Source organism: Streptomyces altiplanensis (assembly GCF_053591575.1).
The window spans coordinates 56,979-143,424 of sequence record NZ_JBSFUB010000010.1 but is presented as its reverse complement, the minus strand read 5'-3'; the positions used below and the strand labels follow the sequence as shown (position 1 = coordinate 143,424).

Here is an 86,446-nt window from a genome sequence, read left to right as displayed (position 1 = left end):
ACACTCCGCACACTCCGAATACCGCGCCGGATCGCCGTACTCACCGCGTCTGCCGCCCTCGCCGGCACGAGCGTCCTGCTCACGTCCCCCACCGCGCGTACGCCCCGGGCCGCGGCGCCGGCCCTCCGTGCGGCTGCCCGCCGTGCGCCCGCAGGGCCTCGGCCCCCGCGTCCCCCGCATCCCGAGCCTCCCGCGCCTTCGGAGCGACGCTGCGCACCGCCTTCCCGCCGAGCCGCTCGACCGGTTCCACGGACTGCGCGCATCCGGTGAGCGCGAGCGCGCCGGCCGCCAGCAGCCCGGCCGGCAGCCGGTGCGCACGCCTCACAGGTAGTCCTCCAGCCTGGCCACGGCGTACCCCTTGGCGGTGACCGTCTTCATGACCCGCCGGATCATGTCCGGCATGGTTCCCTTCCAGTCCTCCCGGCCGCGGAAGTGCGTGAGGATGATGTCGCCGGGATGCAGGTCCCGGTCCCACTCCCGCCACTCCATCCGGTCGGGGAACGCCTCGGCGGCCCACAGCGGCACGGCCTTCACGCCGCAGGCGCGGGCGGCGCGCAGGGTGTCGGCGTTGTAGTTGCCGTACGGCGGCCTGAAGAGCCGGGGCCGCTTGCCGAACCGCTTCTCGATGACGGCCTGCATGCCGCAGATCTCACGCTTCTGCTGGGCGTAGGTGAGGCCGGGCATGTAGGGGTGGCTGAGGGTGTGGTTGTGCAGGGCGACGCCGCGCGCCTGCATGCGCTCGAAGTAGCCGTAGTTCTCGCGCACCAGGTAGTCGCTGAGGAAAGCGCTGTAGGGGATGCCCAGCTCGGTCATCATCCGCAGCAGTTGCGGGTCCTTCTCCGCGCCGTCGTCCATCGTCAGGAAGACGACCCGCTCGTCGACCGGGACGGTGGTGAACACGGGCGGCAGCCCGCGCCCGGCCTCGAACCCCTTGCGCGTGGTGATCCTCGGCTTCACGGCGGGTGGCGGGGGCGCGACGAGCGGGGTCTGCGCGAGCCTCCACTTCCTGGCGGCGGCGACACGCACGGTCTGGGCGTGCCGCAGCCGCTCGGCGTACAGGGCGAGGGAGCCCGCGGGGCCCGCGCGGTGCCCCTGCTGCTGGCCGGGGGCCGGCGCGGCGGGCTGGGGAGGCTCGGTGGAGGGCGTGGCGCAGCCGGCGGCGACGAGGGAGGCGGCCAGCAGTACACCGAGCCCCGCCGCGTACCCCTTTCCGGCCCTCTTTACGTTTTGTCGTACTAGTCGCATGGCGCCGCATACTGCCAGCGCGCGTCCCCCGAGCCCGGCCGACACCCGCGCGAAGAGCCCGCCGTCCCCCGGGCGGCCGACGCCCCGCACGCCGGGGGCGTTCAGCCGTACACCGCGGCCACCCCCAGCGCGGCGAGCGTGAACCCGTCGCGCACCTCCCCGCTCCGGATCCCGTCGGCCAGCTCCTCCCGCGACCACCAGCGGGCGGCCGCGACCTCGCCGTCACCACTGCCACCGCCGTCCAGTACGGCGTCGGCGGGGACGGTCACCTCGACCACCGCCACCTCGCTCTCCAGCAGGCCGGAGTCGACGTCCACCGAGGCCAGCACCCTGGCCCCGCCACCCCGCAGACCGGTCTCCTCCGCGAGCTCGCGCAGCGCGTCGGCGGCCGGCTCGCTCTCCCCGAAGCCCCGGGGCAGCTCCCACATCCACCGTCCGACAGCGGGCCGCCACTGGCGGACCATCAGCGTGCAGCCGTCGCGCCGGGCCAGCACCACCACCCCGGTACGGCCCGCGCCGACCCGCACCCGGTGCAGTTCCATCGTCCGTCCGGCGGGCAGCCGGTACGTGTCGAGGAAGACCTCGCACCACCTGCCGTCCGGGTCGCCGTACACCCTGCGCGAGCCTGCGCGCTCCAGCTCACTGTCCACCGTCACCGCTCCTGGCCGCTGTCACTGTCCGCCGTCACCGCTCCTGGCCGCTGTCACCGTCCGGCCGGGCCCGCCGTCACCGTCGTCGGCAACTCCACCACATCGCACCGTCCCCGGTACGCGTCGAGCGAGCGCCTCCCCACCGCTCTCCCCCCGGCCAGCACCACCGCCACCACCATGGGAACCATGGTCCCCGCCATGCCCGACACGGCGTCGCCCAGCAGCCCCTCGCCCGCCACCAGGCTCGCCGCCGCGCCCAGACCGCCCGCCGCGGTCAGCTCCCCGGTCCGGCCGCCCACGGTCCGTACGGCCTGCTGGATCCGCGTCATCGGAACACCGCCCGCGGCCGGGCCGCCGCTTCCCGGGTCTTTCGTACGGCCGCCGAGCAGATCTCCTATCTCCTGCAACGCGGCCGGATCACGCGCCTCCCACCAGCGGCCGAGCGCGTCGGCCGCGTCGTCGGCGAACCGCTGCCAGTCCTCGCCGGGCATCAGGCCCAGCCGCCGCTCGAAGCCCGTCGGAAACGTCACCAGCGGCATCTCCCCGGTGAGCGCCGCCGCCTCCCGCCTGCGCACCCCGCGCCGGGGCGCGGCCAGCGCCAGCATGCAGCGCTCGCCCGCCGCGATGGCCCGGTAGTAGGTCTCGTCGAAGGACTCCCGCAGCAGCTCGGCGTCGTCGCGTTCGGCCCGGTCCGCGGCCCTGGACAACGGTTCGATCCGGTCGTACAGCAGGCTGCGGTTGGGCATCCCGCCCACGTCGAGCGCACCGCCGGTCCACGCCTCCAGCACCCCCCGGCCCGCATCGCTGCGCAGTTCCCGGGGCGCGGGCGGCGGCTGCACGGCGTACGCGGTGGCGTAGTCCGCCGGGGCCAGATCGCGCACCTCCAGCAGCCCGCGCCCGGCGGCTTCCAGCCAGTCGCGCCAGCGGGCGACGAGGCGCAGCCGCAGCGCGGGGTCCAGCTCGCCGGTCGCGCGCAGCAGCCGGTCCACGGCGTCCACCGGCCCGTCGGCGCCGGGAGCCGCGACGCCGCCGCCCGCCTCCGCCAGCCGGTGCTGGAGCCGGCGGCACCGCTCGCCGCTCAGCGGGAGCGAGGACAGCAGGAAGCCGCGCGAGAGCATGGCGAGCAGCTGGGCGCCCAGGTCCGCGTCCCGGGAATTGACCCGCACGGGCAGCATCGCGCCGCCGCCGACCGCCCGTAACGCCAGCTCGTCCAGGAGCTCGGCCGGGCGCAGCACGGCGAACGCGGCGCCGTCCAGCAGCTGGGTGTACGTCAGGAAGACCACGCCGCCCTGGATCACCTCCCAGCGCAGCCGCCCCAGCAGCTCCACCCGGCTCTCCGCCGTGGCCCGCTCCTGCGGCACCCCGTCCGTGCCGTACGCACCGAGCAGCGCGCGCTGGCGCACGCTGTCCCACCCCGAGCTGAGTACCGCGTCCACGGATCCCCCCGATCTCCGCCTGCCCCACGACACCTCGACAGTACGTCCCGCCACCGACAGGGAGAATGGTGTGCGTGGATCCCGACTCCTTCTCCGCCCTGCTCACCGACGAGGGCCAGTTCCTGCTCACCGCGCTCCGCGACCACGACCCCGCCCAGGAGCTGGCCACCGCCACCCGGCTGCGCCGCGACCACCCCGCCGCGCTGGTCTCGGCGGCGCTGGGGCAGGCACGGCTGCGGCAGCGGGCGGTGGCGAAGTTCGGCGCCGAGGACGCGTACCGGATGTTCTTCACCCCCAACGGCGTCGAGCAGGCCACCCGCGCGTCCGTGGCGGCGTACCGCGCCGGACGCTTCGCCGCGCTCGGCGTACGGAGCGTGGCCGATCTGTGCTGCGGTATCGGAGGCGACGCGATCGCGCTGGCCCGCGCCGGGATCCGCGTCCTGGCCGTCGACCGCGACCCGCTGACGGCCGAGGTGGCCCGCGCGAACGCCGAGGCGCTCGGCCTCTCCGGCCTCGTCGAGGTCCGCTGCGCCGACGTCACGGACATCGACACGTCCCCGTACGACGCGGTCTTCGTCGACCCGGCCCGGCGCGGCGGCCGCGGCCGGATCTTCGACCCGGAGGCGTACTCGCCGCCCCTGTCCTGGGCGATCGAGGCGGCCCGTACGTCCGCGCACGCCGCACTCAAGATCGCGCCGGGCGTCCCGCACGAGGCGGTCCCGGACGACGCCGAGGCGGAGTGGATCTCGGACGGCGGCGACGTGAAGGAGGCGGTGCTCTGGTTCGGCACCGCGCCCGGCACCGTCCGCGCCACGCTGCTCCCCGGCCCGCGCACCCTGGCCGGCACCGGGCTGCCGGACCCGGAGCCCGGCGAGGTCGGCCGCTACCTCTACGAGCCGGACGGCGCCGTCGTCCGCTCGCACCTGGTGGCGGAGGTCGCGGAGCAGGTCGGCGGACGTCTGATCGACGAGACGATCGCGTACATCACGGCGGACGAGCTCCGCCCCACGCCGTACGCCACCGCCTACGAGATCACCGACCGGATCCCCTTCGGCCTGAAGAAGCTGAAGGCGCTGCTGCGGGAGCGGGAGGTCGGCGTACTGACCGTGAAGAAGCGCGGCTCGGCGGTCGAGCCGGAGGAACTGCGCCGCAGGATGAAGCTGTCGGGGCCGAACTCCGCCACGGTCTTCCTCACGCGCGTCGCGGGCGCCCCGACCGTGCTGATCGGCCACCCTGCGCCGTAGCCGGGCGCCGGGCCCTCCGGACGGGCCGCTCCGCGCCGCGGCGGCCGTTCAGCTCTTCACGCCACCCGCCGCGCCCACCCGCACCGCCCACCGGTAGTGCCCCACCGCCTTCGCCGCGCCGATCAGTCCGGCCACCCACAGGATGAATCCGAGCCCGAAGAAGAAGACCGCGTCCGTGTACGTCTCGGTGCCCGGCCGCGCCGTCACCGCGAACCCGAACGACGACCACAGGCCGAGCCCGCACACCACCAGCGACGAAAGCAGCCACGCGAGGCTGAGCCCGGGAACGCGCCACCGCGTGGCCGGGAAGCCGTGCTCGCGTCCCACCGCGGCCCAGCCCACCAGCAGCTGACGGATCGTACGGTCGCGGCGCACGCCCATCCCGAGGAAGATCCAGCACGCCACGACGCCCCCGAGCCCGATCGCGCCGAAAACCGCGGCGAAGAAGGCGGTCAGCGGGTCGCCCGGCCCCTCGAACGCGTTGAGGGCCGCCCCGACCGTCCCCCACCCGAGCGCGGCGCCGCCCACCAGCAGCCAGAACCGCACCAGCCGTCCGGGACCGAGACCGCGTGCGGTCAGCTCGTCCATGGCCCGCGCCCGGTCGGCGCGCATCGCCCCGGGGCCGGGCCAGGCCCGCAGGTGCTCGGGCGGCGGGGGCGGAGGAAGCGGCGTACGGCGAGACATGCGCACGACACTACCCAGTGGCCGGCAGGCCGGATCAGGCCCCTTCGACCGACTCGAAGCGCCAGCGGTGGACCGCCCGCGTGATCAACTCACCGTCGGGCTCCGGCAGTTCGGGCAGCTCCGCGTCGTACGCCGCCTCCCACCACGTCATGACGAGCACGCGGTCCTGCGGCGCCCGCAGGACCTCCCTGCGCACCGGCTCGCCCGCCAGGGCCCGGACCTGCGTCCGGGCCCACTCCAGCAGCTCCCCGCCCCGGCCCTCGACGGCACGGGCCTCCCACATCAGCGCGACGGTCATGAGTAGAGGTTGTCCTTGCTGATCTCGTGCACGTGGTCGTGGTCGTGCCCGTGGTCATGAGCGGCACCCGGTACGTGCGGCTCGGTGACCGGCAGCGAGGAGTCCGCCGACAGGTCCCAGTCCGACGCCGCCCGGCCCCGCGCCACCATCTCCGCGCCGAGCGCCGCGACCATCGCCCCGTTGTCCGTGCACAGCCCCGGCCGCGGCACGCGCAGCCGGATGCCGGCCCGTTCGCACCGCTCGGCCGCCAGCGCCCGCAGCCGCGAGTTGGCGGCCACGCCGCCGCCGATCATCAGGTGGTCGACGCCCTCGTCCTTGCAGGCCCGGACCGCCTTGCGGGTCAGTACGTCGACGACCGCCTCCTGGAAGGACGCCGCCACGTCCCGCACCGGCACGTCCTCGCCCGCGCTGCGCTTGGCCTCGATCCAGCGGGCGACGGACGTCTTGAGCCCCGAGAAGGAGAAGTCGTACGGCGCGTCGCGCGGTCCGGTCAGCCCGCGCGGGAAGGCGATCGCCTTCGGGTCGCCCTCCCTCGCGAGGCGGTCGATGACGGGACCGCCGGGGAAGCCCAGGTCCAGCACGCGCGCGATCTTGTCGAAGGCCTCGCCCGCCGCGTCGTCGATGGTCGCGCCCATCGGCCGTACGTCGCTCGTGATGTCGGGGGCCAGCAGCAGCGACGAGTGGCCGCCGCTCACCAGCAGCGCCATCGTGGGTTCGGGCAGCGGCCCGTGCTCCAGCTGGTCGACACAGATGTGCGAGGCCAGGTGGTTCACGCCGTACAGCGGCTTGCCCAGCGCGTACGCGTAGGCCTTCGCCGCGGACACCCCCACCAGCAGCGCGCCCGCCAGCCCGGGTCCGGCCGTCACCGCGATGCCGTCCAGGTCGGAGGCGGCGACCCCGGCCTCCTTCAGCGCGCGCCCGATCGTCGGAACCATCGCCTCCAGGTGCGCGCGCGAGGCGACCTCGGGCACCACACCGCCGAAGCGGGCGTGTTCGTCGACGCTCGACGCGATGGCGTCGGCGAGCAGGGTCGTACCGCGCACGATCCCGACGCCGGTCTCGTCGCAGGAGGTCTCGATGCCGAGGACGAGCGGTTCGTCAGCCATGGTGAATCTCGGTTTCTCGTACGGAATTCGCAGGGTTTGCCGGGTCGGTCGTCGTCGTCAGCCGCATCACGAGCGCGTCGACGTTGCCGGGCTGGTAGTAGCCGCGCCGGAAGCCGATCGGCTCGAAGCCGAAGCGCTCGTACAGCTTCTGCGCGCGCGTGTTGTCGACGCGCACTTCGAGGAGCACCTCGGCGCACTCGAAGGCGCTCGCGTACCCCAGCAGGTCGGTGAGCAGCCGGGACCCGAGCCCGGTCCCCCACTGGTCCTTCGAGACGGCGATGGTCTGTACGTCGCCGAGCCCCCCGGCGGCGGCGAGCCCGGCGTACCCGACGATCCGGCCCGCCTCCTCGGCCACCACGTAGCGGCGGGTGGCCCGCGGCCCGCGCGCGTGGGCGAGCTCGGACCAGAACATCCCCGGCGACCAGGCGTCCTCGGGGAACAGCTCGCGCTCCAGACCGAGCACCGGCTCGATGTCCCACCAGCGCATTTCCCTCAGGCCCGCGGTCACTTCGGCGTGACCACCTTGTAGTTCTTCGGGACCTGCGCGTCGGGCCGGCGCAGGTACAGCGGAAGCGGCGCCAGGAACGCCTCCGGCTCCCCCGCCGCGAGCTTCTCGGCGGCCAGCGAGGCCAGCGCGCCCGCCGACTGGTGTTCGGGGCCGCGCGCGTCCGGGAAGGCCCCGGGGTAGAGCAGCGCGCCCGAGCCGACCACCGGCAGGCCCGCGAGTTCCTCCGCGATGTCGGCGGGGCGGTCGACGGCGGGCTCGGAGACCCGCGTACGGGCATCGGCGTACCGCGCCCAGTAGACCTCCTTGCGGCGCGCGTCGGTGGCCACCGCGAAGGGGCCGGTGAGCCCCGAGGCGTACGCGAGACCGTCCAGGGTGCACAGCCCGTGGACCGGCACTCCGAGCACGAGGCCGAAGGTCTCGGCCGTCGCGAGACCGACCCGCAGGCCGGTGTACGGACCGGGGCCGACCCCCACGACCACTGCGGTGACGGCGTCGAGTTTCAGGCCGGCTTCGGCGAGCACCCGGTCGACGGTGGGCAGCAGCAGCTCCCCGTGCCGGCGTGCGTCGACCTGTCCGGCCTCGGCAATGACGGAATCACCGTCGTGGAGGGCGACGGTGACGGCTGGGGTGGCGGTATCAACGGCGAGCAAGAGCACACAAACAGCCTACGGCCCGCGTACCGGAGGCACGGCGTCCCCCGTCCCTCCCGGCCCCTGCTGCTACCGTCACCACACATACGCACGCGGCAGGAACATGAGGTGGAGCAAGGTGGCAAGGAGCAGCTCGGGATTCGTGGCCGGGCTCACCGCGGCAGCCGTGGCCGGGGTCGCCTTCCTCGCCTACCAGGCGTCGGCGAGCGCCCCGCCCCTCGCGCAGCTCGCCGAGCCCGGCTCCGGCAAGTCCCCCGCCGCGCACGCCACGCACCCGCCCAAGAAGAAGCCCGAGAAGAAGAAGGACGTGTTCGCGGTGCCCGCCAGGTCGGGCACGGGCCTGCGCGTCGTCTACGCGCTGGGCGACCGGCGGGTGTGGCTGGTGAACGAGCAGGGCAAGGCGACGCGGACCTTCGAGGTCATGCCGAGCACGGTCAGCCCGCCGCCCGGCACGTACGCGGTGACCTCGCGCTCGGGGAGCATCACCGGCTCGGACGGGGTGCAGATCGAGCACGTGGTCCGGTTCACCAACGTCGAGAACGTGGTGATCGGCTTCAGCGCCGCGGTCGACGGCTCCATGCCGAGCCCGGACCCGGCCGCGGGCAAGACCGGCGGCGTCCGCATGCAGCGCGCCGACGGCGACGCGATGTGGCGCTTCGCGACGGTCCGCGTGAAGGTCGTAGTGGTTCCGTAAATACGCTCGTAAGAGCTACGCGGCGTCGCGTCGCTCCGTGTGCTCGTGCTCCTCGGCGGGCGCCTCGCACTCCTGCGGCTCCCGCGGCGGCGTGGAGACCGCCGTGGCCGCCGCGCACGAGGCCAGCAGATCGCGCATGGACAGGGGCTGAGTCGCTTCGTGTTCTGAAGCCGGCATGGATGCCTCCTGTGGCTCCGGGGGCAGGCGTGGTTAGGTAGACCTAACCATGTCTCGGCATCCATGTGACCACGCCCGGCGCCACCGGCGCAACATCTTGCCGACGTCTTGTCGGAACGTACGGACGTCAGGCCCCCAGCGCGGCCAGGTCCTCCCCGGCCCACCGCTCGCCGACACCGCGCACCGTCACCTCGCGCACGTCGTCGTCGGCGTCCCCCACCGCCCGGTGGATGACCACGTGGAGCCGGTCGTCCGACAGCTCCTCGACCTTCCCGTCGCCCCACTCCACCACCACCACGGAGTCGGGCAGCGAGACGTCGAGATCGAGGTCCTCCATCTCGTCGAGCCCGCCGCCCAGCCGGTACGCGTCCACGTGCACCAGAGCGGGACCGCCGGTCAGCGAGGGGTGGACGCGGGCGATGACGAACGTCGGCGACGTCACGGCGCCGCGCACCCCGAGCCCTTCGCCGAGCCCGCGCGTCAGCGTCGTCTTGCCCGCGCCGAGTTCACCGGTGAGCATCACCAGATCGCCGGGGCGGAGCACTTTCGCGAGCCGGCGCCCCAGCTCCTGCATGAGAACGGGCGAGTGGACGGTGAGGACGGCGGTGACGTCAGCCGCCGGGCTGTGCGGTGCTTCCATACGTCCCAACGTTAGCGGCTGCCGGTACGGCGCCCACGCGGGCCAGCAGATCCGCGAGCCGGTCGGTGACCACCTCGGGGTGCTCCAGCATGACCAGGTGCCCGGCGTCCGGGACCATCACCAGCTCGGCGTCCGGCAGCAGGCGGGCGATGCCCTCGCTGTGCTCGCTGGGCGTCACCAGGTCCTTGTCGCCCGCCAGGACGAGCACCGGCACCTCGGCGAAGATCTCCAGCGCCTCCGCCTTGTCGTGGTCCGTGAACGCCGGGTAGAACGCGGCGACCACGTCGATCGGCGTCGCCTCGATCAGCCGCTCCGCGAACCGCGCGACCGCCGGGTCGACGTCCTTCGAGCCGAACGAGTACCGCTTGACGAGCCCGGCGAAGAGATCGGCCGTGGCGCGCCGGCCCCGCTCGACGATCTCCGCCTGCGAGCCGAGGGCGCGCAGCACACGCGGCAGGACACGGCGTACGGCGTTCACACCGGCCACCGGCAGCCCGAAATTGACCTCGCCGAGCTTCCCCGACGACGTACCGACGAAGACGGCGCCCACCACGCGCTCGCGGATCAGCTCGGGGAACTGGTCGGCCAGCGCCATCATCGTCATGCCGCCCATCGAGTGCCCCACCAGCACCAGCGGCCCCTTGGGCGCGGCAGCGTCGATGACGGCCTTGAGATCGCGTCCCAGCTGCTCGATGTCGATCGCGACACCCCGCTCCTGGGCCGCGCCGCGCGCCGAGCGCCCGTGACTGCGCTGGTCCCAGTGGACCGTACGCACCACACCGCGCAGCGCCGCCCGCTGGAAGTGCCACGAGTCCTGGCTCAGGCAGAAGCCATGGCTGAAGACGACGGTGACGGGGGCCGGGGTCCGGCGCCCGAAGAGCCGGCGCCGCCGCGGACCGCCGGCGTCGGCGTCCGCCTCCACCTCGTCCACCTCGAAGTAGATCTCGGTGCCGTCGTCCGCCACGGCCTGCCCCGGCATCCCGCGCAGGGCGCCGTACGGTCCGGCGGCGTCCAGTGCGAGCCGTGCCTTCCTGCGCATGCCGCGGCCGACGGTCATCCGCTCCAGGGCGACACCCGCGGCGGCGCCCGCCGCGACCACACCTACCGCGGTGCCGGCCAGGCCCGCCCGGCGCCAGTTGCCGACGGCGGCGGTCGCGGCCTCCGCGGCCACCTCCACCGCTCCCGGCGCGCTGCTCTCGCTCACGGTGGCGATCTCCTAGTTTTCGGGGTCCTCGTTCACATAGACACGGGGTACCCGCGATCCGATGCGCGTGACAATTTCGTATGCGATGGTGCCCGCGGCCTGCGCCCAGTCCTCGGCCGTCGGCTCACCCCGGTCGCCCGGACCGAACAGCACGGCCTCGGCGCCCGGCTCCACCACGTCGTGCCCCAGATCGACCACGAACTGGTCCATGGCGACCCGCCCGGCGACCCGGCGCCACTTGCCGCCGACCAGCACCGGTCCGCTGCCCGAGGCGTGGCGCGGGATCCCGTCGGCGTACCCGACGGGGATCAGCCCCAGCGTCGTCTCCTCACCGGTGACGTAGTGGTGCCCGTAACTGACGCCGTGCCCCTCCGGAACCCGCTTGACCAGCGCCACGGACGCCGCGAGGGTCATCACGGGCCGCAGCCCGAAGTCGGCGGGCGTGCCGAGCTCGGGGCTCGGCGAGACGCCGTACATGGCGATGCCGGTCCGTACGAGGTCGAAGTGCGCGTGGGGCAGGGTCAGCGTCGCCGGCGAGTTGGCGATGTGCCGCACCTCGGGCTCGGCCCCGGCCTTCTCGGCGTAGTCGACCAGATCCTGGAAAACGGCCAGCTGCGCGTCGATCGAGGGGTGCCCGGGCTCGTCCGCGCAGGCGAAGTGCGACCAGAGCCCGGTGATCCTGACGGCGTCCCGCGCCTCCAGGGCGTGGCGCACCAGCTCGGGCCAGTCGGCGGGCTGGCAGCCGTTGCGCCCGAGCCCGGTGTCGGCCTTGAGCTGTACGCGCGCCACGCGCCCCGCCGCACGCGCCGCCTCGACGACCTCCCGGAGCGCCCACATCCCGCTCACGGACACGTCGATGCCCGCCTCGACCGCCTCGCGCCAGGGCCCGCCCGGGGTCCACAGCCAGCACATCAGCGGCCCGTCGAACCCGGCGGCGCGCAGCGCCAGGGCCTCTTCGGGGGTCGCGGTCCCCAGCCAGGTCGCCCCGGCGTCGAGGGCGGCGCGCGCGCAGCGGACAGCGCCGTGCCCGTACGCGTCCGACTTCACCACGGCCATCAGCCGGGCGTTCGCCGCGCGAGCACGCAAAGCCCGCACATTGGCCCGCAGGGCCGCCAGATCGATCTCGGCGCGGGCTCGCATGGGGGTATGAGTCATCGCGGTCATCGCGCCAAGTGTCTCAGAGCCCTGCGACGGCCCGGATCCAACGCCGCCACCCCGGCCCGCCAGGAACGGCCGACGGCCCGGGGACTGCCCACCGGCACGAGGCAGCGGGCCGCGCAGGGGGTGGTGTCCGGGACGTGCTGTGCCTGCCCGGGAGCGACCCCCGGACCCCCGGCCGACGGCCCGGGGACTGCCCACCGGCACGAGGCAGCGGGCCGCGCAGGGGGTGGTGTCCGGGACGTAGAGCGTGATGTGTGCGCAGGACGCGGGCTTCGCACAAGGCACCGCACCGCGGCCAAATCATGCAGTCCCGAACGCCGCCCCCGGAGCGGCCCGCCCCCGCCCGGCCCCCGCGGCGCCGGCCACACCCCCGCCCGACCCCCGCCCCACGACCCCGCGCCAAGCCCCCGGCAGCGCGTCCGCCACATCCATCGCCCCCACGGGAGCCCCGTCCGCCGCCAGCCGCCCCGCCAGCCCGTGCACGTACGCCGCGACCGACCCCGCGTCCATCGCCCCGAGCCCCGCCGCCAGCAGCGCCCCCGCCAGCCCGGACAGCACGTCCCCGCTCCCCGCGGTGGCCAGCCAGGGCGTGCCCGTCGGATTCACCCGCACCGGCCGTGCCGCGAACCCCGCGCTCGTGCCGCCCGCCGGGGCCACCAGCGTCGTGGACCCCTTGAGCAGCACCGTCGCCCCATACAGCGCGGCCAGCTCCCGCGCCGCGACCAGCCGCCCCGCCTCCACCTCCTCCCGCGAGACCCCCAGCAGCGCCGCCGCCTCCCCCGCGTGCGGCGTCAGCAGTGTCGGCGCGTCCCGCTCCCGCACCATCTCCGGCTCCAGCGGCCGCAGCCCGTCGGCATCGACCAGCACCGGAACGTCCGACGCCAGCACGTCCTCCAGCGCCCCGCCGGCGTCCTCGCCCAGCCCCGGCCCCACCACCCACGCCTGCACCCGCCCCGCCTCCGACGGCGGCCCCGCGTGCACCAGCGCCTCCGGGAAGCGCGCGACGACCGCGCCGGCGCCCGGCCCGACGTACCGCACAGCCCCGGCCCCGCCCCGCAGCGCCCCGGCCACCGCGAGCACCGCCGCTCCCGGGTACCGCTCCGACCCCGCCACGACGCCGACCACCCCGCGCCGGTACTTGTCGCTCTCCGCGCCCGGAACCGGCAGCAGCGCGGCCACGTCCGCGTGCTGCAGCGCCTCGGCATCCGCCTCCACCGCTTCGAGGTCGAGCCCCAGCTCGACCAGCCGCACGGCCCCGACGTACTCCCGCGCGGGGTCGATCAGCAGCCCCGGCTTGTACGTGCCGAAGGTGACCGTCACATCGGCGCGCACGCACTCCCCCCGCACCTCCCCGCTGTCCGCCTCGACCCCGCTGGGCAGATCCACGGCGACGACCACCGCCCCGGAGTCCCGCGCCGCCCGCGCCAACGGCACAGCGGCGTCCCGCAGCCCGCCCCTCCCCCCGATCCCGGTGATCCCGTCGACCACGAGATCGGCACGCGCAAGAGCTCCAGCCGCATCACCGGCCGCCGCCACCGAGCCCCCGGCGCGCCGCAGCGCGGCCAGCCCGCCCTCGTGCGCCCGCCGCGCGTCCAGCAGCACGGCGGTGACCCCCGCCCCCCGCCGGGCCAGCCGCGCGCCCGCGTACAGCGCGTCGCCCCCGTTGTCGCCGCTGCCGACCAGCAGCACGACCCGCGTCCCGTACACCCGCCCCAGCAGCCCCGCGCACACCGCGGCGAGCCCGGCCGCGGCCCGCTGCATCAGCGCGCCCTCGGGGAGCCGGGCCATCAGCTCCCGCTCGGCGGTCCGTACGGTCTCCACGCCATAAGCAGCGCGCATCAGCGAAAACACCTCATCCTTCGGCGATGACAACGGCGGAAGCGACCCCCGCGTCGTGACTGAGCGAGACGTGCCAGGACCGGACCCCGAGCGCCTCCGCCCGCGCCAGCACCGTCCCGCTCACCCGCAGCCGCGGCTGCCCGCTCTCCTCGACGTACACCTCGGCGTCCGTCCAGTGCAGCCCGGCCGGCGCCCCCAGCGCCTTCGCGAGGGCCTCCTTGGCCGCGAACCGGGCGGCGAGCGAGGCGATGCCGCGCCGGTCCCCGCTCGGGAGATACAACTCGTTGTGCAGGAACAGCCGCTGGGCCATCTGCGGCGTACGTTCCAGGGACGCCCGGAACCGTTCGATCTCGGCGACGTCGATGCCCACCCCAATGATCACGAGCTCACTCCACCGTCACGGACTTGGCCAGGTTCCGGGGCTGGTCGACCTCATTGCCCCGCGCCGTGGCCAGCTCGCAGGCGAAGACCTGCAACGGCACCGTCGAGACCAGGGGCTGCAGGAGCGTCGGCGTGGCCGGGATCCGGATCAGGTGGTCGGCGTACGGGACGACCGCCTCGTCGCCCTCCTCCGCGATCACGATCGTCCGCGCCCCCCGCGCCCGGATCTCCTGGATGTTCGAAACGATCTTGTCGTGCAGCACCGACCGCCCCCGGGGCGACGGCACCACGACCACCACCGGGAGGTCGTCCTCGATCAGCGCGATGGGCCCGTGCTTCAGCTCGCCCGCCGCGAACCCCTCCGCATGCATGTACGCGAGCTCCTTCAGCTTGAGCGCACCCTCCAGGGCGACCGGGTACCCCACATGCCGCCCCAGGAACAGCACCGTCTTCTTCCCCGCCAGCGACCGGGCCAGCTCCCGCACCGGCTCCATCGTCTCCAGGACCCGCTCCACCTCGCCCGAGATCTCCGACAGCTCGCGCACCACGTCCCGGACCTCGTCCCCCCACTTGGCCCCGCGCACCTGCGCCAGGTAGAGCGCGACCAGATAGCAGGCGACCAGCTGCGTCAGGAACGCCTTGGTGGAAGCGACGGCGATCTCGGGCCCGGCATGCGTGTAGAGCACCGCGTCCGACTCCCGCGGAATGGTCGACCCGTTCGTGTTGCACACGGCGAGCACCTTCGCGCCCTGCTCCCGCGCGTGCCGCAGCGCCATCAGCGTGTCCATGGTCTCGCCGGACTGCGAGATCGCGATCACCAGCGTCCGGGCGTCGAGGATCGGGTCCCGGTACCGGAACTCGCTCGCCAGCTCGGTCTCACAGGGGATCCGCGTCCAGTGCTCGACGGCCAGCTTCGCGATCATCCCCGCGTGGAAAGCGGTCCCGCAGGCCACCACCACGACCTTGTCGACCTCCCGCAGCACGGAATCGGGGATCCGCAGCTCGTCCAGCCTCAGCGCCCCGCCCGCGTCGATCCGCCCCAGCAGCGTGTCGGCGACGGCCTTCGGCTGCTCGGCGATCTCCTTGAGCATGAAGTAGTCGTAACCGCCCTTCTCGGCGGCGGAGGCGTCCCAGTCGATGCGGTACGACCGCACCTCGCCGGGCGCGCCGTAGAAGTCCGTGACCGAGACCGAGACGCCGGCCGCGCCGCCGCCCTCGCCGTCCCGCCGCACCTCGACGACCTGGTCCTGTCCCAGCTCGATCGCCGACCGCGTGTGCGCGATGAAGGCGGCCACGTCGGACGCGAGGAAGGCCTCCCCCTCCCCCACACCCACCACCAGCGGCGAGTTGCGCCGCGCCCCCACCACCACGTCGGGCTCGTCCGCGTGCACGGCGACCAGCGTGAACGCCCCGTCGAGCTGCCGGCACACCAGCCGCATCGCCTCCGCGAGGTCCCCGCACGAGGAGAAGGACTCGGCGAGCAGGTGCGCCACGACCTCGGTGTCGGTCTCGGACTCCAGCTCGTGTCCGCGCTCGGCGAGCTCGGCCCGCAGACCGGCGAAGTTCTCGATGATCCCGTTGTGCACGACGGCCACGCGCCCCGCGTTGTCCAGATGCGGGTGCGCGTTGGCGTCGGTGGGCCCCCCGTGCGTGGCCCACCGGGTGTGTCCGATGCCCGTGGCCCCGGCCGGCAGCGGCCGCCCCACGAGCTCCTTCTCCAGGTTGACGAGCTTGCCGGCCTTCTTCGCCGCGGCCAGTCCACCGTCCGCGAGCACAGCCACACCTGACGAGTCGTAACCCCGGTATTCGAGCCGCTTCAGTCCCGCGATGACAACATCAAGCGCCGACTGCCCGCCGACGTACCCCACGATTCCGCACATGTCCGCACCCTACGGCCGACGCTCCACGTGACCGAGCACACCACCCACGACAGCTCCGCACCCCCGACAATGTTCATGTGATCACTTCGCCGCCACGGTCCACCCACCGCCGGGCAGACGCTTCGCCGTACCTGGACCTCACGCGGGCGGAGTGGAGCGCGCTGCGCGAGAAGACCCCGCTCCCCCTCACGGCGGAGGAACTCGAACGGCTCCGCGGCCTGGGCGACGTGATCGACCTCGACGAGGTGCGGGACGTCTACCTCCCCCTCTCCCGGCTGCTCAATCTCTACGTCCAGGCGACCTCGGGCCTGCGCGGCGCCCTCAACACCTTCCTCGGCGACGCGGGCAACGGCCACGGAGCCCAGCGCGGCACGCCCTTCGTCATAGGGGTCGCGGGCAGCGTCGCCGTGGGCAAGTCGACCGTCGCCCGTCTCCTCCAGGCGCTGCTGGCCCGCTGGCCGGAACACCCGCGCGTGGAGCTGCTGACCACCGACGGCTTCCTCTACCCGATGGAGGAGCTCAAGCGGCGCGGCCTCACGGCGCGCAAGGGCTTCCCCGAGTCGTACGACCGGCGCGCCCTGACCCGCTTCGTCGCCGACATCAAGGCCGGCAAGAACGAGGTCACCGCGCCCGTCTACTCCCACCTGATCTACGACATCGTGCCCGGCGAGCGCCTCACGGTCCGCCGCCCGGACATCCTGATCGTCGAGGGCCTGAACGTCCTCCAGCCGGCGCTGCCCGGCAAGGACGGCCGCACCCGGGTCGCCCTCGCCGACTACTTCGACTTCAGCGTGTACGTCGACGCGCGCGCCGAGGACATCGAGGCCTGGTACCTGGGCCGCTTCCGCAAGCTGCGCGAGACCGCGTTCCAGGACCCCTCCTCGTACTTCAGGAAGTACACCCAGGTCTCGGAGGAGGAAGCCCTCGACTACGCCCGTACGATGTGGCGGACCGTCAACAAGCCCAACCTGCTGGAGAACGTGGCGCCGACGCGCGGCCGTGCCACGCTGGTGGTGCGCAAGGGCCCCGACCACAAGGTCCAGCGCCTCTCGCTCCGCAAACTCTGAGGAGTACGTGCCGTGCTGCACCTTCGCCTGATCGTCCCCGCCGACCGCACCGACGAGGTCCTGTGCACAGTGGAGAAGACGGTCGGCGCGACGCACGTCGCCGTCGTCCCCGGCGCGGCCCGCAACCCGGCCGGCGACCTCATCCTCTGCGACGTGGCGCGCGAGGCGGGCGACGACCTCATCAGCGATCTGCGCACCCTCGGCATCGACGAATGCGGTTCGATCGCCGTGGAGAACATCGACCTGTCGCTCTCCACGCGCGCCGACCGGGCGGAGAAGGAGGCGCCGGGCGAGGCCGCGGACGCGGTGCTGTGGGAGCAGTTGTCGGAGGCGACCCACGAGGAGTCGACGCTCTCTGTCACCTACATCGCGTTCCTGTCGCTGGCCACGATGATCGCGGCCTGCGGTGTGCTGCTCGACAACGCGATCCTGATCGTGGGCGCGATGGCGGTGGGCCCGGAGTTCGGCCCGCTGGCCGGCTTCTGCACGGCGCTGGTGCGGCGCGCGCCGCGCCTGGCCTGGCGCTCGTTCGCCGCGCTGATCGTGGGGTTCGCGGCGGCGATGGCGGTGACGGTCGCGTTCAGCTTCTTCATGGACGCGACGGGCCTGTTCACCGACGACATGCTGCACGGCGACCGCCCCAACACGGGGTTCATCTACGCCCCCGACTGGTTCTCGTTCGTCGTCGCCGTACTGGCGGGCGCGGCCGGCATGCTCTCCCTCACGTCGGCCAAGTCCGGCGCCCTGGTCGGCGTCGCCATCTCGGTGACGACGGTCCCGGCCGCGGCCAACGCCGCCGTGGCGCTGAGCTACGGCGACGTGAAGCAGACCTGGGGCTCCACCGAGCAGCTCCTGCTCAACCTGCTCGGCATCGTCGTCGCCGGTACGCTCACGCTGCTCGCCCAGAAGTTCTTCTGGGCGAAGCAGCGCAAGCGCACCGCGCACGAGAACGCCTAGCCGAGCGCCGACTTCACCACATCGGCGAGCCGCCCGGCGACCGCCTTCGCCTGCTCGATGTCGGCCGCCTCGACCATGACCCGCACGAGCGGCTCGGTGCCCGAGGGCCGCAGCAGCACCCGCCCCGTGGCGCCCAGCTCCCGCTCGGCGTCGGTGACGGCGGCCGCCAGCTCGGCGGAGGTGGTGACGCGCGACTTGTCGACGTCGGGCACGTTGACGAGGATCTGCGGCAGCCGGCTCATGACCCCGGCGAGGTCCGCGAGCGTACGCCCGGTGGCGGCCACCCGCGCGGCCAGCATCAGCCCGGTCAGAGTGCCGTCGCCGGTGGTCGCGTGGTCCAGCACGATGACGTGCCCGGACTGCTCGCCGCCGAGCGCGTACCCCTCGGCCTTCATCGACTCCAGTACGTACCGGTCGCCGACGGCGGTCTGTACGAGCTCGATGCCCTCGCGCTCCATGGCCAGCTTGAAGCCGAGGTTCGACATGACGGTGCCGACGACGGTGTTCTTGCGCAGCTGTCCCGCCTCGCGCATGGCGAGCGCGAGCACGGCGAGGATCTGGTCCCCGTCGACCTCGTTGCCCAGCGCGTCCACGGCCAGGCACCGGTCGGCGTCGCCGTCGTGCGCGATGCCGAGATCGGCGCCGTGCTCGACGACGGCGGCCCGGAGCATCTCCAGGTGCGTGGAGCCGCACCCGTCGTTGATGTTGAGCCCGTCGGGGTCGGCACCGATGGTGACGATCTCGGCGCCGGCCCGGGCGAAGGCCTCGGGAGAGACGCGGGAGGCCGCCCCGTGCGCCTCGTCGAGGACGACCTTCACGCCGTCGAGGCGATTGGGCAGCACACCGATCAGGTGGGCGATGTACTGGTCGACACCCTTGGCGTAGTCGGAGACCCGGCCGACGCCCGCTCCGGTCGGCCGGGCCCACGGCTCACCGGCGCGGTGCTGCTCGTACACGTCCTCGATGCGGATCTCCAGCTCGTCGGCGAGCTTGTGCCCGCCGCGCGCGAAGAACTTGACACCGTTGTCCGGCATGGCGTTGTGGCTGGCCGAGAGCATGACACCGAGATCGGCGCCCAGCGCACCGGTGAGGTACGCCACCGCGGGGGTGGGCAGCACTCCCACCCGGAGCACGTCCACACCCGCACTCGCCAGGCCCGCCACGACGGCGGCCTCCAGGAACTCTCCCGACGCACGCGGATCACGACCGACCACGGCGGTCGGCCGATGCCCCTCGAAGGTGCCCGCCTCGGCGAGTACGTGCGCCGCCGCGACCGACAGGCCGAGCGCGAGCTCGGCCGTCAGATCCGCGTTGGCGACACCGCGCACGCCGTCAGTGCCGAAGAGTCGTCCCACTGGTGTCCTCCGAAATACTCCGAAAATGCAAGCTCTGGTGCGCTTTACGCCGTCATACACCCGACATACCGATAAACGAACGCCCCGACAGCACACAATGTGCCGCCGGGGCGAACGTCTGGAGCAGCCGAGCAGGCGGATTAGCGCTTGCTGTACTGCGGCGCCTTACGGGCCTTCTTGAGACCGGCCTTCTTGCGCTCGACCGCACGGTCGTCGCGGGAGAGGAAGCCGGCCTTCTTCAGGGTGGGACGGTTGTTGTCCACGTCCGCCTCGTTCAGCGCACGGGCGACACCGAGACGGAGCGCACCGGCCTGACCGGAGACGCCGCCACCCGCGATGCGGGCGATGACGTCGTAGCGGCCGTCGAGCTCGAGCACCTTGAAGGGCTCGTTGACTTCCTGCTGGTGAACCTTGTTCGGGAAGTAGTCCTCGAGCGTACGCCCGTTGATCTTCCACTTGCCGGTGCCCGGGACGATCCGGACGCGGGCGATGGCGTTCTTGCGGCGGCCCAGGCCGGCCGCGGGCTGCGGGTCACCGAAGCGGCCCGCGAGGGACTCGCTGGTGTACTCGCCCTCGACGGGAACCTCGGACTCGAAGGTGGTCACCTCGGCGAAGGTCTCTTCGGCCTCGGAACCCTCGACGGGCGTCTCTGCAGTGGTCTCGGCCACGATTCTCCTCAGATTTCTTTCGTTCTTAGGGGGGTGTGGCCGGAACTACTGCGCGACCTGGGTGATCTCGAACGGCACCGGCTGCTGAGCCGCGTGCGGGTGCTCGGGACCTGCGTAGACCTTCAGCTTCGAGAGCATCTGACGACCCAGGGTGTTCTTGGGGATCATGCCCTTGATGGCCTTCTCGACGGCCTTCTCGGGGCTCTTCGCCAGCAGCTCGTCGTAACGGACGGAGCGCAGACCACCCGGGAAGCCGGAGTGGCGGTACGCCATCTTCTGGGTCTTCTTGTTGCCGGAGAGGTGAACCTTCTCGGCGTTGACGATGATGACGAAGTCGCCCATGTCCATGTGGGGGGCGTAGATCGCCTTGTGCTTGCCCCGCAGGAGGTTGGCGGCAGTCGTCGCCAGACGGCCCAGGACGATGTCCTGCGCGTCGATGATGTGCCACTGGCGCGTGACATCGCCGGGCTTGGGGCTGTACGTACGCACGGTCGTAGCCTTCGCTTCTTCAGTGAGTGGGTCCTGACAAGGCCACTGGGACGATCACGACAGCCTTGGCGGCATCCGGGGACGCAACCCGTCTGCCTGCCGCTGGTCATCGGCCCGGTGGACCGGCGTAAGGGCCCCTCGCGTGAGAACGACCAAGCCAATACGCATAACGAACTGGAAGCCTACCCGCCCGCCCCCGTACGGGTCAAAACGGCCCGGCGGGCGCGCGCACCGGCCTCCCGCGCGGCGCGGTGCCCTACCGTGTCCGCTCCACCCGGCGCTCGTCCCACACCGGCTCCGCCGTCTCCCGCACGACACCGTCCGACCCGAAGACCAGGTACCGGTCGAAGGACTTCGCGAACCACCGGTCGTGCGTCACGGCGAGCACCGTCCCGTCGTACGCCTCCAGCCCCTCCTGCAACGCCTCCGCGGACTCCAGGTCGAGGTTGTCCGTCGGCTCGTCGAGCAGCAGGGCGGTCGTCCCCTGCAACTCCAGCATCAGGATCTGGAACCGCGCCTGCTGCCCGCCCGAGAGCTTCTCGAAGGGCTGGTCCCCCTGCCGCTCCAGCTCGTAGCGCCGCAGCACGGACATCGCCCCGCCCCGGTCCTTCGCGTGCTCCGTCCACAGGATGTCGACGAGCGTGCGCCCCAGCAGCTCCGGATGCGCGTGCGTCTGGGCGAAGTGCCCGGGCACCACCCGCGCGCCCAGCTTCCACGCCCCCTTGTGCGCCACGTCCTCGCCCGCCAGCAGCCGCAGGAAGTGCGACTTCCCGGATCCGTTCGACCCGAGTACGGCGACCCGCTCCCCGTAGTAGACCTCCAGTGAGAACGGCTTCATCAGGCCGGTGAGCTCCAGCCCCTCGCACGTCACCGCGCGCACACCCGTGCGCCCGCCCCGCAGCCGCATCCTGATGTCCTGCTCGCGCGGCGGCTCCGGCGGCGGCCCGGCCTCCTCGAACTTGCGCAGCCGCGTCTGCGCCGCCGCGTACCGCGACGCCAGCTCATGGCTGCTCGCCGCCGCGGCCCGCAGGTTCAGCACCAGCTTCTTGAGCTGCGCGTGCTTCTCGTCCCAGCGCCGCTTCAGCTCCTCGAAACGCGCGAACCGCTCCCGCCGCGCCTCGTGGAACGTCCCGAAGCCACCGCCGTGCACCCACACGTCCGACCCCGCGGGCCCCGGCTCCACCGCCACGATCTTCTCCGCGGCCCGGGCCAGCAGCTCCCGGTCGTGCGAGACGAACAGCACGGTCTTGCGGGTCTCCTTGAGCCGCTCCTCCAGCCACCGCTTCCCGGGTACGTCGAGATAGTTGTCCGGCTCGTCGAGCAGCAGCACCTCGTCGGGCCCCCGCAGCAGCGCCTCCAGCACGAGCCGCTTCTGCTCGCCCCCGCTGAGCGTCCGCACCTGGCGCCACTGCGCCTTCTCGTACGGCATTCCGAGCCCGGCCGTGGTGCACATGTCCCACAGCGTCTCCGCCTCGTACCCGCGCGCCTCCGCCCAGTCGCTCAGCGCCTGCGCGTACGCCATCTGCGCGGCCTCGTCGTCCCGCGTCAGGATCGCGTGCTCGGCGGCGTCCACCGCCGCGGCCGCCTCCCGGATACGCGGCTGCGCGACCGAGACCAGCAGGTCCCGTACGGTCCGCTCGTCCCGCACCGATCCCACGAACTGCGGCATCACACCCAGCCCGCCGCTGACCGTCACGGTCCCGCCGTGCGGCTGGATCTCGCCCGCGATCAGCCGCAGCAGCGTCGTCTTGCCGGCCCCGTTCGCGCCGACCAGCGCGACGACGGCCCCCTCCCCCACCCGGAACGAGGCGTCACCGAGCAGCACCCGCCCGTCCGGCAAGTAGTACTCGACGTGTGCGGCCTCAAGATGTCCCATGCTCCGCATTGTCGCCGCCGTCCGCCGCATCACCCAACCGGATTAGGATGCGCGGCATGAGCTTTGGGCAAGGGGGGCCCTCCTGGGGTGGCCCCGAGGGACAGCAGAACCCTCAGGATCCGTACGGAACGCAGTCGTCGGGGGACACGCCGGACTGGGCGGCGCTCGCCGACGCCTCCGCCGCGCGCGCCCGCCGCAAGCGGTGGCTGTACATCGGCGGCGGTGTGCTGGCGACCGCCGTGGTCGGCGCGATCGTGGCGACGGCGGTCGTCACGACGAACAAGAACAACGGCACCACCGGCTCCACGACCGGGCTGCCGACCGCGGAGACCCTGCCGACCGAGTCCGCCCAGCCCGGCCCCTCCTTCTCCTCCCAGGCGCCCCCGCCCCCGCCGAACCCCAGGGACTTCATCTCCAGCGCCAAGAAGGACACGGCGCCGCTCAGCGCCGACACCCTGTACCCCGGCAAGCGGCTGACGATGGGCGACCGCGCCTACGCCAAGGGCGCGACGAACCGCACCACCGGCTGCTCCGCCGCGGCCCAGGGCGCGCTGGGCTCCGTACTCGCGAACAACGGCTGCGACCAGGTCATCCGCGCGACGTACTCCAAGAACGGCGTGGCCGTCACCGTGGGCGTCGCGGTCTTCGAGACCGCCGCCCAGGCCGAGAAGGCCAAGGAGCAGGCGAGCGGCGGTCTCGCGTCCCTCCCCGGCGCCGGCGTCCCCACCTTCTGCCGGGGCGGCGTGTTCTGCCGCAAGACCACCAACGCCTACGGTCGCTACGCCTACTTCACCGTCGCCGGCTTCACCAACGGCAAGAACGTCACCACGTCCGACAAGGACGTCTACACGACCGGTGACGACATCGCCGAGTTCACGTTCCGCCAGATCCACCAGCGCGGAAGGGCCCAGGCGTCAGCAGCAGCCGCCGCCGGGCAGTGACCGCATGTTGCGGGCCTGACGGGCACGCGCCGCCAGCAGTTCGTCGGCCGGGTAGCCGACCTCCTCCAGGGTGAGGCCGTGCGGGCGTACGACATGGACGGAGGAGTCCCGTACGCCCGCCGCCAGCACCTTCCCCGGCCAGTCCGCGTCCCGGTGCCCGTCCCCGACGAACAGCATCGCGCCGACCAGCGAGCGCACCATGTTGTGGCAGAAGGCGTCGGCGCGCACGGTCGCGGTGATGACACCGTCCGCCCCGCGCTCCCAGCTGAGCTGCTGCAGGGTGCGGATGGTGGTCGCGCCCTCCCGCCTCTTGCAGTACGCCGCGAAATCGTGCTCCCCGACCAGCTTCCCGGCCGCCCGGTTCATGGCGTCCACATCCAACGGCCAGTCGTGCCACAGCACATGGCCGCGCAGCAGCGGGTCGACGCCGCCGGGGTTGTCCGTCACGCGGTACGCGTAGCGCCGCCAGACGGCCGCGAACCTGGCGTTGAACCCCGCGGGAGCCTCCGCGACCTTCCACACCCGCACATCGTGCGGCAGCCGTCCGGCGAGGCGCCGCAGCAGCTTGTCCCGGTGCTCGGCCCAGACGTCCTCGGGCAGGTCGACGTGCGCGACCTGCCCGCGCGCGTGCACGCCCGAGTCCGTACGCCCCGCGACCGTCAGGTCGTACGTCCCCGAGGACCGCGTCACGGTCCGCAGCGCGTTCTCGATCTCACCCTGGACCGTGCGCCGCTCGGACTGCTTCGCCCACCCGGAAAAGTCCTTCCCGTCGTACGAAAGATCCAGCCGCACCCGCACGAATCCCGGCGCCGCGCCCTCAATGTCCTCGCTCACCAGCGAATCCTCTCGATACAGCACACAACGGAACGGGCCCGCACCGCCCCGAAGGGTGATGCGGGCCCGCCCGGTGGAGTCGACGCGCTCAGGCGTCCTTGGACTCGCCCTCGGCGGCCTCGGCGGCCGGAGCGTCGTCCTGGGCAGCCTCGTCCTTCTTGGCTGCGTCTTCCTTGACCGCACGCTTCGTCGCGGCCTCGGCCTCACCGGTGGCCTGCTGGGCCACGGTCAGGGCCTCGACGAGCTCGATGACCGCCATCGGGGCGTTGTCGCCACGACGGTTGCCGATCTTCGTGATGCGGGTGTAACCACCGGGGCGGTTCTCGTACCGCGGAGCGATCTCGGTGAAGAGCGTGTGGACGACGCTCTTGTCCGTGATCGTCTGCAGCACCAGGCGACGGTTGTGGATGTCGCCCTTCTTCGCCTTGGTGACCAGACGCTCGGCGACGGGGCGCAGGCGGCGGGCCTTGGCCTCGGTCGTCGTGATGCGGCCGTGCTCGAACAGCGACTTCGCCAGGTTGGCGAGGAGCAGACGCTCGTGCGCGGCGCTGCCGCCCAGACGGGCACCCTTTGCGGGACGCGGCATGGTGTTTCTCCTAGTGTCTGCACCGGCCGTATCAGGTACCGGTGTCAGTTACCGACGAGCTAGTGCCCGCCGGAAGTGCTTAGTACTGCTCGGTCTCGACGAAACCGGCGTCCGCGTCGTCGTCGGCGCCGAAGGCGTCGGCGGCGGCGGTCGGGTCGAATCCGGGCGGGCTGTCCTTGAGGGCCAGGCCCATGCCGGCCAGCTTCGCCTTGACCTCGTCGATCGACTTCGCACCGAAGTTGCGGATGTCGAGCAGGTCGGCCTCGGAACGCGCCACGAGCTCACCCACGGAGTGGATGCCCTCGCGCTTGAGGCAGTTGTACGAACGAACGGTGAGCTCGAGCTCCTCGATCGGCAGCGCCAGATCGGCGGCGAGCGCGGCGTCCGTCGGGGACGGGCCCATGTCGATGCCCTCGGCGTCGATGTTGAGCTCGCGCGCCAGACCGAACAGCTCGACCAGGGTCTTGCCGGCGGACGCCATGGCGTCACGCGGGCGCATGGCCTGCTTGGTCTCGACGTCGACGATCAGCTTGTCGAAGTCGGTGCGCTGCTCGACACGGGTCGCCTCGACCTTGTACGTGACCTTGAGCACCGGCGAGTAGATGGAGTCGACCGGGATACGGCCGATCTCCTGGCCCACCTGCTTGTTCTGGACGGCGGAGACGTAGCCGCGACCGCGCTCGACGGTCAGCTCCATCTCCAGCTTGCCCTTGCCGTTGAGCGTGGCGAGCACCAGGTCGGGGTTGTGCACCTCGACACCGGCCGGCGGGGCGATGTCGGCGGCGGTGACCAGGCCCGGGCCCTGCTTGCGCAGGTACATCACGACGGGCTCGTCGTGCTCGCTGGAGACGACCAGCTGCTTGATGTTGAGGATGAGGTCGGTGACGTCCTCCTTGACACCCGGCACGGTGGTGAACTCGTGCAGGACGCCGTCGATCCGGATGCTGGTGACAGCGGCACCGGGGATCGAGGAGAGGAGCGTACGGCGAAGGGAGTTGCCGAGGGTGTAACCGAAGCCCGGCTCGAGGGGCTCGATCACGAACCGCGAGCGGTACTCGTCGACGACCTCTTCGGTCAGCGACGGACGCTGAGCGATAAGCATGAGAAATGCCTCCAGTCTTGGCACCCACTATTTGATGCCAACTACTACAAGGGTACGGGCGGCACGGCCCGGAAGGGCCGTGCCGCCCGAGTACAGCGCGCACGGAGGGAAGGTCGGTCTTCACTCCGTGCGCACTGCAACAACCAGAGTCGGACGCGGAGCGTCAGACGCGGCGGCGCTTGGGGGGGCGGCAGCCGTTGTGCGGGGTGGGGGTGACGTCCTGGATCGAGCCGACCTCGAGGCCGGTGGCCTGGAGGGAGCGGATCGCGGTCTCACGGCCGGAGCCGGGACCCTTGACGAAGACGTCGACCTTGCGCATGCCGTGCTCCTGCGCGCGACGGGCAGCCGACTCGGCGGCCATCTGCGCGGCGAAGGGGGTGGACTTGCGCGAGCCCTTGAAGCCGACGTGGCCGGCGGAGGCCCAGGAGATCACGTTGCCCGTGGGGTCGGTGATCGAGACGATCGTGTTGTTGAACGTGCTCTTGATGTGGGCGTGCCCGTGAGCGACGTTCTTCTTTTCCTTGCGGCGCACCTTCTTGGCGGCGCCCTGACGACCCTTGGGGGGCATCTATATCTCCTACGGGAGGTGGTCGGTCCTACAGCGAAGACCGCTGATGAGCGTCCGGCTGAGGACTACTTCTTGCCCGGCTTCTTCTTGCCGGCGATCGCGCGACGCGGACCCTTGCGGGTACGGGCGTTCGTGCTGGTGCGCTGGCCGTGAACCGGCAGGCCGCGGCGGTGACGCAGACCCTGGTAGGAGCCGATCTCGACCTTGCGGCGGATGTCGGCCTGCACCTCGCGACGGAGGTCACCCTCGGTCTTGAAGTTCACGTCAACGTACTCGCGGATCTTGACCAGGTCCTCTTCGGCCAGGTCGCGAACGCGCGTGTCGGGGTTCACGCCGGTAGCGGCGAGCGTCTGCTGGGCACGGGTGCGACCGATGCCGAAGACGTAGGTGAGGGCGACCTCGATACGCTTTTCGCGCGGGAGGTCAACGCCTTCAAGGCGTGCCATTCATGGCTCCTGTTTGCTTGGAGGTCTTCCGCAGAACCGTTCCGTGGCCGCCGACCCCTCCCTCGAAGGGAGCGGTACGGACCAGGTCCCCGGCCTCCGCCGGAGGTGTCAGCACCCGTGGGCACTGGGTTCTGCGTATGTACGTATTTACGTGCGTCGCGCGAAGTTCTGCGAGATGCAGGGGGTCGTGCGTCAGCCCTGGCGCTGCTTGTGGCGCAGGTTGTCGCAGATGACCATGACCCGGCCGTGACGGCGGATCACCTTGCACTTGTCGCAGATCTTCTTGACGCTCGGCTTGACCTTCATGGGATGTGAGGTTCTCCGGGTCAGTGCCACCACCCCGTGGAACACGGGGTGCGGGCAAGATCTACTTGTACCGGTAGACGATCCGGCCACGCGTCAGGTCGTACGGAGAGAGCTCCACGACGACCCGGTCATCCGGGAGGATGCGGATGTAGTGCATACGCATCTTGCCGCTGATGTGCGCGAGGACCTTGTGACCGTTCTGCAGTTCCACCTTGAACATTGCGTTCGGGAGGGACTCGATCACGGTGCCCTCGATTTCGATGGCACCTTGCTTCTTGGCCACGCTTCGCCCTTCGAATCGGCTACCTTGATCGACTCTCGCATCCGCATGCAGGCATACGGGTACACGCGAGCCGACGAGTCAGTCTACGTCAGGCTCCCGGAAAAGACGAATCCGGGGAGTTTGCCCAACACTGGAGATCGTTAAGCGGTTCAGGCCAGGGGATCGGGCGCCGCCGTCACGCCGTACTCCGCGAGCTTGGCCCTGCCGCCGTCCGGAGAGGTGAGGACCAGCGGCCCCTCCTCCGTCAGTGCCACCGAGTGCTCCCAGTGGGAGGACCAGGTCCCGTCGGTGGTGACGACGGTCCAGTTGTCCTCCAGGACGTCCGTCTGCGCCGTACCGAGGCTCACCATCGGCTCGATCGCCAGGCAGAAGCCGGGAACCAGCTTCGGGCCCTTGCCGCGCTTGCGCGTGACGTAGTTCAGCAGGTGCGGGTCCATGTGCATCTCGGAGCCGATGCCGTGGCCGCCGTAGTCCTCGATGATCCCGTACTTGCCCGTCGCCGGACGCGGCTGGCGGCGGATGTACGACTCGATCGCCTTGGAGATGTCGACGAGCCGGTTGCCCAGCTTCATCGCGGCGAGCCCGGCCCACATCGACTCCTCGGTCACCCGGGAGAGCTCGATCAGTTCGGGCGCGTGCCCCGTGCCCACGAAAGCGGTGTACGCCGCGTCGCCGTGCCAGCCGTCGACGATCGCGCCGGCGTCGATCGAGATGATGTCGCCGTCCTTGAGGACCGTCTTCTCGTCCGGGATGCCGTGGACGACGACCTCGTTGACCGACGTGCAGATGGTGGCGGGGAACCCGCCGTACCCGAGGAAGTTCGACTTCGCACCGTGCTCGGCGAGCACCTTGCGCGACACCTCGTCCAGGTCCTTGGTGGTGGCGCCCGGCACGGCCGCCTCACGCGTGGCCGCGTGGACGGCGGCGACGACCAGCCCCGCCTCGCGCATCTTCGCGATCTGCCCGGGGGTTTTGATCTCCACCATGAGTGTGCCTTCCGCATTCGCTGTCACTACGTACTACCCGCCCAACAGTACGGCCGCGGCGCCTCTCGGACACCGCGGCCGCAACCGTTGTACTGCTTGCTCGATCAGCCCTCGGCAGAGGACTTCTTCAGGGCTTCCATCGCACGCTTGGTCACTTCGTCGACCTTGCCCAGCGCGGAGATGGTGACCACCAGGCCCTGAGCCTTGTAGTGGTCGATGATCGGCTCGGTCTCGCTGTGGTAGACCTCCAGCCGGCGCCGCACCGTTTCCTCGGTGTCGTCGCCGCGCTGGTAGAGCTCACCGCCGCAGGCGTCGCAGACGCCGGCCTGCCGGGGCGGGCTGTACGTCACGTGGAAGACGTGGCTGGAGTCGTTGCGGCAGATGCGGCGGCCCGCGATCCGCTTCACGACCTCGTCCTCGGGGACTTCGAGGTCCAGTACGGCGTCCAGCTTCTGGCCCTCGGCCTTCAGCGTCTCGTCGAGCGCCGCCGCCTGGGAGACGTTCCGCGGGAAGCCGTCCAGCAGGAAGCCGCCCTCGGCGTCGGGCTGGTCCATGCGGTCCTTGGCCATCCCGATGGTGACCTCGTCCGGAACCAGGTCGCCGGCGTCCATGAAGGCCTTCGCCTGCTTGCCGAGGGCCGTGCCCTGGCTGATGTTGGCGCGGAAGAGGTCGCCCGTGGAGATGTGCGGGATCGACAGGTTCTTGGCAAGGAACGCGGCCTGCGTTCCCTTGCCGGCACCGGGCGGCCCGACGAGGACGATTCGCATCAGCGGAGGAACCCTTCGTAATTGCGCTGCTGGAGCTGGCTCTCGATCTGCTTCACGGTCTCCAGGCCCACACCCACGATGATGAGGATGCTCGTTCCACCGAAGGGGAAGTCCTGGTTCGCGCCGAAGCCCGCCAACGCCATCGTCGGCACAAGAGCGATCAGACCCAGATACAGCGAGCCCGGCCAAGTGATCCGGTTGAGCACGTAGCTCAGGTACTCGGCGGTAGGCCGACCTGCCCGGATACCCGGGATGAAGCCACCATACTTCTTCATGTTGTCGGCGACTTCCTCGGGGTTGAACGAGATCGCCACATAGAAGAAGGCGAAGAACACGATCAGGAGGAAGTACGTGGCGACGTAGATGGGCTTGCCGTCGACGAAGTTCGCCTGGATCCAGGTGCCCCAGCCGGAGTTTCCACCGCCACCGCTGAACTGGACGATCAGCATGGGGATGTAGAGCAGCGACGACGCGAAGATGACCGGGATCACACCGGCCTGGTTGACCTTCAGCGGGATGTACGTGGACGTACCGCCGTAGGACTTCCGGCCGATCATGCGCTTCGCGTACTGCACGGGGATCCTGCGCTGTGCCTGCTCGACGAAGACCACGAGGCCGACCATCGCGAAGCCGACCAGGATCACGATGCCGAACTCGATCCAGCCGTTGGCCAGCTCGCCCGACTCCTTGATGGCCCACAGGGCGCCCGGGAAGCCGGCGGCGATCGAGATGAACATCAGGATCGACATGCCGTTGCCGATGCCGCGGTCGGTGACGAGCTCACCGAGCCACATGACGGCCGCGGTGCCCGCGGTCATCGTGACGACCATCACGATGGTGACGAAGATGGACTTGTCCGGGACGATCTGGCCCGCGACGGGACAGCCCTGGAAGATCGCGCCGTTACGGGCGGTGGCCACCAGGCCGGTGCCCTGGAGCACGGCGAGGGCGACCGTCAGGTAACGCGTGTACTGCGTGATCTTGGCGGTACCGGACTGCCCCTCCTTCTTGAGGGCCTCCAGTCGCGGAATCACCACGGTCAGAAGCTGGAGGATGATGCTCGCCGTGATGTACGGCATGATGCCGAGCGCGAAGATCGTGATCTGCAGCAGAGCGCCGCCGCTGAACAGATTGACGAGCCCGAAGAGCCCGCCCGTCTGAGCCTGGTCGACACAGATCTGCACGTTCTTGTAGTTGACGCCGGGAACCGGAACGTGGGCCCCGAGCCTGTACAACACGATGATGCCCAGTGTGAAGAGCAGCTTCTTGCGCAGGTCGGGCGTCTTGAACGCCCGGGCGAACGCGGTGAGCACGGTGCCTCCTGCGACCCCCGCGCTACTGCGTCAGAGGTGACGGTATTGAGGATCGACGAATCCGACGGAACAACGAGTGCAACGAATACAAAGCAGTCAAAAGCCGTGCGGACACACCGCACGGAAGTTAACGGTGCACGCCACCATACCGGCGACCATGCCCCCCTAGGAACGACCAACCGGGGATGCCCCTTATGTGAGGCATCCCCGGTCGATGTTCAAGCCATCGGGCTCGTCTCTCAGACGAGCTCGGTGACGGTGCCGCCAGCGGCAGCGATCTTCTCCTTGGCGGAGGCGGAAACGGCGTCAACCGTCACCGTCAGCGCCACGGAGATCTCGCCGGCGCCGAGCACCTTGACGAGCTGGTTCTTACGCACCGCACCCTTGGCGACCAGGTCGGCCACCGTGACCTCTCCACCCTGCGGGTAGAGGTCGGCGAGCTTGTCCAGGTTCACGACCTGGTACTCGGTGCGGAACGGGTTCTTGAAGCCCTTGAGCTTCGGGAGACGCATGTGGAGGGGCATCTGCCCGCCCTCGAAGCGCTCCGGAACCTGGTAACGGGCCTTGGTGCCCTTGGTACCACGACCTGCGGTCTTACCCTTGGACGCCTCACCACGACCCACACGGGTCTTGGCGGTCTTGGCGCCCGGGGCGGGCCGGAGGTTGTGGACCTTCAGCGGGTTGTTCTCCGCCATGTCAGTCGACCTCCTCAACCGTCACGAGGTGGCGGACGGTGTGAACCATTCCGCGGAACTCGGGGCGGTCCTCCTTGACAACCACGTCGTTCAGGCGCTTGAGCCCGAGCGAACGCAGGGTGTCGCGGTGGTTCTGCTTGCTGCCGATGTACGACTTCGTCTGCGTGATCTGGAGACGGGCCATTACGCACCCGCTCCCGCACGCGCACGCAGCAGGGCCGCGGGGGCCACGTCCTCGAGGGGCAGACCACGGCGAGCCGCGATCTCCTCGGGACGCTGCAGACCCTTGAGGGCCGTCACAGTCGCGTGGACGATGTTGATGGGGTTCGACGAGCCGAGCGACTTCGACAGGATGTCGTGAACGCCGGCGCACTCGAGCACGGCACGCACCGGGCCACCGGCGATAACGCCGGTACCGGGGGAAGCCGGCTTGAGCAGGACGACGCCCGCAGCCTTCTCGCCCTGAATCGGGTGAGGGATGGTGCCCTGGATGCGCGGAACCTTGAAGAAGGACTTCTTGGCCTCTTCAACGCCCTTGGCAATGGCCGCGGGAACTTCCTTGGCCTTGCCGTATCCGACGCCTACAGTGCCGTCACCGTCGCCCACCACGACCAGCGCGGTGAAGCTGAAGCGGCGACCACCCTTGACAACCTTGGCGACACGGTTGATCGCGACAACGCGCTCAACATAAGCGGTCTTCTCGGCGGCAGCGCCACCGTCGCGACCCTTCCGGTCCCGCCGCTCGCCGCCACCGGCACCGCTTCCGCGGCGCTGGGGTCCAGCCATTGGATTTACCTCTCTCTGTTACGTCCGTTAGTCCCGGAACCGGGGCTTAGAACTTCAGCCCGGCTTCGCGGGCGGCGTCAGCCAGAGCGGCAATGCGCCCGGCGTACCTGTTGCCACCACGGTCGAACACGACGGCCTCGACGCCGGCAGCCTTGGCGCGCTCGGCGACGAGCGCACCCACCTGCTGGGCCTGGGCGCTCTTGTCGCCCTCGCCACCACGGATCGAGGTGTCCAGGGTCGACGCCGACGCGAGCGTGTGGCCCGCGATGTCGTCGATGACCTGCGCAACGATGTTGCGGTTGGAACGCGTCACGACCAGGCGCGGACGCTCCGGCGTACCGGAGACGTGCTTGCGGACCCGGATGTGGCGGCGCTTGATGGCAGCGCGCTTGTACGCGTCACCCTTGGCGATCTTCACACCGTATGCCATGGCTTACTTACCCGCCTTTCCAACCTTGCGGCGGATAACCTCGCCGGCGTACTTGACGCCCTTGGCCTTGTACGGGTCGGGCTTCCGCAGCTTGCGGATGTTCGCGGCGACCTCGCCGACCTTCTGCTTGTCGATGCCCTCGACGCTGAGCTTCGTGGGCGACTCGACCTTGAAGGTGATGCCCTCGGGGGCCTCGACGACGATCGGGTGGCTGTAGCCCAGGGCGAACTCCAGGTTGGAGCCCTTCGCCTGGACGCGGTAACCGACACCGCTGATCTCGAGCGCCTTGCTGTAACCCGTGGTCACGCCGGTGATCATGTTCGCCACCAGCGTGCGGGACAGGCCGTGGAGGGCCTTGTTCTGACGCTCGTCGTTGGGGCGCAGCACCGAGAGGGTGCCGTCCTCGCCCTTGGTGACCTCGATCGGCGCAGCGACGGTGTGCGAGAGGGAACCCTTGGGGCCCTTCACCGCGACCGTGCGGCCATCGATGGTGACGTCCACACCGGCGGGAACCTGGATGGGGAGCTTGCCGATTCGCGACATTAGCTTTTCCTCCGTTCCCGACTACCAGACGTAGGCGAGGACTTCCCCACCTACGCCCTTCTTGCCTGCCTGCTGGCCGGTCAGGAGACCGTGGGACGTGGAGATGATCGCCACGCCCAGGCCGCCGAGGACCTTCGGCAGGTTGGTGGACTTCGCGTAAACGCGCAGACCCGGCTTCGAGATCCGCTTGATGCCCGCGATGGAGCGCTCACGGTTCGGGCCGAACTTCAGCTCGAGGACGAGGGACTTGCCGACTTCGGCGTCCTCGACCTTCCAGCCGGTGATGAAGCCCTCCTGCTGGAGGATCTCCGCGATGTGCGACTTGATCTTGCTGTGCGGCATAGCCACGGTGTCGTGGTACGCCGAGTTCGCGTTACGCAGACGAGTCAGCATGTCCGCGATCGGATCAGTCATGGTCATGAATTGGCCTTCGGCCTCTCTCGCCGGGGTTTCCTGTATGCGCCATCCCTCTCCCCACTCAGTGGCGGGACGGGTGCGGTGCGGGGACCTACGGCGTAGTAAGTCGGTCAGGGCGGCAGGCGCCCAACCCTTCAAGCCTACGGCATGCGGGGGTGGGCTCCTGCCGACCAGATACTTACCGAGAGCTTCGGGTAATCCGTACGCCCAAAGGGCAGTACAGGACTACCAGGAGCTCTTGGTCACGCCCGGCAGCTCGCCACGGTGAGCCATCTCACGAAGGCACACGCGGCACAGGCCGAACTTGCGGTAGACGGAGTGCGGCCGGCCGCAGCGCTGGCAGCGGGTGTACGCGCGCACACCGAACTTCGGCTTGCGGGCGGCCTTAGCGATCAGAGCCTTCTTCGCCACGGTCAGTTCTCCTTGAACGGGAAGCCGAGGTGACGAAGGAGGGCACGACCCTCGTCGTCGTTGGTCGCCGTGGTGACCACGGTGATGTCCATGCCCCGGACCCGGTCGATCTTGTCCTGGTCGATCTCGTGGAACATGACCTGCTCCGTGAGACCGAACGTGTAGTTGCCACGGCCGTCGAACTGCTTCGGCGACAGACCACGGAAGTCACGGATACGCGGCAGCGCGAGCGACAGCGTACGGTCCAGGAACTCCCACATGCGGTCACCGCGGAGGGTGACGTGGCAGCCGATCGGCTGACCCTCGCGCAGCTTGAACTGCGCGATGGACTTCCGGGCCTTGGTGACGGCCGGCTTCTGACCCGTGATCGTGGTGAGGTCGCGGATGGCGCCGTCGATCAGCTTGGAGTCGCGGGCGGCGTCGCCCACACCCATGTTGACCACGATCTTGACGAGACCGGGGATCTGCATGACGTTCTCGTACGAGAACTCTTCACGCAGCTTGCCCGCGATCTCCTCGCGGTAGCGCAGCTTGAGGCGCGGTGCGGTGGTGGTAGTCATCAGATGTCCTCACCAGTCCGCTTGGCAACGCGGATCTTGTTGCCCTCGTCGTCAAAGCGGTAGCCGACGCGGGTAACGACCTTCTTGCCGTCCTTCTCAACAACCAGCTGCACGTTGCTGACGTGGACCGGAGCCTCGGTCGTCACAATGCCACCGGTCTGCGAACCGCGAGCGGTCTGGCCGGCCTTGGTGTGCTTCTTGACCCGGTTGACACCCTCGACGAGGACGCGGTTCTCGCGGGGGAAGGCCACGATGACCTTGCCCTGCTTGCCCTTGTCCTTACCGGTGATGACCTGAACCAGGTCGCCCTTCTTGATCTTCATGCTTACAGCACCTCCGGCGCGAGCGAGATGATCTTCATGAACTTCTTCTCGCGCAGCTCACGGCCCACCGGGCCGAAGATACGGGTGCCACGAGGGTCGCCGTCGTTCTTGAGAATGACAGCGGCGTTCTCGTCGAAGCGGATGTACGAGCCGTCCTGGCGGCGGCGCTCCTTGACGGTGCGAACGATGACAGCCTTGACGACGTCACCCTTCTTCACGTTGCCGCCGGGGATCGCGTCCTTGACGGTGGCGACGATGACGTCACCGATGCCCGCGTAGCGGCGACCCGAGCCACCGAGAACACGGATGGTGAGAATTTCCTTCGCACCCGTGTTGTCGGCGACACGCAGTCGCGACTCCTGCTGGATCACGTCTATCTCCTGATCGTCTGCCGGTTCCCGGCAGGGGCTTCATCGCTGAAGCCCCTGCCGAGCCTGGCGGAACTGACCTGAAGGCTTGAGCCTTCAGGAATTACTTGGCCTTCTCGAGGATCTCGACGATGCGCCAGCGCTTGCTCGCCGACAGCGGACGCGTCTCCATGATGAGGACGCGGTCGCCGACGCCTGCGGCGTTGGACTCGTCGTGAGCCTTGAGCTTGTTCGTACGGCGGATGACCTTGCCGTACAGGGCGTGCTTGACGCGATCCTCGACAGCGACGACGACAGTCTTGTCCATCTTGTCGCTGACGACGAGACCCTCACGGGTCTTGCGGAATCCGCGCTGCTCAGTCGTCTCAGTCACATTCTTCTCGCTCATCAGGCGCTCTCCACCGTCTCGATGCCCAGCTCGCGCTCGCGCATCAGGGTGTAGATCCGGGCGATGTCCTTACGGACGGACTTGAGCCGGCCGTGGTTCTCGAGCTGTCCGGTCGCCGCCTGGAAGCGGAGGTTGAACAGTTCTTCCTTGGCCTCACGGAGCTTCGCGACGAGGTCCTCGTCGTTGAGCTCGCGCAGCTCGGTCGCCTTGGTACCGGCCGCCATCACGACTCACCTGCCTCGCGCCGAACAATCCGGCACTTCATCGGAAGCTTGTGAGCAGCGCGGGTGAGCGCCTCACGAGCAATCTTCTCGTTCGGGTAGGACAGCTCGAACATGACCCGGCCCGGGTGCACGTTCGCGATCCACCACTCGGGAGAACCCTTACCGGAACCCATGCGGGTCTCGGCGGGCTTCTTCGTCAGCGGACGGTCCGGGTAGATGTTGATCCAGACCTTGCCGCCACGCTTGATGTGGCGGGTCATCGCGATACGAGCAGCCTCGATCTGGCGGTTCGTCACGTAGGCCGGGGTCAGCGCCTGGATGCCGTACTCGCCGAATGCGACCTCAGTGCCACCCTTCGCCATACCGCGGCGCTTGGGGTGGTGCTGCTTGCGGTGCTTGACCCTACGAGGGATCAGCATTTCGGTCAGGCCTCCGTTCCGGTGCTCTCAGCCGGAGCAGCGGCGGCGGGAGCGTCGGCCTTGGGGGCCTCTGCTGCCGGTGCGCCCTGCTGCGGCTTGCGGCCGCGGCCGCCACGCTCGCCACCACGACCACCACGGCCACCGGCCGGACGGTCGGCCGCGCCGCCACCACGGGCCGGGCGGTTACCCGCACGGGCCGCGGCGTTCTCGGCACGGACCTCGGCGATGTTCTTGACGTCGCCCTTGTAGATCCAGACCTTCACGCCGATACGGCCGAAGGTGGTCTTGGCCTCGAAGAAGCCGTAGTCCACGTTCGCGCGCAGCGTGTGCAGCGGCACACGACCCTCGCGGTAGAACTCGGACCGGGACATCTCGGCGCCGCCGAGACGGCCACCACACTGGATCTTGATGCCCTTGGCGCCGGCCTTCATCGTGCCCTGCATGCTCTTACGCATGGCGCGACGGAAGGAGACGCGGGAGGAGAGCTGCTCGGCAACGGCCTGGGCAACCAGCTGAGCGTCCATCTCGGGGTTCTTGACCTCGAGGATGTTCAGCTGGACCTGCTTGCCCGTGAGCTTCTCGAGGTCACCGCGGATGCGGTCGGCCTCGGCGCCACGGCGGCCGATGACGATGCCCGGACGAGCGGTGTGGATGTCCACACGCACGCGGTCACGGGTGCGCTCGATCTCCACCTTCGAGATGCCGGCGCGCTCCATGCCGGACGTCATCATCCTGCGGATGGCGACGTCTTCCTTGACGTAGTCCTTGTACAGCTTGTCGGCGTACCAACGGGACTTGAAGTCCGTGGTGATGCCGAGCCGGAACCCGTGCGGGTTTACCTTCTGGCCCATTACCGGGAACCTTCCTTGCTGCTGACGACCACGGTGATGTGGCTGGTCCGCTTGCGGATCCGGTAGGCACGGCCCTGAGCGCGCGGACGGAACCGCTTCAGGGTCGGGCCCTCGTCGACGTACGCCTCGCTGATGACCAGCGAGGAGGCGTCCGTGTGGTCGTAGTTGTGCGCGGCGTTGGCAATGGCGCTGTCAAGCACCTTGCCTACCGGCACGCTGGCGGCCTGCGGGGCGAAACGCAGGACCGCCTGGGCCTCCGTGGCATCCATGCCACGGATAAGGTCCACCACGCGGCGGGCCTTCATGGGCGTGACGCGGATGTACCGCGCCTGGGCCCTGGCTTCCATGGTTGTCCCTTCGGTGTCGTTCATAGTCATCGCACCCCGCCTTAGCGGCGCTTCGACTTGCGGTCGTCCTTGACGTGGCCGCGGAAGGTGCGGGTCGGCGCAAACTCGCCGAGCTTGTGGCCGACCATCGACTCGGTGACGAACACCGGGACGTGAATCTTGCCGTTGTGCACCGCGATGGTGTGACCCAGCATGGCCGGGGTGATCATCGAGCGCCGGGACCAGGTCTTGATGACGTTCTTGGTGCCTGCCTCGTTCTGTACGTCCACCTTCTTGATGAGGTGTCCGTCGACGAAGGGCCCCTTCTTGAGACTACGCGGCATCTAAACCCGCTCCTAGCGCTTCTTGTTCGACTTGCGGCGGCGGACGATGTACTTGCTCGATGCCTTCTTCGGCGAGCGAGTACGACCTTCCTTCTGACCCCACGGGCTGACCGGGTGGCGACCACCGGAGGTCTTGCCCTCACCGCCACCGTGCGGGTGGTCGACGGGGTTCATCGCGACACCACGAACGGTCGGGCGGACGCCCTTCCAGCGCATGCGGCCGGCCTTGCCCCAGTTGATGTTCGACTGCTCGGCGTTGCCGACCTCGCCGATCGTGGCGCGGCAGCGGGCGTCGACCAGGCGGATCTCACCGGAAGGCATACGAAGGTGGGCCATCGTGCCCTCCTTCGCCAGCAGCTGCACGGAGGCACCCGCGGAACGGGCGAACTTCGCACCGCCGCCGGGCCGCAGCTCGATGGCGTGGATGGTCGTACCGACCGGGATGTTGCGCAGCGCCAGGTTGTTGCCGGGCTTGATGTCGGCGCCAGGGCCGTTCTCAATCCGGTCACCCTGCGTGAGGCCACGCGGCGCGATGATGTAGCGCTTCTCGCCGTCTGCGTAGTGCAGGAGCGCGATGCGCGCGGTGCGGTTCGGGTCGTACTCGATGTGCGCGACCTTCGCCGGCACGCCGTCCTTGTCGTGACGACGGAAGTCGATCACGCGGTAGGCGCGCTTGTGTCCGCCACCCTGGTGGCGAACGGTGATCCGACCGGCGTTGTTACGGCCGCCCTTGCTGTGCAGGGGGCGGACCAGCGACTTCTCCGGCGTGGACCGCGTGATCTCGACAAAGTCGGCTACGGAGGAGCCACGGCGGCCCGGCGTAGTCGGCTTGTACTTGCGGATTCCCATTTCTCAGTCCTCGTCCGATTCCGGACGACTCGACCTCCGTCAGGAGGTCGGGCCGCCGAAGATGTCGATACGGTCGCCCTCGGCGAGGGTCACGATGGCGCGCTTGGTGTCAGCGCGCTTGCCGAAGCCGGTCTTGGTCCGCTTGCGCTTGCCCTGCCGGTTGATCGTGTTGACCCCGGTGACCTTGACCCCGAAGACCGCCTGGACGGCCTGCTTGATCTGGGTCTTGTTGGAGCCGGGCGCGACGATGAACGTGTACTTGTTCTCGTCGAGCAGCGCGTAGCTCTTCTCGGAAACAACCGGCTTGACGAGGACGTCGCGCGGGTCCGTGAAGGTCTTGCTGGTTACGTTCGTCTCAGCCATCAGACGTCGCTCCCTTCGGTCTCATCGGCCTTGGTGGGGCCAGACACGAAAGACTCGAAGGCGGCCTGGGTGAAGACCACGTCGTCGGAGACGAGCACGTCGTACGTGTTCAGCTGGCCCGGCTCCAGGAGGTGCACCTGGGGCAGGTTGCGGGCGGACAGCCACGCGGCCTCGTCCGAACGCTCGGCGACCAGGAGCACGTGCTTGCGCTCGCTGACCTTGCCCAGCAGGGACTTCGCGGCCTTCGTGGAAACCGCACCCTCGACCACGCCGGAGACGACGTGGATGCGAGCGTTGCGGGCCCGGTCGGTGAGGGCGCCACGCAGAGCGGCGGCCTTCATCTTCTTGGGCGTGCGCTGCGAGTAGTCACGCGGCTGCGGGCCGTGGACGACGCCACCGCCGGCGAACTGCGGGGCGCGGGTCGAACCCTGACGGGCGCGGCCGGTGCCCTTCTGGCGGTACGGCTTCCTGCCGCCACCACGGACTTCGCCACGGCTCTTGGTCTTGTGCGTGCCCTGACGGGCAGCGGCCAGCTGAGCGACGACGACCTGGTGGATCAGCGGAATGCTGACCTTGGCGTCGAAGATCTCCGCGGGGAGCTCGACCGTCCCGGTCTTGTCGCCTGCCGGCGAAAGGATGTCAATGGTGCTCATCGGTTCCTCAAACCCCCTTGGCCGCGGTGCGGACCAGGACGAGGCCACCGTTGGGGCCGGGGACGGCGCCCTTGATGAGCAGCAGACCCTTCTCGGCGTCAACGGCGTGGACGGTCAGGTTCTGGGTGGTGACCCGCTCGTTGCCCATACGACCCGCCATGCGCATGCCCTTGAAGACACGGCCGGGAGTAGCACAGCCACCGATGGAACCGGGCTTGCGGTGCACGCGGTGGGCACCGTGCGAAGCCTTGCCACCGGCGAAGTTGTGACGCTTCATGACACCGGCGAAGCCCTTGCCCTTGCTCTTGCCCGTGACGTCAACCTTGACGCCGGACTCGAACACCTCGGCAGTGATCTCCTGGCCGAGCGTGTACTCGCTGGCGTCGGAGGTACGGAGCTCCACCAGGTGGCGGCGCGGGGTCACGTCGGCCTTGGCGAAGTGGCCCTTGAGGGGCTTGTTCACCTTGCGAGGGTCGATCTCGCCGAAGGCGATCTGGACCGACTCGTAGCCGTCGGAGTCATTCGTGCGGACCTGGGTCACGACATTAGGCCCGGCCTTGACGACGGTCACCGGGACGACCCGGTTGTTCTCGTCCCAGACCTGGGTCATGCCGAGCTTCTCGCCCAGGATGCCCTTAATCTGCTTAGCCATCTTTCCCGCGCCTCTCAGAGCTTGATCTCGATGTCAACGCCGGCCGGAAGGTCCAGGCGCATCAGCGAGTCAACGGTCTTGGGCGTCGGGTCGAGGATGTCGATGAGGCGCTTGTGGGTGCGCATCTCGAAGTGCTCGCGAGAATCCTTGTACTTGTGCGGCGACTTGATGACGCAGTACACGTTCTTCTCTGTGGGCAGCGGCACCGGGCCCGCGACCGACGCACCAGTGCGAGTCACCGTCTCGACGATCTTCTTCGCCGAAGAGTCGATGACCTCGTGGTCGTAGGCCTTGAGCCGGATGCGGATCTTCTGTCCCGCCATGGCTACCTAGTAGTCCTGTTCTCTCGTCACGCTCTGGGACCCGGGGGCTGTCTCTGCCAGCACCGCTCTTCTCCGACCCACGCGGTCGGGCGTGTCGCATCCTCGCCAGTAAGAAATCCCGAAGGTTTTCCCTGCAGTAGGGGATGCGGTCCGCGACCGCAAGCCGGGGGAAGAACACCCACCGGGTGCCTGGTATCAGCCCCGCCAACGCTTCCCGAAAGATTCCCGTACGTCCGCCCCAGCGCTGCCCGGAGGGCAGTTGGGACGACGAGTACTGTGGGACTCGCTTCCGGTCCTCCCGACGGGAGGCGCGCAGCATCGGCACTCAACCGAGCAACCCCGACAGTCTGCCATACGGGGCACAGCCCGCGCCAATCGGGCGCAAGAGATTACCCCGTGCGTGACGAACGTCAAACCCGGCTTCCCCGGGCGCGCCGCGACCGCACGGGCGCCTTCGCCCGCGCCTCGCAGCCGCCCGGGCTCCCCCTCCGGCGGAGTCCGCCGGCTTCGGTGTGCCTCAACTGCCCTTTTTCCAGAAGGCGTTCGAGGTGTCGGCGCAGGTCGTTCCGGCTTCGCCGCGGTGTCCGGGCATCGCACGCGTCTGCGCACACGCGGCCGCGCGGAGGCAACCCCGCGTACCGAAACTCCGTCCACCTTCACAGAACGCAGCGCGAAGGACCGCCCGCTGCGGGGGAAGCGGACGGAGCAGCACGCGTGACCAGCACGACCGAACGGGGGCTCTCCCCTGCCCGCTCTCAGGACGTCACCGCATCCGGCCCCGGCAGGCGCGCCGTCGTCGCCTCCGCCGCCGCCCTCACCGGCGGCATCGCCCTCACCGCCTGCTCCGTCCCCGCCCCGCGCCGGACGGGCCCCGTCGCCGACCCGGTCCCCGGCAAGCAGATAGCAGGCCCCCGTCACGCGCTGCTGATGCAGATCCTGGCGCACCCCGACGACGACCTGTACTTCATGAACCCGGACACCCGGCAGACGCTGGACTCCGGCACCCCGCTGGTCTGCGTGTACGTCACCGCGGGAGAGGCCAACGGCGTCAACCGGATACCCGGCGCCGCCCCCGGGCCGGCCGACAGGGGGGCGTACTCCTCCGCCCGCCACCAGGGGCTGCGCCAGGCATACGCCGTCCTCCTGGGCCTCCCCCGGTTCACCCGGTGGCAGAAGTCCGTGACCACCCTGCGCGGGGGCCGCAGAGCCGAGCTGAACACCCTCGCGAACGGTGACCGCCGGGTCGAGCTGATCTTCCTCAACCTGGCCATGCACACCTCGTGGAAACGGCTGGGACTGCCCAGCCTGTGGGAGGCGCGCGGCCTGTCGCTGCGCACCGTCGTGGCCGACGGCTCGCCCCTGCAGAAGGCCGGCTCGTACGACTACGAGGGACTCGTCGACGTACTCGCGGGGCTGATGGACCGGTACCGCCCCACGGTCGTGCAGACCCTCGACCCCGACCCCGACATCCAGCACAGCGACGAGGCCACCCGGCGCCACGACAGCGAACAGCCCGGCTACTCCGACCACGCGGACCACACCGCGGTCGCCTCCTTCACCTGGGCCGCGATGATCCGGTGGGTCGCCGAGGCGACGGAGGGCGGCGGTGCCGTGCCGGGATTCGTCACCACCGCCTACCGCGGCTACTACAACCGCCACTGGCCGAAGAACCTCCCCGGACCCGTGGTCAGGGAGAAGGCCGCGCACCTCGTGCCGTACGGCGGCGGGCCCGACTGGGCGTGCGGGAACGCGGCGGGCTGCGGCGACTACAACGTCGGCGGCGACCGTCCGCTCACCAACCGCAAGGGCTGGGTCCGCTCCACCCACTACCGCTACCCCGGCGCCCGGCCCGTCGTCACCACCGGCCCCGACGGGCGCCTCACGGCGTACGGCGTGCTGGGCCTGCGGGTCGCGCGCTGGCGCGAGACGGCGCGCGGCAGCGGCGCGTGGGGCGCGCCGGACGACCTGGGCGGCGGACCACTGGCTCCGGCGCTCGGCGCGGCCGCGCTCGAAGACGGCCGGCAGCTCCTCTTCGGCCTGCGCTTCTCCGCGCTCACGGGCCACGGCGCGGCCAACACGCGCGAGATCGTGGTACTCGAGCAGCGCGCGCCCGGCGGCGGGTTCGGCGCCTGGACCGGCCTCGGCAACCCGGAGAAGCGTCATGACCGGGGCCGCCGCATCGGCTCGCCCGTCGCGGTGGCCGCGCCCGACGGCCGGGTCCATCTCTTCGTACGGAACGCGGACAAGGGCATCAGCACGCGCGTCCGCGGCACGGCCGGCGGCTGGGACGCCTGGCGCGACCTCGGCGGCGGCGAGATCCAGGACGGCCTCGCGGCGGTGGTGGACCACGCCGGCCGCGTCCACGTCTTCGCAGCGGGGCGCGAGACCGTGCACCACTGGACGCAGGACGCGCCGGGCCGGCCGGTGGGCGCGCGCCCCGGCACCGGGCTGCCCACGCCGGGAAGCTCCCCCACCGCCCTCGCGGCGCCGGACGGCGGCATAGACGTGGTGTACCGGCGCCCCGCGACGGCCCGTCTGACGACGGCACGGGTGGGCGGCAGCAGCCGGGGGCGGCTGCGGTTCAACGGGTACGGGACGGTGGGCGCGGCGTCCGCTCCGACGGGGCCCGTCCTGCTGGGCCGCGGCCCCGAGGGGCAGGTCCAGTTGCTCGCGGGCGGCCGCCTGGTACGCCGTAAGGACGGCGCCCCGGCCTCCCTGGAGGGCCCGGCACTGCACGTCGGCCCGCAGGGCCCGGTCGTGGTCGGCCTGGGCCCGGATGCCACGCCCTGGCTCTGGCGGCCCTAGGAGGACCCCCCGCGGGCAAGGGGGGGCCGGCAAAAGCAAAAGCAGAAAAGGGCCCCGACGCCGCCGCGAACGGCGGGCCGGGGCCCTTCTTGGTGCTCTGGTGGAGCTACCAGGTCAAGCCACGAAATTACTTCGTGATCTTGGTGACCTGGCCGGCGCCCACGGTCCGGCCACCCTCACGGATGGCGAACTTGAGGCCCTCCTCCATGGCGACCGGCTGGATCAGCGCGACCGACATGACGGTGTTGTCGCCCGGCATGACCATCTCGGTGCCCTCGGGGAGGGTGACGACGCCGGTCACGTCCGTGGTACGGAAGTAGAACTGCGGGCGGTAGTTGTTGAAGAAGGGGGTGTGACGGCCACCCTCGTCCTTCGACAGGATGTAGGCCTGGGCCTCGAACTCGGTGTGCGGCGTGACCGAACCGGGCTTGATGATGACCTGGCCGCGCTCGACGTCCTCGCGCTTGATGCCGCGGAGGAGCAGACCGACGTTCTCGCCCGCCTGGCCCTCGTCGAGCAGCTTGCGGAACATCTCGATGCCCGTGACCGTGGTGGTGGTCTTCTCTTCCTTGATACCCACGATGTCAACGGTCTCGTTGACCTTGAGGATACCGCGCTCGATACGACCGGTGACGACCGTGCCACGACCGGTGATCGTGAAGACGTCCTCGATCGGCATCAGGAACGGCTTGTCGACGTCGCGCTCGGGCTGCGGGATCGACTCGTCGACGGCGGCCATCAGGTTCAGGACCGACTGGCCCCACTCCTTGTCGCCCTCGAGCGCCTTGAGCGCCGAGACACGCACGACCGGAAGGTCGTCGCCCGGGAACTCGTACTCGGAGAGGAGCTCACGGACCTCGAGCTCGACGAGCTCCATGATCTCTTCGTCGTCCACCATGTCGGCCTTGTTCAGGGCGACAACGATGTACGGCACGCCTACCTGGCGGGCCAGGAGCACGTGCTCCTTGGTCTGCGGCATCGGGCCGTCGGTGGCGGCGACCACGAGGATGGCGCCGTCCATCTGCGCCGCACCCGTGATCATGTTCTTGATGTAGTCGGCGTGACCGGGGCAGTCGACGTGCGCGTAGTGACGCGACTCCGTCTGGTACTCGACGTGCGCGATCGAGATCGTGATACCGCGCTGGCGCTCCTCAGGAGCCTTGTCGATCTGGTCGAAGGCCGAGGCCTCGTTCAGGTCCGGGTACGCGTCGTGCAGCACCTTGGTAATGGCGGCCGTGAGGGTCGTCTTACCGTGGTCAATGTGACCGATGGTGCCGATGTTGACGTGCGGCTTAGTCCGCTCGAACTTCGCCTTCGCCACTGGGTCCTCCTGGAGTGGTTCTGTACGCCTTGCTTCATCGGCGCCAGGTGATCTTTGCTGGGATGCCAACCGCCGGGGTCTCCCACACGGGGTCGCGGGGAAACCCCCGGCGGTCGGGTCAAGCCTAAAGCGTCAACTCGGGGGAGCTACTCGCCCTTGGCCTTCGCGATGATCTCCTCGGCGACGTTCCGCGGAACCTCGGCGTAGGAGTCGAACTGCATCGAGTAGCTTGCGCGACCCGAGGTCTTGCTGCGGAGGTCTCCGACGTAGCCGAACATCTCCGAGAGAGGCACGAGGCCCTTCACGACGCGAGCGCCGCTGCGCTCCTCCATGGCCTGGATCTGGCCACGGCGGGAGTTGAGGTCGCCGATGACATCGCCCATGTAGTCCTCGGGCGTGGTGACCTCGACGGCCATCATCGGCTCGAGGAGAACGGGAGAGGCCTTGCGGGCACCCTCCTTGAACGCCTGCGAACCGGCGATCTTGAAGGCGAGCTCGGAGGAGTCGACCTCGTGGTAACCACCGTCGATCAGGGTGACGCGGACGCCCACCATCTCGTAGCCGGCCAGGATGCCGAACTGCATGGCTTCCTGCGCACCCGCGTCCACCGACGGGATGTACTCCCGGGGGATGCGGCCACCGGTGACCTTGTTGACGAACTCGTACGAGGCGTCGCCACCCTCGATGGGCTCGAGGGCGATCTGCACCTTCGCGAACTGGCCGGTACCACCAGTCTGCTTCTTGTGCGTGTAGTCGATGCGCTCGACGGCCTTGCGGATCGTCTCGCGGTAAGCGACCTGGGGCTTGCCGACGTTCGCCTCGACGCGGAACTCGCGCTTCATGCGGTCGACAAGAACCTCGAGGTGAAGCTCGCCCATACCGCCGATGACGGTCTGGCCGGTCTCCTCGTTGGTGTGAACCTGGAAGGAGGGGTCCTCCTCCGAGAGACGCTGGATGGCTACACCCAGCTTCTCCTGGTCACCCTTGGACTTGGGCTCGATCGCGACCTCGATGACCGGCGCCGGGAAGTCCATGGACTCCAGGATCACCGGGTTCTTCTCGTCGCAGAGCGTCTCACCGGTGGTGGTCTGCTTCAGGCCCATGACGGCGATGATGTCGCCGGCGCCCACCGACGCGATCTCCTCACGCTTGTTCGCGTGCATGCGGTAGATCTTGCCGATGCGCTCCTTCTTGCCCTTGACCGAGTTCAGCACGGAGCTGCCGGCCTCGAGGCGGCCCGAGTACACCCGGACGAAGGTGAGCTTGCCGAGGTGCGGGTCGCTCATGATCTTGAATGCAAGACCGGAGAACGGCTCGTCGTCGGAAGGCTTGCGCTGGACGACCTTCTCCGGATCCTTGACGTCGTGGCCCTCGATGGCCTCGACGTCCAGGGGGGAAGGCAGGTAGCGCACGACCGCGTCGAGCAGGGGCTGGACGCCCTTGTTCTTGAACGCGGTGCCACAGAACACCGGGGTGACGGTGACGGAGTCGGCGCTGCCCTTGGAGGCGAGCGTGATGCGACGGATGGCGGCGTACAGCTGCTCCACCGAAGGCTCCTGGCCCTCGAGGTACAGCTCCATCATCTGGTCGTCGTGCTCGGCGACAGCCTCGAGCAGCTTGCCGCGCCACTCGTCGGCAGCCTCGGTGTGGGTGTCCGGGATGTCGACGATGTCGTACATCTCGCCCTTGGCGGCCTCGGCGGACCAGACAAAGGCCTTCATCGTCACGAGGTCGACGACGCCCTTGAAGTCTGCCTCAGCACCGATCGGGAGCTGCATGACCAGCGGCACCGCACCGAGGCGGTCGACGATCATGTCGACGCAACGGTGGAACTCGGCGCCGGTGCGGTCGAGCTTGTTGACGAAGCAGATACGCGGCACGCCGTAGCGGTCCGCCTGACGCCAGACGGTCTCGGACTGCGGCTCGACGCCCGCCACACCGTCGAACACGGTGACAGCGCCGTCGAGGACGCGGAGCGAACGCTCCACCTCGACGGTGAAGTCGACGTGACCCGGGGTGTCGATGATGTTGATCGTGTGATCGACATCATTGAGCGGCCAGTGGCAGGTCGTCGCGGCAGACGTGATCGTGATGCCGCGCTCCTGCTCCTGCTCCATCCAGTCCATGGTGGCTGCGCCATCGTGGACTTCACCGATCTTGTAAGACACACCGGTGTAGAAGAGGATCCGCTCGGTGGTGGTCGTCTTGCCCGCGTCGATGTGGGCCATGATCCCGATGTTGCGGACCTTGGCCAGGTCAAGCGAAGTGGTGGCCATAAGGCTCAATCTTCTCTCGGTCTCGATGTGGGTAGCGACTACCAGCGGTAGTGCGCGAAGGCCTTGTTGGACTCGGCCATCTTGTGGGTGTCCTCGCGCTTCTTGACGGCAGCGCCAAGACCGTTGGAGGCGTCGAGCAGCTCGTTCATGAGGCGCTCGGTCATGGTCTTCTCGCGGCGGGCGCGGGAGTAACCCACGACCCAGCGCAGCGCGAGCGTGGCCGCACGACCGGGCTTGACCTCGATCGGCACCTGGTACGTGGCGCCACCGACACGGCGGGACTTGACCTCGAGAGACGGCTTGACGTTCTCGAGAGCGCGCTTCAGCGTGATGACCGGGTCAGCGCCGGTCTTCTCGCGGAGGCCTTCCATGGCGCCGTAGACGATCCGCTCGGCGGTGGAGCGCTTGCCGTCGAGCAGGATCTTGTTGATCAGCGACGTGACAAGAGGAGAGCTGTAGACCGGGTCGATGATGACCGGGCGCTTCGGGGCGGGGCCCTTACGAGGCATTCTTACTTCTCCTTCTTGGCGCCGTAGCGGCTGCGAGCCTGCTTACGGTTCTTGACGCCCTGCGTGTCGAGGGAACCGCGGATGATCTTGTAGCGAACACCCGGCAGGTCCTTCACACGACCGCCACGCACGAGCACGATCGAGTGCTCCTGCAGGTTGTGGCCCTCACCCGGGATGTAAGCAGTGACTTCGATCCCGCTGGTCAGACGCACACGCGCGACCTTACGCAGGGCCGAGTTCGGCTTCTTCGGGGTGGTCGTGAACACACGCGTGCAGACGCCACGACGCTGAGGGGAACCCTCAAGTGCGGGCGTCTTGTTCTTCTCGACCTTGTCCTGCCGGCCCTTGCGGACCAGCTGCTGGATCGTAGGCACTACTTCTCCGGTTTCTGTGTGCCGATCACTGTGAAACTAACCTGGAACACTCCCGACCCACGCGGTCGGGTGTGTCGAACACTGGAAGCCCCCGCCGAAGCGGAGAAGTCACAGATTGCGATGGCCGTTCACGGACTCGCGGTGCGGTTGAGGACACGCACACGAGCCCAGGCACACCCCAGGCACAAGGTCTGAGCGTACCTACCTCATGGACTCCGGTCAAAACAAATGCCCACGCGCGGGACGGGCCGGGCACGCGGCGACGGACCAGGTCAGGCGTACACCCCTGCGGGCGCCGCTCGGGTCACGCGTCCTCACCCTCTTCGCGGCCCTCGCGGGAGGGCCGGGGATGGCGCAGCCTCGGTATCGTCGGAACCTTGGAGCTGCGGCTCTTGGGCACGAAGGTCGCGCGGGTGTGACGCTCCGGCTCCGTGGGGGTGCCGGCCCCGCGACCGTCGGTCGCGGGCGGAGGGCCGGAAGGCTGCCCACTCGCGTCGCCCGGCGTCGGGGCGGGGTCCGCCCGCTCCTCGGGTAAGCGGTCGGCCGCCTCGGCGTCGTGGGACCGGCGGTCGGGCTGGAACGGGATCACCGCGGCCTGGCCCGGGGTACGGGAGACCAGCGAGAGGCGGCGCGCCTGGGCGGCCTGCCGCAGTGCCGGTTCGTACTCGGCGGCCGCGTCGCGCCAGCCGCTCGCGTACGCGTCGAGCTCACGGCGTTCGATCTCGGCGCGCAGCAGGACGACCAGGCCCTCGGGAGCGTGGTCCTCCAGGTACTGACCGAGCGAGGCGAGCAGTCCGGGCAGGTTTCGCGACGGAGGAAGAGGCCGCGGATCGCGGTCGTCCCGACCGGGAGGGAGGGAGGGCGGGCCGGCGGAACCGCCGTTCGGCCGGGAGCATCCATCGCCCTCGACCATGCGTCACTCTCTTTCACGTCCCGTCGCCGCCCGGCGGCGCCACAGGTAGGTCCGCCTGCGCGCGCAGACAGGAAGACAGGCCGCAGCAGCTTACTCGGCGCCCGGTCGGGGCTACTCCCCGATATGCCGCCGGTCATGCCGCTGAGTTGCCGGGGGGAGGAACTGCCCGGCCACTCTGATGAACATCTCGCGCTGGTCGTCGGGGACGCCCAGCGCGGCCGCCGCCTCCTCCAGCGTCAGCCGGGAAGCCCCGCCGTCCGCGCCCACGGGCGCGGCGCGGGGCCGCTCGGGGAGGGGCAGGTCCGCTTCGGTGAGCCTGCCGGAGCGGATGAGCATGTCCCGGACCGGTACGCGCAGGACGTGCGCGAGCCGCCGGGTGGTCTCCAGGTCGGGCATGCTCTGGCGCTGGAGCAGTCTGGTGATGGCGGCGCGATGGACGCCCGCCTCGTCGGCAAGCCGGGACTTTCCGCCGCCGCGGGGACTGTCGATGTCGTAGCCGCGCCGCCGGATCAGGTTTTCGACCCAGCTGGCGAACTGCTCGAGCTCACTGGTGGTCATGGGGGTGCCTCCCTCCGAAGCAGAGCACCACCCTAGCGCTCTCGCGCGCACAGAATTAATCCCCCCGCAAACACGTTCTTTGTGAGGGTTTTTCACCGAGCCAAGGCAATTTCGGCCCAGGCCACTTCATTTTTGTTGCGCGCTCGCTCGCAACATGCCATCGTGCCGCCATGACCTCATCAACCCCGCCGCCGGACGACGAGCGCGACCCGCGGTCGACGTGGTGGCGCTCCGCCGCCGCGTGCTCCGGGATGCCTCCGCAGATCGTCTTCGCCCGCCGGGAGAGGGACGCGGCACCGGCCCTGCGCGCGTGTGCGCGCTGCCCTGTCCTGCGCCGCTGCGAGGAGACCGTGGCCCCCGCCGACAACTGGTTCGACGGCGTGAGCGCCGGACGCCTCTGGCGCAACGGCCGCCCGGTCACCCGCGCCCAGCACACCGCCAAGCACCGAGGGGAACGCTGATGGCACCCACCACCCCGACACCCGCCGCCAAGGACACCGCTCTCTGGCTCGACCTGCTGGTCCGTCAGCTCCCGGAGCTGCTCGTCGAACTGTCCCCCGGCACCCGGAGCCGGTCCGGCGACCGCCCCGAGCCCACCGCCGCCGAACTCGCCGCCCGTGATGCCCGCATCCGCGAGGAGCGCCGTGACGCGCTCGCCGTCGAGCGGACCCACGGCCTCACCGCCCCCGGCCACTCCGCAGCCCCGCTGCGGCTCCATGTCTCCGACGCGCTGCGCGACATCAGCGACGGGGTGACCGAACTCGACGAGGCGGTGCACGACAAGCTCGGCCTCGGCCGGCCCCGCCGCGCCACCGTCCCCCAGCGGCTCACCCGCATCCGCGCCCTGCTCGGCCGGATCGCCGCGGAGCCCGTGCTGGCGGCCCATGTCAGGGACGAGCTGCGCCGGATGGCCCGGCGCTGCGGGCGCGCGCTCGGCGACACCGAGGCGATGGTCCGGGTCGGCGGGCGCTGTCCTTGGTGCGCCTCGGTCTCGCTGCGCGCCTTTCCGGCCCGGCGGGCCGTGCTCTGCGTGAACCCCGCGTGCCGGTGCTCCAGGACGGACTGCGACTGCCGTACGGACCTGGCCTTCCGGCACCTGTGGCACGAGGACGCCTGGTCGGCGCTGTCGGCGAACGGCGGCGACCTGGCGGAGATCGGCACGGCGCTCGACGAGCGGGCGCCGGCTTCGGTGCGCGGAGGTGCGTACCGGTGAACACCTCCACCCGGCAGCCCCTGATCACCGGCTTGCTCGCCGCGCAGGAGGTCGCCGTGGCCCCTGCGACCATCCGCAAGTGGGTCCAGCTGGGCCACCTCGCGCCGGCCGGACGGCAGGGCCGCGCCCAGCTGTTCCGTCTGGAGGACGTCTTCGCCGCGGAACGCGCCACGCGCCGGCGTTCCTGACCGCACCCGGCCCCGAACGCGGAAAGCGAGGCGGCCGCACCCCTCGGGGTGCGGCCGCCTCGTCCTCGCTGAGCCCGCTCGTACGGTTCGGGCGGCGTCCCGGCTCCCGGCCTGCCCCGGGACCGTTCAGCGGACGCCTTTCAGGACCCGGCACGGCCGCCGGCCGGCCGTTTCCGGTCGGCTCGCTTCAGCGGCCGTCGTCCTGACTGTCGTCCGGTCCGTCGCCCGAACCCCGGCCCGGGGAGGGCGCGGGCGACTCCGGGGCGGCGGCGGGTGGTTCGGGGAGGCGCAGGATCCGGGCCGTTCCGGTGTCGTCGCCGGACACCAGGTCCATCGCCTCGCGCCAGCCGCTCGTGAACCCGCGGACCTCCGCGTCGATGGTCGCCCGCACGGCGACCTTGTTCACGACCGCCGCCAACGCGCGAGCCACCTCCCCGGTGTACGTGCCCGCCTCCCCCGCTTCGGCCGCCACCTCCACGGCAGCGGCCACCACATCGGCAAGCCGTTCTCCCGGACTGCTGACCATCACGCCTCCCCTTCACCACTTAGGCGCCCGCGCTCCAGAATCGCCACCTTCTCGAATGTGCGTTCGATGCAAGGCAGCGTAACGCAGGGACGTCGAGGCGTGCGGCACCTCACAGGCACCACACGCCCCAAATTGCGAACGCGGACAAGATAATTGCGCGCTCGCGCGATCGTCGTATTCGGCCTTCCGGATCAGCGCACCGCCGCCTGCCACAGCGTCACGGCGAGCGCCGCGCACGACGTCAGCGCGGCCAGTGAAGGCAGCGGCCAGCGCGTGCGCTCCAGCGCGTCGAGCCGTTCCTCGTGCTCGCCGAGCACCTTGTCGGTCTGGTCGGCACGTTGCAGCAGCAGCGCCAGATCACCGCGTGTGGTGGCGAACCCGACGTCCACCGAACGCCGCAGTCGCTCCAGTTCCACGACCACGCCTCTCTCCTCGTACTCCCGCATCATCCGCGGCCCTCCTCTCCTTGTGCGGACGGCGCTCGCGGTGCCGCCGTCCGCCGCAGCCACGGCGGCAGCCACCGCTGCACCGCGGGCGCGGACATCACGCGGCTGAGCGCCGCCGCCATTGCCGCGGCGCCGGCCAGCACGGGCACGTCCCGTACGGCCGGCTCCTCGGCCAGCAGCGGAGCCGCCGCGAGCAGCGCGCAGCCCGCCTGCGCGAACGTGCGGAGCGCCCGTCGCGTCGTCTCGGTCATGGTCGGACACCCCTTCTCTTGTTCTCTTGGCCGTCCTCCTCGGACCCGGCGGGACCACACCCACCGGACCCGCCCCCGTCGGCCTCAGGTCCGGGGAACCCGGAGCCGGTCCCAGCTCGCACGGCCCGGGGTTCCGTCGGCGCCGGCGCCGCGATAGCCGAGCTTGCGCTGCCAGGCCGCGTACGACGCACGGTCCGCGGCGCCCCACACCGGCCCGGGGCCGACGGAGTACCGGCCGCACCCCTCGGCCACCAGCCGCTCGCCGACGGCGGTGAACAGGGGGTCGCGGTGGCCCGGCACGAAGAAGGCACCGCCCGGGAACGGCGCGTACGCCGGCGTGGGCGGTGCCGACGGACCGGACGGACGGCCGCCGAGGCGCTTGCCGATGCGGCCGCGCATCCCGTCCATGGAGAACGACGGGTCGATCTTGCGCCGGGTCCACTCCTTGTGGCCGATCACGCTCGCCCCGGACCAGCCGTGCGCGCGGCACACAGCGGCGGAGAGGCGTTCCACGGCATCCAGTTGGGCCGCCGGGTACGGATCGCGGCCGTTGCCGAGATTCTCGATCTCGAAACCGTAGAAGCGGGCATTGCCGTCGACCGCGTCAGGCCCCGGAGAGGGGACCGCACGTTCCGCGCGTACGGCGGCCAGTACGGCGCTACTGCCGTTCCCGGCGTGATTGGTACGGCCGTAACCGACCAGGTGCACGGTGCCGTCCTTGGCGACGACGCCGACGCACAGGGGGCCCGGCAGGTCCGGCACGCCCCGGCGGCAGAAGCCGACGCTGCTGGAGCCGGCGGTGTGGTGGAGCATCACTCCGTGGACCGGCCCCCAGGGACCCTTGTGGTTGCGGTTGTAGGTGTTCCAGCCGGTGTGTTCGGTGATGCGTACGCCCTCGGCGCGCAGTGCGCGGGCGAAGGCGTCGGCGGACAGAGGTGCCGCCATCGGGTCCTCCTCGGGTCGGGATCGGGGGCCGCAGGGCGAAAAACGGCCCCGGCCCGCCGTGGGGCACGGCGGGCCGGGGCCGGGGAATGCGGAACGAGCAGGGAACACGCGCGAAGGTCCGGTCAGAACACCGGATCCACCCGCAGGAACCGGTGGGCGAACGTGGCCGTGTTGGCCGTCGCCGAGGACCGGTACGCGGGCGTGGCGGTGTACGCGACACCGCCGCTCAGTCCGCTGACCTGGAACTGGGCCGACGCGGAGCACTGCATGTTTCCGCCGAAGAGCGCTGCGCGGGTGTCGGCCGTGGCCAAGGTGATCGTCGTGCCCTGCTTGACGGTCATCGACATGTAACCGGCCCCGGTGGCAACGCTGCTGCTCATCCGGGCGCCGATCGTCACGAGGACCGTGCCGGACGGCGGGGCGGTGAAGGCCGCCACCATCGTGTCGCCGGTGGATCCGGTCAGGGCTTCGACGTACGACGCGGACGCCGTCGTACCGGCCACCGGATTGAGCTTCAGGACCGGGCTCGGAGTGACCGGGTGCCAGTAACTGCCGGTGTAGTAGTAGTACCGGCCCGGGGTGGCGACCCAGGCCAGCATCCCCGTCACCGGCGTGGCGATCGAGGACAGGCTGGTGGTGTTGGCGACCCGCAGCACCGTCCGCCCGTCCAGTGCCTCGGCGAGGGACTGGAGGTGCTGGGGCACGTTGGCCGCGTCGGTGGGCTGCGGGTAGGGCAGATTGCTGAGCGGGGTGAGCTGGACCATGACAGGGCCCTCCTGGGATACGGGTACGAAAAGGGCCGGCGCCCCGCAGGACGCCGGCCAACGGTCGGAGGCGGCGGAGGGATCAGCCGCCGAGGGGTGGCGGCAGGGTGTCCGGCGGCATACCGCCGTCGTCCTCCCGCGAGACCGGATCGTCGATGGGCACCGGAACGGGCGCGGGCGCGTCCGGTGACGGATGCGAAGGATCGTCCTCGGGCCGCGCCGGTTCCCCGGAGCCCGGCAACGCGTCCCCCTCACCGTCGGCGGCCATGAACACCGCCTCCGGCCCGGAGACGAGTGCGGCGGTGGTGTCCTCCACCGCCGCCGCGTCGAGTACGGGGATCTCGGTCCCCCTCGCGTCGGCCCGGGTCACGCCACACCTCCCAGCGTCTCCACCAGCGTCCGGTACGTGATCTGCTCCGCCGTCAGGTCGGCGAGCTGCGCGTACTGTGCCGTCACCATCTGGTACGTGCGCAGTCGCCCGTACGCCGGATCCAGCGGCGCGTCCGGCACCAGGCCCTCGTCGGCCGGAACCCCGTTGTAGCCGGTCCCGCGCAGGGTCAGGGTCTGCTGCGGAGCCGACCCCGCCGTATATGTGGTGCGTATCCCGACCACCCACGCGAGGGTGTCCAGCTTCGCGCCGGCCGTGTCCACGACCCTCACCACGTCGCCCAGCTGGAGCCGCGGGTCGTGCAGCACCTCGACCTCGCCCAGCACCGGCACCGGATACCGTCCGGCGTCGAGCATGGTCTGCGCCAGGGTGTACGCCGTGTTCGCGGACTGCACCCATTCCGACGCGGGCGCGAGGTACTGCTGCTTGCCGTAGTACTGCTGGCTCGTCGGACTCCAGCGTGCCCACACGCGCTGCGCGGGGTCCGCCGACCGCTTGAGCGGGTCGATCTGCACCGAGGGCTTGCCGTCCTTGGTGACCGTCCACACACTCGTTGTCCCGGTGTTCGTGAACCGGACGATGTACGCCGGCCCCTCCCGGCGGGAACTGACCGTGACCCGGCCCTTCACCGCCGTACCACCCGTCGCCGCGCTGCCGAACCGCACCCGGTGGGTGGCGATCGACGCGGAGGTGTCGTCCACGATCGTCAGCGGCCCGATGTCGCTCTCGTCGTCCGCGATCGCATACGAGACCTCCTCCGGTACTCCGGGCTTGATCTCCCTGATCCGGGTGTCGGTCTGCGCCGTACCGTGGGCGAGTCCGATGCCCGCCCAGTCCTGGTACGGCTGCTCGCAGTGGTTGCGGCAGGCGTCGATCTCCTCGCTGACGGTGAGCGAGGAGATGTCCCGGACGGTGGTGACGGTGGTGTCCGGGGCCGCCGGCACCTTGTTGAACCGCGACGGACCGCGCCAGTGGAAGACGCCCTGCTCGTCGAACTCGGCCGTGGACATGGACGCGCGGGCGATCTCCGTGATCGCGTCCCACTGCGATCCCGAGACCTTGGGGATGTCGTACAGCGGCAGCGCGGCCTCGTCGAGCTCCGCGCCCTTGCGCCACTGGTCCTTCTGCTCCCACTCCGCGCGCGGGTAGGAAGCGGTGTCCGCCCACGCCCGGTCGGTGACCTGGAGGCACTCCACCGCCATGTCCGTGACCAGGTCGATCTGCTGGAGCTCGGAATGCGGGTGGGCGCCGGCGGCCTCGGTGAACGTCCCCGTACCACCGACGTGGTAGGAGCCGTCGGGCGCGGTGAGTCGCGGCTGCACCGTCGGCAGCACGGTGGTTCCGGTCCCCCGGGTGTCCACCATGAACCCCAGGTGCCAACCGCCCCGCAGGGCCGCCAGCTTGGGGAACCCCCAGCTGAAGTACCAGGAGCCGCCGTCGACCGTCCCGGAGAAGATCTGGACTGTCCCCGTCGAGATGTCGAACTTGCCGCTGATGTAGCCGGCGGCGCCGCCGCTGCGGTCGAAGACGGCCTTCATCTCGATCACGCTGTCCTTGGCCAGCGCCGTGTTGACCCAGCACTCGACCTGGAACACCTTGCCGGGCAGCACGAACCGTGACCGCGGCATCCAGGACGCCCGCAACCCGGCCTGCTCCGGCATCAGCGCCATCTCGAACGGTGCGCCGTCCCGGATCCACCGGTAGGACGAGCTGACGGGCAGCACCTCCGGCTGCCCGTACGTCGCGTTGAAGCCACCGTGCAGCGAGGCGTACAGGACCGTGAACGGTGCCAGGTCCTTGTCGTCGGCCAGGGGCGCCCGCGGCGGCGGGCAGGTGTGGATGCCGCCCTGGCGCAGCAGTTCGTCGACGCACCAGGTCGCCGTGGCGACCGGACGGCCGTAGTAGAAACCCTGGTACGGGCGCGGCAGCGAGGCCGGACCGCGCAGCCGCTCGGCGCCGTCCAGGGCCTGGATGGTCACACTGTCGCTGCCCGACGCGGCCGACCGGGACCGGACCGTTCCACGGAACGTGGGAAGCGTCCGGTCCGCAACCCCGGCGGAGTGCACGACCGACTGCCCGGGGCGCACCACGTCACCGGTGGCCCGGTCGGCCCAGGCCGAGTACAGGCGCGGCGCGTGTTCGCCGCCGGCCCCGCCGAGCAGCATCTCCAGCTGCGCCGAGGCGCTGCCCGACACGGCGCGCATCGCCTCGGGCAGGTCGGTGTTGTAGGCCCGCTCCACCTTCCACGACTGGATCTGGGCGCCGAGCTCCCGGCCGCCGAGGCGGGTCGAGTGGGCGGGGGCCCGCTCCGGGGCGGCGAGTGCGGCGTCCAGGCTCTCGTCAGTTGGCTGCACCGCGCACCTCCACGAGATCGATTCCGATGTTCCGGTACGGCAGCCGGGGGGACGGTGTGTCGGTCAGGCCGGTGACCGCCATGGGCGGGCACCCGTCGCCGAGCGCGTAGCCGACCGGCGCCTCGCCGATGGTGAGGCAGGCGCCGGCCAGCGCGGTGGCGCCGGTCTTCCCGGGCCGGCCGACCGGGGTGGCGAAGGCGGCGCCGGCCGGAGCGGTGCCGGAGACGACACCGCCGGTGACCGAAACGGTCGACAGGTACGACCCGTCCACCGCCTTCCAGTCGAGCTGGGCGGTGCACAGCGCGGGGTCCCACTCCGGCGGGACCATCCACGACACGTTCATGCCCGGCGCCACGGGCCAGCCGGTCCAGGTGCCGTGTGCCCAGCCGATGGCACTGGCGACGTCCCGGCAGTCCCCGGTGAAGACGTCACCGACGGAGGGCCGCAGCGTCATGTCGCCGGCCACCGTGAACCAGTGGTCACCGCCCCTCACGTCCCGGCTCTGCCCGGCCGCCTGGAGCGGGTCGAGCAGGTTGACCGAAGCCGGGTCGAGTACGACCACCGAGCCGCCGGCGTACACGTTCTGCCCGAGCATTCCCGGCCCGCTGATCCTGCGGGCGAGCCGCACCAGGTGCTGGGCGTCCTCGGGTTCCAGCCACTCGAAGGCGAGCTTCATCCGACGGGTGGTCCTGGGCGGGGCGACGAGCGTCACGTGTCCCTCCAGCGACCGGAACTCGGACACGTTGAGGTCGGGGCTGCGGTCCCAGCTCTTCGCGGCCTGCGAGATCTCCCGCAGCAGACCGGGCTTGCCGATCCAGAGGTTCCTTGCCATGTCTGCCTACCTCCGGGCGAGCTGGCGCTGCCCGACGAGGACGGCGCGGGCGATGGTCTGGGAGTCCACCTGAACGTGGACGGGACGGTCGGCGAGACGCTCGACGGCTTCGGCGAGGCGTGCGATCTGCGCACGGTTCGCACCGGGGCTCATCATCCGGTCGAGCTTGCTCAGCGGGATGACGGCCTCGGACTCCCCGCCCTCACCGATCAGCGCCAGCGTTCCGCCGTTGCGCGCCGGTACGACACCGCCCTTGGCGAGGTGCGGGACCGGGATCTTCGGCAGGTTGATGGAGAACGACTTGCCACCGAACTTGGGCACCCAGCTGGGGATGCTGACCTTGAACCCGTTCAGCGCGCCGATGACCACGTTGACCGCACTGGCGAACCCGCGGAACGGGGTGAGCAGCATGTTGCCGATACCGCGCAGGACCGGCCCGATCGCCTTCATCGCGGCGGAGGTCGCGGACGAGATGGCCTTCATTCCCGCCTTGAACCCCTTCTGCACGACCGCGACGATCTTGTCGACCTTCACGAACTGAAGGATCAGCGGCGCGAGCAGTGTCATGATCAGGCCGAACGGACTGGCCGCCATGGCCAGGTTGAGCCCCTTCTGCGCCAGGCTCGCTCCCTTGAGCCCCTTGGTGAGCCCGCCCCCCATGGTCTTTCCTGCTTTGTCGGCGTTCTTGCCGGCCTTCCCGACGGACTTCTCGACGGCGTCGGACTGCTGCTTCACCCCCTGGAGCGCGGTCTTGGCCTTGTCCGCCGACCCCTTGAGCTTGTCCAGCGCTCCCTTGAGCTTGTCGGCCCCGCCCTTGGCCGTTCCCAACGAGGTGTTGGCGGTGCGCAGCCCCGTGCGCAGCTTGCCCACCGCGGTGTCGCCCTGTGTGGTGGAGGTACGCAGCTTCCCGATGGCGGCGCCTGCCCGGTCCGCGCCGCCGCGGATGGTGTTGAGGGCGGAGTTTCCCTGCCCTACCGCCGACTTGAGACGGGTCAGTGGCGTCGTTCCACCGGCCACGACCCGGTTGAAGCCCTGCATGGCAGAGCCGGCTGTTCTCAGACTTCCGGCGAGTGACATCCCCGCTCCTGCCTTTCCCTAGTTTTGCGGACACCGACGGTCCGCACCCCGGACATGTCCCTCATCAGCCGCTGAGCGCATTGGAAACTCTTTCGACCTGGGTTACCGTGCGCCGCAGGTCGCTGTGGAGCTGACCGACGGCGGTCTTGGCAGCCCTGGCGTTCTTGTTCGCTTCTTCCCCGGCCTTTTTGAGGGCCTCTTCCTTATCCTTGATCACTTTCATGCGCGCTTCGAGCTTCGTGAGCTTTTCGGCACGCCCCTTGATCTTCGCCACCTTCCGGTCGACCTTCTTCTCGATCGCCTCTACCCGACGCAAGTCCTGTCCGTTGGCGAAGCGAATATCCATGACTTTCTGTGCGGCGTTCGCCCGGCCCCCCGATCCGGCCTGATCCCGCAATTCACGCGCGCTGTCCCCGCCCTCCTCCACCCTTCCCTTGATGGATTCCAGACGGGCAACCTTCTTATTTATGGCCTCCTGATCTTCGCTGACCTTTTTGTTGACCCGGTCGATGCGCTCCTGCAGAGACTTCTTCTGGTCCGCCCAGGGGAACGTGACGACCTGACGTCCGCGCAGTGTTATGCCCTTCTCGTCCGCCTTGAGGAGGGTGAAATCCGCCTTGACGAACGTCAACCCCAGAGCCAGGCCGCCGAGTTCGTACTTGATCAGCGTGACCGAATGCTGAAGGTCGCGATACAGTGCCTTCTGGTGCTCGATATCGTTCTTGTTCATCCAGAAGGGGCGAACCCACGCCTCTTCTTTGGGTGCCGGTGCCGGTGTCGGAGTAGCCACCAGTCCTCCCTTTCCTTATGGCATGTCGATCCTCGCTGGAGTTCGCATGACGTATCTCGATTTCCCGCCCTGGATCTCCTACGTAATACTCGTCGCCCCCACGGCAGCCACATTCCCCTTTGCCGCAACACGCCTCTACGCACATCTGCGCCTGAAGAAGAGAGGGGCCAAAACAGCGGGGACATGCCGTTCCTCGTACTACCTGAACGGTTCCTTTTCGCTCTCCTACAGCTATCGGGACCACAAGAACGGGCTGCACTTCCGGACAGCGAAGTCGGACGACTTCGGGCTGACGGGCGAGAAAGGAGAGTCCCTCCCGGTCGTCTTCGACCCCGCATTCCCGGGCCTGTCCCGTACGCAGGCCGAACTGCGACGCCTGCTGCCCTGGTCCCCGGTCAGCACCGGTACCTGGGCAGTGATCCAGGCAGGCTGTGTGGTGTTTGCCGGCGCGAGGGGCTTCGGCTGAGCGAGCGAACACCCATGGAGTTCGCGACGCCGGCGCAGGGGGGCGAACCGGATGAGCGCCGTCACCCGAAGAACGACACCAGCTGGGCCGGACCCGGCCCCGGTGCTTCCGGCTCCACCGCCGGCGCTTCGGCAGCTGGCTCAGCGCCCGGACGCGGCACCGGCGTCGGAAAGTCGAGACGCTCCGCGTCCTCGTCCTGATTCACGGTGGCGAACATCCAGTTCGCCTCGGCCAGCTGGTCCACCGTCGTGGCCAGCAGATAGTCGGAGACCGACCACTCGGCCGCCTCCCCGTGCAGTTCCCGCGCCACCGCACTGTCCCGCGGCAGGTGCTTGAGCAGCACCGAGAGCCGTCTGGAGGTCATCAGACCCCGGTGCCAGTCGAGCAGATCGAGGCCGTAATGGCGGAGCAGGTCCGCCTCGAGGGCCTCGGCGTGTTCGTCGACGAACGCACCGAGGCTCAGTCTTCCCCCAGGCCGAGCCCGGTCTCCTTGCCGTACGCCTCCAGGATGGCGGCGATGTCCTGCATGGTGATCTCGTGGTGGTCGAAGCGCGCGTACTGCTTCTCGCCGAGCAGCAGCCGCAGCAGACCGTCGACGTCGTTGTCGTCGAGGTCGCGCAGCTTGCGGGCGGTCGCCCGGGTCAGCTCGGTCGGCAGCTCGAAGACGTCGTCGTCGAGCTCGAAGGTCCAGGCGCGGCCGAGCGCTTCGAGGCGCTGGGCGCGAGCGGCGTTGACGTTGAAGCCGGACATGAAAGGGCTCCTTCGCGGAAGGGAACAAAAGGGGAACAGGGTGCGGAAACGGAACGGAACGCGGAAGCGTGCCCGAGGGCACGGGAGAAGCGGCGGGGGCCCGCGGAACGGGCCCCCGCCGCTGTCACCGGGCCTTACACAGCGCCGAAGGCCTTGTCCTTCATGATCCACGTGGCCAGGGTCGAGCTGTTCTCGGCGGCCAGCGCCGTGAAGGTGACACCGAGCTTCAGCGCGCCCGTACGGGACAGCCCGATCTCCTCGGTCTCGGTGACCTGGCCGCGCGGGATGATGAAGCGGTACGTGACGTCCGCACCGTCCTTGAACTCGATACCGAGCTGACGCTCGTCCTGCTTCGGCTCGGCGGCAAGCTTGTACTGGTACGTGTCGGTGACACCGGTGGCGGTCACCGGGGTGACGGCGTCGCCGCCCATGAAGAACGACAGCGTGTCCTTGTTCAGCTGGAGCAGCTGGAACTTCACCGTCAGATCGCGGTCCGAGTAGATGAACCGCGCCGGGCTCACCGACTGCCAGGTGTCGACCGGGTCGATCTTGTCCTTCTTGTTGAACTTGATGCCGTCGGTGGTGGTGTAGCCCAGCTCGGTCCAGCCGGCCGCCCACTCGTCACCGGTGTGGGCCGGAGCGGCCGGACCGGTCGTCCCGGCCTTCGCGACGAGGATCCGGCCGGTTCCGGCGACGCGGATCTGACTGCCGTTGTTGCCTGCCATGTCTGCTCCTTGGATGGGTGGCGCGGCGGCGGATGCCGTCGCGCCGGTGTACGGAAATGACGAAGGCCCCGCCGGTGGCGGGGCCTGCGAGGAAGAACGTTCGGGTCAAGCGGGCCGGACGGAGATCCGGACGGTCGAGAGGTAGCGGTTGCCGGCGGGCCGGTTGTAGTCGGGCAGCCAGCGCGGCCCGTCCGCCTCGGCGACATCGGTGACCGCCGCCCCGCCGTACGTGGTACCGGTCAGGGTGAGAACCGCGGTACGGGCCGCCAGCGCGACCGTGTGCGCCGCCGTCTTGTCCGGCCCGTACACCTCCAGGTCGATCAGCGGCTGGTCGAGGTGGAGATCGTCCACCCACGCGCCGCCGACCCGGGAGACGAGGACGGCCTTCTGGGTGCCGTCGAAACCGGCCGGGGGCTTGTTGTCGACCACCGTCCCGGCCAACTCCGGCCGGTTCTTGAGGTGATCGACGACGAGCCGTTCCGCGTCCGGGAAGGCAAGGGGACTCACATGGACACTCCCTTCGGGGGCCTGTGCTGCGCTGCTGCGGAAAACACGAAGCGGCAGGTCCGCCGCCCGGGGGTTCCGGGCGCAGCTCTGCCGCTGCCCCAACTGTGATCCATGGAGGCGGACTTCGCAACTCAGTACGAGAACCGGTCCAGGAAACGCCGCAGGGCGGCCACCCCGTGAAGGGTGGCCGCCCTGCGGACGTACAGACACGCGCTCTTACTGGTTGTACGGACCGTAGTCGTAGTCCTCCAGCGGAACGGCCTGGCCGGAGCCGGTGCCGAACGGCGAGTAGTCGATGTCGTCGTAGCCGACGGCCGAGTACATCGCGGCCTTGGCCTCCTCGGTGGGCTCCACCCGGATGTTGCGGTAGCGGGACAGGCCCGTACCGGCCGGGATGAGCTTACCGATGATGACGTTCTCCTTGAGGCCGATCAGGGAGTCGGACTTGGCGTTGATCGCCGCGTCCGTCAGAACCCTGGTCGTCTCCTGGAAGGACGCCGCCGACAGCCACGACTCGGTCGCCAGCGAGGCCTTGGTGATACCCATCAGCTGCGGACGGCCGGAGGCCGGGTGGCCGCCTTCCGTGACCACGCGACGGTTCTCGCCCTCGAAGCGGCCGCGCTCGACGAGCTCGCCCGGAAGCAGCTCGGCGTCGCCCGACTCGATGATCGTCACGCGGCGGAGCATCTGCCGGATGATGATCTCGATGTGCTTGTCGTGGATCGACACACCCTGGCTGTTGTAGACCTTCTGGACTTCGCCGACCAGGTGGACCTGGACCGCGCGCTGACCGAGGATCCGCAGCACGTCGTGCGGGTTGGTGGCACCCACGGTGAGCTTCTGGCCCACCTCGACGTGGTCGCCCTCGCCCACCAGCAGACGGGCACGCTTCGAGATCGGGAACGCCGTCTCGTCGCTGCCGTCGTCCGGGGTGACGACGATCTTCTTGGTCTTCTCGGTCTCCTCGATACGGATGCGGCCGGCCGCCTCCGAGATCGGGGCGACACCCTTGGGCGTACGGGCCTCGAAGAGCTCGACGACACGGGGCAGACCCTGGGTGATGTCGTCACCGGCCACACCACCGGTGTGGAAGGTACGCATCGTCAGCTGCGTGCCGGGCTCACCGATGGACTGGGCGGCGATGATGCCGACCGCCTCACCGATGTCGACCAGCTTGCCGGTGGCCAGCGAGCGGCCGTAGCAGAAGGCACAGGTGCCGACCGCGGACTCGCAGGTCAGGACCGAGCGGGTCTTGACCTCCTCGACGCCGTGCATGACCAGCTGGTCGATGAGCACGTCACCGAGGTCGACGTTGGCCGGCGCGATGACCTTGCCGTCGATGACGACGTCCTCGGCGAGCATGCGTGCGTACACGCTCGTCTCGACGTCGTCGGTCTTGCGGAGGACGCCGTCGGCGCCCTTCTCCGCGATCTTCAGCTTGAGGCCGCGGTCGGTGCCGCAGTCCTCCTCGCGGATGATCACGTCCTGCGAGACGTCCACCAGACGACGGGTCAGGTAACCCGAGTCGGCGGTACGCAGGGCGGTGTCGGCCAGACCCTTACGGGCACCGTGGGTGGAGATGAAGTACTCCAGCACGGACAGACCCTCACGGAACGACGCCTTGATGGGACGCGGAATCGTCTCGTTCTTGGCGTTCGACACCAGACCACGCATACCGGCGATCTGACGCATCTGCATCATGTTTCCTCGGGCACCCGAGTCAACCATCATGAAGATGGGGTTCGTCTTGGGGAAGTTCGCGTTCATCGCCTCGGCAACCTCGTTGGTCGCCTTGGTCCAGATCGCGATGAGCTCCTGAGTGCGCTCTTCCTTGGTGATGAGACCGCGCTCGTACTGCTTCTGGACCTTCTCGTCCTGTGCCTCGTAGCCCTTGACGATGGCCTTCTTGGCCTCGGGCACGACGACGTCGGAGATGGCCACGGTGACGCCCGAACGGGTCGCCCAGTGGAAGCCGGCCGCCTTCAGGTTGTCGAGCGTCGCCGCCACGATGACCTTGGGGTAGCGCTCCGCCAGGTCGTTGACGATCTCGGAGAGCTGCTTCTTGCCCACCGAGTAGTCGACGAACGGGTAGTCCTCGGGCAGCAGCTCGTTGAAGAGCGCGCGGCCCAGGGTCGTACGCAGCCGGAAGCTGTCGCCCTGCTGGTACTCCTGCTCGCCCTCCTCGGCGACCGGCGGCACCCAGCCACGCGGCGGGATGGTGCCCACCGGGAAGCGGATGTCGACCTTCGCCTGGAGCGAGAGCTCGCGGTTGTCGAACGCCATGGTCGCCTCGGCGGTGGAGCCGAAGGAGCGGCCCGCGCCGATGACCTTGCGCTCTTCCTCGTCGGTCGTGAGGAAGAAGAGACCGAGAACCATGTCCTGGGTCGGCATGGTGACGGGACGACCGTCGGCCGGCTTCAGGATGTTGTTCGAGGACAGCATCAGGATGCGGGCCTCGGCCTGCGCCTCCGCGGAGAGCGGCAGGTGCACGGCCATCTGGTCACCGTCGAAGTCCGCGTTGAACGCGGTGCAGACGAGCGGGTGGATCTGGATGGCCTTGCCCTCGACCAGCTGCGGCTCGAAGGCCTGGATGCCGAGGCGGTGCAGCGTCGGCGCACGGTTCAGCAGAACCGGGTGCTCGGCGATGACCTCTTCCAGGACGTCGTACACGACCGTGCGGCCGCGCTCGACCATGCGCTTCGCCGACTTGATGTTCTGCGCGTGGTTCAGGTCGACCAGGCGCTTCATCACGAACGGCTTGAAGAGCTCCAGCGCCATGGCCTTGGGCAGACCGCACTGGTGCAGCTTGAGCTGCGGGCCGACGACGATCACGGAACGCGCGGAGTAGTCCACACGCTTGCCGAGAAGGTTCTGACGGAATCGGCCCTGCTTGCCCTTGAGCATGTCGGACAGCGACTTCAGCGGACGGTTGCCGGGGCCCGTGACCGGGCGACCACGACGGCCGTTGTCGAAGAGCGCGTCGACGGCCTCCTGAAGCATGCGCTTCTCGTTGTTCACGATGATCTCGGGGGCACCGAGGTCAAGGAGACGCTTGAGGCGGTTGTTACGGTTGATCACGCGGCGGTACAGGTCGTTCAGGTCGGAGGTCGCGAAGCGGCCACCGTCCAGCTGCACCATCGGACGCAGGTCCGGCGGGATGACCGGGACGCAGTCCAGCACCATGCCCTTGGGGCTGTTGCTGGTCTGCAGGAACGCCGAGACGACCTTGAGGCGCTTGAGCGCACGGGTCTTCTTCTGGCCCTTGCCGGTACGGATGATCTCGCGGAGCTTCTCGGCCTCTTCGTCCAGGTCGAAGGACTCCAGGCGCTTCTGCAGAGCAGCGGCGCCCATCGAGCCGTCGAAGTACGTGCCGAAGCGGTCGCGCAGCTCGCGGTAGAGCAGCTCGTCGCCCTCGAGGTCCTGGACCTTGAGGTTCTTGAAGCGGCTCCACACCTCGTCGAGACGGTCGATCTCGCGCTGCGCACGGTCGCGCAGCTGCTTCATCTCACGCTCGGCGCCTTCGCGCACCTTGCGGCGCACGTCGGCCTTGGCGCCCTCGGCCTCGAGCTCGGCCAGGTCGGTCTCGAGCTTCTTGGCGCGGGCTTCGAGGTCGGCGTCGCGGCGGTTCTCGATCTGCTGACGCTCCACGGAGACGTGCGCCTCCAGCGACGGCAGGTCGCGCGTGCGGCGCTCCTCGTCCACGAACGTGATCATGTACGCGGCGAAGTAGATGACCTTCTCGAGGTCCTTCGGCGCGAGGTCGAGCAGGTAGCCGAGGCGCGAAGGAACGCCCTTGAAGTACCAGATGTGCGTGACAGGGGCGGCCAGCTCAATGTGGCCCATCCGCTCACGGCGCACCTTGGCGCGAGTGACCTCGACGCCGCAGCGCTCACAGATGATGCCCTTGAAGCGGACACGCTTGTACTTGCCGCAGTAGCACTCCCAGTCCCGGGTCGGACCGAAGATCTTCTCGCAGAAGAGTCCGTCCTTCTCGGGCTTGAGCGTGCGGTAGTTGATGGTCTCCGGCTTCTTCACTTCGCCGTGCGACCAGGTCCGGATGTCGTCCGCGGTGGCGAGGCCGATCCGCAGCTCGTCGAAGAAGTTGACGTCGAGCACTTGTCGTCAATCCCTCTTTCGGGGTCGAGAGTCAATCATGGTCTGAACGGGTCCGGGGAGAGCCGGCCGCCGCGGTGAAGCGGCGGCCGGCCAACCCGTCAGACCTCTTCGACGCTGCTCGGCTCGCGCCGGGACAGGTCGATACCGAGCTCTTCCGCAGCGCGGAAGACGTCCTCGTCGGTGTCGCGCATCTCGATGGACATGCCGTCCGAGGACAGCACCTCCACGTTGAGGCACAGGGACTGCATCTCCTTGATGAGCACCTTGAAGGACTCGGGGATGCCGGGCTCAGGAATGTTCTCGCCCTTGACGATGGCCTCGTAGACCTTCACGCGGCCGGTGACGTCGTCGGACTTGATGGTCAGCAGTTCCTGGAGGGCGTAAGCGGCGCCGTAAGCCTCGAGCGCCCACACCTCCATCTCACCGAAGCGCTGGCCACCGAACTGGGCCTTACCACCCAGCGGCTGCTGGGTGATCATGGAGTACGGACCGGTCGAACGGGCGTGGAGCTTGTCGTCGACCAGGTGGTGGAGCTTGAGGATGTACATGTACCCGACCGAGACCGGGTCCGGGAACGGCTCGCCCGAGCGGCCGTCGAACAGGTGGGCCTTGCCGGACGGAAGGACCATCCGGTTGCCGTCGCGGTTCGGGATCGTGGACTCGAAGAGACCGGAGATCTCGTCCTCGCGCGCACCGTCGAAGACCGGCGTGGCGACGTTGGTGCCGGGGGCGACCTCGTCGGCGCCGATGGCCTTCAGACGCTCCATCCAGTCCTCGCTGCCCTCGACCTTCCAGCCCTGGCTGGCGAGCCAGCCCAGGTGGATCTCGAGGACCTGTCCCGGGTTCATTCGGGACGGGACACCCAGCGGGTTGAGGATGATGTCGACCGGGGTGCCGTCCTCCAGGAACGGCATGTCCTCGATCGGCAGGATCTTCGAGATGACGCCCTTGTTGCCGTGACGGCCGGCGAGCTTGTCACCATCGGTGATCTTGCGCTTCTGCGCGACGTAGACGCGGACCAGCTGGTTCACGCCCGGCGGCAGCTCGTCGCCCTCTTCGCGGTCGAAGACGCGGACGCCGATGATCTTGCCGACCTCGCCGTGCGGGACCTTCAGCGAGGTGTCGCGCACCTCGCGCGCCTTCTCACCGAAGATCGCGCGCAGCAGGCGCTCTTCCGGCGTCAGCTCGGTCTCGCCCTTGGGCGTGACCTTGCCGACGAGGATGTCACCGGCGACGACCTCGGCACCGATACGGATGATGCCGCGCTCGTCGAGGTCCGCGAGGACCTCTTCGGAGACGTTCGGGATGTCCCGGGTGATCTCCTCCGGGCCGAGCTTGGTGTCACGGGCGTCGACCTCGTGCTCCTCGATGTGGATCGAGGAGAGGACGTCGTCCTGCACCAGACGCTGGCTGAGGATGATCGCGTCTTCGTAGTTGTGGCCCTCCCACGGCATGAACGCCACGAGGAGGTTCTTGCCGAGCGCCATCTCACCCTGCTGGGTGGCCGGACCGTCGGCGAGGACCTGGCCCTCGACGACGCGGGCGCCCTCGTCCACGACAACCTTCTGGTTGACCGAGGTGCCCTGGTTCGAGCGGGAGAACTTGGCGATCCGGTACGTGGTGTACGTGCCGTCGTCGTTGGTGACGGTGACGTAGTCCGCGGAGACCTCCTGGACCACACCGTCCTTCTCCGCCTTGATGACGTCACCGGCGTCGACCGCGCAGCGGTACTCCATGCCGGTGCCGACGAGCGGCGCCTCGGACGTGATCAGCGGCACGGCCTGACGCATCATGTTCGCGCCCATGAGCGCGCGGTTGGCGTCGTCGTGCTCGAGGAACGGGATCATCGCGGTGGCGACCGACACCATCTGGCGCGGCGAGACGTCCATGTAGTCGACGTCGTCACCGGGGATGTAGTCGATCTCGCCGCCACGACGGCGGACCAGCACGCGGGACTCTTCGAAGCGCATGTCCTCGGAGAGCGTCGCGTTGGCCTGCGCGATGACGAAGCGGTCTTCCTCATCGGCGGTCAGGTAGTCGACGTCGTCGGTGACGACACCGTCGACGACCTTGCGGTACGGCGTCTCGACGAAGCCGAACGCGTTGACGCGGCCGTACGAGGCGAGCGAACCGATCAGACCGATGTTCGGGCCTTCGGGAGTCTCGATCGGGCACATGCGGCCGTAGTGAGACGGGTGCACGTCACGGACCTCGAAGCCGGCCCGCTCACGGGAGAGACCACCCGGGCCAAGAGCCGACAGACGGCGCTTGTGGGTGAGACCCGACAGCGGGTTGTTCTGGTCCATGAACTGCGACAACTGGCTGGTGCCGAAGAACTCCTTGATGGAGGCGACGACCGGCCGGATGTTGATCAGGGTCTGAGGCGTGATCGCCTCGACGTCCTGAGTCGTCATGCGCTCGCGCACGACGCGCTCCATACGAGCCAGACCCGTGCGGACCTGGTTCTGGATGAGCTCGCCGACGTTGCGCAGACGACGGTTGCCGAAGTGGTCGATGTCGTCGGTCTCGACGACGATGCTGCGACCCGACTCGCCGACCGTCTCGACCTCGCCGGCGTGCAGCCGGACCAGGTACTTGATGGTGGCGATGATGTCCTTGCTGGTGAGGACACCGGCGTTCAGCGGCTCATCGGCGCCGAGCTTCTTGTTCACCTTGTAGCGGCCGACCTTCGCGAGGTCGTAGCGCTTCGGGTTGAAGTAGAGGTTCTCGAGCAGCGTCTGAGCAGCCTCGCGCGTGGGCGGCTCGCCCGGGCGCAGCTTGCGGTAGATGTCGAGCAGCGCGTCGTCCTGGCCCTGGGTGTGGTCCTTTTCCAGGGTGGCGCGCATGGACTCGTACTCGCCGAACTCTTCGAGGATCTGCTCGGTGGTCCAGCCGAGAGCCTTGAGGAGGACGGTGACGGACTGCTTGCGCTTGCGGTCGATGCGGACACCGACCATGTCGCGCTTGTCGATCTCCATCTCCAGCCAGGCACCCCGGGACGGGATGATCTTGGCCGAGAAGATGTCCTTGTCGGACGTCTTGTCGATGGAGGAGTCGAAGTAGACACCCGGCGAGCGGACCAGCTGCGACACCACGACACGCTCGGTGCCGTTGATGACGAAGGTGCCCTTGTTCGTCATGAGCGGGAAGTCGCCCATGAAGACCGTCTGGGACTTGATCTCACCGGTCTCGTTGTTGGTGAACTCCGCAGTGACGAAGAGGGGAGCCGCGAACGTGAAGTCGCGCTCCTTGCACTCGTCGATCGAGTTCTTCGGAGGCTCGAAGCGGTGGTCGCGGAACGTCAGCGACATCGACCCGGAGAAGTCTTCGATCGGCGAGATCTCCTCGAAGATCTCTTCCAGACCAGACTTGGTGGGGACGTCCTGTCCGCTCTCGAGAGCGGCCTCGACGCGACCCTTCCAAGCGGCATTGCCGAGCAGCCAGTCAAAGCTCTCGGTCTGCAGCGCGAGGAGGTTAGGAACCTCGAGGGGCTCCTTGATCTTTGCAAAGGAGATGCGCAGCGGGGCGGTGCTGGCGCCGTTGTTCGTATTGGAGGTCGAGGCGTTGCGCGAGGCGGCCAAGAGGGGGTCCTTCCGAGGGCTCGGACTCACTACGCGCGTACCGGTCCCAAGCTGGCACAGCGGCAGATATCCCTGGTCAGGGAAGTCGGTCATCGATGCTCGAGCGTGGGCATGCCCCTGGTGACGGGCAGGAGGCAGCTAACAGGCAGCGCAAAGGGTCAGTGTAGCCACTCGGCTCACTGATGTCCAGAGCGGGTTCTTTGAGACCCTCGCTGTACTCAACTCCTGCGGAAAACCATGCGCTGTATGCGCATATCGATACTGCCCTCTGCGTCGCCGATCCATGCCTCGGATCCGGATCGGTATGACAACGCGTCCTGAGAATTGCGCGCCTCGTGCGGTTCGTCAAGGCCCCCCGCCCTCCGGAAGGGGCGGACACCGGCCACGGCGCCGCACAGCACCTGGACACCGCGAGGCGTACGGCGAAGATCACGATACTCGCCGGGGCGCCAAGAGCAAGAACGGCGCCCCGGGAACGCCTAAGGGCGACCACCCGAACGGGTGGTCGCCCTTAGGACGAGAGCAGCTGAGTCAGAGACTCAACGAGGTCACTTGACCTCGACGGCCGCGCCCGCGCCCTTGAGGGACTCGGCAGCCTTCTCGGCGGCCTCCTTGGTGACCTTCTCGAGGACCGGCTTCGGAGCGCCGTCGACGAGGTCCTTGGCCTCCTTCAGACCCAGCGAGGTCAGCTCACGCACGACCTTGATGACCTGGATCTTCTTGTCGCCGGCACCGGTGAGGATGACGTCGAACTCGTCCTGCTCCTCGGCGGCCTCGGCGGCACCGGCGGCACCGCCGGCGGCGGGGGCGGCGGCAACCGCGGCAGCGGCGGTGACGTCGAACTTCTCCTCGAAGGCCTTCACGAACTCGGAGAGCTCGATGAGGGTCATCTCCTCGAACTGCGCGAGCAGGTCGTCCTGGGTGAGCTTCGCCATGATGGCGTCCTTCCACTAATTCGGCTGGTGCCGATGTACATGTGAGGCGGGCGTACTTCCGGCCCGCTGCGACCTGCGCCTAGACGGCGCCGGTCAGAAAGCGAGCCGAATTACTCGGCACCGCCCTGCTCGGCCTGCTTGGCACGAAGCGCCTCCGCGGTGCGGACGAACTTCGAGGGAAGCGCCTTGAACAGCGAGGCAGTCTGGGACTGCTTGCCCTTCATGGCGCCCGCCAGCTTGGCGAGCAGAACCTCGCGGGACTCGAGGTCCGCAAGCTTCTTGATCTCATCGGCGGACAGCGCCTTGCCATCAAGGACACCGCCCTTGATGATCAGGTTCGGGTTCTCCTTGGCGAAGTCACGAAGACCCTTCGCCGACTCCACCGGGTCACCGGTGATGAAGGCAACCGCCGTCGGGCCTGCGAACAGGTCGTCCAGCGTGTTGATCCCGGCCTCGTTGGCCGCGATCTTGGTCAGCGTGTTCTTCACCACGGCGTACTGGGCGTTCTCACCGAGCGAACGACGCAGCGTCTTGAGCTGCGTCACGGTGAGACCCCGGTACTCGGTCAGCACGGCGGCGTTCGAGCTACGGAACTGGTCCGCGAGCTCGGCTACCGCGGCAGCCTTGTCGGGCCTTGCCATAGAGCGTCGGCCTCCTTCCGGGTGATGAGGACCGCTCAGAAGGGGCTGGGCAAAACGAAACGCCCCGGCGCAGGCGCACGGGGCTGAGCTCGACCGGCTGTGCTTTCTCAAGCACGCCCGGGAGCTTTCCACGACACCTGCGCAGGTCGTCCGCACCTAGCGGATCCTTCGGCCACCGCACCTTTCGCAAGGCACGGCAACGACCAGCGGTCTTTGGCTTCTGGGGAAGACTACGCGAACGGTTCGCCCACAAGCAAATCGGGCCCCGTACCTCCCCTGGGGGAGGTACGGGGCCCGATCAGAGCCGCTCAGTGAGCCCTGGGAGAGCCCAGGGCCCGACCCGGTCAGACAGCTGCCGGGTCTTCCTCGACGAGGAGGTTACGGGTGCGGTTCGGGTCCAGCGGGATGCCGGGACCCATCGTCGTGGCGAGGGCGGCCTTCTTGATGTAGCGGCCCTTCGCGGCGGACGGCTTGAGACGGAGGATCTCCTCCAGCGCCGCGGCGTAGTTCTCGACCAGCTTCGTCTCGTCGAAGGAGACCTTGCCGATGATGAAGTGCAGGTTCGAGTGCTTGTCGACGCGGAACTCGATCTTGCCGCCCTTGATGTCCGTGACAGCCTTCGCCACGTCCGGGGTGACCGTTCCGGTCTTCGGGTTCGGCATCAGACCACGCGGACCGAGCACGCGGCCGAGGCGGCCGACCTTGCCCATGAGGTCCGGGGTGGCGACGACGGCGTCGAAGTCCAGACGGCCCTTCGCGACCTCGTCGATGAGCTCGTCGGAGCCGACGATGTCGGCGCCGGCGGCTTCCGCGGCCGCAGCACGGTCACCGGTCGCGAAGACCAGGACCCGGGCGGTCTTGCCGGTGCCGTGCGGCAGGTTCACGGTGCCGCGGACCATCTGGTCGGCCTTGCGCGGGTCGACACCCAGACGCATGGCGACCTCGACGGTGCCGTCGAACTTCGTGGTGGAGGTGTCCTTGGCGAGACGGACGGCCTCGAGCGGGGCGTACAGGCGCTCCCGGTCGATCTTCGCGTCCGCGCTGCGGAAGTTCTTGCTGCGCTTCACTTCTGCTCCTGAGGTATGGAGGGTGGAGTCGTGGTGCGGACCAGCGCTTGGCCCTACCACTGAGGTGCTACGGGGACTTTCAGCCCTCGACCGTGATGCCCATGGAACGGGCGGTGCCGGCGATGATCTTGTCCGCGGCCTCGAGGTCGTTGGCGTTCAGGTCGGGGAGCTTGACCGTCGAGATCTCGCGCACCTGAGCGGCGGTGAGCTTCGCGACCTTGGTCTTGTGGGGCTCGCCCGATCCCTTGTCCACGCCCGCGGCCTTGAGGATCAGCTTGGCGGCCGGCGGGGTCTTCGTCACGAAGGTGAAGGAGCGGTCCTCGTAGACCGTGATCTCCACCGGCACGACCATGCCACGCTGCGACTCGGTCGCGGCGTTGTAGGCCTTGCAGAACTCCATGATGTTGACGCCGTGCTGGCCCAGCGCGGGGCCGACCGGCGGAGCCGGGTTGGCCGCGCCGGCGTTGATCTGGAGCTTGATGAGCCCCGTGACCTTCTTCTTCTTGGGAGGCATTGCTCTCTCCGGGTCCTAGTGAGAGTTTCCTGCCATCCGATCACCGGACGGAGGCATACCGCACAACGATAACGGGTATCGAGGTGCGGCTAAAAACCGAGCAGGTCAGACCAGCTGCGAGAGCCGGTCTGACCTGGTCGGAAGCGGGTGTTCCAGAGAGGGTCAGTTCTTCTGGATCTGGTCGAAGCTGAGCTCGACCGGGGTCTCGCGACCGAAGATCTCGACGAGGCCCTTGACCTTCTTCGAGTCGGCGTTGATCTCGTTGATCGTCGCCTGGAGGGTCGCGAAGGGGCCGTCGGTGACCGTGACCGAGTCGCCCACCTCGAAGTCCAGAACCTGGACCTCCATCTTGCGGCTGGGCGCCGGCTTGCCCTCGGCCTCGGCTGCCTCGCGGGCGGCCTTCTCCTCGGCCTCCGGGGCGAGCATCTTGACGATCTCGTCCAGCGTCAGCGGGTACGGGTCGTAGGCGTTGCCGACGAAGCCGGTGACACCGGGGGTGTTGCGGACGACGCCCCAGGACTCGTTGGTGAGGTCCATGCGGACCAGGACGTAACCGGGAAGCTTGTTCTGGCGAACGTTCTTGCGCTCGCCGTTCTTGATCTGGACGATCTCTTCCTCGGGCACTTCCGCCTGGTAGATGAACTCCTCGACGTTCAGCGACACCGCGCGCTGCTCCAGGTTCGCCTTCACGCGCTTCTCGTACCCGGCGTACGTGTGGATGACGTACCACTCGCCGGGCAGGGTGCGGAGCTCCTCGCGGAGGGCGGCGATCGGGTCGACCGGCTCCGCGGCCTCTTCCTCGGCGTCGTCCGCCTCGGCGGCTTCCTCGGCGATGTCCTCGTCCGCCTCGGCGGCTTCCTCGGCGATGTCCTCGTCGGCCTCGTCGGCCTCGTCGGCCTCGTCGCTCACGGCGGACTCTTCCGCCGGCTCGCCCGCAGCGGCGTCAGCAGCTTCCGCCTGGTCCTCGTCGGCCGCCTCGACGATGTCGAGCTGGTCCTCAGCGGACTCCGCGCTTTCGCTCGGCTCAACGGCGTCGTTCAGGTTCGGGTCAGACACGGTGGCTGCTTCTTCCTGGATACAAATGGGTGGAACGTGCGAAAGGGGCGCCGGGAAGGGCGCCCTACGCGGGATCAGCCGAAAACGTACTTGACGGCTCGGGCGAAGCCCATGTCGATTACGGTCACGATGCCGATCATGACGACGACGAAGATAATCACCACGGTGGTGTACGTCGTCAGCTGGCTGCGGGTGGGCCACACGACCTTGCGCAGCTCGGCGACGATCTGGCGGTAGAAGAGCGCGAGACGGCCCAGAGGGCCCTTCTTGCCGCGCTTGCCGCCCTTGCGGGACTTCTTCTTGGAATCCGGAGTCTCGTCCTGGGCATCAGGCATGTCGATGGAGCCCACGGCGTCCGTCACGCTACTCACCTGATTCCGGGTCGTGGCCGTGCCGCGCCCGGTGGAGCCGCACGGCGGTGCATAGAAGTACGTACATGCGCACACATCCTGGCGAAGATGTGTGTAGCAGGGCCGGAGGGACTTGAACCCCCAACCGCTGGTTTTGGAGACCAGTGCTCTACCAATTGAGCTACGACCCTTTGTGGTTACCCCAACCTACCGCATCCGGCCGAGTGCACGGAGTGCACACGGAGGAGCTGCTGTTGAGGGCCAACGACGAGTGAGTGTACGTGGTCACAGGCCCGGCGTCGAACAGACTGCCCCGGACCGCTTCGCGTCCACCCCTCGGCATCTGTGTGCCCGGCGTGTTTGCGGTCTGGGACGATGGGCCGCATGAGCGCTGCAACTCCTCCCACCGAGCGCCGGGTCTCAGCCCGAATCGGCGCGATCTCCGAGTCCGCAACCCTTGCCGTGGACGCAAAGGCCAAGGCCCTGAAGGCCGCCGGCCGTCCGGTCATCGGCTTCGGCGCCGGCGAGCCCGACTTCCCCACGCCCGGTTACATCGTCGAGGCCGCGATCGAGGCCTGCCGCAACCCGAAGTACCACCGCTACACGCCGGCCGGCGGGCTCCCCGAGCTCAAGGCCGCGATCGCCGCGAAGACGCTGCGTGACTCCGGCTACGAGCCGGACGCCTCGCAGGTCCTGGTCACCAACGGCGGCAAGCAGGCCATCTACGAGGCCTTCGCCGCGATCCTGGACCCGGGCGACGAGGTCATCGTCCCGGCGCCGTACTGGACGACGTACCCCGAGTCGATCCGCCTCGCGGGCGGTGTCCCGGTCGACGTGGTCGCCGACGAGACCACCGGCTACCGCGTGTCGGTCGAGCAGCTGGAGGCGGCCCGTACGGAGAAGACCAAGGTGGTCCTCTTCGTCTCCCCGTCCAACCCGACCGGCGCGGTGTACACCGAGGCCGAGACCGAGGCGATCGGCCGCTGGGCCGTCGAGCACGGTCTGTGGATGCTGACGGACGAGATCTACGAGCACCTGGTGTACGGCGACGCGTCCGCGGTCTCCCTCCCGGCGGTCCTGCCCGAGCTGCGGGACAAGTGCATCGTGGTCAACGGCGTCGCCAAGACCTACGCGATGACCGGCTGGCGCGTGGGGTGGATCATCGGCCCGAAGGACGTGGTGAAGGCCGCGACCAACCTGCAGTCGCACGCCACGTCGAACGTCTCCAACGTCGCGCAGGCGGCGGCGCTGGCCGCGGTCTCCGGTGACCTGGACGCGGTCGCCGAGATGCGTTCCGCCTTCGACCGCCGCCGCCAGACGATGGTGCGGATGCTCAACGAGATCGACGGCGTCGTCTGCCCGGAGCCGGAGGGCGCGTTCTACGCGTACCCCTCGGTCAAGGGGCTGCTCGGCAAGGAGATCCGCGGCAAGCGCCCGCAGGACTCGGTCGAGCTGGCCGCGCTGATCCTGGACGAGGTCGAGGTGGCGGTGGTTCCGGGCGAGGCGTTCGGCACGCCGGGTTACCTGCGGCTTTCGTACGCGCTGGGCGACGAGGACCTGGCCGAGGGCGTGTCGCGGATCCAGAAGCTGCTGGCGGAGGCCCGCGACTAGCAATTGCTTTTTTAGTGACTGAACGGGTCCCCGGCCGCTGTCGGGGGCCCGTTTCCGCGTTCGGGCGGCCACTCGTTCGAGAAAAGGTGCTTCCGGGCGGCCCGTGCGTACGGCAGGATCTTGGGATGTTGAGTGTGCGCGATGTCCGACTGCTGCCGAAGGCCCATCTGCATCTGCATTTCACCGGATCGATGCGGCCCGGCACACTGCTCGATCTGGCCGACAAGTACGGCGTGCACCTGCCGGAGGCCCTGACGAGCGGGGAACCGCCGAAGCTGCGTGCGACCGACGAGCGGGGCTGGTTCCGCTTCCAGCGGCTGTACGACGCCGCCCGCTCGTGTCTGCGCGAGCCCGAGGACATCCAGCGGCTGGTGCGCGAGGCGGCCGAGGAGGACGTGCGGGACGGCTCGGGGTGGCTGGAGATCCAGGTCGACCCGACGTCGTACGCGCCGATGCTGGGCGGGCTGATTCCGGCCCTGGAGATCATTCTGGACGCGGTGGACAGCGCGTCGCGGGAGACCGGGCTCGGGATGCGGGTGCTGGTCGCGGCGAACCGGATGAAGCACCCGCTGGACGCGCGGACGCTGGCGCGTCTCGCCGTGCGGTACGCGGACCGCGGGATCGTCGGCTTCGGGCTCTCCAACGACGAGCGCCGGGGCATGGCCAGGGACTTCGACCGCGCGTTCGCGATCGCGCGCGAGGGCGGACTGCTCGCCGCGCCGCACGGCGGGGAGCTGACCGGGCCGGCGTCCGTACGGGACTGCCTGGACGATCTGCGCGCGTCGAGGATCGGGCACGGCGTACGGGCGGCCGAGGATCCGCGGCTGCTGCGGAAGCTGGCCGAGAGGGGCGTGACGTGCGAGGTGTGCCCGGCGTCGAACGTGGCGCTCGGGGTGTACGAGAAGCCCGAGGACGTGCCGCTGCGGACGCTGTACGACGCCGGGGTGCCGATGGCGCTGGGCGCGGACGACCCGCTGCTGTTCGGGTCGCGGCTGGCGGCGCAGTACGAGCTGGCGCGGCAGCACCACGGGTTCACGGACGCCGAGCTGGCGGAGCTGGCGCGGCAGTCGGTGCGCGGGTCGGCCGCGCCCGGTGACGTACAGGCGAAGCTGCTCTCCGGGATCGATCACTGGCTGACTAGCTGATTCCGTTCAGCAGGGTGCGGGCGAGAGCCGCGGCGAAGTCGTCCACGGACTGCGGGGGCTTCTTGCCGATGGTGGAGTCATAGGCGAAGGCGCGCTGGGCGCAGGCGCCCAGGAGCAGTGACGCGGCCGCGAAGGTGTCGGCGCCGGGGCTGAGGCGGCCGGCTTCGCGCTCCGAGCGCAGGTAGGTGTCGAGGCCCTCGATGGGCGTGTGGGGGCCGGTCCCCATCTCCCGCATCGAGTCGTCGTGGCGGCGCTTGAGCTTGGTCTCGGCGTAGAGCGAGGCGGCGATCGGGAAGCTCTCCGCGTAGAAGTGGACGGCCTGGCGGGCGATCTCGGTGAGGTTCTCCTCGACGGAGCGGGCCCCGGGTTCGGCGGTGAGGCGGTGGAGGAGCGGGCCCAGCTCGGGCAGGCGCTCCTTCAGCACGGCCACGAAGAGCTCCTCCTTGCTCGCGAAGTGCTTGTACAGCGCGGCCTCGGAGCAGTCGGCGGCCCGGGCGATCTCCTTGGTGGTGGTACGGGCCAGGCCGATGGTCCGCATCAGCTCGTGGGAAGCGTCGAGGATCCGCTCTCGTGCGGGCTTCTGCATGTGTGCTCCATGAAAGCTTGACGGGTGAGTAAGCATTCACCCACCCTGGTGAGAAGTGAGTGAATACTTACCCACCTGGGGAGGGTGCGCAATGAAGATCACTGTTTTCGGCGCGACCGGCGGCATCGGACAGGAGATCGTCAAGCAGGCGCTGGCGGAGGGGCACCAGGTCACAGCGGTGGTGCGCGATCCGGCGCGGTTCGGCGTGACAGGGCAGCGCCTGGAGGTCTTCCCGGCACAGCTGAGCGACGGGGACCTGGAGACGCTGCGCCGGGCGGTGGAGGGACGTGACGCCGTGCTCTCCGGGCTCGGGGCCCGCACCCGCAAGGACGCGGGGATCGCCGCGCACCTCACCCGCCGGGTGCTGCGGGCGATGGAGGCGGAGGGCACACGACGCCTGCTGGTGGTCAGCGCGGCTCCGCTCGGGCCGGTGCCCGAGGACCAGCCGCTCCTGGACCGCGCCATGCTGTCGGTGGTCGGCGCGGTCCTTAAGGACGTGTACGCCGATCTGCGCGTCATGGAGGAGGAGCTGGCGCGCTCGGCGACCGACTGGACGTCGGTGCGGCCGCCGAGGCTGCTCGACAAGCCGGTGACGGGGAGGTACCGGACGGTCGTCGGGGGCAGCCCGCGCAGCGGCAGGAGCATCGCACGGGCGGATGTGGCGCACGCGATGCTCGCGATGGTGGACGACCCGGCGACGGTGAAGCAGGGGGTGGGGGTCGCGTACTAGGCCGACGCGCCCCGCGGGGCTTTCCCCTGCTGCTAGAGGCTGACGCCCACCGTCACCGGTTCGTTCACCAGCGTCACGCCGAACGCCTCGCGGACCCCGTCGACGACCTCGCGGGCGAGCGCCAGCAGGTCGTCGGTGGTCGCGTCCCCGCGGTTGGTGAGGGCGAGGGTGTGCTTGGTGGAGATACGGGCCGGGCCCGAGCCGTACCCCTTGGTGAAGCCGGCCTTGTCGATCAGCCAGGCCGCCGAGGTCTTGGTCCTGCCGTCACCCGCCGGGAAGGCGGGCGGCGTCACACCGGAGCCGAGGCGCTCCTGGGCGCGGGCGAGGAAGGCGGCGTACTCCTCGTCCGTCAGGATCGGGTTGGTGAAGAAGGATCCCGCGGACCACGTGTCGTGATCCTCGGGATCCAGGACCATGCCCTTGCCCGCGCGCAGTTCCAGCACGGTCTCGCGGGCGACGGCGGCGGGCACGCGGTCGCCGGCCGCGACGCCCAGCGTGCGCGCGGTCTCGGGGTACTTGATGGGCGCGGACAGGCCGCCCGCGTCCTCCAGCGCGAAGCGGACGCGCAGGACGACGAAACGGTCCGGGTCCCGCTTGAAGCGGCTGTGGCGGTACGAGAAGTCGCAGTCGGCGGCGGGCAGGGTGACCGTCTCGCCCGCCCGGCGGTCGTAGGCGACGACCTCGGTGATGACGCCGGACACTTCCTGGCCGTACGCCCCGACGTTCTGGATCGGTGTCGCACCGGCCGAGCCGGGGATGCCCGCGAGGCACTCGATGCCCGCGAGGCCCGCCTCGACGGTGCGGGCGACGGCGTCGGTCCAGACCTCGCCGGCGGCCAGTTCCAGCGACGTGCCGTCGAGGCGGAAGCCGGTGGTCGCGATGCGCAGGGCGGTGCCGTCGAAGCCCTTGTCGCCGATGACCAGGTTGCTTCCGCCGCCGATGACGAGCAGCGGGGTGCCGGCCGCGTCGGCCTCGCGGACGACGGCGATCACCTCGTCGTCGGTGGTGGCCGTGACGAGACGGGTCGCGGGACCGCCGAGCCGGAAGGTGGTCAGGGGGGCGAGGGGAGCGTCGTGGAGTTCCTGCACGGGACAAGCGTACGGGGCGCCTCCGGCAGCCGGAGGCGCCCCGTACCCGGGCGTCGGTGGACGAGCCGCTCCTCGTGCTCCCGCCGCGGCGGCGGCCGCCGCTTCTCGCGCCGGGGCGGGATCAGCGGGGGCCGCGGCCCCCGCGATCACGGGGGCGTCCCTTGCGTCAGGCGAGCCGGACCACGGCGCGGGACATGCCCAGCACCTTCTGCCCGGCGCTCATCGCGATCAGGTCCACCCGGACCCGGTTGTCGTCCAGCAGCGCGGCGACCTTGGCGCTGACCTCGATCAGCGCGCCCTTGTCGTCGTTCGGGACGATGACCGGCTTGGTGAAGCGCACGCCGTACTCGACGACGGCGGCCGGGTCGCCGGCCCAGTCGGTGACCACCCGGATCGCCTCGGCCATGGTGAACATGCCGTGCGCGATCACGTCCGGCAGCCCGACCTCGGTGGCGAACTTCTCGTTCCAGTGGATCGGGTTGAAGTCGCCGGAGGCGCCCGCGTACTGCACGAGCATGGCGCGCGTCACGGGAAAGGACTGGGCCGGCAGCTCGGTGCCGACCTCGACGTCCGCGTAGGAGATCTTCGCAGTCATCACGCCTCCTGCGCCGCGCGCGCGACGAGCTTCGTCCATGCCGTCACGACATGCTCACCGGTCTCGTCGTGGACCTCACCGCGGATGTCCACGATGTCGTTGCCCGCCATCGACTTGACCGCCTCGATCGTCGAGGTGACCGACAGCCGGTCCCCCGCGCGCACCGGGCGCCGGTACGCGAACTTCTGGTCGCCGTGCACCACACGGCTGTAGTCCAGACCCAGCTGCGGGTCCTCGACGACCTGGCCCGCCGCCTTGAAGGTGATGGCGAAGACGAAGGTCGGCGGTGCGATCACATCGGAGTGTCCGAGCGCCTTGGCGGCTTCCGGGTCGGTGTACGCGGGATTGGTGTCGCCCACAGCCTCGGCGAACTCACGGATCTTCTCCCGGCCGACCTCGTACGGTGCGGTGGGCGGGTAGGCCCGCCCCACGAAGGACTGATCGAGCGCCATGGACTCGTACCTCCTGATGCCTGATGAGTTGACTGGACAAACGACACGAGGCCGCCCCCGAAGTGGGGACGGCCTCGCATACGAGCCTGTATTTAGCGGGTTTCGCGGTGCGCAGTGTGCGAGTTGCAGCGCGGGCAGTGCTTCTTCATCTCAAGACGGTCCGGGTTGTTACGCCGGTTCTTCTTGGTGATGTAGTTCCGCTCCTTGCACTCCACGCAGGCCAGCGTGATCTTCGGGCGGACGTCGGTGGCAGCCACGTGAGTGCTCCTTGGACGGACGGATGAACGGATGAACGCATAAAAGAGTAGCCGATCGAAGGACCGACCCCACAATCGGCTACCGTGTGTAGCGGTGACCGGACTTGAACCGGTGACACAGCGATTATGAGCCGCTTGCTCTACCGACTGAGCTACACCGCTTTGATGACGGATCCCCCCGCCCGAAGGCGGGGATCACCGATCACCAGAGCCCCAATACGGAATCGAACCGTAGACCTTCTCCTTACCATGGAGACGCTCTACCGACTGAGCTATTGGGGCGAGCGATGAAGACATTACACGGTTGCCCGCCGATCGCCCAAATCCGTTTTCCGGCCCCGCTCCCCCGCCCTCTTTCCCGCGCTCACCACACCCGCCCCGTACGCCACTCGTGCCCACACCGGTACGACTATTGCGCTCCTCGTCGAAGGCTGGTTTGCGGCCCCCTAGGCTCGTCTCACGCTGCGTGATCTTGATCTTGATCTTGTACGCCCGAGCCCCCGCAGGAGCCCGATGTCCGACAGCCAGCCGCAGCCGCCCCGTTCGTCCGGCGGCGGCTCGGGAAACAGCGACGGCCTGCCCGGCGCCGACAGCACCACGCTGCTTCTGTGCTCGGCCCGTCTCACCGACGGCCGGACCGTGGACGTACGGCTCAGTGACGGGCGCATCGAGGCCGTCGGCACCGCGGGCAGCCTCCCCGCGGTGGGCGCGCGCGTGGACCTCGGCGGCCACCTCCTGCTGCCCGCCCCCGCCGAGCCGCACGCCCACAGTGACACCGCTCTCACCGCCGACGTGGGCGGCCCGGTTCCGTACCGCGCCGAGGAGGTCCAGCGCCGCACCACCGAGGCGGTGCTGCTCCAGCTGGGGCACGGCGCGACCGCGGTGCGCTCGCACGTGCGGATCGGGGACGTGCAGGGGCTCAGGTCCATGGAGGCGGTGCTCCAGGCGCGGCGCTCGCTGCGCGGGCTGGCCGATCTGACCGCCGTGGCCGTGCCCCGGCTGCTCACCGGCCTCGCGGGCGCGGACGGCCTGTCGATGCTGCGGGACGCCGTGAAGATGGGCGCCGGCGCGGTGGGGGGCTGCCCGGACCTCGACCCCGACCCGGCCGGCTACACGGAGGCGGTCCTGGAGGTCGCCGCCGAGCACGGCTGCCCCGTGGACCTCCATACGGAGGGTGACGATCCGGCCCGGCTCGCCCGGCTCGCGGCGATGGTGGGCGGCCTGCGGCCCGGGGTCACGATCGGCCCGTGCGCCGGGCTCTCCCGGCTGCCCCTGGAGGCGGCGAAGCGTGCCGCCGGACAGCTGGCCGCGGCCGGGGTGACCGTGGTCTGCCTGCCGCAGGGCAACTGCGCGGGGGTGGAACGGCGGGGCGGCGGGCCGGCTCCCGTACGGCTGCTGCGGGCGGCCGGGGTGCGGGTCGCCGCGGGCAGCGGGGCGCTGCGGGACGTGGCCAATCCGGTGGGGCGCGGGGATCCGCTGGAGGCCGCCTACCTGCTGGCCTCGCAGGGCGGGATGCGGGCTTCGGACGCGTACGGGGCGGTGAGCTCGGCGGCGCGGGAGGCGATGGGGCTGCCCGAGGTGCGGGTGGAGGCGGGGTTCCCGGCGGAGTTGGTCGCCGTACGCGGAGAGCGGATCGCGGGGGTGCTGTCGCTCGCGTACAGCCGCGTCGTCATCCACCGCGGGCGGGTGGTGGCGCGTACCAGCGCGGTACGGGAGTACTGCGACTCGGCGGCCGCCGTCGCGCTCGGCCTGCCGCGCCAGGGGCGGGGCTGAGCCGGCGCGCGCACCGCGCCTCACCGGGGTGTTCCCCCGGGGCGGCCGGGCCCTGAGCACGCGCGCAGAGGTGCGCGTACGGTCGGGAGCATGCGCATTGTCATCGCGGGTGGACATGGTCAGATCGCACTGCGGCTGGAGCGGTTGCTCGCCGCACGCGGGTACGAGGTCGCGGGCATCGTCCGCGATTCCGGGCAGAGCGAGGATCTGCGGGAGGCCGGCGCCGAGCCGGTCGTGCTCGACCTGGAATCGGCTTCCGCCGAGCAGGTCGCCGAGGTGCTGGAAGGCGCCGACGCCGCTGTCTTCGCGGCGGGCGCGGGGCCCGGGAGCGGCACCGGGCGCAAGGACACGGTGGACCGGGGCGCGGCCGTGCTCTTCGCGGACGCGGCGGAGCGGGCGGGCGTACGCCGCTTCCTCGTCGTGTCCTCGATGGGCGCGGATCCGGAGCGGGCGGGCGACGAGGTCTTCGACGCGTACCTGCGCGCCAAGGGTGCGGCGGACGCGGACGTACGCTCCCGGACCGGCCTGGACTGGACGATCCTGCGGCCGGGCAGCCTGACGAACGACGCGGGCACGGGGCTCGTACGCCTCGGGGCCTCGACGGGGCGTGGTCCGGTGACGCGCGACGACGTGGCGGCCGTCCTGGCCGAGCTGCTGGAGACTCCGTCGACGGCGGGTCTGACCCTGGAGCTGGTCAGCGGCCCGGTGCCGGTCACGGTCGCGGTGAAGGACGTGGCCGGTAACTGAACGTCATCCGGCTGCCGGAGAATTCCGGCAGCCGGAGTGTTCCGGGTGCCGGAGTGTTCCGGGTGCCGAGGAATTCCGGGTGCCGAGGGTGCCGGGCCGGTTCATCAACCGGCCCGTCAACCAGAAAACCCCCTCCGGTCCGCATTTCTGCAGTCCGGAGGGGGTTTCCCTACCTGTGGCGGCGCCAGGATTCGAACCTGGGAAGGCTAAGCCGGCGGATTTACAGTCCGCTCCCATTGGCCACTCGGGCACACCGCCATGGGATGTCGCTTCGGTCGACCGCCTGGGCGGTGTTCCGTGGCAACGACGTAAACGATACCCGATACCCGGGGGTGCTCCGCCACCGGATTGATCAGTGCTCGGGGCGGGCGCGGGTGACTAGGCTTTACGGAAGCGGCCCGGGAGCACCGGCCGCGTACCCCGCCCGGCGAGGCAACCCGGAACCGGTACCCCCATCCCCCGATCACAAGGAGCCACAGGACATGGCCGACTCCAGTTTCGACATCGTCTCGAAGGTCGAGCGGCAGGAGGTCGACAACGCCCTCAACCAGGCCGCGAAGGAGATCTCGCAGCGCTACGACTTCAAGAACGTCGGCGCCTCGATCGATTGGTCCGGCGAGAAGATCCTGATGCAGGCCAACTCGGAGGAGCGGGTCAAGGCGATCCTCGACGTCTTCGAGACCAAGTTGGTCAAGCGCGGGATCTCGCTCAAGGTGCTGGACGCCGGCGAGCCGCAGCTGTCCGGCAAGGAGTACAAGATCTTCGCGTCCATCGAGGAGGGCATCTCCCAGGACAACGCCAAGAAGGTGGCGAAGATCATCCGCGATGAGGGTCCCAAGGGCGTCAAGGCGCAGGTCCAGGGCGACGAGCTGCGGGTCAGCTCGAAGAGCCGTGACGACCTCCAGGCCGTGCAGGCGCTGCTCAAGGGCAAGGACTTCGATTTCGCGCTGCAGTTCGTGAACTACCGCTGACCTGGCGGTTCGCCGCGGAGCGGGGGTGGAGGCGGTGCGGCCGGCTCCACCCCCGCCGCGATGTCCGAATTCCGCCAGCTCCGGCGGGCCCGGCGTCGCAGACTCGTCGTGACGGGGCGTACGGGAACGTACGGGAACGCACTGTGAGGGAAGGGACCGGCCATGACGCTCTACGCGACCGTGGACAGCCCACTGGGTGAACTGCTGCTGGTGGGCGAGGAGTCCTCGACCGCCGTCGGCGGTACGGCGCTGGCCTCGCTGTCGGTGCCCGGGCAGAAGGGCGGAGTCGCCGTCGGTGACGTGCCGGACGGGTGGCGGCGCGAGCCCGGGGCCTTCGAGGAGATCGCGCGGCAGGTGCGGGCGTACTTCGGCGGGGAACTGACGCGCTTCGACGTGGAGTACGCCGGCGGTGCCGGTACGGACTTCCAGCGGCGGGTGTGGGAGGCGCTGGAGACGATTCCGTACGGCACCACGACGTCGTACGGGAAGCTCGCCGAGCGGATCGGGGTCTCGCGGGCCGGGGTGCGGGCGCTGGGAACGGCGATCGGGCGCAACCCGCTGCTCGTCGTGCGGCCGTGCCACCGGGTGATCGGGGCGGACGGCTCGCTGACCGGGTACGCGGGGGGGCTCGAACGCAAGCGGCGGTTGCTGGAACTCGAGGGGGCCGGGGCGCCGGCGTGACCGGGCTGTTCCCCCGGGAGCGGGCGCAGATCGCGCCGGGGGCCGTGCACGTGCCCGGCTGGCTGCCGGTGGACGAGCAGCGGGAGCTGGTCGGGGCGTGCCGGGAGTGGGCGCGGGGTCCGGTGCCGATCCGGCGCACACGGCTGCCGAACGGCGGGGTCATGTCGGTGCGGACGGTGTGCGTGGGGTGGCACTGGCAGCCGTACCGGTACACGCGCACGGCGGACGACGTGAACGGCGCGCCGGTGGCCGCGTTTCCCGAGTGGCTGGCGGAGCTGGGGCGGCGGGCGCTGGCCGTCGCGTACGGGGACGAGGAGACGGCGCGGGGGTACGCGCCGGACACCGCGCTCGTCAATTTCTATGACGGCGACGCGAAGATGGGGATGCACCAGGACAGGGACGAGCGGTCCGGGGCTCCCGTGGTGTCGCTGAGCATCGGCGACACGTGCGTCTTCAGGTTCGGCAACACGGAGAGCCGGGGGCGGCCCTACACGGATGTGGAGCTGGCCTCGGGGGATCTCTTCGTCTTCGGGGGGCCTTCGCGCTTCGCGTACCACGGGGTGCCGAAGGTGCTGCCGGGGAGCGGTGGTCCGGGGACCGGGATGGCGGGCGGGCGGCTCAACATCACATTGCGGGAGACGGGGCTCGGGTAGTTCAGGTGGTTCTGGGCGGCTCAGGCGGCTCTGAATGGGTCAGGTGGCCCTGAGTGGCTCAGGTGACTCAGGCGGCTCAGCGGGAACGTGAGTGGCCGAAGAGGATCCGGTACACGACCAGGAGGGCGAGCGCCCCGCCGATGGCGGCGGCCCAGGTGGCCCCGTCGTAGAACTCGTTGGCGATCGGGCGGTCGAGATAGCGGGCCGAGGCCCAGCCGCCGATGAACGCGCCCGCGACCCCGATGAGGGTCGTGCCGATCAGGCCGCCCGGATCGCGCCCGGGAAGCAGGATTTTGGCGACGGCTCCGGAGAGCAGACCGAGGACGATCCAGCTGATGATGCTCATGCAGCCGAAGACGTTCCGGAGCTCCGGGTGGTTGCGCAGGTCAGTAGGGTGCGGCCCATGACACAGGAACTGCGGCGGACGCTCGGGGTCTTCGATGCCGTGATGGTCGGGCTCGGGGCGATGGTCGGCGCGGGGATCTTCGTGGCGCTCGCGCCGGCGGCGGGGGCGGCCGGCTCCGGGACGCTGCTGCTGGCGGGGCTGGCGCTGGCCGCTGTGGTGGCGTACTGCAACGCGATGTCCTCCGCACGGCTCGCGGCCCGCTACCCGGCCTCCGGCGGGACGTACGTGTACGGGCGGGAGCGGCTCGGGCCCTTCTGGGGGTATCTGGCGGGCTGGGGTTTCGTGGTGGGGAAGACCGCTTCCTGCGCGGCCATGGCGCTGACGGTCGGGGCGTACGTGTGGCCGGAGCAGGCGCACGGGGTGGCTGTCGCCGCTGTGGTGGTGCTGACCGCGGTGAACTACGGGGGCGTTCAGAAGTCGGCGTGGCTGACGCGGGCGATCGTGGCGGTGGTGCTGGCGGTGCTGGCGGCTGTCGTGGCGGTGTGTCTCGGGGCGGAGGGGCCTTCGCTGGGTTCGGGACCCGGCGGTGCGGGGTCCGGTGGTTCGGGACCCGGCGGGGTGCTTCAGGCTGCCGGGCTGCTGTTCTTCGCGTTCGCCGGGTACGCGCGGATCGCGACGCTCGGCGAGGAGGTGCGCGATCCGGCCCGTACGATCCCGCGCGCGATTCCGGTGGCGCTGGGGATCGCGCTGGTGGTGTACGCGTGCGTGGCGGTCGCGGTGCTGTCGGTGCTGGGCGCCGGGGAACTCGCCTCTTCCACGGCGCCCTTGGCGGACGCGGTGCGGGCGGCGGGCGCGAGGGAGCTGGCGCCCGTGGTGCGGACCGGTGCGGCTGTGGCGGCACTCGGGTCGTTGCTGGCGCTGATCCTCGGGGTGTCGCGTACCACGCTGGCGATGGCCAGGGACGGTCATCTGCCGGGTGCGCTGGCCGCCGTACATCCGCGGTTCCAGGTGCCGCACCGGGCCGAGTTGGCGGTGGGGGCGGTTGTCGCTGTGGTGGCCGCGACCGGTGATGTGCGTGGAGCCATCGGGTTTTCGTCGTTCGGGGTGCTGGTGTACTACGCGATCGCCAACGCCTCGGCGTGGACGCTGGGGCCGGGGCCCGGGCGGGTCGTGGCGGCGGGCGGGGCCGTGGGATGCGCGGGGCTGGCGTTCGCGCTGCCGGTGGCCTCGGTGGGGGCGGGAGCGGCGGTGCTGGCGGTGGGGGCGGCCGCGTACGGGGTGCGGAGGGCCGTGGGCTGAGTCCGGGC

At 69.7% G+C, this 86,446-nt stretch carries 104 protein-coding genes and 4 tRNA genes; 19 read left to right on the top strand and 89 right to left on the bottom strand.

The genetic code is table 11. From position 1 onward, the window contains the following. Nucleotides 1-79: 79 nt before the first annotated feature. From ACWD0Y_RS07725 to ACWD0Y_RS07710, 4 genes are all read right to left on the bottom strand, one after another. The gene (locus ACWD0Y_RS07725; RefSeq protein WP_450259490.1) at nt 80-325 is read right to left on the bottom strand and encodes a hypothetical protein; all 246 of its coding nucleotides are present in this window, start codon (nt 323-325) and stop codon (nt 80-82) included. Further along, nucleotides 322-1,245 carry a polysaccharide deacetylase family protein gene (locus ACWD0Y_RS07720; protein ID WP_450259489.1) on the bottom strand — a complete coding sequence of 308 codons (924 nt, stop codon included), beginning with the start codon at nt 1,243-1,245 and terminating at the stop codon, nt 322-324. The genes ACWD0Y_RS07725 and ACWD0Y_RS07720 overlap by 4 nt, the downstream gene beginning before the upstream one ends. Before the next feature lie 101 nt (nt 1,246-1,346). Next, nucleotides 1,347-1,895: an NUDIX hydrolase gene (locus ACWD0Y_RS07715; RefSeq protein ID WP_450259488.1), complete on the bottom strand. Its 549-nt coding sequence runs from the start codon at nt 1,893-1,895 to the stop codon at nt 1,347-1,349. 53 nt (nt 1,896-1,948) lie between these two features. Further along, nucleotides 1,949-3,331: a hypothetical protein gene (locus ACWD0Y_RS07710; protein WP_450259487.1), complete on the bottom strand. Its 1,383-nt coding sequence runs from the start codon at nt 3,329-3,331 to the stop codon at nt 1,949-1,951. A 65-nt stretch (nt 3,332-3,396) separates the two neighbouring features. Here ACWD0Y_RS07710 and ACWD0Y_RS07705 point away from each other — a divergent pair, with 65 nt between their 5' ends. After that, nucleotides 3,397-4,575 (top strand): THUMP-like domain-containing protein, encoded by a 1,179-nt coding sequence (locus ACWD0Y_RS07705; protein ID WP_450259486.1) that lies wholly within the window; start codon nt 3,397-3,399, stop codon nt 4,573-4,575. Nucleotides 4,576-4,623: 48 nt separating this feature from the next. Here the strand turns inward: ACWD0Y_RS07705 and ACWD0Y_RS07700 are convergent, their stop codons facing one another. The 5 genes from ACWD0Y_RS07700 to tsaB are packed head-to-tail and all read right to left on the bottom strand — an operon-like array spanning nt 4,624 to nt 7,827. Then, the gene (locus tag ACWD0Y_RS07700; RefSeq protein WP_450259485.1) at nt 4,624-5,259 is read right to left on the bottom strand and encodes a hypothetical protein; all 636 of its coding nucleotides are present in this window, start codon (nt 5,257-5,259) and stop codon (nt 4,624-4,626) included. A gap of 34 nt (nt 5,260-5,293) precedes the next feature. After that, nucleotides 5,294-5,557, bottom strand: coding sequence for a hypothetical protein (locus tag ACWD0Y_RS07695; protein WP_450259484.1), 264 nt, complete (start codon nt 5,555-5,557; stop codon nt 5,294-5,296). Next, complete coding sequence (tsaD, locus tag ACWD0Y_RS07690) at nt 5,554-6,663, bottom strand: tRNA (adenosine(37)-N6)-threonylcarbamoyltransferase complex transferase subunit TsaD (RefSeq protein WP_450259483.1); 1,110 nt, start codon at nt 6,661-6,663, stop codon at nt 5,554-5,556. Before tsaD ends, ACWD0Y_RS07695 begins: the two co-directional genes overlap by 4 nt. Next, nucleotides 6,656-7,150 (bottom strand): ribosomal protein S18-alanine N-acetyltransferase, encoded by a 495-nt coding sequence (gene rimI, locus ACWD0Y_RS07685; RefSeq protein WP_450259493.1) that lies wholly within the window; start codon nt 7,148-7,150, stop codon nt 6,656-6,658. The genes tsaD and rimI overlap by 8 nt, the downstream gene beginning before the upstream one ends. A gap of 17 nt (nt 7,151-7,167) precedes the next feature. Continuing rightward, complete coding sequence (tsaB, locus tag ACWD0Y_RS07680) at nt 7,168-7,827, bottom strand: tRNA (adenosine(37)-N6)-threonylcarbamoyltransferase complex dimerization subunit type 1 TsaB (protein ID WP_450259482.1); 660 nt, start codon at nt 7,825-7,827, stop codon at nt 7,168-7,170. A gap of 97 nt (nt 7,828-7,924) precedes the next feature. Between tsaB and ACWD0Y_RS07675 the strand changes: the two genes are divergently transcribed. Next, complete coding sequence (locus tag ACWD0Y_RS07675) at nt 7,925-8,515, top strand: hypothetical protein (protein ID WP_450259481.1); 591 nt, start codon at nt 7,925-7,927, stop codon at nt 8,513-8,515. A 15-nt stretch (nt 8,516-8,530) separates the two neighbouring features. On the opposite strand, the gene ACWD0Y_RS07670 is transcribed toward ACWD0Y_RS07675, so the two are convergent. The 7 genes from ACWD0Y_RS07670 to glmS form a co-directional block, all read right to left on the bottom strand. Then, nucleotides 8,531-8,692 (bottom strand): hypothetical protein, encoded by a 162-nt coding sequence (locus ACWD0Y_RS07670; protein ID WP_450259480.1) that lies wholly within the window; start codon nt 8,690-8,692, stop codon nt 8,531-8,533. Between the two features lie 127 nt (nt 8,693-8,819). After that, nucleotides 8,820-9,332, bottom strand: a complete 513-nt coding sequence (tsaE, locus tag ACWD0Y_RS07665; protein WP_450259479.1) for a tRNA (adenosine(37)-N6)-threonylcarbamoyltransferase complex ATPase subunit type 1 TsaE — start codon at nt 9,330-9,332, stop codon at nt 8,820-8,822. Next, nucleotides 9,304-10,536 carry an alpha/beta fold hydrolase gene (locus tag ACWD0Y_RS07660; protein WP_450259478.1) on the bottom strand — a complete coding sequence of 411 codons (1,233 nt, stop codon included), beginning with the start codon at nt 10,534-10,536 and terminating at the stop codon, nt 9,304-9,306. Before ACWD0Y_RS07660 ends, tsaE begins: the two co-directional genes overlap by 29 nt. Before the next feature lie 12 nt (nt 10,537-10,548). Beyond that, nucleotides 10,549-11,691 carry an alanine racemase gene (gene alr / locus ACWD0Y_RS07655; protein ID WP_450259492.1) on the bottom strand — a complete coding sequence of 381 codons (1,143 nt, stop codon included), beginning with the start codon at nt 11,689-11,691 and terminating at the stop codon, nt 10,549-10,551. 306 nt (nt 11,692-11,997) lie between these two features. Beyond that, nucleotides 11,998-13,536: an NAD(P)H-hydrate dehydratase gene (locus tag ACWD0Y_RS07650; protein WP_450259477.1), complete on the bottom strand. Its 1,539-nt coding sequence runs from the start codon at nt 13,534-13,536 to the stop codon at nt 11,998-12,000. Nucleotides 13,537-13,549: 13 nt separating this feature from the next. Continuing rightward, on the bottom strand, nt 13,550-13,918 hold the full coding sequence (locus ACWD0Y_RS07645; RefSeq protein ID WP_093799527.1) for a holo-ACP synthase: 369 nt from the start codon (nt 13,916-13,918) through the stop codon (nt 13,550-13,552). Between the two features lie 4 nt (nt 13,919-13,922). Beyond that, nucleotides 13,923-15,797: a glutamine--fructose-6-phosphate transaminase (isomerizing) gene (glmS, locus tag ACWD0Y_RS07640; RefSeq protein ID WP_450259476.1), complete on the bottom strand. Its 1,875-nt coding sequence runs from the start codon at nt 15,795-15,797 to the stop codon at nt 13,923-13,925. Nucleotides 15,798-15,874: 77 nt separating this feature from the next. Between glmS and coaA the strand changes: the two genes are divergently transcribed. Together coaA and ACWD0Y_RS07630 are read left to right on the top strand one after the other, a co-directional pair. Beyond that, the gene (gene coaA, locus ACWD0Y_RS07635; protein ID WP_450259475.1) at nt 15,875-16,864 is read left to right on the top strand and encodes a type I pantothenate kinase; all 990 of its coding nucleotides are present in this window, start codon (nt 15,875-15,877) and stop codon (nt 16,862-16,864) included. Nucleotides 16,865-16,876: 12 nt separating this feature from the next. Continuing rightward, a complete protein-coding gene (locus tag ACWD0Y_RS07630; protein WP_450259474.1) occupies nt 16,877-17,821 on the top strand; it encodes a DUF389 domain-containing protein in 945 nt (314 codons plus the stop codon). On the opposite strand, the gene glmM is transcribed toward ACWD0Y_RS07630, so the two are convergent. The 4 genes from glmM to ACWD0Y_RS07610 all read right to left on the bottom strand — a co-directional run bounded on the left by glmM (nt 17,818) and on the right by ACWD0Y_RS07610 (nt 22,209). After that, nucleotides 17,818-19,176, bottom strand: coding sequence for a phosphoglucosamine mutase (glmM, locus tag ACWD0Y_RS07625; RefSeq protein ID WP_450259473.1), 1,359 nt, complete (start codon nt 19,174-19,176; stop codon nt 17,818-17,820). The two genes, ACWD0Y_RS07630 and glmM, sit on opposite strands and share 4 nt — an antisense overlap. A 140-nt stretch (nt 19,177-19,316) precedes the next feature. Beyond that, entirely contained in the window at nt 19,317-19,844 is a 528-nt protein-coding gene (gene rpsI, locus ACWD0Y_RS07620) for a 30S ribosomal protein S9 (protein ID WP_093799532.1), read from the bottom strand. Between the two features lie 45 nt (nt 19,845-19,889). After that, nucleotides 19,890-20,333: a 50S ribosomal protein L13 gene (rplM, locus tag ACWD0Y_RS07615; protein WP_028812351.1), complete on the bottom strand. Its 444-nt coding sequence runs from the start codon at nt 20,331-20,333 to the stop codon at nt 19,890-19,892. Between the two features lie 256 nt (nt 20,334-20,589). Beyond that, nucleotides 20,590-22,209 (bottom strand): ABC-F family ATP-binding cassette domain-containing protein, encoded by a 1,620-nt coding sequence (locus ACWD0Y_RS07610; protein WP_450259472.1) that lies wholly within the window; start codon nt 22,207-22,209, stop codon nt 20,590-20,592. 56 nt (nt 22,210-22,265) lie between these two features. Between ACWD0Y_RS07610 and ACWD0Y_RS07605 the strand changes: the two genes are divergently transcribed. After that, nucleotides 22,266-23,150 carry a hypothetical protein gene (locus tag ACWD0Y_RS07605; protein ID WP_450259471.1) on the top strand — a complete coding sequence of 295 codons (885 nt, stop codon included), beginning with the start codon at nt 22,266-22,268 and terminating at the stop codon, nt 23,148-23,150. Here the strand turns inward: ACWD0Y_RS07605 and truA are convergent. The 31 genes from truA to rpsJ all read right to left on the bottom strand — a co-directional run bounded on the left by truA (nt 23,124) and on the right by rpsJ (nt 40,266). Then, complete coding sequence (gene truA, locus ACWD0Y_RS07600) at nt 23,124-23,984, bottom strand: tRNA pseudouridine(38-40) synthase TruA (protein WP_450259470.1); 861 nt, start codon at nt 23,982-23,984, stop codon at nt 23,124-23,126. The two genes, ACWD0Y_RS07605 and truA, sit on opposite strands and share 27 nt — an antisense overlap. Before the next feature lie 88 nt (nt 23,985-24,072). Further along, entirely contained in the window at nt 24,073-24,570 is a 498-nt protein-coding gene (gene rplQ / locus ACWD0Y_RS07595) for a 50S ribosomal protein L17 (protein WP_028812355.1), read from the bottom strand. A gap of 79 nt (nt 24,571-24,649) precedes the next feature. Next, on the bottom strand, nt 24,650-25,672 hold the full coding sequence (locus ACWD0Y_RS07590) for a DNA-directed RNA polymerase subunit alpha (protein ID WP_003956430.1): 1,023 nt from the start codon (nt 25,670-25,672) through the stop codon (nt 24,650-24,652). Nucleotides 25,673-25,835: 163 nt separating this feature from the next. After that, nucleotides 25,836-26,240 carry a 30S ribosomal protein S11 gene (rpsK, locus tag ACWD0Y_RS07585; protein ID WP_003948617.1) on the bottom strand — a complete coding sequence of 135 codons (405 nt, stop codon included), beginning with the start codon at nt 26,238-26,240 and terminating at the stop codon, nt 25,836-25,838. 65 nt (nt 26,241-26,305) lie between these two features. Continuing rightward, a complete protein-coding gene (gene rpsM / locus ACWD0Y_RS07580) occupies nt 26,306-26,686 on the bottom strand; it encodes a 30S ribosomal protein S13 (RefSeq protein WP_093799536.1) in 381 nt (126 codons plus the stop codon). A 192-nt stretch (nt 26,687-26,878) separates the two neighbouring features. Continuing rightward, a complete protein-coding gene (gene rpmJ, locus ACWD0Y_RS07575; protein WP_003956441.1) occupies nt 26,879-26,992 on the bottom strand; it encodes a 50S ribosomal protein L36 in 114 nt (37 codons plus the stop codon). A gap of 61 nt (nt 26,993-27,053) precedes the next feature. Continuing rightward, on the bottom strand, nt 27,054-27,275 hold the full coding sequence (gene infA, locus ACWD0Y_RS07570; RefSeq protein ID WP_003956442.1) for a translation initiation factor IF-1: 222 nt from the start codon (nt 27,273-27,275) through the stop codon (nt 27,054-27,056). A gap of 149 nt (nt 27,276-27,424) precedes the next feature. Next, nucleotides 27,425-28,261: a type I methionyl aminopeptidase gene (gene map / locus ACWD0Y_RS07565; RefSeq protein WP_450259469.1), complete on the bottom strand. Its 837-nt coding sequence runs from the start codon at nt 28,259-28,261 to the stop codon at nt 27,425-27,427. 104 nt (nt 28,262-28,365) lie between these two features. Further along, complete coding sequence (locus tag ACWD0Y_RS07560) at nt 28,366-29,028, bottom strand: adenylate kinase (protein WP_450259468.1); 663 nt, start codon at nt 29,026-29,028, stop codon at nt 28,366-28,368. Continuing rightward, nucleotides 29,028-30,341 carry a preprotein translocase subunit SecY gene (secY, locus tag ACWD0Y_RS07555; protein WP_093799539.1) on the bottom strand — a complete coding sequence of 438 codons (1,314 nt, stop codon included), beginning with the start codon at nt 30,339-30,341 and terminating at the stop codon, nt 29,028-29,030. Before secY ends, ACWD0Y_RS07560 begins: the two co-directional genes overlap by 1 nt. A 239-nt stretch (nt 30,342-30,580) precedes the next feature. Continuing rightward, nucleotides 30,581-31,036 carry a 50S ribosomal protein L15 gene (rplO, locus tag ACWD0Y_RS07550; RefSeq protein WP_450259467.1) on the bottom strand — a complete coding sequence of 152 codons (456 nt, stop codon included), beginning with the start codon at nt 31,034-31,036 and terminating at the stop codon, nt 30,581-30,583. Between the two features lies 1 nt (nt 31,037). Next, the gene (gene rpmD / locus ACWD0Y_RS07545; protein WP_028812361.1) at nt 31,038-31,220 is read right to left on the bottom strand and encodes a 50S ribosomal protein L30; all 183 of its coding nucleotides are present in this window, start codon (nt 31,218-31,220) and stop codon (nt 31,038-31,040) included. After that, a complete protein-coding gene (rpsE, locus tag ACWD0Y_RS07540; RefSeq protein ID WP_028812362.1) occupies nt 31,220-31,822 on the bottom strand; it encodes a 30S ribosomal protein S5 in 603 nt (200 codons plus the stop codon). Before rpsE ends, rpmD begins: the two co-directional genes overlap by 1 nt. 46 nt (nt 31,823-31,868) lie before the next feature. Continuing rightward, nucleotides 31,869-32,252, bottom strand: a complete 384-nt coding sequence (rplR, locus tag ACWD0Y_RS07535; protein ID WP_093799540.1) for a 50S ribosomal protein L18 — start codon at nt 32,250-32,252, stop codon at nt 31,869-31,871. A gap of 3 nt (nt 32,253-32,255) precedes the next feature. Next, nucleotides 32,256-32,795: a 50S ribosomal protein L6 gene (gene rplF / locus ACWD0Y_RS07530; RefSeq protein ID WP_093799541.1), complete on the bottom strand. Its 540-nt coding sequence runs from the start codon at nt 32,793-32,795 to the stop codon at nt 32,256-32,258. A 21-nt stretch (nt 32,796-32,816) separates the two neighbouring features. Further along, the gene (rpsH, locus tag ACWD0Y_RS07525; protein ID WP_028812365.1) at nt 32,817-33,215 is read right to left on the bottom strand and encodes a 30S ribosomal protein S8; all 399 of its coding nucleotides are present in this window, start codon (nt 33,213-33,215) and stop codon (nt 32,817-32,819) included. A gap of 222 nt (nt 33,216-33,437) precedes the next feature. After that, a complete protein-coding gene (locus tag ACWD0Y_RS07520; protein WP_003956452.1) occupies nt 33,438-33,623 on the bottom strand; it encodes a type Z 30S ribosomal protein S14 in 186 nt (61 codons plus the stop codon). A gap of 2 nt (nt 33,624-33,625) precedes the next feature. Further along, on the bottom strand, nt 33,626-34,183 hold the full coding sequence (rplE, locus tag ACWD0Y_RS07515; RefSeq protein ID WP_028812366.1) for a 50S ribosomal protein L5: 558 nt from the start codon (nt 34,181-34,183) through the stop codon (nt 33,626-33,628). After that, the gene (gene rplX / locus ACWD0Y_RS07510) at nt 34,183-34,506 is read right to left on the bottom strand and encodes a 50S ribosomal protein L24 (RefSeq protein WP_028812367.1); all 324 of its coding nucleotides are present in this window, start codon (nt 34,504-34,506) and stop codon (nt 34,183-34,185) included. The genes rplE and rplX overlap by 1 nt, the downstream gene beginning before the upstream one ends. A 2-nt stretch (nt 34,507-34,508) precedes the next feature. Continuing rightward, nucleotides 34,509-34,877 (bottom strand): 50S ribosomal protein L14, encoded by a 369-nt coding sequence (rplN, locus tag ACWD0Y_RS07505; protein WP_003966950.1) that lies wholly within the window; start codon nt 34,875-34,877, stop codon nt 34,509-34,511. 100 nt (nt 34,878-34,977) lie between these two features. Next, complete coding sequence (gene rpsQ / locus ACWD0Y_RS07500) at nt 34,978-35,262, bottom strand: 30S ribosomal protein S17 (RefSeq protein ID WP_028812368.1); 285 nt, start codon at nt 35,260-35,262, stop codon at nt 34,978-34,980. After that, on the bottom strand, nt 35,262-35,486 hold the full coding sequence (rpmC, locus tag ACWD0Y_RS07495; protein ID WP_028812369.1) for a 50S ribosomal protein L29: 225 nt from the start codon (nt 35,484-35,486) through the stop codon (nt 35,262-35,264). Before rpmC ends, rpsQ begins: the two co-directional genes overlap by 1 nt. Then, nucleotides 35,486-35,905, bottom strand: a complete 420-nt coding sequence (gene rplP, locus ACWD0Y_RS07490; RefSeq protein WP_028812370.1) for a 50S ribosomal protein L16 — start codon at nt 35,903-35,905, stop codon at nt 35,486-35,488. The genes rpmC and rplP overlap by 1 nt, the downstream gene beginning before the upstream one ends. A 5-nt stretch (nt 35,906-35,910) precedes the next feature. Beyond that, nucleotides 35,911-36,756: a 30S ribosomal protein S3 gene (gene rpsC / locus ACWD0Y_RS07485; protein ID WP_028812371.1), complete on the bottom strand. Its 846-nt coding sequence runs from the start codon at nt 36,754-36,756 to the stop codon at nt 35,911-35,913. Further along, entirely contained in the window at nt 36,756-37,103 is a 348-nt protein-coding gene (rplV, locus tag ACWD0Y_RS07480) for a 50S ribosomal protein L22 (RefSeq protein ID WP_028812372.1), read from the bottom strand. The genes rpsC and rplV overlap by 1 nt, the downstream gene beginning before the upstream one ends. A 41-nt stretch (nt 37,104-37,144) precedes the next feature. Then, nucleotides 37,145-37,426 carry a 30S ribosomal protein S19 gene (rpsS, locus tag ACWD0Y_RS07475; RefSeq protein WP_093799542.1) on the bottom strand — a complete coding sequence of 94 codons (282 nt, stop codon included), beginning with the start codon at nt 37,424-37,426 and terminating at the stop codon, nt 37,145-37,147. Between the two features lie 12 nt (nt 37,427-37,438). After that, nucleotides 37,439-38,275 carry a 50S ribosomal protein L2 gene (rplB, locus tag ACWD0Y_RS07470; protein WP_069927446.1) on the bottom strand — a complete coding sequence of 279 codons (837 nt, stop codon included), beginning with the start codon at nt 38,273-38,275 and terminating at the stop codon, nt 37,439-37,441. A gap of 39 nt (nt 38,276-38,314) precedes the next feature. Beyond that, nucleotides 38,315-38,638 (bottom strand): 50S ribosomal protein L23, encoded by a 324-nt coding sequence (gene rplW, locus ACWD0Y_RS07465; protein ID WP_093799543.1) that lies wholly within the window; start codon nt 38,636-38,638, stop codon nt 38,315-38,317. Then, nucleotides 38,638-39,291 (bottom strand): 50S ribosomal protein L4, encoded by a 654-nt coding sequence (gene rplD, locus ACWD0Y_RS07460; RefSeq protein ID WP_093799544.1) that lies wholly within the window; start codon nt 39,289-39,291, stop codon nt 38,638-38,640. The genes rplW and rplD overlap by 1 nt, the downstream gene beginning before the upstream one ends. Before the next feature lie 7 nt (nt 39,292-39,298). After that, nucleotides 39,299-39,943: a 50S ribosomal protein L3 gene (rplC, locus tag ACWD0Y_RS07455; protein ID WP_028812377.1), complete on the bottom strand. Its 645-nt coding sequence runs from the start codon at nt 39,941-39,943 to the stop codon at nt 39,299-39,301. Nucleotides 39,944-39,957: 14 nt separating this feature from the next. Continuing rightward, nucleotides 39,958-40,266: a 30S ribosomal protein S10 gene (gene rpsJ, locus ACWD0Y_RS07450; RefSeq protein WP_003948644.1), complete on the bottom strand. Its 309-nt coding sequence runs from the start codon at nt 40,264-40,266 to the stop codon at nt 39,958-39,960. A 714-nt stretch (nt 40,267-40,980) separates the two neighbouring features. On the opposite strand from rpsJ, the gene ACWD0Y_RS07445 reads away from it, so the two are divergent. Further along, nucleotides 40,981-43,071 carry a PIG-L family deacetylase gene (locus tag ACWD0Y_RS07445; protein ID WP_450259466.1) on the top strand — a complete coding sequence of 697 codons (2,091 nt, stop codon included), beginning with the start codon at nt 40,981-40,983 and terminating at the stop codon, nt 43,069-43,071. Nucleotides 43,072-43,198: 127 nt separating this feature from the next. On the opposite strand, the gene tuf is transcribed toward ACWD0Y_RS07445, so the two are convergent. From tuf to ACWD0Y_RS07415, 6 genes are all read right to left on the bottom strand, one after another. Further along, nucleotides 43,199-44,392 (bottom strand): elongation factor Tu, encoded by a 1,194-nt coding sequence (gene tuf, locus ACWD0Y_RS07440; protein WP_093799545.1) that lies wholly within the window; start codon nt 44,390-44,392, stop codon nt 43,199-43,201. Between the two features lie 146 nt (nt 44,393-44,538). Then, nucleotides 44,539-46,668 (bottom strand): elongation factor G, encoded by a 2,130-nt coding sequence (gene fusA, locus ACWD0Y_RS07435; protein WP_450259465.1) that lies wholly within the window; start codon nt 46,666-46,668, stop codon nt 44,539-44,541. Between the two features lie 38 nt (nt 46,669-46,706). Next, a complete protein-coding gene (gene rpsG, locus ACWD0Y_RS07430) occupies nt 46,707-47,177 on the bottom strand; it encodes a 30S ribosomal protein S7 (RefSeq protein ID WP_018101248.1) in 471 nt (156 codons plus the stop codon). 2 nt (nt 47,178-47,179) lie between these two features. Then, nucleotides 47,180-47,551 (bottom strand): 30S ribosomal protein S12, encoded by a 372-nt coding sequence (gene rpsL, locus ACWD0Y_RS07425; RefSeq protein WP_003948652.1) that lies wholly within the window; start codon nt 47,549-47,551, stop codon nt 47,180-47,182. A gap of 304 nt (nt 47,552-47,855) precedes the next feature. Beyond that, nucleotides 47,856-48,464 (bottom strand): hypothetical protein, encoded by a 609-nt coding sequence (locus tag ACWD0Y_RS07420; protein ID WP_450259464.1) that lies wholly within the window; start codon nt 48,462-48,464, stop codon nt 47,856-47,858. 111 nt (nt 48,465-48,575) lie between these two features. Continuing rightward, nucleotides 48,576-49,022, bottom strand: a complete 447-nt coding sequence (locus tag ACWD0Y_RS07415) for a helix-turn-helix domain-containing protein (protein ID WP_450259463.1) — start codon at nt 49,020-49,022, stop codon at nt 48,576-48,578. A 170-nt stretch (nt 49,023-49,192) separates the two neighbouring features. Here ACWD0Y_RS07415 and ACWD0Y_RS07410 point away from each other — a divergent pair, with 170 nt between their 5' ends. Genes ACWD0Y_RS07410 through ACWD0Y_RS07400 form a run of 3 tightly spaced genes read left to right on the top strand, consistent with a single transcriptional unit; the run spans nt 49,193 to nt 50,423 of the window. Then, complete coding sequence (locus ACWD0Y_RS07410; RefSeq protein WP_450259462.1) at nt 49,193-49,483, top strand: WhiB family transcriptional regulator; 291 nt, start codon at nt 49,193-49,195, stop codon at nt 49,481-49,483. Further along, nucleotides 49,483-50,235, top strand: coding sequence for a hypothetical protein (locus tag ACWD0Y_RS07405; RefSeq protein WP_450259461.1), 753 nt, complete (start codon nt 49,483-49,485; stop codon nt 50,233-50,235). The genes ACWD0Y_RS07410 and ACWD0Y_RS07405 overlap by 1 nt, the downstream gene beginning before the upstream one ends. Further along, the gene (locus ACWD0Y_RS07400) at nt 50,232-50,423 is read left to right on the top strand and encodes a hypothetical protein (protein ID WP_450259460.1); all 192 of its coding nucleotides are present in this window, start codon (nt 50,232-50,234) and stop codon (nt 50,421-50,423) included. The genes ACWD0Y_RS07405 and ACWD0Y_RS07400 overlap by 4 nt, the downstream gene beginning before the upstream one ends. A 187-nt stretch (nt 50,424-50,610) precedes the next feature. On the opposite strand, the gene ACWD0Y_RS07395 is transcribed toward ACWD0Y_RS07400, so the two are convergent. The 10 genes from ACWD0Y_RS07395 to ACWD0Y_RS07350 form a co-directional block, all read right to left on the bottom strand. Next, nucleotides 50,611-50,949 (bottom strand): hypothetical protein, encoded by a 339-nt coding sequence (locus tag ACWD0Y_RS07395; protein ID WP_450259459.1) that lies wholly within the window; start codon nt 50,947-50,949, stop codon nt 50,611-50,613. Between the two features lie 191 nt (nt 50,950-51,140). Next, nucleotides 51,141-51,398, bottom strand: coding sequence for a hypothetical protein (locus ACWD0Y_RS07390; protein ID WP_093799552.1), 258 nt, complete (start codon nt 51,396-51,398; stop codon nt 51,141-51,143). Continuing rightward, a complete protein-coding gene (locus ACWD0Y_RS07385; protein ID WP_450259458.1) occupies nt 51,395-51,646 on the bottom strand; it encodes a hypothetical protein in 252 nt (83 codons plus the stop codon). The genes ACWD0Y_RS07390 and ACWD0Y_RS07385 overlap by 4 nt, the downstream gene beginning before the upstream one ends. Before the next feature lie 84 nt (nt 51,647-51,730). Continuing rightward, on the bottom strand, nt 51,731-52,591 hold the full coding sequence (locus ACWD0Y_RS07380) for a peptidoglycan-binding protein (RefSeq protein WP_450259457.1): 861 nt from the start codon (nt 52,589-52,591) through the stop codon (nt 51,731-51,733). 122 nt (nt 52,592-52,713) lie between these two features. Then, entirely contained in the window at nt 52,714-53,355 is a 642-nt protein-coding gene (locus ACWD0Y_RS07375) for a hypothetical protein (protein ID WP_450259456.1), read from the bottom strand. 82 nt (nt 53,356-53,437) lie between these two features. Then, on the bottom strand, nt 53,438-53,725 hold the full coding sequence (locus ACWD0Y_RS07370; protein WP_450259455.1) for a hypothetical protein: 288 nt from the start codon (nt 53,723-53,725) through the stop codon (nt 53,438-53,440). Continuing rightward, nucleotides 53,722-56,097, bottom strand: a complete 2,376-nt coding sequence (locus ACWD0Y_RS07365) for a hypothetical protein (protein ID WP_450259454.1) — start codon at nt 56,095-56,097, stop codon at nt 53,722-53,724. Before ACWD0Y_RS07365 ends, ACWD0Y_RS07370 begins: the two co-directional genes overlap by 4 nt. Further along, the gene (locus tag ACWD0Y_RS07360; RefSeq protein WP_450259453.1) at nt 56,084-56,929 is read right to left on the bottom strand and encodes a hypothetical protein; all 846 of its coding nucleotides are present in this window, start codon (nt 56,927-56,929) and stop codon (nt 56,084-56,086) included. The genes ACWD0Y_RS07365 and ACWD0Y_RS07360 overlap by 14 nt, the downstream gene beginning before the upstream one ends. Before the next feature lie 6 nt (nt 56,930-56,935). Beyond that, a complete protein-coding gene (locus tag ACWD0Y_RS07355; protein ID WP_450259452.1) occupies nt 56,936-58,006 on the bottom strand; it encodes a hypothetical protein in 1,071 nt (356 codons plus the stop codon). Between the two features lie 64 nt (nt 58,007-58,070). After that, the gene (locus ACWD0Y_RS07350) at nt 58,071-58,796 is read right to left on the bottom strand and encodes a hypothetical protein (protein WP_450259451.1); all 726 of its coding nucleotides are present in this window, start codon (nt 58,794-58,796) and stop codon (nt 58,071-58,073) included. Nucleotides 58,797-58,818: 22 nt separating this feature from the next. Here ACWD0Y_RS07350 and ACWD0Y_RS07345 point away from each other — a divergent pair, with 22 nt between their 5' ends. Continuing rightward, nucleotides 58,819-59,262, top strand: a complete 444-nt coding sequence (locus ACWD0Y_RS07345) for a hypothetical protein (RefSeq protein WP_450259450.1) — start codon at nt 58,819-58,821, stop codon at nt 59,260-59,262. A gap of 61 nt (nt 59,263-59,323) precedes the next feature. Here the strand turns inward: ACWD0Y_RS07345 and ACWD0Y_RS07340 are convergent, their stop codons facing one another. The 13 genes from ACWD0Y_RS07340 to ACWD0Y_RS07280 form a co-directional block, all read right to left on the bottom strand. Beyond that, complete coding sequence (locus tag ACWD0Y_RS07340; protein ID WP_450259449.1) at nt 59,324-59,626, bottom strand: hypothetical protein; 303 nt, start codon at nt 59,624-59,626, stop codon at nt 59,324-59,326. Between the two features lie 95 nt (nt 59,627-59,721). Then, the gene (locus ACWD0Y_RS07335; RefSeq protein ID WP_093799563.1) at nt 59,722-60,012 is read right to left on the bottom strand and encodes a hypothetical protein; all 291 of its coding nucleotides are present in this window, start codon (nt 60,010-60,012) and stop codon (nt 59,722-59,724) included. A 134-nt stretch (nt 60,013-60,146) separates the two neighbouring features. Further along, nucleotides 60,147-60,737, bottom strand: a complete 591-nt coding sequence (locus ACWD0Y_RS07330; protein WP_093799564.1) for a phage tail tube protein — start codon at nt 60,735-60,737, stop codon at nt 60,147-60,149. A 105-nt stretch (nt 60,738-60,842) separates the two neighbouring features. Beyond that, entirely contained in the window at nt 60,843-61,244 is a 402-nt protein-coding gene (locus tag ACWD0Y_RS07325) for a hypothetical protein (protein ID WP_093799565.1), read from the bottom strand. A gap of 216 nt (nt 61,245-61,460) precedes the next feature. Next, nucleotides 61,461-65,360 (bottom strand): DNA-directed RNA polymerase subunit beta', encoded by a 3,900-nt coding sequence (locus ACWD0Y_RS07320; RefSeq protein WP_450259448.1) that lies wholly within the window; start codon nt 65,358-65,360, stop codon nt 61,461-61,463. Between the two features lie 98 nt (nt 65,361-65,458). Further along, on the bottom strand, nt 65,459-68,941 hold the full coding sequence (gene rpoB / locus ACWD0Y_RS07315; RefSeq protein ID WP_450259447.1) for a DNA-directed RNA polymerase subunit beta: 3,483 nt from the start codon (nt 68,939-68,941) through the stop codon (nt 65,459-65,461). Nucleotides 68,942-69,489: 548 nt separating this feature from the next. Continuing rightward, nucleotides 69,490-69,876: a 50S ribosomal protein L7/L12 gene (gene rplL / locus ACWD0Y_RS07310; protein WP_450259446.1), complete on the bottom strand. Its 387-nt coding sequence runs from the start codon at nt 69,874-69,876 to the stop codon at nt 69,490-69,492. A 110-nt stretch (nt 69,877-69,986) separates the two neighbouring features. Further along, a complete protein-coding gene (gene rplJ, locus ACWD0Y_RS07305; RefSeq protein ID WP_028812389.1) occupies nt 69,987-70,517 on the bottom strand; it encodes a 50S ribosomal protein L10 in 531 nt (176 codons plus the stop codon). Between the two features lie 344 nt (nt 70,518-70,861). Further along, entirely contained in the window at nt 70,862-71,584 is a 723-nt protein-coding gene (gene rplA, locus ACWD0Y_RS07300) for a 50S ribosomal protein L1 (RefSeq protein WP_093799568.1), read from the bottom strand. Nucleotides 71,585-71,663: 79 nt separating this feature from the next. Next, nucleotides 71,664-72,098, bottom strand: coding sequence for a 50S ribosomal protein L11 (gene rplK, locus ACWD0Y_RS07295; protein WP_028812391.1), 435 nt, complete (start codon nt 72,096-72,098; stop codon nt 71,664-71,666). Between the two features lie 162 nt (nt 72,099-72,260). Continuing rightward, nucleotides 72,261-73,154, bottom strand: a complete 894-nt coding sequence (nusG, locus tag ACWD0Y_RS07290) for a transcription termination/antitermination protein NusG (protein WP_450259445.1) — start codon at nt 73,152-73,154, stop codon at nt 72,261-72,263. Between the two features lie 74 nt (nt 73,155-73,228). Further along, the gene (gene secE / locus ACWD0Y_RS07285) at nt 73,229-73,516 is read right to left on the bottom strand and encodes a preprotein translocase subunit SecE (RefSeq protein ID WP_093799570.1); all 288 of its coding nucleotides are present in this window, start codon (nt 73,514-73,516) and stop codon (nt 73,229-73,231) included. Nucleotides 73,517-73,622: 106 nt separating this feature from the next. Continuing rightward, nucleotides 73,623-73,695, bottom strand: a tRNA-Trp gene (locus ACWD0Y_RS07280). A 193-nt stretch (nt 73,696-73,888) separates the two neighbouring features. Between ACWD0Y_RS07280 and ACWD0Y_RS07275 the strand changes: the two genes are divergently transcribed. Both ACWD0Y_RS07275 and ACWD0Y_RS07270 read left to right on the top strand, forming a co-directional pair. Continuing rightward, nucleotides 73,889-75,115 (top strand): pyridoxal phosphate-dependent aminotransferase, encoded by a 1,227-nt coding sequence (locus ACWD0Y_RS07275; RefSeq protein WP_450259444.1) that lies wholly within the window; start codon nt 73,889-73,891, stop codon nt 75,113-75,115. Nucleotides 75,116-75,240: 125 nt separating this feature from the next. Then, nucleotides 75,241-76,260, top strand: coding sequence for an adenosine deaminase (locus tag ACWD0Y_RS07270; RefSeq protein ID WP_450259443.1), 1,020 nt, complete (start codon nt 75,241-75,243; stop codon nt 76,258-76,260). Here ACWD0Y_RS07270 and ACWD0Y_RS07265 read toward each other — a convergent pair. After that, nucleotides 76,253-76,846: a TetR/AcrR family transcriptional regulator gene (locus ACWD0Y_RS07265; RefSeq protein ID WP_450259442.1), complete on the bottom strand. Its 594-nt coding sequence runs from the start codon at nt 76,844-76,846 to the stop codon at nt 76,253-76,255. The genes ACWD0Y_RS07270 and ACWD0Y_RS07265 overlap by 8 nt on opposite strands. A 91-nt stretch (nt 76,847-76,937) precedes the next feature. On the opposite strand from ACWD0Y_RS07265, the gene ACWD0Y_RS07260 reads away from it, so the two are divergent. Then, nucleotides 76,938-77,576, top strand: a complete 639-nt coding sequence (locus ACWD0Y_RS07260; protein ID WP_450259441.1) for an NAD(P)-dependent oxidoreductase — start codon at nt 76,938-76,940, stop codon at nt 77,574-77,576. Between the two features lie 32 nt (nt 77,577-77,608). Here the strand turns inward: ACWD0Y_RS07260 and ACWD0Y_RS07255 are convergent, their stop codons facing one another. From ACWD0Y_RS07255 to ACWD0Y_RS07230, 6 genes are all read right to left on the bottom strand, one after another. Further along, nucleotides 77,609-78,664 (bottom strand): UDP-N-acetylmuramate dehydrogenase, encoded by a 1,056-nt coding sequence (locus tag ACWD0Y_RS07255; protein ID WP_450259440.1) that lies wholly within the window; start codon nt 78,662-78,664, stop codon nt 77,609-77,611. 166 nt (nt 78,665-78,830) lie between these two features. Beyond that, on the bottom strand, nt 78,831-79,259 hold the full coding sequence (locus tag ACWD0Y_RS07250; RefSeq protein ID WP_450259439.1) for a MaoC family dehydratase: 429 nt from the start codon (nt 79,257-79,259) through the stop codon (nt 78,831-78,833). Continuing rightward, a complete protein-coding gene (locus tag ACWD0Y_RS07245; protein WP_450259438.1) occupies nt 79,259-79,711 on the bottom strand; it encodes an FAS1-like dehydratase domain-containing protein in 453 nt (150 codons plus the stop codon). The genes ACWD0Y_RS07250 and ACWD0Y_RS07245 overlap by 1 nt, the downstream gene beginning before the upstream one ends. Before the next feature lie 92 nt (nt 79,712-79,803). Next, nucleotides 79,804-79,968: a 50S ribosomal protein L33 gene (gene rpmG / locus ACWD0Y_RS07240; protein WP_003956487.1), complete on the bottom strand. Its 165-nt coding sequence runs from the start codon at nt 79,966-79,968 to the stop codon at nt 79,804-79,806. 89 nt (nt 79,969-80,057) lie between these two features. Then, nucleotides 80,058-80,130 (bottom strand) — tRNA-Met (locus tag ACWD0Y_RS07235). A gap of 47 nt (nt 80,131-80,177) precedes the next feature. Beyond that, nucleotides 80,178-80,250 (bottom strand) — tRNA-Thr (locus tag ACWD0Y_RS07230). Nucleotides 80,251-80,481: 231 nt separating this feature from the next. Between ACWD0Y_RS07230 and ACWD0Y_RS07225 the strand changes: the two genes are divergently transcribed. Both ACWD0Y_RS07225 and ACWD0Y_RS07220 read left to right on the top strand, forming a co-directional pair. Continuing rightward, nucleotides 80,482-81,741 (top strand): amidohydrolase family protein, encoded by a 1,260-nt coding sequence (locus ACWD0Y_RS07225; protein WP_450259437.1) that lies wholly within the window; start codon nt 80,482-80,484, stop codon nt 81,739-81,741. 90 nt (nt 81,742-81,831) lie between these two features. Then, nucleotides 81,832-82,488, top strand: a complete 657-nt coding sequence (locus ACWD0Y_RS07220) for an SDR family oxidoreductase (RefSeq protein ID WP_450259436.1) — start codon at nt 81,832-81,834, stop codon at nt 82,486-82,488. 176 nt (nt 82,489-82,664) lie between these two features. On the opposite strand, the gene ACWD0Y_RS07215 is transcribed toward ACWD0Y_RS07220, so the two are convergent. Next, nucleotides 82,665-82,746: transfer RNA gene (locus ACWD0Y_RS07215), tRNA-Tyr, on the bottom strand. Nucleotides 82,747-82,970: 224 nt separating this feature from the next. On the opposite strand from ACWD0Y_RS07215, the gene ACWD0Y_RS07210 reads away from it, so the two are divergent. The 3 genes from ACWD0Y_RS07210 (at nt 82,971) to ACWD0Y_RS07200 (ending at nt 84,793) form a co-directional block, all read left to right on the top strand. Beyond that, nucleotides 82,971-83,459 (top strand): YajQ family cyclic di-GMP-binding protein, encoded by a 489-nt coding sequence (locus ACWD0Y_RS07210; protein ID WP_028812401.1) that lies wholly within the window; start codon nt 82,971-82,973, stop codon nt 83,457-83,459. A gap of 162 nt (nt 83,460-83,621) precedes the next feature. After that, entirely contained in the window at nt 83,622-84,140 is a 519-nt protein-coding gene (locus ACWD0Y_RS07205) for a methylated-DNA--[protein]-cysteine S-methyltransferase (RefSeq protein ID WP_450259435.1), read from the top strand. After that, a complete protein-coding gene (locus ACWD0Y_RS07200) occupies nt 84,137-84,793 on the top strand; it encodes an alpha-ketoglutarate-dependent dioxygenase AlkB family protein (protein ID WP_450259434.1) in 657 nt (218 codons plus the stop codon). The genes ACWD0Y_RS07205 and ACWD0Y_RS07200 overlap by 4 nt, the downstream gene beginning before the upstream one ends. Before the next feature lie 76 nt (nt 84,794-84,869). Here ACWD0Y_RS07200 and ACWD0Y_RS07195 read toward each other — a convergent pair whose 3' ends face one another. Continuing rightward, on the bottom strand, nt 84,870-85,139 hold the full coding sequence (locus ACWD0Y_RS07195) for a GlsB/YeaQ/YmgE family stress response membrane protein (protein WP_093799583.1): 270 nt from the start codon (nt 85,137-85,139) through the stop codon (nt 84,870-84,872). Nucleotides 85,140-85,196: 57 nt separating this feature from the next. Between ACWD0Y_RS07195 and ACWD0Y_RS07190 the strand changes: the two genes are divergently transcribed. Next, on the top strand, nt 85,197-86,438 hold the full coding sequence (locus ACWD0Y_RS07190) for an APC family permease (RefSeq protein ID WP_450259433.1): 1,242 nt from the start codon (nt 85,197-85,199) through the stop codon (nt 86,436-86,438). The last annotated feature ends 8 nt before the right edge of the window (nt 86,439-86,446 follow it).

Bases quoted from the DNA above. Each gene is read 5' to 3' on its own strand.
- ACWD0Y_RS07720 (WP_450259489.1), bottom strand. From the start codon at position 1,245: ATGCGACTAGTACGACAAAACGTAAAGAGGGCCGGAAAGGGGTACGCG.
- ACWD0Y_RS07705 (WP_450259486.1), top strand. From the start codon at position 3,397: ATGGTGTGCGTGGATCCCGACTCCTTCTCCGCCCTGCTCACCGACGAG.
- ACWD0Y_RS07700 (WP_450259485.1), bottom strand. From the start codon at position 5,259: ATGTCTCGCCGTACGCCGCTTCCTCCGCCCCCGCCGCCCGAGCACCTG.
- ACWD0Y_RS07695 (WP_450259484.1), bottom strand. From the start codon at position 5,557: ATGACCGTCGCGCTGATGTGGGAGGCCCGTGCCGTCGAGGGCCGGGGC.
- tsaD (WP_450259483.1), bottom strand. From the start codon at position 6,663: ATGGCTGACGAACCGCTCGTCCTCGGCATCGAGACCTCCTGCGACGAG.
- rimI (WP_450259493.1), bottom strand. From the start codon at position 7,150: ATGCGCTGGTGGGACATCGAGCCGGTGCTCGGTCTGGAGCGCGAGCTG.
- ACWD0Y_RS07675 (WP_450259481.1), top strand. From the start codon at position 7,925: ATGAGGTGGAGCAAGGTGGCAAGGAGCAGCTCGGGATTCGTGGCCGGG.
- ACWD0Y_RS07670 (WP_450259480.1), bottom strand. From the start codon at position 8,692: ATGCCGGCTTCAGAACACGAAGCGACTCAGCCCCTGTCCATGCGCGAT.
- tsaE (WP_450259479.1), bottom strand. From the start codon at position 9,332: ATGGAAGCACCGCACAGCCCGGCGGCTGACGTCACCGCCGTCCTCACC.
- alr (WP_450259492.1), bottom strand. From the start codon at position 11,691: ATGACTCATACCCCCATGCGAGCCCGCGCCGAGATCGATCTGGCGGCC.
- ACWD0Y_RS07650 (WP_450259477.1), bottom strand. From the start codon at position 13,536: ATGCGCGCTGCTTATGGCGTGGAGACCGTACGGACCGCCGAGCGGGAG.
- glmS (WP_450259476.1), bottom strand. From the start codon at position 15,797: ATGTGCGGAATCGTGGGGTACGTCGGCGGGCAGTCGGCGCTTGATGTT.
- ACWD0Y_RS07610 (WP_450259472.1), bottom strand. From the start codon at position 22,209: ATGGGACATCTTGAGGCCGCACACGTCGAGTACTACTTGCCGGACGGG.
- ACWD0Y_RS07605 (WP_450259471.1), top strand. From the start codon at position 22,266: ATGAGCTTTGGGCAAGGGGGGCCCTCCTGGGGTGGCCCCGAGGGACAG.
- rplQ (WP_028812355.1), bottom strand. From the start codon at position 24,570: ATGCCGCGTCCCGCAAAGGGTGCCCGTCTGGGCGGCAGCGCCGCGCAC.
- ACWD0Y_RS07590 (WP_003956430.1), bottom strand. From the start codon at position 25,672: ATGCTTATCGCTCAGCGTCCGTCGCTGACCGAAGAGGTCGTCGACGAG.
- rpsK (WP_003948617.1), bottom strand. From the start codon at position 26,240: ATGCCCCCCAAGGGTCGTCAGGGCGCCGCCAAGAAGGTGCGCCGCAAG.
- rpsM (WP_093799536.1), bottom strand. From the start codon at position 26,686: ATGGCACGCCTTGAAGGCGTTGACCTCCCGCGCGAAAAGCGTATCGAG.
- rpmJ (WP_003956441.1), bottom strand. From the start codon at position 26,992: ATGAAGGTCAAGCCGAGCGTCAAGAAGATCTGCGACAAGTGCAAGGTG.
- map (WP_450259469.1), bottom strand. From the start codon at position 28,261: ATGGTGGAGATCAAAACCCCCGGGCAGATCGCGAAGATGCGCGAGGCG.
- ACWD0Y_RS07560 (WP_450259468.1), bottom strand. From the start codon at position 29,028: ATGCGAATCGTCCTCGTCGGGCCGCCCGGTGCCGGCAAGGGAACGCAG.
- rplO (WP_450259467.1), bottom strand. From the start codon at position 31,036: ATGGCGGAGAACAACCCGCTGAAGGTCCACAACCTCCGGCCCGCCCCG.
- rpmD (WP_028812361.1), bottom strand. From the start codon at position 31,220: ATGGCCCGTCTCCAGATCACGCAGACGAAGTCGTACATCGGCAGCAAG.
- rpsE (WP_028812362.1), bottom strand. From the start codon at position 31,822: ATGGCTGGACCCCAGCGCCGCGGAAGCGGTGCCGGTGGCGGCGAGCGG.
- rplR (WP_093799540.1), bottom strand. From the start codon at position 32,252: ATGGCATACGGTGTGAAGATCGCCAAGGGTGACGCGTACAAGCGCGCT.
- rplF (WP_093799541.1), bottom strand. From the start codon at position 32,795: ATGTCGCGAATCGGCAAGCTCCCCATCCAGGTTCCCGCCGGTGTGGAC.
- rpsH (WP_028812365.1), bottom strand. From the start codon at position 33,215: ATGACCATGACTGATCCGATCGCGGACATGCTGACTCGTCTGCGTAAC.
- rplE (WP_028812366.1), bottom strand. From the start codon at position 34,183: ATGACTACCACCACCGCACCGCGCCTCAAGCTGCGCTACCGCGAGGAG.
- rplX (WP_028812367.1), bottom strand. From the start codon at position 34,506: ATGAAGATCAAGAAGGGCGACCTGGTTCAGGTCATCACCGGTAAGGAC.
- rpsQ (WP_028812368.1), bottom strand. From the start codon at position 35,262: ATGAGCGAGAAGAATGTGACTGAGACGACTGAGCAGCGCGGATTCCGC.
- rpmC (WP_028812369.1), bottom strand. From the start codon at position 35,486: ATGGCGGCCGGTACCAAGGCGACCGAGCTGCGCGAGCTCAACGACGAG.
- rplP (WP_028812370.1), bottom strand. From the start codon at position 35,905: ATGCTGATCCCTCGTAGGGTCAAGCACCGCAAGCAGCACCACCCCAAG.
- rpsC (WP_028812371.1), bottom strand. From the start codon at position 36,756: ATGGGCCAGAAGGTAAACCCGCACGGGTTCCGGCTCGGCATCACCACG.
- rplV (WP_028812372.1), bottom strand. From the start codon at position 37,103: ATGGAAGCCAGGGCCCAGGCGCGGTACATCCGCGTCACGCCCATGAAG.
- rpsS (WP_093799542.1), bottom strand. From the start codon at position 37,426: ATGCCGCGTAGTCTCAAGAAGGGGCCCTTCGTCGACGGACACCTCATC.
- rplB (WP_069927446.1), bottom strand. From the start codon at position 38,275: ATGGGAATCCGCAAGTACAAGCCGACTACGCCGGGCCGCCGTGGCTCC.
- rplW (WP_093799543.1), bottom strand. From the start codon at position 38,638: ATGGCTGAGACGAACGTAACCAGCAAGACCTTCACGGACCCGCGCGAC.
- rplD (WP_093799544.1), bottom strand. From the start codon at position 39,291: ATGAGCACCATTGACATCCTTTCGCCGGCAGGCGACAAGACCGGGACG.
- rplC (WP_028812377.1), bottom strand. From the start codon at position 39,943: ATGGCTAAGCAGATTAAGGGCATCCTGGGCGAGAAGCTCGGCATGACC.
- rpsJ (WP_003948644.1), bottom strand. From the start codon at position 40,266: ATGGCGGGACAGAAGATCCGCATCCGGCTCAAGGCCTACGACCACGAG.
- fusA (WP_450259465.1), bottom strand. From the start codon at position 46,668: ATGGCCACCACTTCGCTTGACCTGGCCAAGGTCCGCAACATCGGGATC.
- rpsG (WP_018101248.1), bottom strand. From the start codon at position 47,177: ATGCCTCGTAAGGGCCCCGCCCCGAAGCGCCCGGTCATCATCGACCCG.
- ACWD0Y_RS07420 (WP_450259464.1), bottom strand. From the start codon at position 48,464: ATGGTCGAGGGCGATGGATGCTCCCGGCCGAACGGCGGTTCCGCCGGC.
- ACWD0Y_RS07415 (WP_450259463.1), bottom strand. From the start codon at position 49,022: ATGACCACCAGTGAGCTCGAGCAGTTCGCCAGCTGGGTCGAAAACCTG.
- ACWD0Y_RS07410 (WP_450259462.1), top strand. From the start codon at position 49,193: ATGACCTCATCAACCCCGCCGCCGGACGACGAGCGCGACCCGCGGTCG.
- ACWD0Y_RS07405 (WP_450259461.1), top strand. From the start codon at position 49,483: ATGGCACCCACCACCCCGACACCCGCCGCCAAGGACACCGCTCTCTGG.
- ACWD0Y_RS07395 (WP_450259459.1), bottom strand. From the start codon at position 50,949: ATGGTCAGCAGTCCGGGAGAACGGCTTGCCGATGTGGTGGCCGCTGCC.
- ACWD0Y_RS07390 (WP_093799552.1), bottom strand. From the start codon at position 51,398: ATGATGCGGGAGTACGAGGAGAGAGGCGTGGTCGTGGAACTGGAGCGA.
- ACWD0Y_RS07385 (WP_450259458.1), bottom strand. From the start codon at position 51,646: ATGACCGAGACGACGCGACGGGCGCTCCGCACGTTCGCGCAGGCGGGC.
- ACWD0Y_RS07380 (WP_450259457.1), bottom strand. From the start codon at position 52,591: ATGGCGGCACCTCTGTCCGCCGACGCCTTCGCCCGCGCACTGCGCGCC.
- ACWD0Y_RS07375 (WP_450259456.1), bottom strand. From the start codon at position 53,355: ATGGTCCAGCTCACCCCGCTCAGCAATCTGCCCTACCCGCAGCCCACC.
- ACWD0Y_RS07360 (WP_450259453.1), bottom strand. From the start codon at position 56,929: ATGGCAAGGAACCTCTGGATCGGCAAGCCCGGTCTGCTGCGGGAGATC.
- ACWD0Y_RS07355 (WP_450259452.1), bottom strand. From the start codon at position 58,006: ATGTCACTCGCCGGAAGTCTGAGAACAGCCGGCTCTGCCATGCAGGGC.
- ACWD0Y_RS07345 (WP_450259450.1), top strand. From the start codon at position 58,819: ATGTCGATCCTCGCTGGAGTTCGCATGACGTATCTCGATTTCCCGCCC.
- ACWD0Y_RS07340 (WP_450259449.1), bottom strand. From the start codon at position 59,626: ATGACCTCCAGACGGCTCTCGGTGCTGCTCAAGCACCTGCCGCGGGAC.
- ACWD0Y_RS07335 (WP_093799563.1), bottom strand. From the start codon at position 60,012: ATGTCCGGCTTCAACGTCAACGCCGCTCGCGCCCAGCGCCTCGAAGCG.
- ACWD0Y_RS07330 (WP_093799564.1), bottom strand. From the start codon at position 60,737: ATGGCAGGCAACAACGGCAGTCAGATCCGCGTCGCCGGAACCGGCCGG.
- rplL (WP_450259446.1), bottom strand. From the start codon at position 69,876: ATGGCGAAGCTCACCCAGGACGACCTGCTCGCGCAGTTCGAGGAGATG.
- rplJ (WP_028812389.1), bottom strand. From the start codon at position 70,517: ATGGCAAGGCCCGACAAGGCTGCCGCGGTAGCCGAGCTCGCGGACCAG.
- rplK (WP_028812391.1), bottom strand. From the start codon at position 72,098: ATGCCTCCCAAGAAGAAGAAGGTCACGGGGCTCATCAAGCTCCAGATC.
- ACWD0Y_RS07275 (WP_450259444.1), top strand. From the start codon at position 73,889: ATGAGCGCTGCAACTCCTCCCACCGAGCGCCGGGTCTCAGCCCGAATC.
- ACWD0Y_RS07270 (WP_450259443.1), top strand. From the start codon at position 75,241: ATGTTGAGTGTGCGCGATGTCCGACTGCTGCCGAAGGCCCATCTGCAT.
- ACWD0Y_RS07265 (WP_450259442.1), bottom strand. From the start codon at position 76,846: ATGCAGAAGCCCGCACGAGAGCGGATCCTCGACGCTTCCCACGAGCTG.
- ACWD0Y_RS07260 (WP_450259441.1), top strand. From the start codon at position 76,938: ATGAAGATCACTGTTTTCGGCGCGACCGGCGGCATCGGACAGGAGATC.
- ACWD0Y_RS07250 (WP_450259439.1), bottom strand. From the start codon at position 79,259: ATGACTGCGAAGATCTCCTACGCGGACGTCGAGGTCGGCACCGAGCTG.
- ACWD0Y_RS07245 (WP_450259438.1), bottom strand. From the start codon at position 79,711: ATGGCGCTCGATCAGTCCTTCGTGGGGCGGGCCTACCCGCCCACCGCA.
- ACWD0Y_RS07225 (WP_450259437.1), top strand. From the start codon at position 80,482: ATGTCCGACAGCCAGCCGCAGCCGCCCCGTTCGTCCGGCGGCGGCTCG.
- ACWD0Y_RS07220 (WP_450259436.1), top strand. From the start codon at position 81,832: ATGCGCATTGTCATCGCGGGTGGACATGGTCAGATCGCACTGCGGCTG.
- ACWD0Y_RS07210 (WP_028812401.1), top strand. From the start codon at position 82,971: ATGGCCGACTCCAGTTTCGACATCGTCTCGAAGGTCGAGCGGCAGGAG.
- ACWD0Y_RS07205 (WP_450259435.1), top strand. From the start codon at position 83,622: ATGACGCTCTACGCGACCGTGGACAGCCCACTGGGTGAACTGCTGCTG.
- ACWD0Y_RS07195 (WP_093799583.1), bottom strand. From the start codon at position 85,139: ATGAGCATCATCAGCTGGATCGTCCTCGGTCTGCTCTCCGGAGCCGTC.
- ACWD0Y_RS07190 (WP_450259433.1), top strand. From the start codon at position 85,197: ATGACACAGGAACTGCGGCGGACGCTCGGGGTCTTCGATGCCGTGATG.